Annotated in this window: 106 protein-coding genes and 2 riboswitches (2 of these 108 cut by a window edge); of the genes, 57 read left to right on the plus strand and 49 right to left on the minus strand. The window is 71.1% G+C overall.

The window, feature by feature from the left end; translation table 11 throughout:
- The 3 genes from ACYVHU_RS02010 to map all read right to left on the minus strand — a co-directional run.
- Positions 1–90, minus strand: the 5' end (the start) of a protein-coding gene (locus ACYVHU_RS02010) for a M20/M25/M40 family metallo-hydrolase (RefSeq protein ID WP_498947403.1). 1,290 nt of this gene lie to the left of the window's left edge; only the first 90 of its 1,380 coding nucleotides appear in the window; it begins with the start codon at positions 88–90; its stop codon lies beyond the left edge, outside the window.
- Positions 83–916, minus strand: coding sequence for a M55 family metallopeptidase (locus ACYVHU_RS02015; protein WP_498947404.1), 834 nt, complete (start codon positions 914–916; stop codon positions 83–85). The genes ACYVHU_RS02010 and ACYVHU_RS02015 overlap by 8 nt, the downstream gene beginning before the upstream one ends.
- A gap of 63 nt (positions 917–979) precedes the next feature.
- Positions 980–1,831 (minus strand): type I methionyl aminopeptidase, encoded by an 852-nt coding sequence (gene map / locus ACYVHU_RS02020; protein WP_498947405.1) that lies wholly within the window; start codon positions 1,829–1,831, stop codon positions 980–982.
- 143 nt (positions 1,832–1,974) lie between these two features.
- Here map and ACYVHU_RS02025 point away from each other — a divergent pair, with 143 nt between their 5' ends.
- Entirely contained in the window at positions 1,975–2,163 is a 189-nt protein-coding gene (locus tag ACYVHU_RS02025; protein WP_078760402.1) for a hypothetical protein, read from the plus strand.
- Positions 2,164–2,186: 23 nt separating this feature from the next.
- Here ACYVHU_RS02025 and ACYVHU_RS02030 read toward each other — a convergent pair whose 3' ends face one another.
- On the minus strand, positions 2,187–2,789 hold the full coding sequence (locus tag ACYVHU_RS02030) for a hypothetical protein (protein WP_078760403.1): 603 nt from the start codon (positions 2,787–2,789) through the stop codon (positions 2,187–2,189).
- Between the two features lie 93 nt (positions 2,790–2,882).
- On the opposite strand from ACYVHU_RS02030, the gene npdG reads away from it, so the two are divergent.
- Positions 2,883–3,569 (plus strand): NADPH-dependent F420 reductase, encoded by a 687-nt coding sequence (gene npdG / locus ACYVHU_RS02035; protein WP_078760404.1) that lies wholly within the window; start codon positions 2,883–2,885, stop codon positions 3,567–3,569.
- Positions 3,570–3,580: 11 nt separating this feature from the next.
- Complete coding sequence (locus tag ACYVHU_RS02040; protein WP_078760405.1) at positions 3,581–4,339, plus strand: helical backbone metal receptor; 759 nt, start codon at positions 3,581–3,583, stop codon at positions 4,337–4,339.
- 46 nt (positions 4,340–4,385) lie between these two features.
- On the opposite strand, the gene ACYVHU_RS02045 is transcribed toward ACYVHU_RS02040, so the two are convergent.
- Positions 4,386–5,423, minus strand: coding sequence for an LLM class F420-dependent oxidoreductase (locus ACYVHU_RS02045; protein WP_498947406.1), 1,038 nt, complete (start codon positions 5,421–5,423; stop codon positions 4,386–4,388).
- 130 nt (positions 5,424–5,553) lie between these two features.
- A complete protein-coding gene (gene panB, locus ACYVHU_RS02050; protein ID WP_078760407.1) occupies positions 5,554–6,390 on the minus strand; it encodes a 3-methyl-2-oxobutanoate hydroxymethyltransferase in 837 nt (278 codons plus the stop codon).
- A gap of 278 nt (positions 6,391–6,668) precedes the next feature.
- On the opposite strand from panB, the gene ACYVHU_RS02055 reads away from it, so the two are divergent.
- Both ACYVHU_RS02055 and ACYVHU_RS02060 read left to right on the plus strand, forming a co-directional pair.
- Positions 6,669–8,282, plus strand: a complete 1,614-nt coding sequence (locus ACYVHU_RS02055; protein WP_078760408.1) for an MFS transporter — start codon at positions 6,669–6,671, stop codon at positions 8,280–8,282.
- Positions 8,283–8,289: 7 nt separating this feature from the next.
- On the plus strand, positions 8,290–8,886 hold the full coding sequence (locus ACYVHU_RS02060) for a TetR/AcrR family transcriptional regulator (RefSeq protein ID WP_235000754.1): 597 nt from the start codon (positions 8,290–8,292) through the stop codon (positions 8,884–8,886).
- Between the two features lie 54 nt (positions 8,887–8,940).
- Here ACYVHU_RS02060 and ACYVHU_RS02065 read toward each other — a convergent pair whose 3' ends face one another.
- Complete coding sequence (locus ACYVHU_RS02065) at positions 8,941–10,302, minus strand: gamma-glutamylpolyamine synthetase GlnA2 (protein ID WP_200813520.1); 1,362 nt, start codon at positions 10,300–10,302, stop codon at positions 8,941–8,943.
- A 196-nt stretch (positions 10,303–10,498) separates the two neighbouring features.
- Between ACYVHU_RS02065 and ACYVHU_RS02070 the strand changes: the two genes are divergently transcribed.
- On the plus strand, positions 10,499–12,259 hold the full coding sequence (locus tag ACYVHU_RS02070) for an NAD+ synthase (RefSeq protein WP_200813521.1): 1,761 nt from the start codon (positions 10,499–10,501) through the stop codon (positions 12,257–12,259).
- Positions 12,260–12,321: 62 nt separating this feature from the next.
- Here the strand turns inward: ACYVHU_RS02070 and ACYVHU_RS02075 are convergent, their stop codons facing one another.
- Complete coding sequence (locus ACYVHU_RS02075; RefSeq protein WP_078760411.1) at positions 12,322–15,363, minus strand: helix-turn-helix transcriptional regulator; 3,042 nt, start codon at positions 15,361–15,363, stop codon at positions 12,322–12,324.
- A 46-nt stretch (positions 15,364–15,409) separates the two neighbouring features.
- Positions 15,410–15,556, minus strand: coding sequence for a hypothetical protein (locus ACYVHU_RS02080; protein ID WP_432936039.1), 147 nt, complete (start codon positions 15,554–15,556; stop codon positions 15,410–15,412).
- A 273-nt stretch (positions 15,557–15,829) separates the two neighbouring features.
- Here ACYVHU_RS02080 and ACYVHU_RS02085 point away from each other — a divergent pair, with 273 nt between their 5' ends.
- On the plus strand, positions 15,830–17,059 hold the full coding sequence (locus ACYVHU_RS02085) for an acyl-CoA dehydrogenase family protein (RefSeq protein WP_432936036.1): 1,230 nt from the start codon (positions 15,830–15,832) through the stop codon (positions 17,057–17,059).
- A gap of 43 nt (positions 17,060–17,102) precedes the next feature.
- Here ACYVHU_RS02085 and ACYVHU_RS02090 read toward each other — a convergent pair whose 3' ends face one another.
- Positions 17,103–17,471 carry a DUF6968 family protein gene (locus tag ACYVHU_RS02090; RefSeq protein WP_078760413.1) on the minus strand — a complete coding sequence of 123 codons (369 nt, stop codon included), beginning with the start codon at positions 17,469–17,471 and terminating at the stop codon, positions 17,103–17,105.
- A gap of 484 nt (positions 17,472–17,955) precedes the next feature.
- On the opposite strand from ACYVHU_RS02090, the gene ACYVHU_RS02095 reads away from it, so the two are divergent.
- Both ACYVHU_RS02095 and ACYVHU_RS02100 read left to right on the plus strand, forming a co-directional pair.
- Positions 17,956–19,761, plus strand: a complete 1,806-nt coding sequence (locus ACYVHU_RS02095; RefSeq protein ID WP_498947407.1) for a carbohydrate-binding module family 20 domain-containing protein — start codon at positions 17,956–17,958, stop codon at positions 19,759–19,761.
- Positions 19,762–19,903: 142 nt separating this feature from the next.
- Positions 19,904–20,239, plus strand: coding sequence for a hypothetical protein (locus ACYVHU_RS02100; RefSeq protein ID WP_078760415.1), 336 nt, complete (start codon positions 19,904–19,906; stop codon positions 20,237–20,239).
- A gap of 79 nt (positions 20,240–20,318) precedes the next feature.
- Here the strand turns inward: ACYVHU_RS02100 and ACYVHU_RS02105 are convergent, their stop codons facing one another.
- Positions 20,319–23,357 carry a bifunctional glutamine-synthetase adenylyltransferase/deadenyltransferase gene (locus ACYVHU_RS02105; protein ID WP_498947408.1) on the minus strand — a complete coding sequence of 1,013 codons (3,039 nt, stop codon included), beginning with the start codon at positions 23,355–23,357 and terminating at the stop codon, positions 20,319–20,321.
- A gap of 208 nt (positions 23,358–23,565) precedes the next feature.
- Here ACYVHU_RS02105 and ACYVHU_RS02110 point away from each other — a divergent pair, with 208 nt between their 5' ends.
- Together ACYVHU_RS02110 and ACYVHU_RS02115 are read left to right on the plus strand one after the other, a co-directional pair.
- Positions 23,566–24,000, plus strand: a complete 435-nt coding sequence (locus ACYVHU_RS02110) for a CBS domain-containing protein (RefSeq protein ID WP_078760417.1) — start codon at positions 23,566–23,568, stop codon at positions 23,998–24,000.
- Positions 24,001–24,077: 77 nt separating this feature from the next.
- Positions 24,078–24,800: a TetR/AcrR family transcriptional regulator gene (locus ACYVHU_RS02115; RefSeq protein WP_078760418.1), complete on the plus strand. Its 723-nt coding sequence runs from the start codon at positions 24,078–24,080 to the stop codon at positions 24,798–24,800.
- A 59-nt stretch (positions 24,801–24,859) separates the two neighbouring features.
- Here the strand turns inward: ACYVHU_RS02115 and glnA are convergent, their stop codons facing one another.
- Positions 24,860–26,284, minus strand: coding sequence for a type I glutamate--ammonia ligase (gene glnA / locus ACYVHU_RS02120; RefSeq protein ID WP_078760419.1), 1,425 nt, complete (start codon positions 26,282–26,284; stop codon positions 24,860–24,862).
- Positions 26,285–26,564: 280 nt separating this feature from the next.
- Here glnA and ACYVHU_RS02125 point away from each other — a divergent pair, with 280 nt between their 5' ends.
- Positions 26,565–27,017, plus strand: a complete 453-nt coding sequence (locus ACYVHU_RS02125) for an RDD family protein (RefSeq protein ID WP_078760420.1) — start codon at positions 26,565–26,567, stop codon at positions 27,015–27,017.
- Positions 27,018–27,086: 69 nt separating this feature from the next.
- Here ACYVHU_RS02125 and ACYVHU_RS02130 read toward each other — a convergent pair whose 3' ends face one another.
- The 9 genes from ACYVHU_RS02130 to ACYVHU_RS02170 form a co-directional block, all read right to left on the minus strand.
- Positions 27,087–27,818: a DUF4191 domain-containing protein gene (locus ACYVHU_RS02130; RefSeq protein WP_078760421.1), complete on the minus strand. Its 732-nt coding sequence runs from the start codon at positions 27,816–27,818 to the stop codon at positions 27,087–27,089.
- A gap of 87 nt (positions 27,819–27,905) precedes the next feature.
- Positions 27,906–28,850 carry a lipoyl synthase gene (gene lipA / locus ACYVHU_RS02135; protein ID WP_498947409.1) on the minus strand — a complete coding sequence of 315 codons (945 nt, stop codon included), beginning with the start codon at positions 28,848–28,850 and terminating at the stop codon, positions 27,906–27,908.
- A 52-nt stretch (positions 28,851–28,902) separates the two neighbouring features.
- Complete coding sequence (lipB, locus tag ACYVHU_RS02140) at positions 28,903–29,613, minus strand: lipoyl(octanoyl) transferase LipB (protein ID WP_078760551.1); 711 nt, start codon at positions 29,611–29,613, stop codon at positions 28,903–28,905.
- 23 nt (positions 29,614–29,636) lie between these two features.
- Positions 29,637–30,533: a TIGR01777 family oxidoreductase gene (locus ACYVHU_RS02145; RefSeq protein WP_200813522.1), complete on the minus strand. Its 897-nt coding sequence runs from the start codon at positions 30,531–30,533 to the stop codon at positions 29,637–29,639.
- 343 nt (positions 30,534–30,876) lie between these two features.
- Entirely contained in the window at positions 30,877–32,286 is a 1,410-nt protein-coding gene (gene sucB / locus ACYVHU_RS02150; RefSeq protein WP_498947410.1) for a 2-oxo acid dehydrogenase subunit E2, read from the minus strand.
- Between the two features lie 81 nt (positions 32,287–32,367).
- On the minus strand, positions 32,368–33,744 hold the full coding sequence (lpdA, locus tag ACYVHU_RS02155; RefSeq protein ID WP_078760424.1) for a dihydrolipoyl dehydrogenase: 1,377 nt from the start codon (positions 33,742–33,744) through the stop codon (positions 32,368–32,370).
- 93 nt (positions 33,745–33,837) lie between these two features.
- The gene (locus ACYVHU_RS02160) at positions 33,838–35,334 is read right to left on the minus strand and encodes a leucyl aminopeptidase (RefSeq protein WP_078760425.1); all 1,497 of its coding nucleotides are present in this window, start codon (positions 35,332–35,334) and stop codon (positions 33,838–33,840) included.
- Between the two features lie 426 nt (positions 35,335–35,760).
- Positions 35,761–36,516: an adenosylcobinamide-GDP ribazoletransferase gene (locus ACYVHU_RS02165; protein ID WP_235000760.1), complete on the minus strand. Its 756-nt coding sequence runs from the start codon at positions 36,514–36,516 to the stop codon at positions 35,761–35,763.
- The gene (locus ACYVHU_RS02170; RefSeq protein ID WP_394330032.1) at positions 36,513–37,481 is read right to left on the minus strand and encodes a bifunctional adenosylcobinamide kinase/adenosylcobinamide-phosphate guanylyltransferase; all 969 of its coding nucleotides are present in this window, start codon (positions 37,479–37,481) and stop codon (positions 36,513–36,515) included. The genes ACYVHU_RS02165 and ACYVHU_RS02170 overlap by 4 nt, the downstream gene beginning before the upstream one ends.
- Positions 37,482–37,727: 246 nt before the next feature.
- Between ACYVHU_RS02170 and ACYVHU_RS02175 the strand changes: the two genes are divergently transcribed.
- Positions 37,728–37,928: a hypothetical protein gene (locus ACYVHU_RS02175; protein ID WP_078760427.1), complete on the plus strand. Its 201-nt coding sequence runs from the start codon at positions 37,728–37,730 to the stop codon at positions 37,926–37,928.
- Between the two features lie 40 nt (positions 37,929–37,968).
- Here the strand turns inward: ACYVHU_RS02175 and ACYVHU_RS02180 are convergent, their stop codons facing one another.
- Positions 37,969–38,973: an aldo/keto reductase family protein gene (locus tag ACYVHU_RS02180; protein ID WP_078760428.1), complete on the minus strand. Its 1,005-nt coding sequence runs from the start codon at positions 38,971–38,973 to the stop codon at positions 37,969–37,971.
- 49 nt (positions 38,974–39,022) lie between these two features.
- Positions 39,023–39,595, minus strand: a complete 573-nt coding sequence (locus ACYVHU_RS02185) for a DUF3043 domain-containing protein (RefSeq protein ID WP_078760429.1) — start codon at positions 39,593–39,595, stop codon at positions 39,023–39,025.
- Between the two features lie 157 nt (positions 39,596–39,752).
- Between ACYVHU_RS02185 and ACYVHU_RS02190 the strand changes: the two genes are divergently transcribed.
- The 7 genes from ACYVHU_RS02190 to ACYVHU_RS02220 all read left to right on the plus strand — a co-directional run bounded on the left by ACYVHU_RS02190 (position 39,753) and on the right by ACYVHU_RS02220 (position 45,882).
- A complete protein-coding gene (locus tag ACYVHU_RS02190; protein WP_078760430.1) occupies positions 39,753–40,550 on the plus strand; it encodes a PspA/IM30 family protein in 798 nt (265 codons plus the stop codon).
- Positions 40,547–40,831, plus strand: a complete 285-nt coding sequence (gene pspAA / locus ACYVHU_RS02195; RefSeq protein ID WP_078760431.1) for a PspA-associated protein PspAA — start codon at positions 40,547–40,549, stop codon at positions 40,829–40,831. Before ACYVHU_RS02190 ends, pspAA begins: the two co-directional genes overlap by 4 nt.
- A gap of 228 nt (positions 40,832–41,059) precedes the next feature.
- Complete coding sequence (gene htpX / locus ACYVHU_RS02200; protein ID WP_078760432.1) at positions 41,060–41,977, plus strand: zinc metalloprotease HtpX; 918 nt, start codon at positions 41,060–41,062, stop codon at positions 41,975–41,977.
- 57 nt (positions 41,978–42,034) lie between these two features.
- A complete protein-coding gene (gene pspAB, locus ACYVHU_RS02205; RefSeq protein WP_078760433.1) occupies positions 42,035–42,613 on the plus strand; it encodes a PspA-associated protein PspAB in 579 nt (192 codons plus the stop codon).
- Between the two features lie 519 nt (positions 42,614–43,132).
- Positions 43,133–44,236: a glycerate kinase family protein gene (locus ACYVHU_RS02210; RefSeq protein WP_078760434.1), complete on the plus strand. Its 1,104-nt coding sequence runs from the start codon at positions 43,133–43,135 to the stop codon at positions 44,234–44,236.
- 177 nt (positions 44,237–44,413) lie between these two features.
- Entirely contained in the window at positions 44,414–44,764 is a 351-nt protein-coding gene (gene erpA / locus ACYVHU_RS02215) for an iron-sulfur cluster insertion protein ErpA (RefSeq protein ID WP_078760435.1), read from the plus strand.
- A gap of 146 nt (positions 44,765–44,910) precedes the next feature.
- The gene (locus ACYVHU_RS02220; RefSeq protein ID WP_078760436.1) at positions 44,911–45,882 is read left to right on the plus strand and encodes a carbohydrate kinase family protein; all 972 of its coding nucleotides are present in this window, start codon (positions 44,911–44,913) and stop codon (positions 45,880–45,882) included.
- Positions 45,883–45,902: 20 nt separating this feature from the next.
- On the opposite strand, the gene ACYVHU_RS02225 is transcribed toward ACYVHU_RS02220, so the two are convergent.
- A complete protein-coding gene (locus ACYVHU_RS02225) occupies positions 45,903–46,676 on the minus strand; it encodes a hypothetical protein (RefSeq protein WP_078760437.1) in 774 nt (257 codons plus the stop codon).
- 73 nt (positions 46,677–46,749) lie between these two features.
- Here ACYVHU_RS02225 and rpsD point away from each other — a divergent pair, with 73 nt between their 5' ends.
- Positions 46,750–47,361: a 30S ribosomal protein S4 gene (rpsD, locus tag ACYVHU_RS02230; protein WP_078760438.1), complete on the plus strand. Its 612-nt coding sequence runs from the start codon at positions 46,750–46,752 to the stop codon at positions 47,359–47,361.
- Between the two features lie 98 nt (positions 47,362–47,459).
- Here rpsD and ACYVHU_RS02235 read toward each other — a convergent pair whose 3' ends face one another.
- Entirely contained in the window at positions 47,460–47,696 is a 237-nt protein-coding gene (locus ACYVHU_RS02235; RefSeq protein WP_078760439.1) for a sulfurtransferase TusA family protein, read from the minus strand.
- Positions 47,697–48,104: 408 nt separating this feature from the next.
- Here ACYVHU_RS02235 and ctaC point away from each other — a divergent pair, with 408 nt between their 5' ends.
- From ctaC to ACYVHU_RS02255, 4 genes are all read left to right on the plus strand, one after another.
- Positions 48,105–49,064: an aa3-type cytochrome oxidase subunit II gene (ctaC, locus tag ACYVHU_RS02240; RefSeq protein WP_200813523.1), complete on the plus strand. Its 960-nt coding sequence runs from the start codon at positions 48,105–48,107 to the stop codon at positions 49,062–49,064.
- Positions 49,061–50,743: an aa3-type cytochrome oxidase subunit I gene (ctaD, locus tag ACYVHU_RS02245; protein ID WP_432936001.1), complete on the plus strand. Its 1,683-nt coding sequence runs from the start codon at positions 49,061–49,063 to the stop codon at positions 50,741–50,743. The genes ctaC and ctaD overlap by 4 nt, the downstream gene beginning before the upstream one ends.
- Before the next feature lie 15 nt (positions 50,744–50,758).
- Positions 50,759–51,184: a cytochrome c oxidase subunit 4 gene (locus tag ACYVHU_RS02250; protein ID WP_078760442.1), complete on the plus strand. Its 426-nt coding sequence runs from the start codon at positions 50,759–50,761 to the stop codon at positions 51,182–51,184.
- A gap of 238 nt (positions 51,185–51,422) precedes the next feature.
- On the plus strand, positions 51,423–52,766 hold the full coding sequence (locus ACYVHU_RS02255; protein ID WP_078760554.1) for a L,D-transpeptidase: 1,344 nt from the start codon (positions 51,423–51,425) through the stop codon (positions 52,764–52,766).
- 245 nt (positions 52,767–53,011) lie between these two features.
- On the opposite strand, the gene ACYVHU_RS02260 is transcribed toward ACYVHU_RS02255, so the two are convergent.
- The 7 genes from ACYVHU_RS02260 to ctaE all read right to left on the minus strand — a co-directional run bounded on the left by ACYVHU_RS02260 (position 53,012) and on the right by ctaE (position 60,506).
- Complete coding sequence (locus tag ACYVHU_RS02260) at positions 53,012–53,791, minus strand: ABC transporter ATP-binding protein (protein ID WP_078760443.1); 780 nt, start codon at positions 53,789–53,791, stop codon at positions 53,012–53,014.
- Positions 53,792–53,810: 19 nt separating this feature from the next.
- Entirely contained in the window at positions 53,811–54,836 is a 1,026-nt protein-coding gene (locus ACYVHU_RS02265; RefSeq protein WP_144389971.1) for a FecCD family ABC transporter permease, read from the minus strand.
- Positions 54,833–55,840, minus strand: a complete 1,008-nt coding sequence (locus ACYVHU_RS02270) for an ABC transporter substrate-binding protein (RefSeq protein WP_455429552.1) — start codon at positions 55,838–55,840, stop codon at positions 54,833–54,835. Before ACYVHU_RS02270 ends, ACYVHU_RS02265 begins: the two co-directional genes overlap by 4 nt.
- A gap of 93 nt (positions 55,841–55,933) precedes the next feature.
- A riboswitch (cobalamin riboswitch) is annotated at positions 55,934–56,108 on the minus strand.
- 97 nt (positions 56,109–56,205) lie between these two features.
- Positions 56,206–57,849 (minus strand): cytochrome bc1 complex cytochrome b subunit, encoded by a 1,644-nt coding sequence (gene qcrB / locus ACYVHU_RS02275; protein ID WP_078760445.1) that lies wholly within the window; start codon positions 57,847–57,849, stop codon positions 56,206–56,208.
- A 3-nt stretch (positions 57,850–57,852) separates the two neighbouring features.
- A complete protein-coding gene (qcrA, locus tag ACYVHU_RS02280; RefSeq protein WP_078760446.1) occupies positions 57,853–58,965 on the minus strand; it encodes a cytochrome bc1 complex Rieske iron-sulfur subunit in 1,113 nt (370 codons plus the stop codon).
- Positions 58,958–59,860 (minus strand): cytochrome bc1 complex diheme cytochrome c subunit, encoded by a 903-nt coding sequence (gene qcrC, locus ACYVHU_RS02285; RefSeq protein WP_078760447.1) that lies wholly within the window; start codon positions 59,858–59,860, stop codon positions 58,958–58,960. Before qcrC ends, qcrA begins: the two co-directional genes overlap by 8 nt.
- Before the next feature lie 16 nt (positions 59,861–59,876).
- Positions 59,877–60,506, minus strand: coding sequence for an aa3-type cytochrome oxidase subunit III (gene ctaE / locus ACYVHU_RS02290; RefSeq protein ID WP_078760448.1), 630 nt, complete (start codon positions 60,504–60,506; stop codon positions 59,877–59,879).
- Between the two features lie 550 nt (positions 60,507–61,056).
- Between ctaE and ACYVHU_RS02295 the strand changes: the two genes are divergently transcribed.
- Together ACYVHU_RS02295 and trpD are read left to right on the plus strand one after the other, a co-directional pair.
- Positions 61,057–61,497, plus strand: coding sequence for a DNA-binding transcriptional response regulator (locus ACYVHU_RS02295; RefSeq protein WP_078760449.1), 441 nt, complete (start codon positions 61,057–61,059; stop codon positions 61,495–61,497).
- 265 nt (positions 61,498–61,762) lie between these two features.
- Entirely contained in the window at positions 61,763–62,815 is a 1,053-nt protein-coding gene (trpD, locus tag ACYVHU_RS02300) for an anthranilate phosphoribosyltransferase (protein ID WP_235000763.1), read from the plus strand.
- A gap of 46 nt (positions 62,816–62,861) precedes the next feature.
- On the opposite strand, the gene ACYVHU_RS02305 is transcribed toward trpD, so the two are convergent.
- Genes ACYVHU_RS02305 through ACYVHU_RS02315 form a run of 3 tightly spaced genes read right to left on the minus strand, consistent with a single transcriptional unit; the run spans position 62,862 to position 65,657 of the window.
- The gene (locus ACYVHU_RS02305) at positions 62,862–63,137 is read right to left on the minus strand and encodes an Lrp/AsnC family transcriptional regulator (RefSeq protein ID WP_078760451.1); all 276 of its coding nucleotides are present in this window, start codon (positions 63,135–63,137) and stop codon (positions 62,862–62,864) included.
- 47 nt (positions 63,138–63,184) lie between these two features.
- Positions 63,185–63,964, minus strand: coding sequence for a rhomboid family intramembrane serine protease (locus ACYVHU_RS02310; protein ID WP_078760452.1), 780 nt, complete (start codon positions 63,962–63,964; stop codon positions 63,185–63,187).
- On the minus strand, positions 63,942–65,657 hold the full coding sequence (locus ACYVHU_RS02315; RefSeq protein WP_078760453.1) for a DEDD exonuclease domain-containing protein: 1,716 nt from the start codon (positions 65,655–65,657) through the stop codon (positions 63,942–63,944). The genes ACYVHU_RS02310 and ACYVHU_RS02315 overlap by 23 nt, the downstream gene beginning before the upstream one ends.
- Positions 65,658–65,892: 235 nt before the next feature.
- On the opposite strand from ACYVHU_RS02315, the gene ACYVHU_RS02320 reads away from it, so the two are divergent.
- The 5 genes from ACYVHU_RS02320 (at position 65,893) to ACYVHU_RS02340 (ending at position 71,820) form a co-directional block, all read left to right on the plus strand.
- On the plus strand, positions 65,893–66,162 hold the full coding sequence (locus ACYVHU_RS02320) for a hypothetical protein (protein WP_144389973.1): 270 nt from the start codon (positions 65,893–65,895) through the stop codon (positions 66,160–66,162).
- Entirely contained in the window at positions 66,159–67,547 is a 1,389-nt protein-coding gene (locus ACYVHU_RS02325) for an NYN domain-containing protein (protein WP_078760454.1), read from the plus strand. The genes ACYVHU_RS02320 and ACYVHU_RS02325 overlap by 4 nt, the downstream gene beginning before the upstream one ends.
- Positions 67,548–68,034: 487 nt before the next feature.
- Complete coding sequence (locus ACYVHU_RS02330) at positions 68,035–69,039, plus strand: C40 family peptidase (protein ID WP_078760455.1); 1,005 nt, start codon at positions 68,035–68,037, stop codon at positions 69,037–69,039.
- 437 nt (positions 69,040–69,476) lie between these two features.
- Entirely contained in the window at positions 69,477–70,526 is a 1,050-nt protein-coding gene (locus tag ACYVHU_RS02335) for a C40 family peptidase (RefSeq protein WP_078760456.1), read from the plus strand.
- A 139-nt stretch (positions 70,527–70,665) separates the two neighbouring features.
- Complete coding sequence (locus ACYVHU_RS02340) at positions 70,666–71,820, plus strand: glycosyltransferase family 4 protein (RefSeq protein WP_432935985.1); 1,155 nt, start codon at positions 70,666–70,668, stop codon at positions 71,818–71,820.
- A 46-nt stretch (positions 71,821–71,866) separates the two neighbouring features.
- Here the strand turns inward: ACYVHU_RS02340 and ACYVHU_RS02345 are convergent, their stop codons facing one another.
- Positions 71,867–73,663, minus strand: a complete 1,797-nt coding sequence (locus ACYVHU_RS02345) for an AMP-dependent synthetase/ligase (RefSeq protein WP_078760458.1) — start codon at positions 73,661–73,663, stop codon at positions 71,867–71,869.
- Between the two features lie 371 nt (positions 73,664–74,034).
- Between ACYVHU_RS02345 and ACYVHU_RS02350 the strand changes: the two genes are divergently transcribed.
- From ACYVHU_RS02350 to ACYVHU_RS02360, 3 genes are all read left to right on the plus strand, one after another.
- On the plus strand, positions 74,035–74,436 hold the full coding sequence (locus ACYVHU_RS02350) for a hypothetical protein (protein WP_078760556.1): 402 nt from the start codon (positions 74,035–74,037) through the stop codon (positions 74,434–74,436).
- 95 nt (positions 74,437–74,531) lie between these two features.
- The gene (locus ACYVHU_RS02355) at positions 74,532–75,482 is read left to right on the plus strand and encodes an ROK family glucokinase (RefSeq protein WP_078760459.1); all 951 of its coding nucleotides are present in this window, start codon (positions 74,532–74,534) and stop codon (positions 75,480–75,482) included.
- Positions 75,483–75,554: 72 nt separating this feature from the next.
- A complete protein-coding gene (locus ACYVHU_RS02360; RefSeq protein WP_498947411.1) occupies positions 75,555–76,250 on the plus strand; it encodes an endonuclease/exonuclease/phosphatase family protein in 696 nt (231 codons plus the stop codon).
- A gap of 16 nt (positions 76,251–76,266) precedes the next feature.
- Here the strand turns inward: ACYVHU_RS02360 and ACYVHU_RS02365 are convergent, their stop codons facing one another.
- On the minus strand, positions 76,267–77,085 hold the full coding sequence (locus tag ACYVHU_RS02365; RefSeq protein WP_078760461.1) for a hypothetical protein: 819 nt from the start codon (positions 77,083–77,085) through the stop codon (positions 76,267–76,269).
- Positions 77,082–77,849, minus strand: coding sequence for an alpha/beta hydrolase (locus ACYVHU_RS02370; RefSeq protein WP_078760462.1), 768 nt, complete (start codon positions 77,847–77,849; stop codon positions 77,082–77,084). The genes ACYVHU_RS02365 and ACYVHU_RS02370 overlap by 4 nt, the downstream gene beginning before the upstream one ends.
- A 270-nt stretch (positions 77,850–78,119) precedes the next feature.
- Here ACYVHU_RS02370 and ACYVHU_RS02375 point away from each other — a divergent pair, with 270 nt between their 5' ends.
- Positions 78,120–78,974, plus strand: a complete 855-nt coding sequence (locus tag ACYVHU_RS02375; protein WP_078760463.1) for a lysophospholipid acyltransferase family protein — start codon at positions 78,120–78,122, stop codon at positions 78,972–78,974.
- An 87-nt stretch (positions 78,975–79,061) separates the two neighbouring features.
- Here the strand turns inward: ACYVHU_RS02375 and glpK are convergent, their stop codons facing one another.
- Positions 79,062–80,540: a glycerol kinase GlpK gene (gene glpK, locus ACYVHU_RS02380; protein ID WP_078760464.1), complete on the minus strand. Its 1,479-nt coding sequence runs from the start codon at positions 80,538–80,540 to the stop codon at positions 79,062–79,064.
- Between the two features lie 268 nt (positions 80,541–80,808).
- Here glpK and ACYVHU_RS02385 point away from each other — a divergent pair, with 268 nt between their 5' ends.
- The gene (locus tag ACYVHU_RS02385) at positions 80,809–81,834 is read left to right on the plus strand and encodes a 6-phosphofructokinase (RefSeq protein ID WP_078760465.1); all 1,026 of its coding nucleotides are present in this window, start codon (positions 80,809–80,811) and stop codon (positions 81,832–81,834) included.
- Between the two features lie 180 nt (positions 81,835–82,014).
- A complete protein-coding gene (gene thiI, locus ACYVHU_RS02390) occupies positions 82,015–83,304 on the plus strand; it encodes a tRNA uracil 4-sulfurtransferase ThiI (RefSeq protein WP_078760466.1) in 1,290 nt (429 codons plus the stop codon).
- 102 nt (positions 83,305–83,406) lie between these two features.
- Here the strand turns inward: thiI and aroF are convergent, their stop codons facing one another.
- Positions 83,407–84,453, minus strand: coding sequence for a 3-deoxy-7-phosphoheptulonate synthase (aroF, locus tag ACYVHU_RS02395; protein WP_078760467.1), 1,047 nt, complete (start codon positions 84,451–84,453; stop codon positions 83,407–83,409).
- Positions 84,454–84,732: 279 nt separating this feature from the next.
- Between aroF and ACYVHU_RS02400 the strand changes: the two genes are divergently transcribed.
- From ACYVHU_RS02400 to ACYVHU_RS02420, 5 genes are all read left to right on the plus strand, one after another.
- A complete protein-coding gene (locus ACYVHU_RS02400; RefSeq protein ID WP_078760468.1) occupies positions 84,733–85,335 on the plus strand; it encodes a sulfite oxidase-like oxidoreductase in 603 nt (200 codons plus the stop codon).
- A gap of 64 nt (positions 85,336–85,399) precedes the next feature.
- The gene (locus ACYVHU_RS02405; protein WP_498947412.1) at positions 85,400–86,572 is read left to right on the plus strand and encodes a sensor histidine kinase; all 1,173 of its coding nucleotides are present in this window, start codon (positions 85,400–85,402) and stop codon (positions 86,570–86,572) included.
- Positions 86,573–86,723: 151 nt separating this feature from the next.
- Positions 86,724–87,458 (plus strand): LytR/AlgR family response regulator transcription factor, encoded by a 735-nt coding sequence (locus ACYVHU_RS02410; RefSeq protein WP_078760470.1) that lies wholly within the window; start codon positions 86,724–86,726, stop codon positions 87,456–87,458.
- Positions 87,455–87,838 (plus strand): hypothetical protein, encoded by a 384-nt coding sequence (locus ACYVHU_RS02415; RefSeq protein WP_078760471.1) that lies wholly within the window; start codon positions 87,455–87,457, stop codon positions 87,836–87,838. The genes ACYVHU_RS02410 and ACYVHU_RS02415 overlap by 4 nt, the downstream gene beginning before the upstream one ends.
- Positions 87,835–89,541, plus strand: coding sequence for a sodium:solute symporter family transporter (locus ACYVHU_RS02420; protein WP_144389974.1), 1,707 nt, complete (start codon positions 87,835–87,837; stop codon positions 89,539–89,541). The genes ACYVHU_RS02415 and ACYVHU_RS02420 overlap by 4 nt, the downstream gene beginning before the upstream one ends.
- A gap of 560 nt (positions 89,542–90,101) precedes the next feature.
- On the opposite strand, the gene pknB is transcribed toward ACYVHU_RS02420, so the two are convergent.
- The 4 genes from pknB to thiO all read right to left on the minus strand — a co-directional run bounded on the left by pknB (position 90,102) and on the right by thiO (position 94,476).
- Positions 90,102–92,027, minus strand: a complete 1,926-nt coding sequence (gene pknB / locus ACYVHU_RS02425; RefSeq protein ID WP_432935968.1) for a Stk1 family PASTA domain-containing Ser/Thr kinase — start codon at positions 92,025–92,027, stop codon at positions 90,102–90,104.
- A 186-nt stretch (positions 92,028–92,213) separates the two neighbouring features.
- Positions 92,214–93,020, minus strand: a complete 807-nt coding sequence (locus tag ACYVHU_RS02430) for a thiazole synthase (RefSeq protein ID WP_078760473.1) — start codon at positions 93,018–93,020, stop codon at positions 92,214–92,216.
- A gap of 1 nt (position 93,021) precedes the next feature.
- The gene (thiS, locus tag ACYVHU_RS02435; protein ID WP_078760474.1) at positions 93,022–93,222 is read right to left on the minus strand and encodes a sulfur carrier protein ThiS; all 201 of its coding nucleotides are present in this window, start codon (positions 93,220–93,222) and stop codon (positions 93,022–93,024) included.
- Positions 93,223–93,288: 66 nt separating this feature from the next.
- Entirely contained in the window at positions 93,289–94,476 is a 1,188-nt protein-coding gene (gene thiO / locus ACYVHU_RS02440) for a glycine oxidase ThiO (RefSeq protein WP_498947413.1), read from the minus strand.
- A riboswitch (TPP riboswitch) is annotated at positions 94,445–94,555 on the minus strand. (Overlaps the previous gene by 32 nt.)
- A gap of 140 nt (positions 94,556–94,695) precedes the next feature.
- Here thiO and ACYVHU_RS02445 point away from each other — a divergent pair.
- Positions 94,696–95,055, plus strand: coding sequence for an Rv2175c family DNA-binding protein (locus ACYVHU_RS02445; RefSeq protein WP_078760475.1), 360 nt, complete (start codon positions 94,696–94,698; stop codon positions 95,053–95,055).
- A 104-nt stretch (positions 95,056–95,159) separates the two neighbouring features.
- Complete coding sequence (thiE, locus tag ACYVHU_RS02450; RefSeq protein ID WP_235000766.1) at positions 95,160–95,810, plus strand: thiamine phosphate synthase; 651 nt, start codon at positions 95,160–95,162, stop codon at positions 95,808–95,810.
- A 28-nt stretch (positions 95,811–95,838) separates the two neighbouring features.
- Here thiE and ACYVHU_RS02455 read toward each other — a convergent pair whose 3' ends face one another.
- On the minus strand, positions 95,839–97,074 hold the full coding sequence (locus tag ACYVHU_RS02455; RefSeq protein ID WP_078760476.1) for a DUF418 domain-containing protein: 1,236 nt from the start codon (positions 97,072–97,074) through the stop codon (positions 95,839–95,841).
- A 123-nt stretch (positions 97,075–97,197) separates the two neighbouring features.
- Positions 97,198–98,268, minus strand: coding sequence for a polyprenyl synthetase family protein (locus ACYVHU_RS02460; RefSeq protein WP_078760477.1), 1,071 nt, complete (start codon positions 98,266–98,268; stop codon positions 97,198–97,200).
- 128 nt (positions 98,269–98,396) lie between these two features.
- Between ACYVHU_RS02460 and metF the strand changes: the two genes are divergently transcribed.
- Positions 98,397–99,350 carry a methylenetetrahydrofolate reductase [NAD(P)H] gene (metF, locus tag ACYVHU_RS02465; protein ID WP_078760478.1) on the plus strand — a complete coding sequence of 318 codons (954 nt, stop codon included), beginning with the start codon at positions 98,397–98,399 and terminating at the stop codon, positions 99,348–99,350.
- On the opposite strand, the gene ACYVHU_RS02470 is transcribed toward metF, so the two are convergent.
- Both ACYVHU_RS02470 and ACYVHU_RS02475 read right to left on the minus strand, forming a co-directional pair.
- On the minus strand, positions 99,262–99,879 hold the full coding sequence (locus ACYVHU_RS02470; protein ID WP_078760479.1) for a GNAT family N-acetyltransferase: 618 nt from the start codon (positions 99,877–99,879) through the stop codon (positions 99,262–99,264). The genes metF and ACYVHU_RS02470 overlap by 89 nt on opposite strands.
- Positions 99,880–99,906: 27 nt before the next feature.
- Complete coding sequence (locus tag ACYVHU_RS02475; RefSeq protein ID WP_078760480.1) at positions 99,907–100,395, minus strand: YbaK/EbsC family protein; 489 nt, start codon at positions 100,393–100,395, stop codon at positions 99,907–99,909.
- A gap of 315 nt (positions 100,396–100,710) precedes the next feature.
- Here ACYVHU_RS02475 and ACYVHU_RS02480 point away from each other — a divergent pair, with 315 nt between their 5' ends.
- Entirely contained in the window at positions 100,711–101,181 is a 471-nt protein-coding gene (locus ACYVHU_RS02480; protein ID WP_078760481.1) for an SAV_6107 family HEPN domain-containing protein, read from the plus strand.
- Positions 101,182–101,349: 168 nt separating this feature from the next.
- Here the strand turns inward: ACYVHU_RS02480 and bldD are convergent, their stop codons facing one another.
- Complete coding sequence (gene bldD / locus ACYVHU_RS02485; RefSeq protein WP_078760482.1) at positions 101,350–101,844, minus strand: transcriptional regulator BldD; 495 nt, start codon at positions 101,842–101,844, stop codon at positions 101,350–101,352.
- A gap of 514 nt (positions 101,845–102,358) precedes the next feature.
- Between bldD and pyrR the strand changes: the two genes are divergently transcribed.
- The 10 genes from pyrR to gmk all read left to right on the plus strand — a co-directional run.
- The gene (gene pyrR / locus ACYVHU_RS02490; RefSeq protein ID WP_078760483.1) at positions 102,359–102,997 is read left to right on the plus strand and encodes a bifunctional pyr operon transcriptional regulator/uracil phosphoribosyltransferase PyrR; all 639 of its coding nucleotides are present in this window, start codon (positions 102,359–102,361) and stop codon (positions 102,995–102,997) included.
- On the plus strand, positions 102,994–103,920 hold the full coding sequence (locus tag ACYVHU_RS02495) for an aspartate carbamoyltransferase catalytic subunit (protein ID WP_078760484.1): 927 nt from the start codon (positions 102,994–102,996) through the stop codon (positions 103,918–103,920). The genes pyrR and ACYVHU_RS02495 overlap by 4 nt, the downstream gene beginning before the upstream one ends.
- Positions 103,921–103,932: 12 nt before the next feature.
- A complete protein-coding gene (locus ACYVHU_RS02500; protein WP_078760485.1) occupies positions 103,933–105,228 on the plus strand; it encodes a dihydroorotase in 1,296 nt (431 codons plus the stop codon).
- Between the two features lie 32 nt (positions 105,229–105,260).
- A complete protein-coding gene (gene carA, locus ACYVHU_RS02505) occupies positions 105,261–106,388 on the plus strand; it encodes a glutamine-hydrolyzing carbamoyl-phosphate synthase small subunit (RefSeq protein ID WP_498947514.1) in 1,128 nt (375 codons plus the stop codon).
- Between the two features lie 161 nt (positions 106,389–106,549).
- Entirely contained in the window at positions 106,550–109,852 is a 3,303-nt protein-coding gene (gene carB, locus ACYVHU_RS02510; protein WP_078760487.1) for a carbamoyl-phosphate synthase large subunit, read from the plus strand.
- 223 nt (positions 109,853–110,075) lie between these two features.
- Positions 110,076–110,969, plus strand: a complete 894-nt coding sequence (locus ACYVHU_RS02515) for a dihydroorotate dehydrogenase electron transfer subunit (protein WP_078760488.1) — start codon at positions 110,076–110,078, stop codon at positions 110,967–110,969.
- A gap of 161 nt (positions 110,970–111,130) precedes the next feature.
- Positions 111,131–112,078, plus strand: a complete 948-nt coding sequence (locus ACYVHU_RS02520; protein WP_078760489.1) for a dihydroorotate dehydrogenase — start codon at positions 111,131–111,133, stop codon at positions 112,076–112,078.
- Between the two features lie 336 nt (positions 112,079–112,414).
- On the plus strand, positions 112,415–113,116 hold the full coding sequence (gene pyrF / locus ACYVHU_RS02525; protein WP_078760490.1) for an orotidine-5'-phosphate decarboxylase: 702 nt from the start codon (positions 112,415–112,417) through the stop codon (positions 113,114–113,116).
- A gap of 308 nt (positions 113,117–113,424) precedes the next feature.
- Positions 113,425–113,745, plus strand: a complete 321-nt coding sequence (gene mihF / locus ACYVHU_RS02530; protein ID WP_078760491.1) for an integration host factor, actinobacterial type — start codon at positions 113,425–113,427, stop codon at positions 113,743–113,745.
- Between the two features lie 328 nt (positions 113,746–114,073).
- Positions 114,074–114,441 carry the 5' portion of a guanylate kinase gene (gene gmk / locus ACYVHU_RS02535; RefSeq protein ID WP_078760492.1) on the plus strand. Its footprint extends 229 nt past the window's final position, so only the first 368 of its 597 coding nucleotides appear in the window; the start codon lies at positions 114,074–114,076; its stop codon lies off the right edge, out of view.

Genomic DNA, 114,441 nt, shown 5'->3' on the forward strand with positions numbered 1-114,441 from the left:
GATCAGGTCGGAGGTGAAGGTGACGACCTCCTCGTCGGTGATCGCCCAGTCGGCGTCGCCGGTCCGATCCGTTCCCCAGATGTCAGCCATAGCTGTTCTCCACCGCGTTGGAGATGAGGGTGGTCACGGCCTTGAAGCAGCGGATCATCTCATAGGCGTCGGGGGAGGTGTAGCGGACGCGCCGCTCAGACACCAGTGACACGCCCGGAACCAGGGTCGCGGCGCCGGCGAGGTGGGCGGCGTCGACCTCGACCTCCACCGTCAACGGCGCCTGCCGCGCCGGGGCGGTGCGCCCGGCCAGCGCCACGGCGGACTTGGCCGCGGCGGCGATGGCCGCCCGGGTCCGCTCGGGGGGCCGGCAGATCGCCGCGTAGCGCGACACGTGCTCCTTGACCGCGACGGTAGGCGCGTCGGGCGCGTAGGAGGCGGCGTCGACGCAGGTCAGGTCGTCGCCGGTGACGAGTACGACCGGAACGCCGTACTGGGCGGCGACGTGGGCGTTGAGCCGTCCCTCGCTCGCGGGCTCCCCGTCCAGCCACACCCCGGTGATGGAGTTGGGCAGGTAGGTGTGGGCGAGGACGCCTTCGGCCCCCGCTCCGCAGTGGTAGCCGACGAACGCCACCCCGTCGATGTCGCCGCGTTGCACGCCCTCGACCATGCTGAGGTCCTTGTGCCGGCCCGTCAGCATCGTCGCGCGGTCGTCGAGCCGCTCCAGCAGCAGGTTGCGCATCGTGGCGTGGGCCTCGTTGACCACGACCTCGGTCGCCCCGCCGGCCAGGAAGCCCGCGATGGCGCCGTTGACGTCGGAGGTGAACATCGCCCGGCAGCGCTGCCACTGCTCGGTGCCCGGTTCCACGTCGGCCGGCCAGGTGACCCCGGTCGCGCCCTCCATGTCGGCGGAGATGAGGATCTTCACGGCCCGACCCTAGTGCCTGGGGCGGCGCGCCGCACGCCTTGGACGCGCCCGGCGGCCAGGCGTCTAGGGCAGGGTCAGGATCTCGGCGCCGTCCTCGGTGATGACCAGGGTGTGCTCGAACTGGGCGGTGCGCTTGCGGTCGGCGGTCACCGCGGTCCAGCCGTCGTCCCAGATCTCGTACTCGACCGTGCCGAGGGTGATCATCGGTTCGACGGTGAAGGTCATCCCGGGCACCATGACGGTGTCGGCGTGCGGGTCGTCGTAGTGCGGCACGATCAGGCCGGAATGGAACTCGGGGCCGACACCGTGGCCGGTGAAGTCGCGGACCACGCCGTAACCGAACCGCTTGGCGTAGGACTCGATGACCCGGCCGATCACGTTGATCCGGCGGCCCGGACGGCACGCCTTGATCCCGCGCATGGTCGCCTCGTGGGTGCGTTCGACCAGCAGCCGGGACTCCTCGTCGGTCTGGCCCGCGATGAAGGTGGCGTTGGTGTCGCCGTGCACCCCGTGGATATAGGCGGTGATGTCGATGTTGACGATGTCGCCCTCGGCCACGACGGTGTCGTCGGGGATGCCGTGGCAGATGACCTCGTTGAGCGAGGAGCACAGGGACTTGGGGTAGCCCTTGTAACCGAGCGTGCTCGGGTAGGCGCCGTGGTCGCACAGGAACTCGTGACCGATCCGGTCGAGCTCGTCGGTGGTGACGCCCGGACGCACGTTGCGGCCGACCTCCTGGAGGGCCTGCGCGGCGATGCGCCCGGCCACCCGCATGGCCTCGATCGTCTCGGGGGTCTGGACGTCCCCGAGGACGCCCTCGACCGGGCGTTTCCTGCCGACGTACTCCGGGCGCTCGATGTGGGAGGGGACCGAACGGGGCGGCGAGATGCGCCCGGGAACCAGCGGGGTCGTCATGACAGACGAGTGTAGTTCGTGTCAGGAAGGTCCGCTCTCGTCGTCCACCGGCTCCCCGGGGGTGGTGCCGGTGCGGTGTCCGTGGGGTAGAAGGGCGGTTGACGGCGCTCGGACACGGCGCCACGGACCCGAGGAGAACGGACATGAGTGACCGACCCGACAGCGACCACCAGTGGTGGTACTGCCTGAAGCACAACGCGCCGGAGTACGGTCCCGGCTGTCCGGGCAAGTACCGTCTGGGGCCCTATCCCGACGAGGCGACGGCGGCCTCGGCGCTGCGCATCGCCGAAGAGCGCAACGAGGCATGGGAGGAACAGGACGAACGCGACTGAGCGCGTGGGCCGCGCGCGGCGTCTCAGTCCAGGACGCGCGGCCCGCTGACGACGTCGAGGAAGCGGGAGATCCGGTCGCGCAGCCCCGGACGGCGGCGACGTTCCGCCGGATGTCCGGCCGCGGTGCTGACCAGGTGTTGCAGTCCGTCGAACGACAGCGGGGCGTTCGACGGATCGAGGCTGATGGCGTCGTGGGCGAGCGCCGAGAGCTCGGGATCGCCCTGGTCCAGTGCGAGGATGGTCGCGCCGGTGCGCCGGGCGTCGTCGACCCGCTCCAGCAGGGGGACGGGCGCCGCGGGGGCGGGGTTGACCACGAACAGGGTCTCGCCGCGTCGCGCCTCGGCCAGCCGGTCCAGCCCGATCCGCAGATGGGCGGGCGCGTCGGGGGGCGGGTCCCAGCGCACCAGGGTCGGCGACAGCTGTGGCAGTCCCGCGTAGCGGCTCTCGTCGGCGAGGTGGGCGGTCAGATGCCAGGGTTCGTCCTCGGCCGTGCCGACGAGCAAGAGGCCACCTGGCTCGCGGGTGTGGCGCAGGGCGCGGGCGAGCTCCTCGGTGCGATCCAGCCAGGGGGTCGCGGCGAGGAGCTCGCGCAGGGCCGCCACGTGGTGAGCTTCCACGCCTCCCATGGTGCCTCATGAGCCGGGTCGCGCGCAGGAATACCCGGCGAAGTCGCGGCCCCGCCTCACCTCGACCGTGGAAGGGGCTGGGAGAATCGGCCCATGGCAGAGCAGAGATCTCCACACGACCTTCCCGATGTCGCCGGCCTGTCGGTCGCCGTACTCGGAGGAACCGGCGACCAGGGACGTGGACTGGCACGGCGCTTCGCGCTGGCCGGGCACGAGGTGATCCTCGGGTCGCGCAGCGCCGAACGCGCGCGGTCCGCCGCAGAGGAACTGGGGGCCGGGCTGCCGGTGCGCGGGCTGGACAACGCGGCGGCGGCCGAGCAGGGCGACATCGTCATCGTCGCGGTCCCCTGGGAGGGCCACCGCGACCTGCTGGCCTCCCTCGCCGACCGGCTCGCCGGCAAGATCGTCGTCGACTGCGTCAACCCGCTCGGGTTCGACAAGAAGGGCGCCTACGCGCTGCCGGTGGAGGAGGGGAGCGCCGCCCAGCAGGCGGCGGCCGTCCTGCCCGACAGCCGGGTCGTCGCCGCCTTCCACCACGTCTCCGCGGTGGTGCTGCTCGACCCCGAGGTCGCCGAGGTCGACCTCGACGTGCTGGTGCTGGGAGACGACCGCGAGGCCACCGACACGGTGCGCGCCCTGGCCGCGCGCATCCCCGGCGTGCGCGGGATCTACGGTGGCCGGCTGCGCAACGCCCACCAGGTCGAGGCGTTCACCGCCAACCTCATCTCCATCAACCGGCGCTACAAGGCCCACGCCGGGGTCCGCGTCACCGACGTGTGAGCGCGCCGCCGTTGAGCGATGACACCGGGGCCGCGGTCACGCCGCGGACCCCGGTGCGCAGGGTGGTCTCCCTGGTCCCCTCGCTGACCGAGGCGGTGGCGGGCACGGCCCCCGGGCTGCTGGTCGGGGCCACCGACTGGTGCTCCCACCCGCCGGGGCTGTCCGTGACCCGGGTGGGCGGGACCAAGAGCCCCGACCTGGCGCGTGTCATCGCTTTACGCCCCGACCTGGTGCTGGCCAACTTCGAGGAGAACCGCCCCCAGGACCTGGAGGCGCTGCGCGCCGCGGGGATCGCGGTGTGGACGACGGTGATCCGCACCCTGCCCGAGGCCCTGGACAGCCTGGAGCGCGCGCTCGCCGCGTGCGGCCGGCCCGCGCCGTCGTGGCTGCGCCGGGCCCGCGCCACCTGGGAGGACGTGCTGGGGGAGCCGCCGGCTCCGGTGCGGCGGGCGGCCGTGCCGATCTGGCGGCGGCCCTGGATGGCGCTGGGACGCGACACCTTCGCCGGTGACGTGCTGGCCCGGCTGGGCGTGGCCAACGTCCACGCCGACGCCTCGCAGCGCTATCCACGGCTCACCCCGCGGGAGCTCGCCTCGGGAGCCGAGCTGCTGGTCTTCCCGGACGAGCCCTACGCCTTCGGGCCGCAGGACGGCCCCGAGGCGTTCCCCGGCGTGACCGCGGCCTTCGTCAGCGGACGCGATCTCACCTGGTACGGGCCGTCGCTGGTGGCCGCGCGCGGACGGTTGGAGCGGGCGCTGGGCCTGCCGTGACCATCGCCCCGGTCCCCGCCTCCGGGGCGGGGACCGGGGGCGGGGGTCACAGCCAGCCCCGCACCTTCTCGATGAGCCGTACCGGGTCGCCGCCGACGGGGGTGACGTTGAGGTCGGTGACCCCGGCGGCGCGGAAGGCCTCGATCCGCTCGCGGACGTAGGACTCCGGCCCCACCAGGTTGGTCAGCTCGACCATCTCCTGGGGCACCGCCGCGGCGGCCTCGTCCTTGCGGCCGGCCAGGTAGAGCTCCTGGATCTGCTCCGCCGCCTCCTCATAGCCGTAGCGGCGGGCGAGGGTGTTGTAGAAGTTCTTGCCCTTGGCGCCCATGCCGCCGACGTAGAGCGCGATCTGCGGGCGGGCGAAGTCGAGCAGCCGCTTGGTCTCCTCGCCCTCGCCGATGGCGAGCAGGCCGCCGGCCGAGATCTCCAGCGGGCCGAGTTCGGGGGCGCGGGCGGCCCGGCCGGCCTCCAGGGAGGCGCCCCAGACCTCCTCGGCCTTCTCGGGGATGAAGAAGATCGGCAGCCAGCCGTCGGCGATCTCCGCGGTCAGCTCCACGTTCTTCGCGCCGAGGGAGGCGACGTAGAGCGGGATGCGGTCGCGCACCGGGTGGTTGATGATCTTCAGCGGCTTGCCCAGGCCGGTGCCCTGGTTGGGGGGAAGGGGCAGGGTGAACACCTTGCCGTCGTGGGTCAGCGGCTTCTCGCGGGCCCAGACCTTGCGGCAGATCTCGATGACCTCGCGGGTGCGGGCCAGCGGCTTGACGTAGGGGACGCCGTGCCAGCCCTCGATCACCTGGGGACCGCTGGCGCCCAGGCCGATGACGGCCCGTCCGTCGGACAGGTAGTCCAGGCCCGCGGCGGTCTGCGCGATGAGGGTCGGCGTCCTGGTGTACAGCGGCAGGATGGCGGCCCCGATGCGGACCCGTTCGGTGCGGGCCGCGATGTAGCCCATGAGGGTGGGACTGTCGTAGCCGTAGGCCTCGGCCACCCAGACGGTGTCGAGTCCGGCCTTTTCCAGGTCGGCGAGCCGGTTGGCCGATTCCCTGAGGTCGCCCGCGTAGCCCAGGGGCATGGAGATGCGCATGTGGATGCCTCCGCTGTCCGTCGCACCAGGATTCGGGTCAGCCTACCGCCGAGTAGCGTTCGGTTTCATGGGAGGGGGCGGATCGGCCGCCGCCCGGGCGCCCCGGGCGGCGGCACGGCGGTTCCCGCGGTCAGGCGTAGGAGTGCGCCTCATCGGGGAAGGTGCCGGCGACGACCTCCTCGGCGAACCCCCGCGCGGCGTCGCCCAGGTCGGAGGCCAGGTCGGCGTAGGTCTTGACGAACTTCGCCACCCGCGGCGACAGCCCGGCCATGTCCTGCCAGACCAGCACCTGGGCGTCGGTACCCGAACCCGCGCCGATGCCGACCGTGGGAATCGACAGCTTCCCGCTGATCTCCCGGGCGAGCGCGGCCGGCACGCACTCCAGGACGACCGCGAACGCCCCCGCCTGCTCCAGCGCCTGGGCGTCGGCCAGCAGCCGCTCCCCGTCCGCCCCCCGGCCCTGGACCCGGTAACCGCCGATGGTGTTGACGGCCTGGGGGGTCAACCCGATGTGGGCCATCACCGGGACGCCGGAGGCGACCAGCGCCTCGACCTGGGGAACGACGCGCTCGCCCCCCTCCAGCTTGACGGCGTGCGCGCCGCCCTCCTTCATGAAACGCGCCGCGGAGGCCAGGGCCTGCTGCGGCGAGCCCTGGTAGGACCCGAAGGGGAGATCGGCCACGACCAGGGCGCGCCGGGTCGAGCGGGAGACGGCGGCGGTCAACGGCAGCAGGTCGTCGACGGTCACCGGCAGGGTGGAGTCGTAGCCGTAGACGACCATCGCGGCGGAGTCGCCGACGAGCAGGACGGGGATCCCCGCCTCGTCGAAGATGCGGGCGGTCAGCGCGTCGTAGGCGGTCAGCATCGGCCAGCGTTCGCCCCGCTCCTTGGCCAGGGCGATGTCGCGGACGGTGACGCGGCGGGTGGACGTCCCCCCGTACAGGGCGGGGGCAGGGGTGGTGTTCATGCGTTCCTCCGTTGTCTCGAAGCGCCTCTCGGCGTCCCCGGACGTGTCGGTAACGGTACCGGCGGACTTCACCGGTGCGGCCATGGTCGCACGGCCGCGGTCACCCGCCGCGCCCCGGGGGTGAGGAGCGGACCAAGCGGGAGAGCGGCGGAACCGGGCCGGTGTGGAGCGTGGGGGAGCGGGGAGGAGAGCGGTGTCACGTTCGTGATGCGCGGAACGGATCGGTCTCGTCCTGTCCAGGGTGGGGAACCCGTCGAGACCGACGACAGGGGGCTTTCGTGGACCGTTCGACCATCCACCGGCGGCGTTGGGCGATCCTGGGCGTCCTCGTGATCAGCCTGCTCGTGGTGGTGCTCGACAACACCATCCTCAACGTCGCGCTGCGCGTGCTCTCCGACCCCCACCAGGGGCTGGGGGCCACCCAGAGCCAGCTCGCCTGGGCGATCAACTCCTACACCCTCGTCTTCGCCGGCCTGTTGTTCACCTGGGGGGTCATCGGCGACCGCTTCGGCCGCAAGCGCATCCTCGTCCTCGGCATGCTCCTGTTCGGCCTGTCCTCCTTCGCCTCGGCCTACGCCCAGACCCCCGAACAGCTCATCTGGGCACGCGCACTCAAGGGACTGGGCGGGGCGGCGGTCATGCCCCAGACGCTGTCGATCATCACCAACGTGTTCGACCCCGAGGAGCGCGGGCGGGCGATCGGCGTGTGGGCCGGTGCCGTCGGCCTCGCGATGGGCATCGGCCCACCTCTGGGCGGGCTGCTGCTGGAGCACTTCTGGTGGGGCTCGGTCTTCCTGATCAACGTGCCCGTCGTCGCCGTCGGTCTGGTGCTCATGGTCGTCCTCGTCCCCGAGTCCCGCAACGAGCGGCCCGGAGGGTTCGACCCGCTCGGGGTGGTGCTGTCCATCCTCGGCCTGGTGCTGCTCGTCTACGGCATCATCAGGGCCGGGGAGGAGGGCGTCCTGGCCGACCCCCTCGTACTCGGCTCCGTCCTCGCCGGCCTGGCGGTGCTGGCCCTGTTCGCCTGGCACGAGGCGCGCACCGCCTCCCCGGCCCTCGACGTGCGGCTCTTCCGCGACCCGCGCCTGGCGGTCGCCATCGCGGCGATCATGCTGGTCTTCTTCGCGATGGCCGGCGTGATGTTCTTCATCAACTTCTACCTGCAAAGCGTCCGCGCCTACTCGCCCCTGCACGCGGGCCTGCTGGTCATCCCGATCGCGCTGGCCCAGCTCGTCTTCTCACCGCTCAGCCCGCTGCTGGTGGCGAGGTTCGGGCCCAAGGCGGTCTGTTCCACCGGTCTGGCGCTGGTGGCCACGGCGCTCGGCTCCTACGCGCTGCTCGGCCGCGACACCCCCATCTGGATCCTGGAGGCGGTCTTCTTCCTCCAGGGCGCCGGCATGGCCATCGTCATGACACCGGCCACCGAGTCGATCATGTCCTCGGTGCCCCGGCACCAGGCGGGAGCGGCCTCGGCGGTGCAGAACACCGTGCGCCAGGTCGCCACGGCGCTCGGCGTCGCGGTGCTCGGCGCGGTCGTCTCCGCGGTCTACCGGGCGGAGTTCGGCCCGTGGCTGTCCCGGCTGCCCGAGGACGCGCGCGCCGCCGCGGGGGCGTCGATCGAGGGGACGCTGGCGATCGCCCGGGAGGCGGGTCCCGCCGGGCAGGGGATGGTCGAACCCGCGAAGCAGGCGTTCCTGGCCGGCATGCACGTCGCCGCGCTGTGCTCGCTGGGCGTCGCCCTGGCCGGACTGGTCATCGTCATGATCTGGCTGCCACGCCACGGACGGCCGGTCGGGAACCGGGATGCGCGTCCGGTCGAGGTCGGGCACAGTAGGACAGGACCCCGCGAACGAGGGTCCCCGGCCTCTCCCCCCGACGACCCCGATGAATGAGCGACCCATGCAGACCCCTCCCGGCCGCAGGCCCGGACGGCCACGGAGCAGGCGCGCCGACGACGCCATCCTGAGCGCCGCCCTCGATCTGCTCGGCGAGCGCGGCAACATCGCGGAAGTCTCGATCGAGGCCATCGCGGCCCGGGCCGGAGTGGGGAAGGCGACCATCTACCGTCGCTGGCCGGGCAAGGAGGAACTGCTCGTCGACGCGGTGGCCACCCTGCGCCCTCCGCTGCCCGACCTGGACGAGGGCTCCATGCGCGGCGACCTCGTGCTGTTGCTCGAACAGGTCTGCGCGGAGATGGACGGCAAGCTCCAGCGGGCGATCAACGCCCTGCTGGTGAGCCGCGCCCACCCCGAGATCGGGGCGCGCATCAAGCACGCCGTGCTGGCCCCCCGTCGTGAGGCGCTGTACCAGGTCCTCCGCCGCGGTGCCGAGACCGGGGAGCTGCGACCCGGCGCCGATCCGGAGGCGGTGCTCAACCTCCTCATGGGCGGCGCCCTGCTCCACCGGCGTTCGGCCGGCGGCGGCAGCCCTCGCGCGTGTGCCGAACTGCTCGTCGACACCCTCCTCGCGGGCATCGCCGCGCCCCGTCCCGCCTGATCGGAAGAGCGGCGGGGCACGGCCCGACGGACCGCGCCCCGCCTCCGAGGAGCGTCACAGGGTCGGCAGGTAACGGTTCAGTTCGTAGGGCGTCACCTGCCGCCGGTACTCCTCCCACTCGGCCTTCTTGTTGCGCAGGAAGAAGTCGAACACGTGCTCGCCGAGGGTCTCGGCCACCAGTTCGCTGTTCTCCATCGCCCGGATCGCCTCGTCCAGGCTCTGCGGCAGCGGGGAGATGCCCAGCGCCCGCCGCTCGGCGTCGGTGAGCGCCCAGACGTCGTCCTCGGCGCCCGGCGGCAGCTCGTAGCCCTCCTCGATCCCCTTCAGACCGGCGGCCAGGATCACCGCGTAGGCCAGGTAGGGGTTGCAGGCCGTGTCGAGCGAGCGGAACTCGATCCGGCTGGAGTTGCTCTTCGTCGGCTTGTACATGGGCACCCGGACCAGGGCGGACCGGTTGTTGTGGCCCCAGCACACATAGGCCGGCGCCTCGCCGCCGGCGCCGGCGGAGGCGGAGGCGTTGTCCCACAGCCGCTTGTAGGAGTTCGTCCACTGGTTGCACACGGCGGTGATCTCGGTGGCGTGGCGCAGCAGGCCCGCGATGAAACCGCGCCCCACCTTGGAGAGCTGGTATTCCGCCCCCGGCTCGTAGAAGGCGTTACGGTCGCCCTCGAACAGCGACAGGTGCGTGTGCATACCCGACCCCGGGTACTCGGTGAACGGCTTGGGCATGAACGTCGCGTAGACGCCCTGCTCCAGCGCCACCTCCTTCATCACCAGCCGGAAGGTCATGATGTTGTCGGCGGTGGTCAGCGCGTCGGCGTAGCGCAGGTCGATCTCCTGCTGGCCGGGTCCGCCCTCGTGGTGGCTGAACTCCACCGAGATGCCCATGCTCTCCAGCATCATGATGGCGTTGCGGCGGAAATCGTGGGCGCTGTTGTGCGGGGTGTGGTCGAAGTAGCCGCCCGAGTCGCTGGGCTCGGGGAACTCACCGAACTCCGGCTTCTTCTTCAACAGGTAGAACTCGATCTCGGGGTGGGTGTAGAAGGTGAACCCGAGGTCGGAGGCCTTGCCGAGCTGGCGCTTGAGCACGTGACGGGGATCGGCGTAGCTGGGCGAGCCGTCGGGCATGAGGATGTCGCAGTACATCCGGCCGGTCCCGTGCGGTTCGTTGCGCCAGGGCAGGATCTGAAACGTCGAGGGGTCGGGCTTGGCGAGCATGTCCGCCTCGTGCACCCGGGCGAACCCCTCGATCGCCGATCCGTCGAACCCGATGCCCTCGGCGAAGGCGGCCTCCAGTTCGGCCGGCGCGATGGCCACCGACTTGAGGTAGCCGAGCACGTCGGTGAACCACAGTCGCACGAACCGGATGTCGCGCTCCTCCAAGGTCCGGAGCACGAACTCCTGCTGTCGGTTCACGGTCCACCTTCCTTACGGTCCAAGCGCGTCTGACGCGTTCTTACCAGACGCCCCAAGGCCAGTCTGCCTGCCGGGGGTTTCCCCGACGTTAACTCACGGTCGCCCGTGCGTGATGAGAGCCGTATCACCGCGGGGAACGCCCAGGTGGGGCCTACCGGTCGTGTCCGGAAGGGGCCGGCTCGTTAGGCTCATACCCGTGGCACAACTGCGTATAGCTATGGCCCAGGTCAACCCGACGGTCGGTGACCTGGAAGGCAATTGCGGCATCGTCGTGGACTACGCCCGCAGGGCGGCCGAGGCGGGGGCGCACCTGGCGGTCTTCCCCGAGATGGTGGTGACCGGTTATCCCGTCGAGGACCTCGCCCTGCGCGCGTCGTTCGCCGAGGCATCCATCGAGGCCGTGCGCGGTCTCGCCCGGCGCCTGGAGGACGAGGGCCTGGGCGGGCTGCCCGTGGTGGTCGGCTTCCTCAACCGGTCGGCCGACGCGGCGCCCCGCTACGGCCGTCCGGCCGGCGCGCCCCAAAACGCGCTCGCGCTGTTGCACGGGGGTGAGGTGCGGGTCGTCTCGGCAAAGCACCACCTGCCCAACTACGGGGTCTTCGACGAGTTCCGCAACTTCGTCCCCGGGGAAACGCTGCCGGTGGTGCGCCTGCACGGTGTGGACGTCGCCCTGGTGATCTGCGAGGACCTGTGGCAGGAGGGCGGGCCGGTGGCCGCCGTGCGCGACGCCGGGGCGGGACTGCTCGTCGTCCTCAACGGGTCGCCCTACGAGCGGGACAAGGACGACGAGCGTCTGGCACTGTGCCAGCGGCGCGCCCGTGAGGCCGGCGCGGCCCTGGCCTACGTGAACATGGTGGGCGGCCAGGACGAGCTGGTCTTCGACGGCGACTCCCTCATCGTCGACGCCGGCGGCGAACTCCTCGCGCGCGGGCCGCAGTTCGAGGAGACCCTGCTCGTCACCGACCTGGAACTGCCGGTGGCGGCCCCGGCCGAGGGCGCCCCGGTCCCGGTGAGCGGCATCCGGATCGAACGCCACGTCCTGTCGGAAGAGCCGGTCGCCGCCTACGAGCCGCTGCCGGGTCGGGTGGAACCGCGTCTGGACGACCTTGCCGAGGTGTACGCGGCACTGGTCACCGGAACCCGCGACTACGTCCGCAAGAACCGTTTCGGGTCGGTCGTCCTCGGCCTGTCCGGTGGCATCGACTCGGCGCTGACCGCCACGATCGCGGTGGACGCGCTGGGCCCCGAGCGGGTCAACGTCGTGCTCATGCCCAGCCGTTACTCCAGCGACCACTCGGTCTCCGACGCCGAGGAGCTGGTCAAGCGCCAGGGCGTCAACGCGCGGACGGTCGCGGTGGGCCCCATGGTCGACGCCTTCGAGGCGGCGGTGGAGATCGACGGCCTGGCCGCGGAGAACCTCCAGGCCCGGGTGCGCGGCCAGTTGCTGATGACGCTGTCCAACCAGCACGGCCACCTCGTGCTGACCACGGGGAACAAGAGCGAGCTGGCCACGGGCTACTCCACCCTCTACGGCGACTCCGCCGGCGGCTACGCCCCCATCAAGGACGCCTGGAAGACGCTGGTGTGGGAGCTGTCGAAGTGGCGCAACGCCGAGGCGGCGCGGCGCGGCGAGGTCCCGCCGATCCCGGAGAACTCCATCTCCAAGCCGCCCAGCGCGGAACTGCGCCCCGGCCAGCTCGACACCGACTCGCTGCCCGACTACGAGGTGCTCGACGCGCTGCTGGACGATTACGTCGGCACCGATCTGGGGCGTGCCGAGCTGGTCGCGGCCGGACACGACGCCGCGCTGGTGGACCGGGTCATCCGGATGGTGGACCGCGCCGAGTACAAGCGCCGCCAGTATCCGCCGGGCCCCAAGATCAGCAGGCGCAACTTCGGCCGTGATCGGCGCCTGCCGATCACCAACAGGTGGACCGCCCCGGCCGGCCTCGCCTGATCTCGGCCCCGGGCCATGAGCCCCTCCCCGCCGGGCGCAACCTCAGGCCCGCGGGGAGGGGGTCAGTGGACGAGACCGAGTTCGCGCGCGCGGCCCGCCGCGGCCACCCGGTTGGCGACACCGAGCTTGGCCAGGATGTTGGAGACGTGGACGCTGGCGGTCTTGGCCGATATGAACAGCTCGGCGGCGATGGCGGCGTTGGTGTGCCCCCGGGCGAGCAGACGGAGCACCTCGGTCTCCCGCGGGGTCAGTCCGGCGGGCGGCGCGGGTGGCGTCGAGCCGTTCGACGGGTCCAGGGCGACGTTGATCCGCCGGGCGAGCGACGCGGCGCGCCGTTCCAGCGGAACCGCGCCCGCCTCCCCGGCGAGCCGCGCGGCGTCGCGCAGGAGCGGGGCCGCGCCGCCTCGGTCACCGGCCACGGCCGCCGCCTCGGCGGCGAGCAGCAGCGCCTCGGCCCGTGCCAGGGGCAGCCCGAGACGCCCCCACTCCTCGGCCATGGCCTGCCAGGAGACGCGGGAGGCGTCGGGGGCCTCGCCGTCGGCGTCGGCCAGCCGGGCCCGGATCGACCGCCGTAACGCGGCCTGGACCGGTCCGTTGGGCTCCATCAGCGAGGCCGGCCGCTCCACTCTTTCGCGTAGCTCGGCGACCCGGGCGGCGGCGGTGTCCGTGGCGCCGAGCGGGGACAGTAACCGAGCCAGGGCGTCCAGCAGCGGCCAGCCGTAGGCGGGGTCCCGTTCCACCGCGATGTCACGGGTGGCCCGCAATCCGGCCTCCAGGGCCGCGTCGAAATCGCCCAGGGTCTGGTGCAGTTCCACGGTGAACGTCGCCGTGGCGAGGGCGTGGTTCACGCGCGGCCGTCCCGAGATGGCCTCCCGTTCCACGGCGGCCCAGGCCGCGCGGGCCGCGTCGAGGTCGCCCAACGCCAGCGAGATCCGTCCGGCCAGGCAGTTGAGGTGGGCCCGGTGCAAGGAGGAGGACGCCCAGCCCAGACCCTGACGGGCCTGGTCCAGCCCTTCGCGCAGGGCGCCGGTCTCAACCGAGATCTCCGCCAGGTTCACCATGACGAAGGCCGCGCAGACCCGGAGCAGACTGGCCTCGCGGGCCCGTTCCAGTCCGGCCAGGCACAGGTCGCGGGCCTGGGCGTATTCGCCGCGTCCGCGCAGCAGGGAGGCGAGGTCGCCCAGGGCGCGCACCTCCATCGAGGCCTCCCCGATGGCGCGGGCCAGGGCCAGGCCGTCGTCGAAGGCGGCCCGCGCCTCGGCCTCCAGGCCGTCGCCCGCCTGGAGGGCGGCCAGCGTGATCAGCGCCTCGCTGCGGGCGCAGTCGTCACCGTGCCGCTCGGTGTGGGACAGGGCGGCCCGGGCGAGCTCGATGGCCGACACGGGACCTTCGCCGTCGCGCCCGATGAGGACGAGCAACGGGTGTCCGGCGGGAAGCCGGCCCGCGGGCACGGGTTCGGCGCGCAGCATCAGCTCGCTGGCGAGCCGGGCCAGCAGGAAACCGTAGTTACCGTCGTCGGGAGGATGGACCTCCAACGCCGTGTACAGGTCCTCGATGCCGGCCTCCTCGCCGAGCTGGATGCGGGCCAGGCCGCGGCGGCGCAGCAGCCGCCCGCGCGTCACGGATCGGGCGGTGCCCGTGGGGTCGGCGGCACCCCTGTCGAGGGGGACGGACGATGCTCGGAGGGAGGCCGGGAGCTCGGCCAGTCCGGTGTCGCACAGTTCGAGGGTCCGCGCGAACTCGCCGCTGTCGAACGCCGCGGCGGCGGCGTGGTCGAACACCTCGGCCAGGGACAGGCCGTCGACGAGCGAGCCGGGGTCGGCGACGCGCCCCCACAGGGCGATGACGCGTTCGAGCATGCGCAGCTCCTCGGCGTAGCCGAAGGAGCGGGCGGCGTGCCGGGCCGCGCGCCAGGCGGCGCCGAGGGCCCGGGCGGGTTCGCGGGCGGCGTGGTAGTGGTGGGCCTGCTCCACGGCCAGGCGGTCGGGTGGGACCAGGTCGGGGTGCGCGTCGATGACCTCGGCCCAGCGCAGGTGCAGTCGGGTGTGCTGACCCGGCAGGAGGTCCTGGTGGACCGCCTCGCGCAGCAGGGCGTGCCGGAAGCGGTAACCGGGACCGTCGACGAGCAGGATGTTGGCGTCGATGGCGGAGCGCAGGGCGGTGTCGAGGTCGGTCTCGGGCAGCTCCGCCACGTGGGCGAGCAGTTCGTGGCCGATGCGCCCACCGTCCAGCGCGCCGACGGACGCGATGTCGATCACCGAGCGCGCGGCGTCGTCGACCCGCCTCAGGCCGGCGAGAAGGAGCTCGCGCGGGCGTTCGGGAAGCGTGCCGGCGTCATGTCCGGCGTCCTCCAACAGCGATTCGACGAACAACGGGTAGCCGCCCGCGCGCTCGTGCAGCGTGGCGACCTCGTCCGGGGAGAGGTCGCCGCCGCGGATGGCGGCGGCCTGGCGGGCGACCTCCTCGCGGGTGAGGGGGGACAGGTCGAGGCGGTCGACCGTGGGCAGGCGCTGGAGTTCGGGCAGGAGGCGGCGCAGCGGGTGGTCACGGTGCAGGTCGTCGGAGCGGAAGCTGACGATGACCTGGACGGGGGCGTCGGTCAGATTGCGGATGAGGAAGACCAGCAGGTCGCGGGTCGAGGGGTCGGCCCAGTGCAGGTCCTCGACGACCAGGGTGAGCCCGTCCGGGGCGGCGACGCCGGTGAGGAGGCGCAACACCTGTTCGAACAGCCGGCCGCGGGCCTCCCGGCGTTCCCTGGGAACGGGGCCGAGCTCGGGCAGGAGGCGGGCGAGCTCGTGCTCGCCGTCCTCGGCGAGGGCGTCGAAGGGGGCGCGGCCGAGGTCGCGCAGCAGGTGCCGCAGGACGGTGACGAAGGGGGCGAAGGACAGACCGTCCATGCCCAGCTCCAGGCAGCCTCCGGTGACCACCCGGGTGGGGGAGCTGCGGGCGAACTCGCCGAGGAGCCGGGTCTTGCCGATACCGGCGTCTCCGGCGAGGAGCATCACGGAGGGGGAGCCGGTTCGGGCCCGGTGCGCGTGTTCGGTGAGGGCGGCGAGTTCGGCCGACCGGCCGACGAACACCGGGCTTGAACCGTGAAAAGGCATGTCTCCCAGTATGCCGTCGGGCGGGGACGGGAGCGGGTGCGGTCGTTCACCGGGGGAGGGGTGCGGGGCGGGGCGGACGGGGGGCCTTGGGGGCGCCTGCTTGGCGGCGCTCGGTCCGGTGGCGGTCGGCCCGGCGGTGACGTTCGGTCATCCGGTCGTGGGCGATCCGGCCGAGGATGTCGGGGTGCATCATCGCTGTCTCCCTGGTCGTGGGGCCGAGGCGAGGTGTTCGTCCTCGATGTCCTCAGATTCGCCCTAAGACCCCCGGGCGGGCATCGGCAGAACTGCGTATTCGCTGCCGCCGCGCCGGGTCGGTCCGGATCGGTGACTAAGGCGGTGTGAGCGGGTTCATAGGCGGGAGTGTTCGCGCGAGTCCCGAATCGGACATACGGTTAAGTTACTCATGAGTAGAACTGATGGGTAACTTAAAGTTTCGGCTCGTCAGGGGCCGTGGAAGGGGGCGAAGATGACGGAGCGTGCCCAGGAGAGCGGCGGAGCCGACCTGCTGCTGCCCGGTGACCTGTTCGCCAGTGAGGCGCTGCTGTCGGAACGGGAACGCGAGATCGTGCTGCGCGTCCGCGGGTTCCTCGCCGAGGAGGTCGCGCCGGTCGTCAACGACCACTGGGCCAGGGCGGAGTTCCCGCACCACCTGATCAAGCGGTTCGCCGAACTCGACATCGCCGGTCTGCCCTACGGGCTCTCCGTCGGCGCGGACGGGCGGGTCCGCGAGGTCGAGCCGGCGAGCGAACTGCTCAACGGCTTCCTCGCCCTGGAACTCGCCCGCGTCGACGCCTCGATCGCGACCTTCTTCGGCGTCCACCAGGGGCTGGCCATGGGCAGCGTCGCCCTGACCGGCTCCCCCGAGCAGCGTCGTCGCTGGCTTCCCGACATGGCGCGGATGGAGCGCATCGGCGCGTTCGCGCTGACCGAACCCCAGAGCGGCTCCGACATCGCCGGGGGGCTGGCGACGACCGCCCGGCGCGAGGGGGACGAGTGGGTCCTCGACGGCCGCAAGAAGTGGATCGGCAACGCCACCTTCGCCGACCTCGTCGTGGTGTGGGCGCGCGACGTGGCCGACGGCCAGATCAAGGGCTTCGTCGTCCCCGGGGACGCCCCCGGGTTCACGGCGACCACGATCGAGAACAAGATCGCCCTGCGCATCGTGCAGAACGCCGAGATCACGCTCGACGGCGTGCGGGTGCCCGAGGCCGACCGGCTCGCGGGCGCGACCGGCTTCAAGGACACCAACGACGTCCTCCGCCAGACCCGCAGCGGGGTCGCCTGGGAGTCGGTCGGCGTGATGATGGGCGCTTATGAGGCCGCGCTGTCCTACGCGACTCGACGCGACCAGTTCGGCCGCAAGCTCGCCCAGTTCCAGCTCGTCCAGGACCACCTGGTGCGGATGCTCGGCGACATCACCTCGTCGCTGTCGCTGATGGTGCGCCTGGCCCAGCTCCAGGACGCGGGGGTCAACCGGCACAACCACGCGGCCCTGGCCAAGGCCCAGGTCACGACCCGGATGCGCGAGGTCGTGGCGCGCGCCCGCGAGCTGCTGGGCGGTAACGGCATCCTCGTCGACAACGACGTGGCCCGTTTCTTCGCCGACGCCGAGGCGCTGTACTCCTACGAGGGCACCCGCGAGGTGAACACGCTCGTCGTCGGCCGGGCGATCACCGGCCACGGCGCCTTCGTCTGATCCCGCGCGCCCGGCCGGCGGATCCCGGCCGGGCGCGTGAAGGTCAGGACACGGACCCGCCTGTCGCTTCGGCGACGGCGGGTCCCGGTGGTTCCGGGATCACCGTCAGGCCGAGCTCGGGGAACCCCAGCCAGTCCAGCCGCAGCGACGCGGCCCGCGCGCGTTCGGCGAGCCGCAGCCGCAGGCGGTACACGCACAACAGGAGGGCCTGGAGGGAGTCGACCCCGAAGGCCGCCTCCACCGTCTCATCGCCCAGGCCCACGATCCTGTGGGGGCAGTACCAGTCGCCTCCGGGGGATCGGGGGTCGGGGCGCGGCCTGCCGATCTCCACCACCACCTGGGTGCGGCCGCCGTTCTCGGCGATCGCGTCGAGTCTGCGTGTGGCCACGACCTCTCCGAGTTCGTGTCGCATGTGCTCCCCTTTCCCGTTGCTTCCCGCGGTGCGGGCGCCCACGTTAGCGGGGACCTGTGACGGCCTCCCCGGCCGCGCCGAGGGGCCGCGCCTTTCCAGGGGCGGGGACGCGCTCTGCCTCGGACCTGGGACGGAGGCGGCCGGCCCGCCTCCGGGGCGTTCCCTCCACCGTGCGCTTCGCAAGCCCTTGCGCAAACTTTCGTTCTTTTCGACGGAATTTCGAACCGGGAGTGCATCCTACGCGGCGTGGCGACGTGGCTCCGTCGCGCTGAAGCGCCAGTTCACGGAGCATCAAGGGAGGTCGACGTCCTCTGCGGGAAGGTGTCCGGCAGAGAAACGTCGCGAAACACGCCGTTCACAAAGCAGCACCGGTTTGTTAGCTTCGTCACGCCGTGAAAGTTCTTGCAAGGCGTACGGCCCTGCTGTTCCCACGGCGTTGTCTCCGTCCCTGACGGTCCCCCGTCACCCCGCCTTGGAGGGCGCGATGACACTACGCAGGTCGACGGCCGCCGTAGCGGCCCTGCTCTTCGCGATCACCCTGCTCGTCCCCCTGATCACACGGGCCGAACCGGCCCGGGCCGCCACCGGCGGCCGTGACGTCATCGTCCACCTGTTCCAGTGGCCCTGGGAGTCCGTCGCACGCGAGTGCGAGACCTTCCTCGGTCCCAACGGTTACGGCGCGATCCAGGTGTCCCCACCCCAGGAGCATGTCGTCCTCGCCCGGGAGGCCCACCCCTGGTGGCAGGACTACCAGCCGGTCTCCTATCAGCTGGAGTCGCGCCGCGGCGGCCGCGCGGAGTTCGCCGCCATGGTCCGCACCTGCCGCGAGGCCGGCGTCAAGATCTACGTCGACGCCGTGCTCAACCACATGAGCGGCAGCGGCTCGGTCAACAGCGGGCCCGGCAGCGCCGGATCCCCCTACACCAAGTACGACTATCCCGGCATCTACCAGAGCCAGGACTTCCACGACTGCCGCCGGGACATCTCCAACTGGAACGACCCCTGGGAGGTCCGCAACTGCGAACTGGTCGGCCTGTCCGACCTCAAGACCGAGTCCGGTTACGTCCGGGACAGGCTCACCGCCTACCTCAACGACCTGATCGGGCTGGGAGTCGCCGGATTCCGGATCGACGCGGCCAAGCACATGGCGGTGGCCGACATCGCCGCGATCACGGCGGGCCTGAACGACGTCCCCGGGTGGGGCGGCCGGCCCTACGTCTACCAGGAGGTCATCGAGGACGCCGCGATCCGGCCGGACGAGTACACCGGCCAGGGGGACGTCACCGACTTCCGCTACCACCGCGAGGTGAGCAACGCCTTCAAACAGGGGAACCTGTCGGGTCTGCGGGACCTTTCCGGGCGGATGGCCGTGGGATCGGACCAGGCGGTGGTGTTCGTGGACAACCACGACACCCAACGCAGCGACCCGATCCTGACCTACAAGGACGGTGACGCCTACCGCCAGGCCACCGAGTTCATGCTCGCCCACCCGTTCGGCACCCCCAAGGTGATGTCGAGCTTCGCCTTCTCCGACAAGGAGGCGGGCCCGCCGGCCTCCGGCGACGGCACCACCAGCGCCGCCGACTGCGCCTCGGCGGCCTGGGTCTGCGAGCATCGCGATCCCGGGATCGCCGGGATGGTGGGCTTCCGCAACGCCGTGGGCGACGCGGGGGTGACGAACTGGTGGAGCGGCGCCGGCGACCAGATCGCCTTCGGCCGGGGGGCGGCCGGCTACGCGGTGTTCAACCAGGGCGGCGCCCTCCAGCGCACGTTCACCACCTCGCTGCCGCCCGGCGTCTACTGCGACGTCGTCAACGGCACCTTCAGCGACGGCGCGTGCGACGGTCCCACCCACACGGTCGCGGCCGACGGGACGTTCACCGCCGCGGTCCCGGCCGACAGCTCGCTGGCGTTGCACGTCCAGGCCAGGGTCGACGGTGGTGGCGGGGAGCCCACGCCCGGGCCCACCGACCCGCCGGGGGAGTGCGCCACCGTGGACGTCTCCTTCCACGCCAGGGTGACCACCTGGTACGGGCAGAACGTGTTCGTCGTCGGGTCCGTCCCCCAACTCGGGAGCTGGGACACCGGGCGGGCGGTCGCGCTCTCCTCGGCCGACTATCCGGTGTGGAAGGCCAGCGTGGACATCCCCGAGGGGACCCGGCTGGAGTACAAGTACATCAAGAAAGATCCCGACGGGCGGATCACGTGGGAGTCCGACCCCAACCGCGCCCGCGTCGCCGAGGCCGCTGGGGAGGGATGCGCGGTGACCTTCTCCGACACCTGGAGGTGAGCCGCGCCTGAGTCGCCGCCCGGGGGCGCCCGCCCCCGGGCGGCCGGTCTGAGGGCCAGGGCGCGCCGTCCGCCCGAAATGTGATGTCACCGTGTCGAGAAAACGGGCAAGGTGTACTACAGGCTGTAGTAGCGTGCGGAGCATGGACATCGTCTACTCCGCGCTCGTCTTCCTGCACCTGCTCGGTATGGCCGGTATCGTGAGCGGCTGGCTCATGCAGCTCATCGCCGGCCACGCCAAAGCCCCCAAGGTGCTGCTGCACAGCTCACTCCTCCAGCTGGCGACCGGCCTGCTGCTGGTGGGCGTCGCCGAGATGGGGGACGGCGACCTCAACCACATGAAGATCGGCGTCAAGCTCGTCGTCGCCTTCGCCGTCGCCGTGCTCGGCGTGGTCAACCTGCGCAAGCCCAGCACCGGCCTGGCCACCGCCGCCGGCGTGCTGACCCTGGTCAACGTCGCCGTCGCCGTCTTCTGGTAGACCCTTTCTCCGCGCACCGGCCGGACCGCCCCTCCCGAGGGCGGTCTGGCCCTCGTCGTTACGGGGCCGCACGGCCGGTTCAGTCGTCGTAGAAGACGCGCTCCATCACCGCGCGCGCCCGCCGGGTGACACGCCGGTAGTCCTGGACGAGCTGCTCGGCCACGCCCTCGCCCTCCTCCTCACCGCGGTAGCCCAACGCGCCGGCCAGGGCCGAACGGTCCCTCAGGTCGTTGGGGATCGAGTCGCCCCCCTTGCCCCGGACCAGCATGATCGCCCCGCGCACCCGGGCCGCCAGCCGCCAGGCGAGCTCCAGGGTCGCGGCGTCCTCGGCGTCCAGCAGCCCGACCGCCACCGCGGCGTCCAACGCCTGGATCGTCCCCGTGGTCCGCAGGGCCGCGACGTCGTGCCCGTGCCGGAGCTGGATGAGCTGGGCGACCCACTCCACGTCGGACAGGCCGCCCCGCCCGAGTTTGGTGTGCAGGGCCGGGTCGGCCCCACGCGGTAGCCGCTCGGCCTCCATCCGCGCCTTCAGCCGGCGGATCTCGCGGACCGCGGCGTCGTCCACCCCGCCGGCCGGATAGCGGATCGGGTCGATCAGCGCGACGAAACGCTCGCCCAGCCCGGGGTCCCCGGCGACCGGGGCCGCGCGCAGCAGCGCCTGGCTCTCCCAGGGCGACGACCAACGGGCGTAGTAGGCGGCGTAGGAGTCCAGGGTGCGCACCATCGGGCCGTTACGCCCCTCGGGCCGCAGATCGGCGTCCAGGCGTACCGGCGGGTCGGCGGCGGGCAGCTCCAGCAACCGGCGCAGTTCGCGGACGATCGCGTCCGCGGCCGCCGTGGCCTGCTGTACGGGAACGCCGGGCAGTGGTTCGTGGACGAACATCACGTCGGCGTCGCTGGCGTAGGACAGCTCGCCACCGCCGAACCGGCCCATCGCGACCACGCACAACCGGGTGCCCGGCTCCTCCCCGGTCGCCCTCGCCACCCGGTTGGTGGCGGCGCGCAACGCGGCGTCGACCGTGATCGCCGAGATCGCGGTGAGCGCGCTCCCGACCTCCTCGATCCCCGACACCTCCAGCAGGTCGGCGGCCGCGGTGCGCAGCAGCTCGCGACGGCGCAGCGCGCGCAGCGCGGCGACCGCGTTCTCCGCGTCGTCGTAGCGGCGCAGCGCCGCGTCGGCCTCGGCGGCCAGCTCGGCGTTGCCGCGCCGGCGCAGCGAGGCGTCGTCGGCGAGCAGCGCCACCGCCTCAGGGGCCCGCAGCAGGAGGTCGGTGACATAGCGGCTGGTGCCGAGCAGCCGCGCCATGCGCTCGGCCACGCGCACGTCGTCACGGAGCAGCCGCAGGTACCACGGCGTGGTCCCCAGCGCGTCGCTGACCTGGCGGAAGCCCAACAGGCCCGCGTCGGGGGAGGGGGCGTCGGAGAACCAGCCCAGCATCACCGGCAGCAGGGTCCGCTGGATCGCGGCCCGCCGCGTCACCCCCGATGTCAGCGCCTCCAGGTGGCGCAGCGCCCCGCCGGGATCGACGAACCCCAGGGCCTCCAGACGGTCGCGCGCCTGTTCGGGCGTCAACCGGGCCTCGTCCCCGGGCAGGCGGGCGACCGCGTTGAGCAGCGGCCGGTAGAACAGCTTCTCGTGGAGCCGGCGGACTTCGGCGGACTGCTTGCGCCACTCCGCCACCAGGGCGGCGACCGGGTCGGCGCCGTATCCCAGCGCGCGTCCCAGCCGACGTAGCTGCTCCTTCCCCGCGGGGGTCGCCGCATCGGGCAACAGGTGCGTGCGCCGCAACCGGTAGAGCTGGAGCAGGTGCTCGACGCGGCGCAGGAAGCGGTAGGCGTCGGCGAGCCCCGCGGCGTCGGCGCGGCCCACGTAACCGCCGCGCGACAGCGCCTCCAGGGCGATCAACGTGGACCCCGAGCGCAGCGACTCGTCGGTGCGGCCGTGCACGAGCTGGAGGAGCTGGACCGAGAACTCGATATCCCGGAGCCCTCCCGGTCCCAGCTTGATCTGGCGTTCGGCCTCGTGCGGGGGGATGTGGGCCTCGACCCTGCGGCGCATCGCCTGCACGTCGTCGACGAAGTTCGGCCGGCCCGCGGCCCGCCACACCAACGGCGATATCGCCTCCAGGTAGGCCGAGCCGAGGGCGGTGTCCCCCGCGATCGGCCGCGCCTTGAGCAGCGCCTGGAACTCCCACGTCTTGGCCCAGCGCTCGTAGTAGGCGAGGTGTCCGGCCAGGGTGCGCACCAAGGGGCCGTTGCGCCCCTCCGGGCGCAGCGCGGCGTCCACCTCCCACAGCGTCCCCTCGGCGTCGGTCTCGCCGGGGACCCGCATCATCGCCGCGGCCAGCCGGGCCGCCGCGCGAAGCGCCGCCTGCTCGTCGGCCACCCCCTCCGCGGGCTCGGCCACGAACACGACGTCGACGTCGCTCACGTAGTTGAGCTCGTGCCCGCCGCACTTGCCCATGCCGATGACGGCCAGGCGGCACAGCGCCGCGTCCTCGGGCGCGGCGGCGCGCGCCACCGCGAGCGAGGCGTCCAACATCGCCGCGGCCAGGTCGGCCAGTTCGGCGGCGACCTCGTCGATGGACTGGGCGCCGGTGAGGTCGCGCCCGGCCAGGCGCAGCACCCGGCGCCGGTAGGCGACCCGCAACGTGTGCTCCAGGCCGTCCGGCCCGGCCACGGCGGGGTCGGCGATCGGGGCCGGGGAGTTCGGGTCGGCGCCGACGGTGTGGAGCAGTCCCGCGCGTAGCTCCTCGGGGTCGGGCACCCGGGCCGCGTCGGCGCCGCGCAGCTCCAACCAGTCCCAGGGGTGGCGCACCAGGTGGTCGGTGAGCGCCGCGCTGGCACCCAGCACCCGGGTCAGTCGCAGGCGAAGGTCGGGGTCCTCGCACAGCGCGGTGCGGAGCTCGTCGGGATCGGGGGAGCGCTCCAGCAGCCGGGTCACCCCCAGCAAGGCGAGGTCGGGGTCGGCGGCGGAGGCCAGCGCGTCGACCAGGACGGCGTGTTCGTGCGGATCCACTCCCGCCTCGGAGAGAAGGCGCTCGGCCCGGGAGGCGTCGGTGAATCCCCGGCGGGCCAGCGTGCCGGCGGTCGTGCCCAGCCTGTCGCGAGTTGCCACACGCCTACCGTAGCCCGCCGGGCGGGCGCTGGCCGTCTTCAGGCGCCGTCCCCGGGACCGCCGCCTCCCGCTGCCCGCGTGACGCCGGGGCGGGGCCATCCCTGACCGGTCTTTCACCCGTGTCTTACCGCCCCTGGACGGGCCTCCGGTGACAGCCGGGTATGGGCGCAGGAGAGAGGACCCATTTCACAGGGAGAGGAGAGAGGCCATGACCACCGCAGCGGAGATCATGCACCGCGGGGCCGAGTGCGTGGGAGAGAACGAGACACTGCGCGACGCCGCGCACAAGATGCGCGACCTGGGGGTCGGGGCGCTGCCGGTCTGCGGCCAGGACGATCGGCTGCACGGCATCATCACCGACCGCGACATCGTCATCAAGTGCCTGGCCGAGGACAAGGATCCGGCGCAGTGCCGGGCCGGCGAGATCGCCGGCGGCACGCCCTTCTGCGTCGACGCAGGTGTCGACGTGGACGAGGTCCTGAAGCGGATGATGCGGCACCGTGTCAAGCGGATGCCGGTCATCGAGGAGCACCGGCTGGTCGGCATGATCAGCGAGGCCGACCTCGCCCGCAACCTCCCCGAGGACAAGCTCGCTCGGCTGGTCGAGTCGATCAAGTCGGGATCGGCCGACCGTGTCACCTGAGCGGGCGCGCCCCTCGGAGCCCCGTTCGGGCCGGGGACGCCGCCGGGGGCCGCGTAGGGGGCGGGTAGCGTGGTCGGGTGGATCCGTTACCTCCCCCCAGGACCGGGCCCCCGGCCGGCACGCGCGAGCGCATTCTGCGCGAGAGCTCCCGGCTGTTCGCGGAGAAGGGGTACCACGGTGCCTCCACCCGCGACATCGCCGCCGCCGTGGGCATCCGCCAACCCTCCCTGTTCCATCACTTCCCCTCTAAACGGGCGATCCTCGAGAAGCTGTTCGAGATCGACCTGGCCGCCTCCCTCGCCCTCACCAGCGAACTCGCCGACCAGCCGGGAAGCGCCGCGGTCCGCCTGTACCGCTATGTGCACGCCGAGGCCCAGGCCATCGTCTCCAGCCCCTACGACCTGACCGGGCTGTACCGCACCGGTGTGCTCTCCGACCCCGAGTTCGCCCACTGGCGCGAGGCCTATGACGCCACCCTCTCCTCGATCGCCGGGATCGTCGCCCAAGGGGTGCGGCAGGGGGAGTTCGTCGACATCGACCCGATGTTCGTCACCGACAGCGTGGACGGCCTGCTGCTGCACCTGCTCCGGCTGAGCGGCGGCTCTCCCCCCGGGCGGAGCACCGGCGAGACCGAGGCCCGGCGCACCGCCGACTTCGTCCTGCGCGCCCTGCTGCGCGACCCCGCGGACCTGGACGACGTCCGTGCCGAGGCCCGCCGGTGGGCGGGGCCGGCCAGAAGGCGGGACGTCCGAGGACCGGACGGTCCGGACACGACGGAGCCGCCGGCCGCGTCCCGCTGAGGGAACGCGACCGGCGGCCCTGGAAGGCGACCGGGGCTCGCGCCCGGCCGTGCCCCTCCCTAGATGTCGTAGTAGAGCTCGAACTCGCGCGGGTGCGGGCGCAGCCGCAGGGAGTCGATCTCCTCGGTGCGCTTGTAGTCCACGTAGGTCTCGATGAGGTCCTGGGTGAACACGCCGCCCTCGAGCAGGAACTCGTGGTCGGCCTCCAGCGCGTCGAGCACCGCGTCGAGGGACGCCGGCACCTTCTCGATGGCCCCGGCCTCCTCGGGCGGGAGCTCGTAGAGGTCCTTGTCCATCGGCTCCGGCGGCTCGATCTTGTTCTTGATGCCGTCGATCCCGGCCATGAGCATCGCGGAGAACGCGAGGTAGGGGTTGGCCGAGGGGTCGGGGACGCGGAACTCCAGGCGCTTGGCCTTGGGGTTGGAGCCGGTCAGCGGGATGCGGATGCAGGCCGAGCGGTTGCGCTGCGAGTACACCAGGTTGATGGGGGCCTCGTAGCCGGGCACCAGGCGGTGGTAGGAGTTCACCGTCGGGTTGGTGAAGGCCAGCAGCGCGGGAGCGTGCTTGAGCAGGCCGCCGATGTAGTAGCGGGCGGTGTCGGAGAGCTGGGCGTAGCCGCTCTCGTCGAAGAACAGCGGCTCGCCGTCCTTCCACAGGCTCTGGTGGCAGTGCATGCCCGAACCGTTGTCGCCGAACAGCGGCTTGGGCATGAAGGTCACGGTCTTGCCCGCGGCGTTGGCGACGTTCTTGACGATGTACTTGTAGAGCTGGACCCGGTCGGCCTCCTGGAGCAGGGTGCCGAACTCGATGCCGATCTCGGCCTGACCGGCCGTACCGACCTCGTGGTGCTGCAGCTCGACCGGGATGCCCGCGTCGATCAGGGCGCGCACCATGCGGGAGCGCAGGTCGCTGTAGTGGTCGACCGGCTCGACCGGGAAGTAGCCGCCCTTGTAGCGCGGACGGTAGCCGCGGTTGCCGCCCTCGACGGCCGTGCCGGTGTTCCACGCGCCCTCGACCGAGTCGATCGCGTAGTAGCCGGAGTTGGACTTCGTCTCGAAACGGACGTCGTCGAAGATGTAGAACTCGGCCTCGGGACCGAAGAAGGCGGTGTCGGCGATGCCGGTGCTCTTCAGGTAGGCCTCGGCCTTGCGGGCAACGTTACGGGGGTCCCGGCTGTAGGACTCCAGCGTGAACGGGTCGTGCACGAAGAAGGTGACGTTGAGGGTCTTGTACTCGCGGAACGGGTCGAGTACGGCGGTGCTGAGGTCGGGCAGCAGCAGCATGTCGGACTCGTGGATCGCCTGGAAGCCGCGGATCGAGGAGCCGTCGAACATCTGTCCCTCGGTGAACGTCTTCTCCGAGACGTTCTCCGTCGGGATGGTGACGTGGTTGACGCCGCCGAACAGGTCGGTGAACCGGACGTCGAGGAACTGGACGCCCTCGTTGCGGATGAAAGCGAGAGCCTCTTCGGCGCTGCTGAACAAAACGTACCTCCGTGCAGGTATAAGGGGCCGGTGCCGCTGCCGTACGCCGGGTTGGACGGCCCGGACACATGACCCCTTGGCTACCCTCTCGACGCTAGGAGTGGGCCATTTCCGACCCATGTCCCCAATGTTTCGCGCATGTTACAGAGGCCGGTGGGGGCGGAGCCGGCCACCCTCCTCCGTCTTTCCCGCGAGCGCCCGGTGAAACGGGAAGCGGCCGGGCCCTCCCGGCGACCGGGGTGGTTCGGTCCGCTCTGGAACGCTCGGTAACGTGTTGACCATGGAAGACAAGGGCGCGCGACGCGGCGGCGCGGGTACCGGCGCCGAGGATGTGGACTACCTCTACCGGGGCAACCGGTTGGGGCTGCCGGAGAAGGGCAGCGGATCGATCCCCGGGGTCGGGCGCCGACTCGTGGCCCTCATACTCGACTGGATCCTGGCCCTCGCCATCGTCCGGCTGCTGTTCGACCTCGACCAGGCCGACCAGGCCAACGTCACGCTGCTCGTCTTCGCGCTCCTGACCGTCGTCCTGCTCACCCTGTTCGGCTCGACGGTGGGCAAGCGCATCGTGGGCATACGTGTCGCCGCCACGGGGGAGCGGTCGCTGCCGTGGCCGGTCGCCATGCTCGCGCGGACGCTCCTGCTGTGTCTGGTGATCCCGGCCGTCGTCTACGACCGGGACCAGCGCGGCCTGCACGACCGGGTGGCGGGGACCGTCAGCCTGCGCTTCTGAGCGGTTCGCCGAGACGCCGAGGGGCCCGGTGGGAGATCTCCCACCGGGCCCCTCGGCATCCACGGCGAATCAGCGCTGGGTCTTGGGTCCCTTCGGCATCTTCACGCCCTTGGGGATGGGCCCCTTGGGCATCTGGATCGCGGGAGCCAGAGCCTTGAGACGGTAACGCAGCTCCGCGACCTCGGGCTTGTCCAGGTTGCGGGGGAGCTTGAACATCCGTTTCTGTAGCTCCGAGACCGGCACCTGGCCCTCGCCGTTGCCGACCTGGACGTCGTAGATGGGGGTCGACGGCGCGACGCGCGCGGTGCGCTTCTTCTCGGCGGCGATGAGTCCGCGCAGCCGCTGGGGGTCGCCCTCGCCCACGAGCACGATGCCGGGCCGGCCCACCGCGCGGTGCACGATGTCCATGCTGCGGTTGGCGTTGACCCCGGCGTCGACGGTCCAGTCGCCGCGCATGTTCTCCAGGATCGCCATGCCCGCGCCGAGCTGCCCGTCCAGCATCTTGTACTGGACCTTCTGGGCGCTGCGGGTGAACACGATGAAGCCCACGAGGAAGGCGATCGGTAGGCCCAGCAGCAACCAGTACAGCCACGCGCCGGTGAGCACGGCCCCGAGCACGGCCAGGGCCACCAGGGCGACCGAGACGCCGACGGCGATCGGGATGCTCTTGGGGCTCTGCTGGTGCACGACCTTGGCGACCATGCGGATCTGCTTCAGCCTGCCGGGCGGCTTCTCTGCGCCGTCCTTGCCCTTGGCGGCACGCGCCGAGGGTTCCTGGGGTTCCTGGGGCTTCTTCGCCATGAAACAAGGATATGGCGAATAGGGGAGCATACGTGAAACGGCGGCCTCAGGCCGCCGTTTCAGGTTGGTCACGTTGTCCGAACGAGGTCAGGCACCGGCCGTGACCTGCGCCTCACGGTGCTCCACCGCCTGCCGGTACAGCCGGCCGGCCCGGTAGGAGGAACGCACGAGCGGCCCCGACATGACACCGGCGAAGCCGATCTCCTCGGCCTCGGCGCCGAGCTCGACGAACTCCTCCGGCTTCACCCACCGGTCGATGGGGTGGTGCAGCTTGGAGGGGCGCAGGTACTGCGTGATCGTCAGCAGGTCGCATCCCGCCTCGTGCAGGTCGCGCATCGCCTCGCTGATCTCCTCACGGGTCTCGCCCATGCCGAGGATCAGGTTGGACTTGGTGACCAGGCCCGCCTCGCGCGCCCGCGTGATGACCTCGAGCGACCTCTCGTAGCGGAAGCCGGGGCGGATGCGCTTGAAGATCCGCGGCACCGTCTCGACGTTGTGGGCGAGCACCTCGGGACGCGCGCCGAAGACCTCGGCGAGCTGGTCGGGGTCGGCGTTGAAGTCGGGGATGAGCAGTTCGACGCCGGTGTCCGGGTTGAGCTCGTGGATCTTGCGCACCGTCTCGGCGTAGAGCCAGGCCCCGCCGTCGTCGAGGTCGTCGCGGGCCACACCGGTGACGGTCGCGTACTTCAGGCCCATCGTGCGCACCGACTCGGCGACCTTCAGCGGTTCGCGGCGGTCCAGGGCGGTGGGCTTGCCCGTGGCGATCTGGCAGAAGTCGCAGCGGCGGGTGCACTGGTCACCGCCGATGAGGAAGGTGGCCTCGCGGTCCTCCCAGCACTCGAAGATGTTGGGGCAGCCCGCCTCTTGGCACACCGTGTGGAGCCCCTCGCGGCGCACCAGCGAGTGCAGCTCGGAGTACTCCGGCCCCATCTTCGCCTTGATCTTGATCCACGACGGCTTCTTCTCGATGGGGGTCTGGCTGTTGCGGGCTTCGATCCGTAGCAGCCTGCGTCCCTCGGGAGCGACAGTCAACGGGGCCCTTCCTTTCTGCGTCCCTCGTGGGGAGGTGGTTGCGGCGCGGGGGTCAGGCACGAGCGGGCTCGGCGGGTTCGGGGAGCTCGGGGACGCCGTCGACGTGGTCGTAGGTCCGCGCGCCGAGGACATCGGCCAGGTGCCGCTCGGTGGCCTCGATCACGTCGGCGACCCCGATGTCGCGCCCCAGCTCCTGGGTCAGCGAGGTGACGCCGGCGTCGGAGATCCCGCATGGGACGATCCGGTCGAACCAGGTCAGATCATTGTTGCAGTTCAGGGCGAAACCATGCATCCCCACCCCGCGTGCGATGCGGCAGCCGATCGCCGCGATCTTGCGCTCGATCAGTCCCCGTTGCGGGTCGGCCTCCAGCCACACCCCGGTGCGTCCCTCGACGCGCCGGCCCGACAGCCCGAACTCCGCGATGACGCGGATGACGGCCTCCTCCAGCATGCGCACGTAGGCGATGACGTCGATCGGGTCCCGCAACTTGACGATGGGGTAGACGGTGAGCTGGCCGGGGCCGTGCCACGTGATCTTGCCACCACGGTCGATGTCGTAGACGGGGGCTCCGGGGTCGCTTTGGGGCCGGTCCCACGGGCCGGTCCGCTTGCCCGCGGTGTAGACGGGCTCGTGCTCCAGGAGCAGAACGGTGTCGGGGACCAGGCCGGCCACGCGGCGCTCGTGTAGTCGCCGCTGAAGTGCCCAGCCCTCCTCGTAGGGGACCGGGATCGTGCCCAGCCGGGCGTAGACGAGCTCACTCACGATTTCCACCATACGCCCCGCCGTCACCTGCCGACGATGTCGGATAGCGCACCGGCGATGTCGGGATGGTGGAAGGAATAACCGGAGGCCGTCAGGCGTTCGGGCACCACCCGCTGGCTCACCAGAACGGCCTCCTCGGCGAACCCGTCGAGCGCCGCGCGCATCAGCGCGCCCGGCACCCGCACCAGCGCCGGACGGTGCAGCGCGCGGGCCAGGGTCGAGGTGTAGACGGCGTTGGGCACCGGACCGGGCGCGGTCAGGTTGACCGGTCCGGTGATGTCGGGCCGCTCCAGCAGGAAGCGGATGGCGCCCACCTCGTCGGCCAGCGAGATCCAGCTCAGGTACTGCCGGCCGTCGCCCAATCGGCCTCCCAGGCCGAGCCGGAACAGGGGAAGCGTCGCGCCGAGGATGCCTCCGGCGCGGTCCAGGACGACACCGGTCCGCAGGTGCGCCACCGGGATCCCGGCCCGTTCGGCGGGGTCGGTCTGGGCCTCCCACTCGGCCACCAGGTCGGCCAGGAAACCCGTGCCCCGCGGACCGTCCTCCCCCACCGAGCGGGTCCCGGTGTCCCCGTAGAAGCCGATCGCCGAGCCGCAGAGCAGTCGGCGGGGCGGCGTGTCCATCGCGGCGAGGACCGTGGCGATCGTGCGGGTGCCGGCCAGACGGCTCTCGCGGACCCGGTGCCGGTGCCGCGCCGTCCACCTGGCCGGTCCGATCGGGGCTCCGGCCAGGTGGACGACCGCCTCGACGCCCGCCAGGCGCTCGGTGTCCACCCGCCCCTCCTCGGGGGACCACTCGATCTCGGCCGCGGTCCGCGCCGGACGGCGCACGAGATGGAGGACGTCATGTCCCTCGGCGGTGAGGGAACGGCTGAGCGCCGTCCCGATGAGCCCGGAGGCTCCGGTGATCGCGATCCTCATGCCCGCGGTCTACCCGGGGACGGGCGGACCACGCGGGACGGAACGGACGATCGAGATCTCCCGGAAATCCGAGGTTTCCCAGAGAAACGGCGCGCGCAGCCCCGGAGATGGATTACCGTATGTATTGGCACCTGAGCCGCCAGTAAGCGGCCGGGGGTCCGGTGACCGCGTGTCGCCGACCGCAGACCTTGGTGATGGGGATCATCAGGGGATGGTGAATGGTGGGGTGAAAACGGTGGGGCGGTACCCGATTCGGGTACCGCCCCACCGTGCGTTTCCGGGCGGTCAAGCCGCCCCGCCGTGTTCCCGCGGGGCCTCACCCCACGGGAACACGGCCGGAGGGTCAGGCCAGGCCCAGCTCGGCCTCGAACGCGCCTTCCTCCAGGCGCTCCTTGACCGTCCGCAGGAAGCGGGCGGCGTCGGCGCCGTCGATCAGCCGGTGGTCGTAGCTCAGCGAGAGGTAGACCATCGAGCGCACCGCGATGACCTCGCCCAGGCTCGGGTCCTCCACGACGACCGGACGCTTCACCACGGTGCCGGTCCCCAGGATCGCGACCTGCGGCTGGTTGATGATCGGCGTCTCGAACAGGGCGCCTTCGGCGCCGCTGTCGGTCAGCGTGAACGTGCCGCCGCTCAGCTCGTCGGGGTTGAGCCCACCGGTGTGGGCGCGCTCGGCCAGGTCGGCGACCTTGCGGGCGATGCCGCCGAGGTTGAGGTCACCGGCGTCCTTGATGACCGGGGCGAGCAGACCGCGCTCGGTGTCGACCGCGATGCCCAGGTTCTCGATGCTGTGGTAGGTGACCTCGTGGCTGGCGCCGTCGATGACCGCGTTCAGCTTGGGGTGCACCTTCAGCGCCTCGACCGTGGCCAGCGCGAAGAAGGGGAAGAAGGACAGCTCGACGCCCTCGCGGGCCCGGAACTGCTCCCCGGCCTTCTCACGCAGCCGCGCGATCTTGGTGACGTCGACCTCGACGACCTGGGTGAGCTGGGCGGAGGTCTGCAGGGACTCCACCATCTGCTCGGCGATCGTCTGACGCAGGCGCGACATCTTCTCGGTACGGCCGCGCAGCGTCGTGTCGGCCACGACCTGGCGGGGGCGCGCCGGAGCGGCGGCGGCCGCGACGGGGGCGGCGGCGCGCTGCTCGCGCTGCTTGCGGGCCGCCTCCTGGACGTCCTGCTTACGGATACGGCCGCCGACGCCGGTGCCCTCGACCTGGGAGAGGTCGACGCCCTGCTCCGCGGCGAGCTTGCGCACCAGCGGCGTCACGTAGGCCTCGCCACCGGTGTCGGTACCGGAGGAACGGCCGGTGCCGCTCAGCGTCTCGACGTCGACCGGCGGGGTCGACTCCTCGCGGCTGGCACGGGCCGGCTGCGGGGCCGGGGCGGCCGACTGGGGCTCGGGCTCGGGGCGGGCCTGCTCCGGCTCCGGTTCGGGCTGGGGCTCCGGCTCGGGTTCGGGCTGGGGCTCGGGAGCGGCCTCCTCGGCCGGGGCCGCCTCCTCAGCGGGGGCCTCCCCGGCGTCACCGATGATCGCGATCTCGGCACCGACCTCGACGGTCTCGTCCTCACCCACGAGGATGCGGGTCAAGACACCGGCGACCGGCGAGGGGATCTCGGTGTCGACCTTGTCGGTCGAGACCTCGAGGAGCGGCTCGTCGACCTCGACGGTCTCGCCCTCCTTCTTCAACCACTGGGTGACGGTGCCCTCGGTGACGCTTTCGCCCAGCGCGGGCATGGTTACGGGAGTCGGCATGGGTTCCTCTTGGATGGACGGTCTCAACGCGGAAGAGATCGCGGGCGGACCGGGAGCGGTCCGCCCGCGCGACCGGGTGCGTCAGTCGTGGACGTGCAGCGGCTTGCCGGCGAGCGCCAGGTGCGCCTCGCCGAGCGCCTCCGACTGGGTCGGGTGCGGGTGGATGAGCTGGGCCACCTCGATGGGCAGTGCCTCCCAGTTGTAGATGAGCTGCCCCTCGGCGATGAGCTCGCCGACGCGGCTGCCCACCATGTGGACGCCCAGGACCGGACCGTCCTTCTCGGCGATGACCTTCACCGCGCCCTGCGTCTGCAGGATCTGGCTCTTGCCGTTGCCGCCGAGGTTGTAGTTCATCTCGACGATGTCGTAACCGCGCTCCTTGGCGACCTTCGAGGTGATGCCCACGGAGGCGACCTCGGGCTCGCAGTAGGTGACCCGCGGGACACCGTCGTAGTCGATCGCCGGCGGGTTGAGGCCGGCGATGTGCTCGGCCACGAAGATGCCCTCGGCGAAGCCGACGTGGGCGAGCTGGAGGGTCGGAATGAGGTCGCCGACGGCGTAGATGTTGCCGACGCCGGTGTGCAGGTTCTCGTCGACCTTGACGAAACCGCGCTCCAGGGTGATGCCCTGCTCCTCGTAGCCCAGGCCCTCGGAGACCGGGCCGCGGCCGATGGCCACGAGCAGCAGTTCGGCCTCCAGCGTCTTGCCGCCCTGCAACGTCACGGTGACACCGGAGTCGGTGGTCTTGACGCTCTCGAACGGGGTGCCCAGCTCGTACTTGATGCCGCGCTTGCGGAAGGCACGCTCCAGCAGCTTGGAGCTGGACTCCTCCTCGACCGGGACCAGGTGCGGCAGCGCCTCGACGATGGTCACCTCGGCGCCGTAGGAACGCCACACACTGGCGAACTCCACGCCGATCACGCCACCGCCCAGGACCACGACGGATCCGGGCACGCGGTTCAGCTTGAGGGCCTCGTCGCTGGTGATGATCTTCTCGCCGTCGATCTCCAGGCCCAGGGTCTTGGGCTTGGAACCGGTGGCGAGCAGGATGTTGCGGCCCTTGTAGGCCGTGCCGTCGACGGTGACCTCGTCGGGGCCGGTGAGCTTGCCCTCGCCCTCGACGACGGTGATCTTGCGGGCCTTGATCAGGCCGCTGAGACCCTTGTGCAGGCCACCGATGACCTTGTCCTTGTACTTGTGGACGGCCTCGATGTCGATGCCCTCGAAGCTCGCCTTGACGCCGAACGTCTCGCTCTCCCGGGCGCTGTCGGCGACCTCGGCGGAGTGCAGCAGGGCCTTGGTGGGGATGCAGCCCTTGTGCAGGCAGGTGCCGCCGAGCTTGTCTTTCTCGATCAGGACGACGCTCATGTCCAGTTCGGCCGCGCGCAGCGCCGCCGCATAGCCGCCGCTGCCGCCGCCCAGGACGACGAGGTCGAAGGTGCCGCCGCTCTCACTCACGGGAAGGACACTCCTTGTTCCGGATTCGTCATTTGTCTTGTTCAGACAGTTCGCGCGGCCGGACACGGGTCGCGTCCGGCCGTGTTTCCTTTTTCAGTTCTCGGCGTAGGCCTCGGCGATGCGCACCAGCGTGCGCGTCGCCGAGCCGGTACCGCCCTTGGGGGTGTAACCGTAGGGGCCGCCCTGGTTGAAGGCGGGACCGGCGATGTCCAGGTGGGCCCAGCGCACGCCTTCGGCGATGAACTCCTTGAGGAACACCCCGGCGCTGAGCATCCCGCCCCAGCGTTCCCCCGCGACGTTGGCGATGTCGGCGACGGAGGAGTCGAGTCCCTTGCGCAGCTCCTCGGGCAACGGCATCGGCCAGGCGGCCTCGCCCGCTTCGGCGGCCGCGGCCACGACCTGCTCGCGCACCTCGTCGTCGTTGGCCATGACGGCGAACACCCGGGTGCCCAGCGCGACGAGCTGCGCGCCGGTCAGCGTCGCCACGTCCACGATCAGGTCGGGCCCGTCCTCGTGCGCGCGGACCAGGGCGTCGGCCATGACCAGGCGCCCCTCGGCGTCGGTGTTGAGCACCTCGACGGTCTTGCCGCCGTACATGGTGAGCACGTCGGAGGGACGCTGGGCGGTGCCGCTGGGCATGTTCTCGGCGATGGCGAGGTAACCGACGACGTTGACGGCCGGCTTGAGCTCCGCCACGGCGCGCAGCGCCGACAGCACCGCCGCCGCGCCTCCCATGTCGGACTTCATCCAGTCCATGGACGCGGCCGGCTTCAGCGACAGGCCACCGGAGTCGAAGGTGATCCCCTTGCCGACGAAGGCGACGGTGCGCCGGGCCTCGGGGTGGGAGTAGGCCAGGCGGACCAGCCGCGGCGGGTTGGCCGAGCCCTGTCCGACGCCGAGGATGCCGCCGTACCCCCCGTCGGCGAGTGCCTGCTCGCCGAGCGTCTCGACGTCCAGGCCCCACTCGCGGGCCACCTCTTCGGCGGCGTGGGCGAGGTCCTCGGGGGTGAGGTCGGCCGGCGCGGTGTTGACGAGGTCGCGGGCGAGGTTGACCGACTCGGCCAGGGCCGTGGCCCGCCGGGCCGCGGCGTCGGCCCCCTCGGCGGAGCTGGCCAGCAGCAGCGTCTCGGCACGCTGGACGGGCTCCTCGGAGGTGCGGTAGCGGTCGAACCCGTAGGCGCCCAGCAGCGCGCCGAGCGCGACCGCGCCGGCGGATTCGGCGCTGGCGGCCGGGAGCGCGAGGACGACGCGCGATTTGCCCTCGCAGGCGCGCAGGGCGGCGCCGGCGGCACGGGCCAGGGTGTCGGAGGAGATCTCGTCGCCCTCCGCGGGAAGCTCGCCGAGGCCGACCGCCACGACGACGGGGGCCCGAAGGGCGCCGAGCGTGGGAACCGTGCGCACCTCCTCAAGGGCGCCGCGGGCTCCCAGCAGCGACAGGGTCGAGGCGAGGCCGCCGGAGAAGGCGGCGTCGACGTCGTGAGCGCCCGACGCGGGCTCCGGGCCATTGGCGCCGGAGTGGTAGCCGACGACTACCGCGTCGGCGTCGAGCGAACTGGGGGACTCCGTGATGACTGACAACGACGTGCTCACGGTCCCGATGCTAGTCCTTATGACGTGCGGCCGGAGACGCGGCGTCCCGCGAAAGGACCGCGCGAGCCGCCGCTCGGGGAGGTGGGGCGTGGTCGGGCAAGGGATGGGCGGGACGCCTGCGCGCAGGCCGGCGACGGTGGGCGGCGCGTCCGCGCCGGGCCGGGGTGACCTGCGGCTTCCGCGGTGGGGCGGGCGGTGTGGCCGTCGACGGGCGTGCGGGCGGCGCACAGTATCGCATGCGGTCGGCGGGCATGGGAGGGGGGAGGGGGCGAAGTCGGCGCCGTGGCGGGCCCGAGCAGCGCGGAGACGGAACGCGGTGTGAAAAAATGTGACGCTGGATACAGGTTTTGTGTGTATCGTCCCAATGTGCGGCCGGGGTGGGACAAAACGTCGCGCCTCCTCCGCGTGTCGCCGGGCGCACGACGGTCAGGAGAGGGCGAGGGCGATCACCAGGGCGACGGTCGTCGCGGCCTCCGCCACCGCGCCCAACACGTCCCCGGTGATCCCGCCCAGCCGCCGCCGCGCGTGCCACAGCAGCGCGCCCGCGCCGGCCAGCCCGGCGAGCAGGGCCACGCCATGGCCGACCGAGATCGCTGCGAGCAGCGCCGCGGCCGTGACCGCGACCGCCACGGGACGCGGTACCGTCTGGGCCACCAGCGCTCCCAGGCCGCCGGGACGCGCCGGCGGCACGCCGCGCGTGCAGGCCCAGGTGATGGCGAGGCGTCCGGCGACCACGGCGCTCACCAGTCCGCTGGCCGCCGTGGCGAGGGAACGCGCCTCCAGCCCGGCCAGGGCCAGCACCTGGACGAGCAGCACCAGCACCAGCGTGATCACCCCGAAGGGGCCGATGTCGGAGCGCTTCATGACCTCCAGCGCCCCCTCGGCCGGACGCGCGCTGCCCAGGCCATCGGCCAGGTCCGCCAGGCCGTCCAGGTGCAGCCCGCGGGTGAACAACGCCAAGGCCCCCACGGCGAGCGCGGCCCCCAGGGCCGCGGGCAGCCCGACCAGGACCGCGATCACCAGGACGAGCGCGCCGGCTCCGCCGACGCCCAGCCCGACCAGCGGGGCCAGCGCCATCGCCCACCCCGCGGCGACGCGGTCCACGCGGCCCACACGCACCGGGACCACCGTGAGCGTGCCCACGGCCAGGCGCAGCCCCGCGACCCCGTCCGCCGGTCTCACCGCAGCTCCACGATCCGGCCGGCGACGGCCAGCGTGACCTCCTCCGACTCCGCCGCCAGGGCCTGGTTGAGCCGGCCCAGCCAGTCCCGGTACAGGCCGCCGCTCACGGTGGCCGGGACCACCCCCGACCCCACCTCGTTGGTCACCGCCACCAGGTGGGCCGGGCAGCGCCGCCACGCCGCGACGAGCGCGTCGATGCGGGAGCGCACCTCGTCGGCGGCCGTGGGACGCGGGTGCTCCTCCCACATGCCGCACTCCTCCATGACGCCGGCCAGCCACGTGCCCACACAGTCCAGCAGCACGGCCCCGGAGGCGTTCTCCAGGAGGTGGGCCACCTCCAGCGTCTCCTCGGTGCGCCACCACCACGGCCTGCGCTCGCGATGGGCGGTCACCCGCGCGCTCCAGGCGGGATCGTGCGCCGTCGGTTTGGGACCGGTCGCGATGTAGGTGACCTCGGGTTCGGCCAGGAGCCGCCGTTCGGCCTCGGAGGACTTGCCGGAACGGGCTCCACCGGTGACCAGCACCCGATAGGGGCCGCGCACCCGCTCGGGCGGCCACGTCGCGGGAGGACAGCCGACGACCTGGCCGTCGGCGGGGGCGAGCGCTCCCCACAACCGGGCCCGGCGCGCGAACTCGGCGGGGGAGTGCACCCGGTGGTCGCCACCGACCGCCGCGACGGCCGTTGCCGCGCCGACCACGCCGCAACGGCGCAGCGCGCCGATGACCGACGCCGACTCCCCGACGTCCACGATGGCCAGGTCCACCTCGGGGTCGTCGTGCCGGCCCGAACCGGTCGCGAGATCGGCGCAGGCCCCCGACGCGGCGTAGAGCAGACGGGTGCCGTCCGGAGCGTCGATCCGGACCCCGTGCTCGGTGACGGAGGAGTGGTAGCCCGGGGGAAGACGGCGGGCCGGCGCCGTGTCGGGCGCCGTGAGCGCGAAGGCATCGTCCACGGTGACGCGCAACGGCAGACGGCGCTGCTCTGCGGCGAGGTTGCACGACGCGCACCGGCAGTTGGGAGCCGGCCAGCCGGTGGGACCCGCGGTCCCCGAGAAACGGATACGCACGTCCGTCAGTTAACAGCACCCCGATGGGCCTCGGGAACGCGAAACGTGTGCGACCGGAGCGGGGCCGGGAGGGAACTGGAAAGTGTCCGGGGCGAGGACCTAGGCTCGGCTCCGACCCTGAACCGGTGGTGACGGAGGCTGGCCATGACGTGGAGCTGGCGGTACGAGACGGCCGAGGGAGCGCTGCTCGCGGACGAGGCGCTGCCCCAGGAGACGTTCTCCTCCCGGGGGGACGCCGAGAGCTGGCTCGGGGAGACCTGGCGCGACCTCGCCGACGCGGGCGCCGAACGTGTGGCGCTGTTGGAGGACGACCGCGAGGTCTACCGGATGGAGCTCGCCGAGTAGCCGACGCCCGGCGGGCCCTGGGCCCGCCGGGCGTCTTGGGTCAGGGCCGTTGTGCCGGGCTCGCCGTGAGGGCGGGGTCGCGCTGGACGCTGTCGCCCAGCAGCTCGTCGATGCGGCGCAGCAGTTCGGCGTCGAGCCGGACACCGGCGGCGCCGACGTTGTCCCGCACCTGTTCGGGGCGCGAGGCGCCGATGATCGCCGAGGAGACGTTGGGGTTCTGCAACACCCAGGCCACGGCGAGCTGGGCCATGCTCAACCCTGCCTCCTGCGCCAGCGGGGCGAGGCCCTGGACGCGCTCCAGCGTCTTCTCGTCGTCGAGGAAGCGACGGATCATCTTGTCGCCGCCCTGCCCGTCCGTCGCCCGGGAGCCGGCCGGCGGGGCCTGGCCCGGCCGGTACTTGCCGGTGAGCACCCCCTGGGCGATCGGCGACCACACGATCTGGCCGATCCCCTCGCGCTCGCAGACGGGGACCACCTCGGACTCGATCACCCGCCACAGCATGTTGTACTGCGGCTGGTTGGACACGATCCGGTCCAGCCCCATGTCGTCGGCGATCTTCAAGGCCCGCTCGATCTCCTCGGCGCGCCACTCCGAGACGCCGATGTAGAGCACCTTGCCCTGGCGGACCAGGTCGTCGAAGGCCCGCATCGTCTCCTCAAGGGGAGTGGCGTAGTCGAACCGGTGGGCCTGGTACAGGTCGAGGTAGTCGGTGCCGAGCCGACGCAGCGAGTCCTCCACGCTACGCACGATGTGCTTGCGGGACAGGCCGCGGTCGTTGCGGCCCTCACCCATCGGCCAGTACACCTTGGAGAAGATCTCCAGGCCGTCGCGACGCTCGCCCTTCAGCGCGCGGCCCAGGACTTCCTCGGCGCGTCCCTGCGCGTAGACGTCGGCGGTGTCGAAGGTGGTGATGCCCTCGTCCAGCGCCGCGCGCACGCACGCGACCGCGGCCTCCTCCTCGACCTGAGACCCGTGGGTGAGCCAGTTGCCGTAGGAGATCTCGCTCACGACGAGACCGCTGTTGCCAAGATGACGGAATTCCATGCCCGAGACCCTACGGCCCGCGGGGGTCCCGCGCCCAGAGGGGACGGGCCTAGATGGCCTCGCCCGGCTTGACCCGGGGCTTGGGCAGGCGCAGCTTGCGGATCTGGAGCTGGCGCATGGCCGCGTACATGCCCACGCCACGCAGCGACTCGTCGGGGAAGCGGGCCGCCGCGGCGCGCTTGACGCGGCGCCCGGTGAACAGCCCCTCGACGACGATCGTCATCATCATCAGCGGCCACACCACGTAGGTGACGGTGAGCTGGAACTCGGGGAAGGGCAGGAAGAGCAGGACGATGATGGCCAGCGAGAAGTAGAGGAAGAACTCGCTGACGCTGCGCCGGGAGTCGACGTAGTCGCGCGCGAACGCCCGGACCGGACCACGGTCCTTGGGCTGGAAGAAGCGCTCGTCGCCCTTGATGTAGCCCTCGCGTTCGCGCTGGAGCTGGCGCCGCTGCCGGTCGCGGTACTGCTTATAGGCTTCCTTGCGGGTCTGAGGCGCGCTGACAGGACCCCGGAGGTCGCGAGCGGCCTCCTTGCGCTTGGGCGTGGGCCGGTCTTTGGGCGGGGTATATCCCTTTCGCTGGCTGGCCTCAGTAGCCTCGGAATCAACGGAGCTGGTCATGACCTGCTCTTCGGATGCGGGAGCGGAGCGACGTCGGAACACTCCTTCAGGGTAGCCGGTTCGAGCTTCATAGCGACCTCTTGCCATTGCGCGTAGGGTTGGTTAAAGCGCCCGCTGGGAACAGCCGATACGGACCGAGAAGGGGACGGCCACGCCGATGAGCGTGTTTCAGCGACTTTCCATGATCTTTAAGTCCAAGGCCAACAGGGCCCTGGACTCTGTCGAGGACCCGCGAGAGACCCTTGACTACTCGTACCAAAAGCAGCTTGAACTGCTGCAGAAGGTCCGTCGGGGGGTGGCCGACGTCGCCACCTCCCGTAAGCGGGTGGAACTGCAACTCCAGCAGCTGCAGCAGCAGTCGGACAAGCTGGAGAACCAGAGCCGAGCCGCGCTCTCCCAGGGCCGTGAGGACCTCGCCCGCGAGGCCCTGACCCGCCGTTCGGGCCTTCAGCAGCAGATCGAGGGGCTCCGCCAGCAGCACGAACAGCTCCAGGGCGAGGAGCAGAAGCTGACCCTGGCCGCTCAGCGCCTCCAGGCCAAGGTCGACGCCTTCCGCACCCGTAAGGAGACCATCAAGGCCACCTACACCGCCGCCCAGGCCCAGACCCAGATCAGCGAGGCCTTCTCGGGCATCTCCGAGGAGATGGGCGACGTCGGCCTGGCCATCCAGCGGGCCGAGGACAAGACCGCCGAGATGCAGGCGCGGGCCAGCGCGGTCGACGAGCTGCTCGCCTCCGGTGCGCTGGACGACGTCTCCGGGGCGCCCAAGGACGACATCCAGGCCGAGCTGGACCGTATGGCCAGCACCAGCGGCGTGGAGCTGGAGCTGGAGCGCATGAAGCGCGAGCTGGGCCAGGGGACCGGAGGCTCCAGCACGCCCCAGATCGAGGGCGGCGCCAGCGGCAGTGCCTCCGACGGGCAGGCGCAGCGCTACCGGCAGGGGGAAGGGGCATGATCGTCCGGATCATGGGCGAGGGCCAGCTCGACCTGTCAGAGGCCGACCTGGACCTTCTCAACTCCTTCGACGACGCCCTGGAGCGGGCGATCGAGTCCGGTGACGAGTCCCGGTTCCGCGCGGCACTGCACGACCTGTTGGAGAAGGTCCGCCAGGACGGCCGGCCGCTTCCCCCCGATTCGTTGCAGACCTCGCAGTTCATCCTCCCTCCCGCTGACGCGAGCATGGAGGAGGTCCGGGCGATGCTCGGGGACGAGGGTCTGATCCCCGACCCCACCTGATCCCTCCCCGGGCGCACCGGTGTTCCCCACGGGGCGGTGCTTCGCCGCCCCGGGCCGCGGCTGTGCGGGCCGCCGTGACTCGCTCACGGCGGCCTTCGCGTTCTCCGCGGTCGGAGCGGACCGCCCAGTGGGCCGCGCCCGGGACGGCGGTCTCCGCCCCGTGAACCCCCTCCGCCTAGACTCGTTGCAGGTAGGAGCGTTCCCGGCCGACCATGGGGGTGGGACACCGTGGCACGATCCCGTTTTCTTCCCGACCGGGGTCTGACCGTCCGGATGGTCGCGACGATGGCCCTGCTCGGCGTCGTCTACGTGGCGTTCGTCATAGGGCTGGTGCTGGCCGGCCTGTCCGTGTGGCTCGTGCTGCTCATCGTCGCCGGGTTCGCGCTGGTGCAGTACTTCGCCTCCGACAAGCTCGCGCTGTACTCCATGGGCGCCCGGGAGGTCACTCCCCATGAGGCGCCGCAGCTGCACGCGATCGTGGACCGGCTGTGCGCCATGGCGGACATGCCCAAGCCGAAGGTGGCGATCGCCCGGACCGACGTGCCCAACGCCTTCGCCACCGGGCGTGACGAGAAGAGGGCCGTGGTCTGCGCGACCACCGGCATCCTGCGCCGATTGGAGCCGGTCGAGCTGGAGGCCGTCTTGGCCCACGAGCTGTCCCACGTCGCCCACCGCGACGTGATGGTGATGACGATCGCGGGCTTCCTCGGCGTGGTCGCCGGGTTCCTCACCCAGGCCGGGCTGCGCTTCGCCGCCTTCGGCGCGGCCGGACGCGGCAACCGTGACAACAATCCGGCGCTGGTGGCCCTGCTCGTCGTCGCGGTGAGCGCGGTGGTGTGGGTGGTGAGCTTCCTGCTCACCCGGGCGCTGTCGCGTTACCGGGAGCTGTCGGCCGACCGCGCCGCGGCCTTCCTCACCGGCCGTCCCTCGGCGTTGGGCAGCGCCCTCACCAAGATCAGCGGGGACATGGCCCGGGTCCCCACACGCGACCTCCGCCAGGCGGAGCCGTTCAACGCCTTCTTCTTCACCCCGGCCTTCGCCCACGGCCAGGGGGGTCTTGCGGCACTGTTCTCCACCCACCCGCCGATCGAGCGCCGGCTGACCCAGCTGGCCGAGATCTCCCGGGGGCTGGGGAGCGGAGCCTAGCCTCGCGCGGCGTCCGCCGCCGACCACGACGTCCACCACGACCGAAGGGGGAGTTCCGTGGGGTTCCTGCGCGCCCTGCTGGGCCGATCCAAGCCGCCAGAGCCCGACCTGGACCGTCTGTTCGCGCTTCCCTCGGCTGCGGTGACGCTGCGCGCGGCGTCGGGCCTGCGCCCGATGGGAACGGCGTCGGTGGCCTTCCGCGCCGTCGAGGGGCGGGCCTTCGCCGACGTCCGGCGGGAGGTCACCGAACTGCTGGACGCGGGGGAGGGGCCACCGGTCGACCAGGTCGCCGACGAGTACGGCTACACCTGGCTGGTGCTCCGCGGCGATCCCGACGACCCGGCGGGCATCGGCTCCCTGGTCACCGACGTCCACGCGGTGAACTCCACCCTGGAGGAGGCCGGCTTCGGCCCCTCCCTGCTGTGTTCGCTGGTCGCCTTCCAGGGGGAGGACGGACGCCGGGTCGCCCTGGTCTACCTCTACAAGCGCGGCACCTTCTACCCCTTCGCCCCTCTGGGCGGGCAACGCCGTGACACCGCGTTGGAACTCCAGGTGGCCGCGGCCGTCGAGGGGGACCTTCTCCTGGAGAAGGACAAGGCGCGGTGGTTCCCGGTCTACGGGGCGCCCGGACTGTGAGCCGTGGTCGCGGCCCCACCCACCGGGCGCCGCGAGAACCGGTGAAGCGCTCCGCCCGTGTCCGCGGGCGCGACGGAACCCCGGAGACCACCGCCGGTGCCTCGTCCCGCTCCGGTGCCGAAGCGGGCCGGTGTGTCCGCTTCCGGCCCACGGGGCCGCGCGAGGTGCCGGTGCGCCGATCGAACCGAGACCTCGGTGGGCGCGGAGCGTGAGCCTGCGGGAGTCCGCTCCCTTTTCGACCCGCCGCGGGCGCCTCCGGAGACGCCGGCGGAGGCGGTGCCGGCAGGGGGCGGCCGATGAGCCGGCCCTCGCCGTGACCGGACGGACGCCACTCGGGCGCAGGGGCGAGGGCGGGCGGCGGCCCGTCGGTGGCCCGGACCTCACCACCCGGGCCGAACACGCCGGTTCCTGAGGGACAGGACCATGGTAATTCCGTGATGCGGATTCTTAATACCGCAAAGTGGAGTATTTCCGTTGGGGGTATGGCTGGAACACTTCCACCAAGGGCAGACTGGGGCCGTGCGTATCGTGATTGCCCCAGACAAGTTCGCCGGTACCCTCACCGCGCTCGAGGCGGCCCAGGCTGTCGCCGAGGGCTGGCGCTCGGCCGACCCCAACGCCCAGACCGAACTCATCCCGCTCTCCGACGGAGGTCCCGGCTTCGTCGAGGTCCTGCACGCCGCGCTCGGCGGCGCGGTCGCCGACGTGACCGTGACCGGCCCGCTCGGCGCCCCTGTGAGCGCGCAGTACCTCCTCGCCGGTGACACCGCCTACATCGAGAGCGCGCACGCCTGCGGGCTGCACCTGGTGCCCGCGACGACCCGCGATCCCGGCCGCGCCACCAGCGCCGGTGTCGGCGAGCTGATCGCCCACGCCGTCAACGCGGGAGCGCGCACCGTGGTCGTCGGGTTGGGGGGCAGCGCCACCAACGACGGCGGCGCCGGGATGCTCGCGGCCCTGGGCGCCACCCCACGCTCGGCCCTGGACCGCGGCGGCGTCGCCCTGGCCGACCTCGCCGGCCGGGTGGACCTCGAACCCGCCCGTGCCGCGACCAAGGGCGTGCGCCTCGTCGCCGCCACCGACGTCGACAACCCCCTGCTGGGCATCCACGGCGCCAGCGCGGTCTTCGGCCCCCAGAAGGGTGCCGACCGCGACCTGGTCCAGCGCCTGGACGCGGCGCTGACGGTGTTCGCCGACGCCACCGACCCCGACGCGACACTGCGCGCCACCCCGGGCGCGGGCGCCGCGGGTGGCCTGGGATACGCCCTGCTCCTCCTCGGGGGAACGGTGGAATCAGGGGTGTCCCGCGTCCTGTCCGCGGTCGGGCTCGACGCCCAGGTCGCGCGGGCCGACGTGGTGGTCACGGGAGAGGGGTCCTTCGACTCCCAGTCGCTGCGCGGCAAGCTGCCCCACGGCGTCGCGCGGACCGCCGCCGACCACGGTGTCCCCTGCCTGGTGCTGGCCGGACGGGTGGCGGTGGGGCGGGCCGAGGCCGCGGCCGCCGGCATCACCGAGACCTACGCGCTCACCGACTCCGCGGGATCGGTCGAGGCGGCCCTGGCGCGGCCGGCCGAGGAACTGCGGAGGCTGGCCGCCCAGGTCGCCCGCCGCTGGCGGCGCTGACCCGCGCCGGCACGGGGTGGCCGGGATGGCGACGGTGCCGCGGAGAACCTAACCTGGATACAGCACAGCCGGGCGTTCGGGGCCGCGGCAGGAATGCGCAACGACACCTCGGCGTTGAGACGTCAGAGGCAGAAAGGTCGCCGTGGCGGCCGCCACCCCTTTTGGAGGAGCTAGCAGATGACGGTTCAGAGCGAGGCCACCGCGCAGGGGATCATCCTGACTGACGATGCCGCGAACAAGGTCAAGGGACTCCTGGAGCAGGAGGGCCGCGACGACCTTCGTCTTCGTGTCGCCGTCCAGCCCGGGGGGTGCTCGGGCCTGCGGTACCAGCTTTTCTTCGACGAGCGTGAGCTCGACGGCGACGTGGTGGCCGACTTCGGCGGTGTCGAGGTCGTCACCGACCGGATGAGCGCCCCCTACCTCATGGGCGCCACGATCGACTTCGTCGACACGATCGAGAAGCAGGGGTTCACCATCGACAACCCCAACGCCACCGGTTCCTGCGCCTGCGGCGACTCGTTCAACTAGGGCACCGGGCCAAGACGCCCAGCCACACGGGCCCGCGCGGAACACCGCGCGGGCCTGTCCTATGGTGGTCCGATCACGGGGCCGGGTGGGCGCTGGTCGCTACCCTTGAGACGTCTCGCCCGCCCCCATCTGAGGAGCCCGCCGCAGTGCGTATCGCGATTACCGGATCCATCGCCACCGACCATCTGATGACCTTCGAGGGACGCTTCGCCGAACAGCTCATCGCCGACCAGCTGGAACAGGTGTCGCTGTCGTTCCTGGTGGATGAGCTGGAGGTGCGGAGGGGTGGCGTGGCCGCCAACATCTCCTTCGGCATGGGCTGCCTGGGGCTCACCCCGTTCCTGGTCGGCTCGGTCGGGACCGACTTCGCCGACTACCGTTCCTGGCTCGAACGCCACGGGGTGGACACCTCGGCGGTGCACGTCTCCGAACTGCGGCACACGGCCCGCTTCGTCTGCACCACCGACCGCGACCACAACCAGATCGCGTCGTTTTACGCCGGTGCCATGTCCGAGGCCCGGCTCATCGAGTTGACGCCGCTGGCCGAGCGCGTCGGGGGACTGGACCTCGTGCTGATCGGGGCCGACGACCCCGAGGCGATGACCCGTCACAGCGACGAGTGCCGCGAGCGGGGCATCCCGTTCGCCGCCGACCCCTCCCAGCAGCTCGCCCGTATGGAGGGGCCCGAGGTCCGCGGGCTGATCGAGGGCGCCCGCTTCCTGTTCACCAACGAGTACGAGAAGGCGCTCGCCGAACAGAAGACGGGCTGGAGCGACGAGGAGATCCTCGACCGGGTCGACGTTCGTGTCACCACGCTGGGGGGCAAGGGCGTGCGCATCGACCGCAAGGGCGAGCCGTCCCTGCACGTCGCCGCGGCGAGCGTCACGACGAAGGTCGACCCGACCGGCGTCGGCGACGCCTTTCGCGCCGGCTTCCTCTCCGCGCTGTCGTGGGGGCTGTCCCTGGAGCGTTGCGCCCAGGTGGGCAACGCGGTCGCGGTCCACGCCCTGGAGGTCAACGGTCCCCAGGAGTACACCCTGACCGCTGAGTCGCTGACCGAGCGGATCGCGCTGTCCTACGGTGACGAGGCCGCCCACGAGGTCGAGATCCACCTGTGACGTCGGAGCCGTCGTGGGGATCAGCGCAGCGCCCCGCGGCGGCCCAACAGCTCCCGTAGGGCTCCTTCCAACTGGCAGGGCGCGGTGGCGCGCACGTTCCAGGGCAGCCGGACCAGCACCGGCCGGTCCGAGGCGTAGGGGGACACCCACAGGGTCGCGCCGAATCCGTCCAGCTCCCACAGCCAGGCCCGGCCCTGCGGGACGTCGGGCACGTCGCGCAGGGACGCGCTCAACTCGTCGCGATGGCGGTCGTTGACCCGGGCCAGGATCCGTTCGGCGGGGAGGGTCAGCGGATCGGGGCGGGCGGCGCGAAAGGCCGCGCCGTCGATGACGCCGGCGTCGTCGTAGGTGTCGTAGACCACCACGTCGGGCTCGATGCAGGCGAGGAGCGGTCCGTCGGGTGTGGGATCATTGTCCACTGCGGCGAGCAGCCCTTCGTCGGGATGACGTTCCCAGATCGCGAGGGCGGCTTGGCGGCGCTCGTGCGCGGGGACCTCGGACACCCGGCCCTCGCACCACAGCCGAGCGCGTACAGTGGGTGTCCGACCCACGTGTCGAATCGCGCACAGATCGACACCGGCCCGCGGGCCGGTCGACCCGCGTGAAACCTCCCGCAGTGCCCCGTGCAGCGGGTGGTCGGTGCCGATCAGCAGGACTACGCGCCCGACACGGTCGACCGCTCCGGATGCGCTGAAACGCGTGTCCGGATCATCGGCCAACGCCACCGCGGTCGGGGTCGCCGTGGCGGCGAGGGAACGGACCCGTTCGATCTCGGACGGGCAGGGCTGTCGCATGACACCTCCTAGACTTAGGCAAGCCTTACCTAGGATTCCCGTTTTTGCAAGAAACGAAAAACGGAGGACTTGAATGCGCTACACCGGACCGAAGGTGCGGTTGTCCCGGCGCGCCGGTACCCCGCTGACCCGTAAGGCGGTCAGCTACTTCGAGAAGCGCCCGTACCCGCCCGGCGAGCACGGCCGCCGTGTCCGTCGCTCCACCAGCGACTACGCCGTCCGGCAGGCCGAGAAGCAGAAGCTGCGCTGGTACTACGACCTCTCGGAGAAGCAGCTCGCGCGCGTCTACGAGAACGCCAAGAAGCGCCCGGGCCGTACCGGTGAGGAGATGATCGCCGAGCTGGAGCTGCGCCTGGCCACCGTCGTGCTGCGCGCCGGCTTCGCCGCCTCGATCTACGCCGCTCGCCAGTTCGTCAACCACGGTCACATCACGGTTGACGGCAAGAAGGTCGACATCCCGTCCTACCAGGTCAAGCCGGGCCAGATCATCGGCGTTCGCGAGAAGTCGCGGCAGATGGTCCCGTTCGTCGAGGCCGCCGAGGGTGTCCACGCCGACGACAAGATCGCCGGCTACCTGGCCGTCAGCCACAAGGACCTGCGCATCGCGGTCGTCGACCGCCCCAAGCGCGAGCAGGTCCCCGTGCCCTTCGACGAGCAGCTCGTCGTCGAGTACTACGCCCGCTAGGACACAGCGAGCACGAAACGAGGGCCGCGCGACCGCAAGGTCGCGCGGCCCTCGCGCTGCGCGGATCCACCACGCGGCGGTGCCGGGGCCGGCCGCCTTCAGTACATGCGCCGGATGTGGAACGCGCTTCCGCGCGCCAACGGCACCCGCGCGACGAACTCCTGCATCTTCAGCCGGCACCACGATGGGATGTCGGTGATCGCGGCCGGATCGTCTGCGGTGACCGCGATCACCGAACCGATCGGCACCTCGCGGATCCGCCCGGCCAGCATGATGATCGGTATGGGGCACTTGCGGCCGATCGCGTCGATCGTCAGGACTGGCTGTTCCGGCACGGTCTTGCTCCTCGCGTCTACGGTTCGTGTCCCAATCTTTACCCATGTGGGCCGGTAAGAGGCACCCGGTTAAGGGCCTCGTAAAACCAGCGATACCCTCGCCTTAGCCCGCTCGAGGAGGGCGTGTTCCGGGGTCTGACGGACACCGGGGCGCTCCCGAGAGCGGGCCGGGCGACAGACGCGACACCATGACGGCCTCAAGCGCGAAAGCGCGGCGCCTCGGGGTGGGAGAGGTCCAAAGCACCGGACCGACCCTGCCGCGCCACCGAATGGGCGCAACGCAACACGCTGGCCCGCCATGCCCGTGATCAGCACCGCGGGTGGTTCGCGATAATGTTTCCCCTTGACAAGCTTTGGATATACGACCGCCCGCGCTTCGCGCGGGCATCACCGCTGGGAAGGCAATCCGTGAGTCCGACCCGCCATAGGAATCGGCGCCCCGCGCTGCGCCGATGGGCACCACGTGGCGCCGCGTTCGCCGCGCTGGGTATAGCCGCGACCGGCTGCGCGTCGAACGAGTTCACTCGTTTGGGTGTGCCGGAGCCGATCACCGAGCAGGCCGAGCGTGTCCTCGCGCTCTGGCAGGGCTCGTGGGTGGCGGCGATCGCGGTCGGCATTCTCGTGTGGGGACTGATCATCTGGTCGGTGATCTTCCACCGCAAGCGCTCCGAGCAGCTTCCGCCGCAGGTGCGCTACAACATGCCCATCGAGGCGCTCTACACCGTCCTGCCGATCGTCATCATCGCGGTGCTGTTCTACTTCACCGCGCGTGACCAGGCCTACCTGATGGAGACCGACGAGCCCGCCGACGTCAACATCCACGTGAACGCGTTCCAGTGGAGCTGGCAGTTCACGTACGAGGGTGAAGAGAACGTCAACGGCGAGGACGTCTCGATCGCCGGCATTCCCGGGGATGACCCCCAGCTGGTCCTCCCCAACGACAGCGTCATCCACTTCGACCTGGAGTCGCCCGACGTCATCCACTCGTTCTGGATCCCGGCGTTCGTCTTCAAGATGGACGTCATCCCGGGTCACCCCAACGAGTTCCAGGTGAAGGTCAACCCCGACGTCGAGGGCACGTTCGCGGGCCGTTGCGCCGAGCTGTGCGGTGTTGACCACTCCCGCATGCTGTTCACCGTCAAGGTGGTCAGCCCCGAGGAGTACGAGCAGTGGCTCGAGGACCAGAAGCAGAACCCCGCGGAGGGCGTCATCGAGGCCCCCGCTCCCGAGGCCGAGCAGGAGACCGGCCAGGAGCCGGACGCCGGCACCGAGGGTGCGGAGCAGAACGAGGGCGCGTCCGCGCGTCCCGAGGGCGAGCAGTCGCCCGAGGCCTCCCCCGCGGCTGACGAGGAGGCGGAGCAGTCATGACGGCTGTCACTGAGTCGCACGCCGCCCCGGCCACTGAGCAGTCGCCGGCGCGCAGAAAAGGGTCGATCATCGTCAACTGGATGACGTCGACCGACCACAAGGTCATCGGGTACATGTACCTGATCACCTCGTTCGCGTTCTTCATCTTCGGTGGCATCCTGGCGCTGCTCATCCGCGCCGAGCTGATGTACCCCGGCATGCAGATGATGACGAACGAAGAGTTCAACCAGCTCTTCACGATGCACGGCACGATCATGCTGCTGATGTTCGCGACGCCGCTGTTCGTCGGCTTCGCCAACATCCTGCTGCCGCTGCAGATCGGCGCGCCCGATGTGGCGTTCCCGCGCATCAACCTGTTCGGCTACTACCTGTTCCTCTTCGGTAGCCTGATCGCCATCAGCGGCTTCCTCACCCCTGGTGGCGCCGCGAGCTTCGGGTGGTTCGCCTACACCCCGCTGTCCGACGCGGTCCGCTCGCCGGGCGTCGGCGGTGACCTGTGGATCCTCGGCCTGGCCGTCTCCGGTCTGGGCACGATCCTCGGTGCGGTCAACTTCATCACCACCGCCCTGTGCATGCGCGCACCGGGCATGACGATGTTCCGGATGTCGATCTTCTCCTGGAACACCGTGCTGACCAGCGTGCTGGTGCTCATCGCGTTCCCGGTGCTGACCGCCGCCCTCATCGCCCTGGGCGCCGACCGCATCGTCGGTACCCACGTCTACGACACCGAGCACGGCGGCGCCATCCTGTGGCAGCACCTGTTCTGGTTCTTCGGCCACCCCGAGGTCTACATCATCGCGCTGCCGTTCTTCGGTATCGCGACGGAGATCCTGCCGGTCTTCAGCCGCAAGCCGATCTTCGGCTACAAGAGCCTGGTCGCCGCGACCATCGCGATCGCCGGCCTGTCCGTCACGGTCTGGGCGCACCACATGTTCCCGACCGGCGCGGTGCTGCTGCCGTTCTTCTCCTTCATGACCTTCCTCATCGCGGTTCCGACCGGTGTGAAGTTCTTCAACTGGATCGGGACGATGTGGCGGGGCCAGCTCACCTTCGAGTCGCCGATGCTGTTCACGATCGGCTTCCTGGTCACCTTCCTCTTCGGCGGCCTGACCGGTGTCATCCTGGCCTCCCCGCCGCTGGACTTCCACGTCACCGACTCCTACTTCGTGGTGGCCCACTTCCACTACGTCGTGTTCGGCACCGTGGTCTTCGCGATGTTCGCCGGCTTCTACTTCTGGTGGCCCAAGTTCACCGGCAAGATGCTCAACGAGAAGCTGGCGAAGTGGCACTTCTGGGTGCTGTTCCTCGGCTTCCACGGCACCTTCGGCGTCCAGCACTGGCTGGGCGCGGAGGGGATGCCCCGCCGCTACGCCGACTACCTGCCCTCTGACGGCTTCACCGCGCTGAACCAGTTCTCCTCGGTGAGCTCGTTCATCCTGGGCGCCTCCACGCTGATCTTCTTCTGGAACCTCTGGATCACCGCGAAGAAGGCCGAGAAGGTCCAGGTCGACGACCCGTGGGGGTACGGCTGCTCGCTGGAGTGGACCACCTCCTGCCCGCCGCCCCGGCACAACTTCACCTCGCTGCCGCGGATCCGGTCGGAGCGTCCGGCGTTCGACCTGCACCACCCGTACGCCGCCGCGCCCGGCGCGGCCCCGGCTCCGGCAACCACGAAGTAGGAGGGAGGGCTCACCATGAAGATGCAGGCCTACCTGTTTATGGGCGTCTCGACCTTCTTCGGGCTCATCGCCGGCCTCTACGCCTACTGGGCGTGGGCCGTCGAGGGCCAGATCGAGTGGACCGGCACGGTGGCCCTGGTCGTCGCCATCGGCTTCGGCTGGATGGTCGGCTTCTGGCTGTGGCAGGCGGCGCGTCGCAGCGAGCGCGCGCACGGCCTGCCGCCGGAGGAGCGCCTCGACGGTGAGATCGCCGAGAACGCCGGCGAGTACGGCTTCTTCAGCCCGCACAGCTGGTGGCCGCTGTTCGTGGCCATGGCGGTCGCGTTCACCGCGGTGGGCGTGGCGATCGGCTGGTGGATGGTCTTCATCGGCGCCTTCGCCATCATCCTCACCTCGATCGGCTGGGTCTTCGAGTACTACCGCAAGGAGTTCCAGCACTAGAACAGGATTGAACCCGGTTGTAACCGGGTATCGATGTCCTTTTGTGGCCCCGGCCGGGCAACGAATCCGCTGAGATCGTTGCCCGGCCGGGGTATTCTTTTCGAGCGGACCGATACATCCTGTCGGGGTATCTCCCGGTACGGCCGCCTTGTCATCGTTTTTGGAACTTGTTCGCTTGGATTCGAGCCCGAGCGGACGGGTCGGGATCCGGTCGAGCTCGATGCTGGAGGTCGCACGCGTGAAGGACAGCGCATTCACACCGACACTTCGTCGCCTGGGCGCAGGGTTGGCCGGTGTGGCCCTCGTCTTCACGGCCGCGTGCTCTGGGGGCGAAGCCGGACCGGGGGCCGACACCACCGGCTCTGAGAGCACCGGCAGCGCGGTCGAGGTCGAGATCACCCCGCAGGACGGGTCGACCGAGGTCCAACCCAACCTGCCGGTCACCGTCACCGCGGCCAACGGCACCATCACCGACGTGAAGATCACCCAGGCGGCCGGCGAGCAGGCGCAGACGGCCGAGGTGTCCACGGAGCAGCAGGAGTCGACCGACAGCGCGCTCGACGAGATCACCGGAACGCTCAACGAGGACAAGACCGAATGGGTCAGCGACTGGACGCTGACACCGGGCAGCGACGTCACCGTCACGGCCACCGCCGAGGGTGAAGACGGTGAGAAGACCGAGGTCGTCAGCGAGTTCTCGACCCTCCCCGCGACCGAGGGCAAGCGGCTCGAACTCCAGTCGAACTTCCCGGTCAGCGGCGACACGGTCGGCGTGGGCATGCCGATCATCGTCAACTTCGACCTTCCGGTCGAGAACAAGGCCGCGGTCGAGGCCGCCATGGAGGTCGTCTCCGAGAAGCCGGCCGAAGGCGCGTGGAACTGGTTCGGCGACCAGATGGCGGTCTTCCGCACCAAGGAGTACTGGGAGCCCTACCAGAAGGTCACGGTGAACCTGCGGCTGGCCGGTGTCCAGGCAGCCGAGGGCGTCTACGGCATCAAGAACTCCCAGATCAACTTCGAGGTCGGCCGGGCGCAGTTCACCGAGATCGACGACGACACGCACCGCATGGTGGTCGAGCGCGACGGCGAGCAGATCAAGGACTTCCCGATCAGCAACGGCAACGCCACGACCCGCGCCTACACCACCACCAGCGGTGTGCACCTGACCATGGAGAAGTACGAGCACCTGGTCATGGACTCCGCGACGGTCGGCATCCCCGAGGGGCACCCCGACTACTACAAGCTCGACGTGCAGTACGCGGTCCGCTTCTCCAACAGCGGCGAGTTCACCCATGCCGCCCCGTGGAACGGTTCCCTGGGCCAGGCCAACATGAGCCACGGCTGCACCAACATGAGCACCGAGGACGCCAAGTGGTTCTACGAGAACTCGCTGATGGGCGACCCGCTCACCATCACCGGGACCGACCGCGAGCTCGAGGTCGACAACGGGTGGGGCTACTGGCAACGCTCGTGGGACGAGTGGCTGGCAAACAGCAACCTGGGCGAGTCCGACAAGACGGATGAGGCCGGTTCGCCGGGCTCCCCGCTGGCCGAGCCGGCCGCCGCCTCCGCCACGGACTGACGCGGCCGAGCCCGCTTGGAAGGCCCCCGGAGCATCGCTCCGGGGGCCTTCCGCGGTGAGGGACGGACGAATTATGGACGGACCGTTTCAGGGGCCTGAGATCTCTCAGCTGCCTCTCCGGTACGGCCGGGGAAGGCCCGAGGCCCCGATGGCCGGGAGAGGCCGGCTGAGCGGCCTCCCGCCGCCCGCCACAGGGACCCCTCCCGGGCGGGGCGCCGGCGCTGTGGCGCTCCCGCCACGTCCTCTCAGCGCGCCTCCCCGGTGGGCGGGAGGAAACGGACGTAGGGCCGTCCCCCCGGCCCGTCGGGAGACACCACCGCGCGGACCCCGTAGACCTCGGAGACCAACCGGGGGGTCACCACCCGTTCCGGCGGTCCGGCGGCGACCACCCTCCCCTCCCGCAGCACCACGAGGTGGTCGCAGAACATCGAGGCCAGGTTGAGATCGTGCAGCGCGATCACCGTGGTGACCGGGAGGCGGGTGATCAGGTCCAGCAGTTCCAGCTGGTGACGGACGTCGAGGTGGTTGGTCGGCTCGTCCAAGAGCAGCTCACGAGGCTCCTGGGCGAGGGCGCGGGCGATGTGGGCGCGCTGGCGCTCCCCTCCCGACAGGGTGTGCCAGGACTGTTCCGCCTGGTCCGTCAACCCCGTGTGACCGAGGGCGGCCTCCACCGCCGCCTCGTCGGCCGAGGAGAGGGGAGCCCAGGCCCTGCGGTGCGGGATGCGGCCCAGCCGGACCACGTCGCCCACGGTCAGGTCCACCTGGGGGGTGGCCTCCTGCTCCACCACGGCGATCCGGCGGGCCGCCCCTTTCCGCCCGATCTCCTCCAGGGGCGCGCCATCGAGGCGGACCACCCCCGATGAAGTCCGGCGCACCCCGGCCAGCAGCCGCAGCAGCGTCGACTTGCCGGACCCGTTGGGGCCGAGCAGCCCCACCGTCTGTCCCGGGGCCGGCTCCAGGCTGACGCCGGCCACGATCATCCTGCCGCCGACGCTCCAGGAGACGTCCTCCGCGCGCAGGCTCATCCGTGCCCCCTCCGCGTCCTCATGCCGTCCTCCGGCCGCGGTACAGGATGTGGACGAAGGCGGGAACACCGATCAACGAGGTCACCACGCCGACCGGAAGCTCCTGCGGGTCCAGGACGGTCCGCGCCACGGTGTCGGCCCACACGAGGAAGATCGCGCCGGCCAGCGCCGAGACGGGCAGGAGCCGGCGGTGGCCGGGGCCGACGATCGCCCGGGCCGCGTGGGGCAGGACGAGGCCGACGAAACCGATCGCGCCGACCACGCTCACCAGCGCCGCGGTCATGAGGGCGGTCACCCCCAGCAGCGCCAGGCGTGTTCGGGCGACGTGGATCCCCAGCGAGCCGGCGGCGTCCTGGCCGAAGACGAGCGCGTCTAAAGCGGGGGCCCGTCCCAGGCACGCCGGCAACGCCAGGAGCAGCACCAGCAGGCAGGGCCACACATCGGGCCAGGACGCCCCGCTCAACGAGCCCAGCAACCAGAACAGCACGCCCCGGGTCTGTTCCGGATCGGCCGAGGACATGACGACGAGAGAGGTCAGCGCCGAGAACAACTGCATCGTGGCGACGCCGGACAGCACCACGCGGTCGGTCGTTCCCCCCGACAGGTGCCCCAGGCCCAAGACGAGGGCGAAGGAGCAGGCCGCGCCGAGGAACGCCCCGGTGGACAGGGACAGCGCGCCCCCGCCCACGCCCAGCACGACGACCAGCACCGCGCCGGTGGAGGCTCCAGAGGAGACCCCCAGGACGAACGGGTCCGCGAGCGGGTTGCGCAGCAGCGACTGCATCACCACCCCGCACAGGGCCAGTCCGGCGCCGCACACCGCCGCGAGCAGGGTGCGGGGCAGCCGCAGGTCCCACACGATGCCCTCACGGATCGCGCTGAGCCCCGAGTCGGCTCCGCCCAGGCGTGAGACGGTCACCGCCGCGACCTCGCCCACGGAGATCCCCGCGGGGCCGATCGTGATCGCGACCGCGACGGAGGCCACCAGCAGGGCGCAGCCGGCCGGCCACAGCAGGAGGGGGCGCGCCGCGAAAAGCCCTCTCACGAACGTCGGGGGCCGGCCAGACCCAGCTCGCGCAGCCCGGCGGCGACCTGTTCGATCCCCTCGACGGTGCGGATCGACGGGTTCATGGCGGCACCGCTGACGAGGATGAATCGGTCGTTCTCGACGGCGTCCATGTGGCGGGTGACCGGAGTGGACTTCAGGAAGTCGATCTTGGCCGCACCGGACTCGGCCGTCTGGCTGTCCCGGGTCAGGTCGCCGAGCACGAGAACGTCGGGGTCGCGGTCGGCGATGGTCTCCCAGTTGACCTGGGGCCACTCGTCGTGGGTGTCGTCGAAGGCGTTCTCCGCGCCGACGGCTTCGGTGATGATGCCCGGCGCCCCACAGCATCCCGCCAGGTAGGGCGCCTCGGAGTTGGCGAACCAGAAGAGCACGGTGGTGCCGGAGGCGTCGACGTCACGGGTGGCGGCGTCCACACGGGAGGAGAGGTCGGCGACCAGCTCCTCGCCGCGCTCCTGGACTCCGAAGATCCTCGCGAGGTCGCGCACCTCACCGTAGACGTCCTGCATCGTCAACGGCTCCGCGCGGGAACCGTCGCCCCTGTCGAAGGAGGACTTGGCGCAGTCGGCCGGGGAGAGGTAGGTCGCCACCCCGAGCCGCTCGAAGTCGTCGCGGGTGGCGACGCCGCCTTCGCCCAGGGTCGAGACGAACGACGCGGAGACGAAGTCGGGCTCCGCGTCCAGGACCCGTTCGAACGAGGGGGCGTTGTCGGCCAGGCGGGGCACGCCCGCGTTGGCCTGCTCCAGCCCTTCGGCGACGGGATCGGTCCAGGTGGCGGTCCCCACCATCCGGTCGGCCAGGCCGAGGGAGAGCAGGATCTCGGTCGACCCCTGGTTGAGCGAGACCGCGCGCTGGGGCGGCTCGGCGACCACCACGTCACGGCCGCAGTTGTGGACCGTCACGGCGGACTCCGGGGCGGCGTGCGTGGTCGGGTCCGCGGAGTCGGCACCGCATCCGGTGGCGGCGCACAGGGCGAGGGAGAGCAGGACGGGGACGAGGGGACGATGGGGGGTCGGCACGGCCGTCCTTTTCGCGTGGGGCCCGGTCGCGGGGCCCGGCGGGCATCCTCCTCCGGTCGGCGGGAGACCAGAGTGCCAGCAGGTCTTCGGACTCGGGTTCGTCCGGCCGGAGCGCCTTCCCAGGATGGTCCCAGTGGCCCGTGCCCCGTCCGTCCCCCTCACCGCTGCGCGTCAGTTCCGGATTCGCACCGGATTCCCTGCCCCGTGCGGGGCGGCTGGCGGCTGCAAGGTATCACAGGCCCCGCGGGCGAAGAGCGGCCGGGAACGCCGAAGGGCCCGGCCTCCCCGTGGCGCGGGGGAGGCCGGGCCCTTCACAGGCCACCGAGACGGGCTCAGTGGGCCTTCACGGACTCCTCCTCGGACGCGGTGGCGCCGTGGTGGAGGTGGTGCCCACTGTGCGGACGGACGCCCTCGAAGGAGACGTTGTCCTTGGTGTACCAGTGGGCCAGACGCGCGCGAAGCCGTCCCTTGGCCCCCCGCCCGCTCGGCGGCTCCACCCCGTTCTCGTCGGTGGAGTCGATGTCGATGCGGGCCGGCGGCTTGCTCTGGAGGACGTGCACGGTGTCCGGGGAGGACTCCTTGTGCACCTCGATGAACTCACCGCTGGGGAGTTGCTGGATGGTGCCGCTCTCGTAGCCGTGCTCCAGGATCTCGCGGTCCCGGCGCTGCAGACCGAGGCAGATGCGCTTGGTCACGATGAACGCGATGATCGGGCCGAGGATGATCGCGATGCGGAAGAACCACGTCGTCGCGTACAGGCTGATGGAGAACGTCTCCGACAGGATGTCGTTGGAGCCGGCCAGCCAGATCAGACCGTAGGCGGTCACACCCGCCGCACCGATGCCGGTGCGGGTCGGGGCGTTGCGCGGACGGTCGGCCACGTTGTGGTGGCGCTTGTCCCCGGTGATCCAGGCCTCGATGAACGGCCACGCCGCCAGGCCGCCGAAGAGCAGGCCCATGCCGCCCAGGCCGGGCAGCAAGACGCCCATCGGCACCGCGTAACCCGCGATGGTGAAGTCGAACCAGTTCGGGAAGATGCGCAGCGCACCCTCCAGGAAGCCCATGTACCAGTCGGGCTGGAGGCCCGAGGTGATGGACGTCGGGGTGAACGGCCCGAACAGGTGGATCGGGTTGATCTGGACGAAGGCCGCCAGCCCGGCGATGACCGCGAAGGTGAAGAAGAAGAACCCACCGGCCTTGACGGCGAACGCCGGGTACATCGGCGTGCCGACGACCTTCTTCTCGGTCCGTCCGGTTCCCGGGTACTGGGTGTGCTTCTGGTGCCACAGGATCATGAAGTGCGCCACGATCAGCGCCAGCAGGATGCCCGGGATCACCAGGATGTGCAGCGTGTACAGCCGGGGGATGATGGCCTCGCCGGGGAACTCCCCACCGAACATGAACATCATCAGGTAGGTGCCGATGACCGGGATGGCCAGCAGCACGCCCTGGAAGATGCGCACGCCCATGCCGGAGGGCAGGTCGTCGGGCAGCGAGTAGCCGAACAGGCCCTCGACGATCGCCAGCGTGAAGATGGCGACACCGATGAGCCAGTTGATCTCGCGCGGCTTGCGGAACGCGCCGGTGAAGAACACCCGCAGCATGTGGATGACCAGCGAGGCCACGAAGATCAGCGCGGCCCAGTGGTGCACCTGGCGGATGAACAGGCCGCCACGGACGTCGAAGGTGATGTGGAGCGTCGAGGCGTAGGCCTCGCTCATCCCCACGCCCCTCAGCCGTTCGTAGGAGCCGTCGTAGACCACGTGACCCATGCTGGGGTTGAACCACAGCGTCAGGAAGACACCCGTCACCAACAGGATGATGAACGAGTAGAGCGCGATCTCGCCCAGCATGAACGACCAGTGGTTCGGGAAGACCTTGCGCAGGTTCTTCTCGCCGGTCTTCGCCAGGTGGAACCGGTCGTCGATGTAGTTGCCGAGGCCGCGCAGCGCCTTGGGGGCAGGAGTAGTGCTCATCTGCTAGTCACCCTTCTCCGCGTCCCAGAACGTCGGGCCGACGGCGCTGGAGAAGTCACCGGCCGCGACGAGGTACCCCTCATCGTCCACCCTAACCGGGAGCTGCGGCAACGCCCGGTGGGCCGGCCCGAAGACGACCTTGGCGCCGTTGGCGGCGTCGAACGTCGACTGGTGGCACGGGCACAGGATCCGGTGCGACGTCTGCTCGTAGAGGGCCGCGGGGCAACCCACGTGGGTGCAGATCTTGGAGTACGCGACGATCCCGTCGTGGGTCCAGTCGAGCTGCTGCTGGGTCATCTCGTCGCTGAAGTCGGCCGGGTCCATCTTGATGAGCAGGACCACGGTCTTGGCCTGGTCGTTCAGGCTGAGCCCGTGCTCGGGGTCATGCGACTCGGGCAGCGCGGTGACCATGCCGCCGACCTCGTCGAGGTCGGACGCGCGGATGAGGCGGTCGGTGCCCTCGACCACCATCCGCATGCCGTCCTCCCACATCGTGTGCTTCAGCTTGTCACCGGGCAGCGGCCCGGTGTCGCGCAGCAGCACGATGGGGGCCAGGCCCAGCGGGACCATGGCCAGCAGGAGGGTACGGCGCATCAGCGGACGCTTGGTGAAACCGCTCTCATGCGCGCCCTGCATGAAGAAGTCGCTGAACGAGCCCTTCTCCTCGGGGGAGGAGGGCAGCTCGTCGTAGGGCGAGGACACCTCGTAGTGCGGCATCACCCGGCGGGCCCACACCGTCATACCGGCGCCGATGGCGAACAGCGCCAGGGCGATCGTGCCGCCCATGAGCATGTTCGCGTACTGCGCGGTCTGCGGGTCGGCGATCGCCGGCTCGCCCTCGGCGTTCGGCGGGAACGAGAAGTAGCTGACGAAGAAGCCGATGCCGGCGAGGAACGCCACGAGGAACCACAGCGCGGCGAGCTTCTCGCCCTTGCGCTGCATCTCCTCGGGGCGCGGGTGCGTCTCCACGGCGGGGTAGGGCCCCTCGTGCCGCCGCTCATGGGCGGTCGCCGTGGCGCCGGCGAGGGATTCGCCGGCGGGCGAGGGGGTGCCGATGACCCGGTCGGGTCCTTCGGCACCGGCCCCGCTGTCGTGGTTGGTGTTGTTATCAGTCATGTGCTCGCTGCTTCGCGGTGATCCAGATGGCGCACGCCACGATCAGGCTCATGCCGACGGTCCAGCCGATGAAGCCTTCGGCGACCTGGCCGATGCGGTCGAGCGAGAAGACGCCGCCGGCGTCCGGTTCGGCCTGCAGGTCCTTCACGAACTTGATCAGGGACTGCTTCTCTTCCTCGGTGATGGTGGTGTCGTTGAACACCGGCATCGCACCGGGACCGGTGATCATGGCCTCGTAGATCTCGCGCGGGGTCGCCTCGTGGATCTCCGGGGCCCAACGCCCGTCGGTCAGGGCGCCGCCGGCACCGGACCAGCTGTGGCAGTGCGCGCAGTTGGTCATGTACAGCTTCATGCCGGCCTCGGTGTCACCACCGGCGATGTACTGCTCGTAGGCCGCCTCGTACTGCTCCTTGGCGGCCTTGTACTCGCTCTCGTCCTCGAAGTCCGAGCGCTGCGGAGCCAGCCCGGGGGCCTGCTCCGGGATGGCCGGGCCGCCGCCGAACTCCTGGTCGACGTAGGCGGCCAGGTCGAGGATCTCCTGCTCGGTGTAGACCGGGTCGCGGCGGGGCATCTGCACGTCCGGGTTCATGGACGGCATACGGCCCGTGCTGACCTGGAAGTCCACCGCGGCCGCACCCACGCCCGTCAGGTCGGGACCGTTCTCGGTGCCCTTCCCGTCGAGCCCGTGGCAGCTGGCGCAGCTCTGGACGAAGATCTGCTTGCCGTTGCTGATGTCGACCGGGGCCTCCTCGGAGCCGGCCGCAACGGTCTGCGCCTGAGCCCGATCAGCGTTGGGCGCCACGAAGGCGTAGCCCACGCCGAAGAAGGCGAGCGCGATTATGACGACGACATACCCCGCAAGGGGATGCCGTCGCCGCGCGGTAATCCATTTCACGGTTTCCCCGTTCGGGTTACTGGATGAAGTAGATGGATGCGAACAAAGCGATCCAGACCACGTCAACGAAGTGCCAGTAGTAAGACACGACGATGGCGCTGGTCGCCTGCTGGTGAGTGAAGCGCTTCGCGGCGTACGTGCGTCCCAGCATGATCAGGAACGCGATCAGACCACCGATCACGTGGAGCCCGTGGAAGCCCGTGGTGAGGTAGAACATCGAACCGTAGGCACTGGACTGCAGGGTCAGGCCCTCGTGCACGATCAGCTCGTAGTACTCGTACGCCTGGCCGAGCACGAAGATCAGGCCCATGGCGAACGTGATGAAGAACCACTTACGGAGCTTCTTGACGTCACCGCGCTCGGCGGCCCAGACGCCGGCCTGCGCGGTGAAGCTCGAGGCCACCAGGATGACGGTGATGGACAGGGCCCACGGCACGTTCAGGTGAACGTCGGGCCAGGCGCCCAGTTCCGGGTTTCCCTTGGTCACCGATCGGATGGTGAAGTACATCGCGAACAGCGCCGCAAAGAACATGAGCTCGTTGGCCAACCAAACGATGGTGCCAACGCTCACCAGGTCAGGTCGCTTCGCCGCACCATGATGTGCTGGTGTCGGTCCTGTTTCTTGGTTCGCGGTTGCTGTCGCCACGTCTGCATTATTGCGGCATCTGACGAGGGGTGTTGCACGACCCCCCGTATCGGGTGAGATAGGTCGTGATCACGAGGCCAGAGGTGGCTGTGCGCCCCTGGGGCCGTCGTGACATCCCCGTGACCAGTGGGAACGAGACGTGGCGGGGACATCCGGGCGGAAGGGGGCCCGCCGAACCCCCATTGATACGGAGGTCGAGCGGCCCCGACCGCCTCGTGTCGGGCCGTCGGTCCGCAGCGAGGGTATCAGGAAGGTCTCGGCAACGCCCATGGCGATGCGGCCGGAACGGACGTCCTGATACGGCCGGCGTCCCACGGGTTCGCGGGCTCCCGTCGTGTCGAACGTCTCAAGGCAATAGGCTCGGTGCCGTGTGCACCCGACCGCGTGCGTTCGAGGGCGGGTGTGGGAGTGGCCGTGGCGGGGTAACACGTGGGCGCCGGAGAGGGCGTGTGGCGCCCGCGCGCCGCCTGATCGGCCGGGACAACGAAGTCATGGCCCAGCGGCGGCGGCCGACGCCGGACGCGGTGGCCGAACAATAAGGACGGTTCCCATGGCGAACAGCGGCACCGAGACCGCCGAACACACCCCCACGATGCGCGTCCTCATCTATAGCGATGACGCCGGCGTCCGCGAACAGGTACGCCTGGCCATCGGCCGTCGTCCCGCCGCGGACGTGCCCAAGGTCGAGTTCGTCGAGTGCGCCACCGCGCCGGTGGTGCTCAAGCGGCTGGAGGACTCCGCCATCGACGTCGCGATCCTCGACGGCGAGGCCCGGCCCGCCGGCGGCATGGGCCTGTGCCGGCAGGCCAAGGACGAGATCTACCGTTGCCCACCGGTGCTGCTGCTCATCGGCCGCCGCGACGACCGCTGGCTGGGGGCCTGGTCGCGTGCCGACCGTGTGCTCGCCCACCCGATCGACCCCGTGGCGCTGGCCGGAACGCTGGCCGAGATGCTGCGCGAGCGCGCCCGCAAGTCGGTCGTCGCCGGCTGACGATGCGCGCCGCCCGGGCGCTTCGGCCCGGGCGGCGCCGCCACGTCACACGACACGCCCCGCCCGTCGCCCAGCGGCGGGCCGTCCCACGGATAATTCTGTAGATGCCCCTCTTCCAAGGTGTCGCCGTGCCCCGGTACGGCGGACGATCCCTCCGGTTCTTCAGCGGTGCCCTCCACCACGGTGCGGACATCGCCCGATGGCGTGCCTGACACGTGCCCGCAGTGAACACCCACGGACCACGACACCTTTGAAGGAACCGTTAGTGAGCATCTCCGAACGCACCTGGCCCCAACTCCTCGACACGCTGCTGGCCGGGAGGTCCCTCGACTCCGACGACACCGCCTGGGCCATGAACGAGATCATGTCCGGCGCCGTGACCGACGCCCAGATCGCGGGATTCGCCATCGCGCTGCGCGCCAAGGGCGAGACCGTCGAGGAGGTCACCGGTCTCGCCCAGGGAATGCTGGACAACGCCGTGCCCATCACCGTCCCGGGACCCACCCTGGACATCGTCGGCACCGGAGGGGACCGGGCGCACACGGTCAACGTCTCCACCATGGCCGCGATCGTCACCGCGGCCATGGGGGTGCGCGTGGTCAAGCACGGCAACCGCGCCGCCTCGTCCTCGTGTGGAACGGCCGACGTGCTCGAACGCCTCGGCGTCGTCATCGACCTGTCCCCCCGGCACACGGTCGACGTCGTCGAGGAGGTCGGGATCACCTTCTGCTTCGCGCCGCTGTTCCACCCCTCGCTGCGCTACGCGGCCAAGCCGCGGCGCGAACTGGGGACCCCCACCGTCTTCAACTTCCTGGGCCCGCTGACCAACCCGGCGCGCCCGACCGCCGCGGCGATCGGGGTGTTCGATCCCCGCATGGCCGGGGTCATCGCCGGGGTGTTCGCCCGGCGCGGCGTCTCCGCGCTGGTCTTCCGCGGCGACGACGGCCTGGACGAACTGACCACGACCACCACCTCCGCGGTGTGGGTGGTCCGTGACGGGGAGGTGCGCGAGGAGCGGCTCGACCCGGCCGCCCTCGGCATCGAACGGGCCGAACCGCAGGCGCTGCGCGGGGGGGACGCCGGATTCAACGCCGCCGTCGTGCGCGACCTTGTCGGAGGTAAGACCGGACCCGTGCGCGACGCCGTTCTGCTCAACGCGGCCGGCGCGCTCGTGGCCGCGGAGGGGTTCAGCGGAACCCTGACCGAGGGGATCGGCGCCGCCTACGAGCGCGCGGCCGCCGCGGTCGACAGTGGCGCGGCGCAGGCCACGCTCGACCGTTGGATCAAGGCCAGCCAGGAGCGCGCCGCGCGGAACTAGCCTTCGCCGTCCGTGCCCGGGCGCGCCCCGGGCACGGACCCGACGACTACAGCCCCAGGGAGAACGCGGCCTCCAGGTCGTGCTGGGAGTAGGTGTGGAAGGCGATGTGGGTGTCGGAGGACAGCACGCCGGCCACCTTGTTCACCCGGCCGGGGATGATCTCGGCCAGCTCCTCGTGCCGTCGCACCCGGACGAGGGCGATGAGGTCTATTCCTCCGGTGACCGAGTAGACCTCGCTCACGCCGTCGATCTCGGCGATCGCCTCCGCGACCTCCGGGATGCGGTCGACGTCGGCCTTGATCATGACGATCGCGGTGATCACGTGGAATCCTCCTGGGATCGGTGGTGAGGGTGCGCCGGGTCGCGGCGTCAGTGCACGTCGGAAAGGCGCCATCCGGCGCGCCAGCGGATGCGGTAGACGAGCAGCCCGCCCGCCACACCGGCGACGAAGCCGTAGACGTGCGCGGCGTAGGCGACCCCGGCGTCCTCGCCGGGGAACAGTGACAGGCTGATGTAGAGGAAATATTGCAGCACGAAGTAGGTGGCGACCAGGACCCAGCCCGGCAGCCGCACCGGCAGGACGCCGAAGACCAGGGTGATCACCCGGCTGCGGAACTGGACCACCAGGTAGGCGCCCAGCACGCCGGAGATCGCGCCGGAGGCGCCGACCATCGGCACCTCGATCGCTCCCTCGCTCAGGGCGAACCCGTAGCAGGCCAGGACACCGCAGGCCAGGTACATCCCGAGATAGCGCATCCGGCCCAGCCGGTCCTCGACACACGGGCCGAAGACGAACAGGTAGACCATGTTGCCCAGCAGGTGGAGCGTGCCCCCGTGCAGGAACATCGACGTCACCGCCGATATCCAGGGGATCTTGGCCACCTCGGTGGGCGGGCAGCCGGGGGTCTGCGTGAGCCCCGCCGCGCCCAGCGCGTCGCCGGTCAGCAGCTCGGCCGGGATCGCCGCCCAGCGCAGCAGATACAACTCCTGGGCGCAGGCCCGTACCATCCCGTCGGCCGCGCCGTACCACGTCGCCACCAGTGAGGAGGGGGACAGGAGGTAGACCGCGACGTTGACCGCGATCAGCAGGTAGGTGACGACGGGGACGCGCCGGACCGGATAGTCGTCACTGAGCGGGATGCCTGCCATGGCCCCAGTCTGTCAGGTCCCGGTATTTCTCCGCTCCATCGACCGGGCAGCTCCACGTGCCCTCGATCTCGGCCAACCGCAGACCAGGGGATTCGAGCCAGCGCAGCAGACACTCCATCTCCTCGGGCGTGGCGCGCGGCGCCGGGCCGGGGCCCGGCTCCACGGTTTCGGCGGTCGCCACGAGGGCGGAGAGGAAGGGCGCGGGACGCTCCCCCCGGCCCATCAGCGCCGATCCCGCGAGCCGGCCGTGTCGGATCACCGCCAGTTCCCACCCGGCGGGGGTGGGGCGGCCGGCCACCAGGTGGGAGCAGCCGGCCAGCGCGGCCAACCGCTGCCGGCGGATCGAGGCCCGTAGGAACGCGGCCAGGCGGTCGCGGTGGGCCGCCGCCTCCTCATAGCGAAGCTCCCGCGACAGCTCCTCGATCCGCTGCCGCAGCCGGGTGACCACGCGGCCCGGTTCATCCGTCATCGCCGCGGTCACCGCGGCCACGTGCGCGGCGTAGTCGTCGACGCTCTCCCGTCCCTCGCACGGGGCGCCGCAGCGCCCCATCCCGGCCAGCGCGCACGCGGCCACGGTGGGGGAGCGGCGCAGACGGTGGTTGCAGCGCCGGATCGGGGCGGTCTCCTCAAGGGCCTCGCGGGCGAGCTGCGCCTCGCGCGCGCTACGGAACGGTCCGAGGTAGGGGGCGCCGTCCTCGGCCAGGTCGCGCACCACCGACAGGCGCGGATAGGGCTCGCGGGTCAGTTTGAGCCAGACCAGCCGTTCCTGGTGGCGGGAACGGCGGTTGTAGGGAGGGTGGCGTTCGCAGATCAGCCGCAATTCGCGGACCTCGGCCTCCAAGGGGGTCGCGCACACGATCGGCCTGACCCGCTCGGCCAGCCCGACCATCTCCCTGATCCTGCGGCGGGTCTCGGCCGCGGTGAAGTAGGAGCGCACCCGCCGGCGCAGGTTGCCGCTCTTGCCGATGTAGAGCGCGTCGCCGCGCGCGTCCTCGAAGACGTAGACGCCGGGGGACTCGGGCAGGTCGTCGGCGAGGTGCCGCTTGCCGCGCTGGACCGAGGTCGGGGCGCTGCGAAACGCCCGCAGTTCCTCAAGCGTGTCCACTCCGAAGGCGCCGAGCCGTTCCAAGAGGCCGTGCAGCACGCCCACCGTCGCCCTGGCGTCGTCGAGCGCCCGGTGGGTCGGGCGGTCGGGCACCCCGAGGAAGCCGGCGAGGGTGGCGAGCTTGTGGTTGCCGACCTCGCCGCGGGGGATCAGCCGCCGGGCCAACGGCACGGTGTCCACGACCGTGGGAGCCGGCCAGGGCAGACCGTGGTCGGCGCAGACGGCCTTGAGGAAACCCACGTCGAAGGGGGCGTTGTGGGCGACCAGGACGGCGCCCCGGTCCAGTTCGGCGAACTCCAGGAAACCGGGGAGGACGGCGTCGACCGGCGGGGCGGTGGCGACCATCGCCTGGGTGATGCCCGTCAGCAGGGTGATGAACGGGGGGATCGGCACGCCGGGGTTGACGAGGGTGCCGAATTCGCCGAGGACCTCGCCCCCGCGGACCTTCACCGCGCCGATCTCGGTGATGCCGGCGCCGCTGGACCGCGCCCCCGTCGTCTCCAGGTCCACGACCACGAAGGTCGTGGCCGACAGGGGTGTCCCCAGGTCCTCCAGCGACGTCTGGACCGAGTGCTGCTGTTGTGCCACCTCGTCAGGGTAGGCGCAGGTGGTGACGGGAAGGGACCGTGGTGGAGGTGGTGCGTGCCGGCGGAAGGCGGGGCCGCGATGGGGGCGGGGTTCCTGCACCTTGTGGGGGACTGGGGGGAACTATCCCCCGACATGGAAAGATGGACCGGACCAGCAACGGCCGGCCGGAGGAACCGGTGCGGGCCGCCCTCCACGTGGAGGGGATCGGGGATCGAAGTCGAGGAGTGACAAGGCCGTGAGCACGACGATGCCGACCGACGCCCAGCGGTGGCGGTGCACCCAATGCGGGAACCTGACCCGGTTCGACGTGACCCGCACCGTCCGTTCGCGGGACTACCTGCACTTCGACCTGTCCGGTGACAGCCGCTTCGAGGAGAGCGAGACGCTGAGCGAGACGGTCGAGCAGGTCCGGTGCCGTTGGTGCAACGCGGTCGACTCCGTCGAGGTCGTCGACCGTCCGGCGGGCGAGACCGTTGCGGCGGAAGGCCCCGTGGGGCGGGCATGAGCACCGACTCCGACGGGACGGCGGGCGCCGAACCGGAGGACGTCGGGACGTCCGCGCCGGAGCAGTCCTCCCACGCCTCCGGCAACGGCGGGGTACCTCTCGTGCTCCCGGAGAGCGTGCGGACCCGCGTCATCGACTACGGGTCCGACGTTCTCGGCGGGCTGCCGATCACCGATCTCCCCCCGGTGCTGCGTAGAGTCGCCAAGTTCGAGCCGCGCAGACGGGCCCGGCTCGCCGGCCCGCAGATCGCCGCCCAGTTGGAGACGGACGCGACGTTTCGTGGACGGGTCGCCGAACGCATGGAGGCGGTCTGGCCCGAGCTGACCGAAGGGCTGCGCAAGGGGGTGGTGCCCCCCGCCGCCGATCCGGTGACGGTCGCCGCGGCCGCCTATCTCATCCGCCCTGACGGCTGGGTCGACGTCGTCAACCGGGTCAACAGCGAGTTGGAGCGGCGAGCCAGCGCCAAGGAGGCCGACGAGGCGGCCGAGACCATCGCCGAGCTCCGCCGTCAGATCGGCGAGCTCAAGGACGAACACCGTGACGAGGTGATCCGGCTCCGCGCCGAACTACGGGAGCAGCGCGGCGAGATCGCCGAGTTGCGCCGGCGGATCCACGCCGAGCGACAGCGGGCCAAGGAGGCGATCGGCCGCGCCGAGCAGGCGATCGCCGAGGCCGCGGACCGTAGCGGCAACGCCGCGGGACAGGTCAGCGCGGTGGAAGCGGAGAACCGGCGGCTGCGCAACCGGCTGGCCGCCGCCGAGGCCCAGGTGGACAACGCCCGCCGCGCCGCCCGCGCGGGGCGCAGCGCCGAAGAGGCGCGGCTGCGGGTCCTCGTCGACGTGCTGCTGGACGCGGCGCACGGGCTGCGTCGCGAACTGGCGCTGCCCACGTCCATCGAGAGCCCGGCGGACCTGGTGGCCGGCGGGGCGCGCGGGCGGACCCCCATGACGGGAGGGCTGCCCACGGACGATCCCGCCCTGATCGACCAGCTGCTCACCATGCCGCGCGTCCATCTCCTGGTCGACGGCTACAACGTCACCAAGACGGGCTATGGCACGCTCCCCCTGGCCGATCAGCGCACCCGGCTGATGGCCGGCCTCGAGGGGTTGGCGAGCCGTACCAAGGCCGAGATCACGTGCGTCTTCGACGGGGCGGAGGTCGACCTCCCGCCCGTGCAGTCCGGCCAGCGACGGGTGCGCCTGTTGTTCAGCGAGCCGGGGGAGACCGCCGACGAGCTGATCATCCGGCTCGTCCGGGCCGAACCCTCGGGACGGCCCTTGGCGGTGGTCACCTCCGACCGGGAGATCGTGTCCGCGGTCCGGCGCGAGGGGGCCCACGCGGTGCCCTCGGCGCTGCTGCTGCGCCGCCTGGACCCCTCGGCTTGAGAGGCCCGGCCGCGCGGGAGCACGCGGTGTGGGCGGGGTGGCGGGCGCCGGCAGGTCACGATTGCAGCGTGGTCTTTCGCCTCCTGACGGACACGGATGCGGACATCAGGGCGCCGTCTGACCGAAAGCGGCCAGGTGGGCGGGGTCGGCTCCCGAGGTGGAGGGCTGCGGTGACACCTCTGGGACGACTGTGTCCGCCGTTACAAGTGCCCTGTTGTGGTTGAGCCCGGTGGGGTCGTCCGCTAGGTTCTATCCGGAGCTTGATCGCTTCCGCGCCGCAGTGGCGGACTCGTGGTAGCCCGACCGCGCGCGGGAGGTTCGCCCGATCGTGCGGGAGCACGTGGTCGTGCTGCCGCGTCAACGACCCCCCACGCACGGGACGGCGGTTCCCCCGCCGCCTGGCTCGCGTGCGCCGTGATCGCTGGCGCCGACCCCTCGCCCATCCCCACTCCCGCAGCGGACTTTGATGAAGGAGCGTGTACCGCCCATGACTGACAACGGTGGTCGGCGCACGGCCCGCCGGATCGTCACCGGTCTCGGAGTCGTGGCCGCAGGAAGCATCATCCTGCCGTCCGGCATCGCCCACGCCGAGCCGGAGCAGACGCAGGAGGAGGCCGAGCAGAGGCTCGCGGAACTCCAGGAAGAGGCCGACAGCGTAGTCCAGGACTACAACCAGGCCAAGGAGGACTACGACGCCGCCAAGAAGAAGGTCGACGAGCTCGAGAAGCAGGTCGGCGACGAGGAGGACCGCTACAACGAGCTGCGTGACAAGGTCGCCCAGTTCGCCAGCGCGGCCTACCAGGGAACCGACGTCGGGTCGACGACCAACATCCTGGCCAGCGACGACCCCTCCGACATCCTCGACCAGTCGGCCGACATCGGCTACCTCTCCGAGAGCCAGCAGGCCGAGCTGGAGGAGTTCGCCGGTTCCTCCGAGCGCCTCATCAAGCTGAAGCAGGAGGCCGAGGACGCCCTGAAGGAGGCCGAGGAGCAGAAGGAGGAGGCCGAGGAGAAGAAGGACGAGGTCGAGGAGAAGATCGCCGAGCAGGAGGAGCTGCTCGCGCAGTTCCCCGGCGCCGACCCGACCGACGACGGTTCCGTCGACTCCTCCGGGGGAGCCACCTACACGGGGTCGGCCTCCGGCAGCGCGGCCACCGCTCTCGACTTCGCCTACGCCCAGATCGGCAAGCCCTACGTCTGGGGCGGTGCCGGTCCGGACGGTTTCGACTGCTCGGGTCTGACCATGCGCGCCTGGGGGGCGGCCGGCGTGAGCCTGCCGCGCACCACCTACGGCCAGGCCGAGGTCGGCCAGCGGGTCAGCCGGGACGCTCTTCAGCCGGGCGACCTGCTCTTCTTCAGTGACCTGGGGCACGTCGGCATGTACGTCGGCAACAACCAGATGGTCCACGCCCCGCGTACCGGCAAGAACATCGAGATCACGTCGCTGGCGGGCTACTGGGACGGTCAGTACCAGTTCGCCGTCCGCCCCTAGCGTTCGTCCCGTCGACCGGGACGAGTGAGATTGTTCGCCTCGCCGCCCGGGCCACGGTCTGCCGTGGCCCGGGCGGCGTCGTCGTCAAGGGGACGGGGTGCTCCTTGCAGGAAAAATGGGGCTAACGTAACGAATTGGTTGAGACCAGTCCTGGAGATGCACTAGGGTTCATCGCCGAGTGAGGTCGTCTTCTCGCCATCACCAGGATGGCGGCGGCCACTCCCGCCGAACTCCGCGCTCCACTCGCTAACTCACCCGAGGCGCGGAGACCGAGGGAGCCCAGCCCCCGCGCGACACCCCCGCCCGACCGGGCCGCGCGCCAGGGTGGCTCCCGGGAAACCCCCGCGCCCGTCGGTCAGTCCGCGGCGCCGGACTCCCCACCGAAGCCCCGTGCTCGGCCGGTAGGCGGATGACTGGGAGAAAGGTGTGCCACAACCGTGGATGAACGCCATGATCGTGGCTCTTATCGCCGCCACCTGGCGTCGGTCGGCTTCATCGCCGCCGGCGCCCTGATCCTCACCCCCGCGGTCGCCCACGCCGACCCCACGGCGCAGGACGTGCAGGAGGAGATCGAGCAGCTCGAGCGGGACTTCTCGGCACTCAACGAGGAGTACAACCAGGCCAAGCAGGACCACGACGCCGCGCAGAAGAAGCTCGAGGAGATCCAGGACGACCTCGAGGAGACCGACGAAGGGCTCGCCGCCCTGCGCGATGACGTCCGCATCCTGGCCAGCTCCGCCTACAGCGGCGTGGACTACGGCTCACCCGCCTATCTGCTCGGTTCACAGGGGCCGGAGCAGGTCCTCCGGCAGTCGGCCGACCTCGGCTACCTCTCCAGCAGCCAGCAGGCCAGCCTGGAGCGCTACTCCTCGGAGAAGGACAAGCTCGCCAAACTGGAGGCCGAGGCCCAGCAGATCGAGCAGGAGGCCGCGGACAAGCTCGCCGAGGCCGAGGAGGCCAAGGAGGAGGGCGAGGCGAAGATCGCCGAGCAGGAGGAGCTGCTCGAGCAACTCACGGCCGAAGAGCAGGAGGCGGCCACCGCCAACCTGGGCTCCACCTCGTCGGGCTCGGCGTCCTCTTCATCCTCCTCGTCCTCCGGCGGCGGCGCCTCCTACACGGGTTCGGCCTCCGGTAACGCCCGAGTGGCGCTGGACTTCGCCTACGCCCAGATCGGCAAGCCCTACATCTGGGGCGGCAACGGCCCCGACGGCTACGACTGCTCCGGCCTGACCAAGGCGGCCTGGGCGCAGGCCGGCGTCAGCCTCCCCCGCACCTCACAGGAGCAGTTCCACGCCGGGACCCGGGTCTCCTGGGACCAGCTCCAGCCCGGCGACCTGATGTTCTTCTACGGCTCCTCGCCCACCCACGTCGGCATGTACGCCGGCAACGGCAAGATGGTGCACGCCTCCACCTCGTCCAAGCCCATCGGCGAGGTCACGCTCAACGACTACTACCGCAGCGAGTTCGTCGGCGGCGTGCGTCCCTAGCCGCGGCCGCCTCCCACAGCGGACGACAGGGCCTTCCGGGCCGGGTGCAGGGTTGGATCCGGCGTCCGGAGGGCCCTTCGGCGTCCACGCGCCCCCTCGCCCCGTGGGAACCGGAGCGGGCTGCTCCTAGACTGCCCCCGTGGCCCGAACGCTGATCATCACCAACGACTTCCCGCCCCGCCCCGGTGGAATCCAGGCATTCGTGCACGCGCTGGCGCTGCGCCGGCCGCCCGGTTCCGTGGTGGTCTACTGCTCCTCCCCGGCGCGCCGGCCCGGCGCGCGTGGTTGGCGCGATCCCGAGGCGTTCGACCTGCGCCAGCCCTTCCCGGTCATCCGGGAGCGCACCTCGGTGCTGTTGCCCACCCCGGGCGTGCTGCGCCGGGCCCGTTCCATCGCCCGGCTGGAGGAGTGCGACTCGGTCCTCTTCGGTGCCGCCGCCCCGCTCGGGCTGCTGGCCGGCGGGCTGCGCCGAACCGGAGCGCGGCGCATCGTCGCGCTGACCCACGGACACGAGGCGGGCTGGGCGGCGCTGCCGGGTGGCAGGGAACTGCTGCGGCGGATCGGCGAGCAGACCGACGTCCTGACCTACCTGGGTGAATACACGCGCACCCGGCTGGCCCGCGCGCTCACCCCCGAGGCCGCGGCGCGCATGCGCCATCTGGCGCCGGGCGTGGACGTGGACCGGTTCCGGCGCGGGGCGGGGGGCGCGTGGGTGCGGGAACGGTACGGGCTGGGGAACCGACCGGTCGTGGTGTGCGTGTCGCGGCTGGTGCCCCGCAAGGGGCAGGACACGCTGCTGCGGGCCTGGCCCCGGGTGCTCGCCGAGGTGCCCGAGGCGGCGCTGCTGATCGTGGGGGGCGGCCCTTACCGGTCCCGGCTGGAGCGGTTGGCCCAGGAGCTGGGGGTGGATCGGTCGGTGCGCTTCACCGGGTCGGTTCCCTGGGAGGAGCTTCCCGCCCACTACGACGCCGGCGACGTGTTCGCGATGCCGTGCCGTACCCGCAACGGGGGCCTGGACGTCGAGGGCCTGGGGATCGTCTACCTGGAGGCGTCGGCGACCGGGTTGCCGGTGGTCGCGGGGGACTCGGGTGGGGCCCCGGACGCGGTCGAGGAGGGGGAGACCGGTCACGTGGTCGACGGCACGCGCCCCGGCCCCACCGCGCGCGCTGTGGTCCGGCTGCTGCGCGACCCCTCGGCCGCCAGGGAGATGGGGGAGCGCGGCCGGGCCTGGGTGGAGAAGGAGTGGAGCTGGGACCGGGCCGCGGCCCGGCTGGGGGAACTGCTGGAGAGGTAGGGCGGGGGCGGCCGGTGCGCGTCTCCTCCACCGACCGCCCCGTGGATCAGCCCCCGTAGATCTCCTCGATCTCACGCTCGAACTGCCGGGCCACCACGTGCCGCTTCACCTTCAGCGACGCGGTGAGCTGGCCGCCCTCCTCGGTGAAGTCCACCGGCAGGATCTTGAACTTGCGGACCGATTCGGCGCGGGAGACGGCCTTGTTGGCGTTGTCGACCGCCTGCTGGACCGCGGCGACCAGGTCGGGGTCGGAGATGAGCGAGGCGAGCTCCCCCTCCTTGCGGTTCTGCTTCTTCCAGAACTCCAGGGCCTCGGCGTCCAAGGTGATCAGGGCGGACACGAAGTTGCGGTTGTCGCCGACGACCATGCACTGGCTGACCAGCTCGTGGCCGCGGATGCGGTCCTCGATGACGGCCGGGGCGACGTTCTTGCCCCCGGCGGTCACGATGATCTCCTTCTTGCGGCCGGTGATGCGGATGTAGCCGTCCTCGTCGAGCGAGCCGAGGTCGCCGGTGCGGTACCAGCCGTCCTCGTCGAAGGCCTCGGCGGTCGCCTTGGGGTTGCCCCAGTAGCCGCGCATGACGTGGTCGCCCTTGATGAGCAGCTCGCCGTCCTCGCCGATCCGCACCGAGACGCCGGGGAAGGGCGGGCCGACCGTGCCGATCTTGTTGGCGTCGGGGCTGTTCACGGCGGTCGGGGCCGAGGTCTCGGTCAGCCCGTACCCCTCGATGATCGTCAGCCCGACACCCCGGAAGAAGTGCCCCAGCCGCTCGCCCAGCGCGGACCCGCCGGAGACCGCGTAGCCGGCCCGGCCTCCCACGGCCGCCAGGATCTTGCCGTAGACCAGTTTGGCGAACAGGGCGTGCTTGAGCTTGAGCAGCAGTCCGGGGCCGCCGGAGTCGAGGGCGCGGCTGTAGGCGATCGCGGTCTCGGCCGCGGCGTGGAAGATCTTTCCCTTGCCCTCGGAGACGGCCTTCTGCTCGGCCTTGGTGTAGACCTTCTCGAAGACCCGCGGCACGGCCAGCAGGAACGTCGGCCGGTACACGCCGAGGGTGTCGATGAGTTCGGGGCCGGTGGTGGGGAAGTGGCCGAGCACCGTCTTGGACTCGATGCAGCCGACCTGGATGATGCGCGCGAAGGAGTGGGCGAGCGGCAGGAAGAGCAGTGTCGAGCGCCCCTCCACCGTGAAGACCTCCCGAAGCGGCCCCTCGATGATGTTGAGGATCGTGAACAGGAGGTTGCGGTGGGTCAGCTCGCAGCCCTTGGGGCGTCCGGTGGTGCCGGAGGTGTAGACGAGCGTCGCGAGATCGTCGGCGCTTCCCGCGCGACGGCGCTCCTCCACGACCGCCCCGTCGATCTCGCCGCCCGAGGCGGTGAACTCCTTCAGCCCACCGTCCTCGATGCGCCACACCGAGGTGAGGGAGGGGAGGTCGGCGCGTACCGCCTCGACCCGGTTCTCGTGCTCGGCGGTCTCGACGAACACGGCGACGCAGCCGGAGTCGCCGAGGATCCACTGGACCTGCTCCTCGGAGGAGGTCTCGTAGATGGGGACGGTCACACCGCCCACGGCCCACACGGCGTAGTCGATGGCGGTCCACTCGTAGCGGGTGCGTGACATCAGGCCGACGCGGTCGCCGTGCCCGACGCCGGCGGCGATCAGGGCCTTGGCGATGGCGGTCACCGTGGCGCCGAACTCCCCGCAGGTCACGTCGTGCCACTGCCCCGACTCCAGACGCCGGAGCATGACGGTGTCAGGCTCCTGCGCGGCGCGCGCGAAGACGGTGTCGGTCAGACGCGCGTCGGTAGGGATCTCGACCTTTATTGGACGGCTGTACTCGCGCACGTGGTCAGCTCCTGGACGATACGGGTTCGACGAGGGAACGTGAGGACGGTAACAAGTTCTGCTACCGGCCGGTAAAACCGGCTTCTCTTTGGTATGGGATAGTGATCCTGGACCAGACCGCGGTGCGCGGCCGGAGCCGGAGGCTCTGTGCCTGGAAAAGCCAAGTATGCACCGGTAGGGTGCTGCGGAAGCACAGATGAGCGGGTTACGCGCTGGTAGGCGACGAGCGCCACGTTCCCTGACCGACGGAACCGTTTCTCCCGCCCCACCCTGAAACCCTCCGGGGTTCCCCCTGGTTTCCCGCCCGCGTGGAACTCCCGGCGCCATCGTCCGGTTAACGTGACAGGAGACCGACGAACAGGCAGGTGACCATGGCACAGCCGAACCGCGACCCCGCGCCCTCCTCCGAGCTCATCGACGAGGCGTTGCGCCTGGTGGACGCGTTGCAACGGAAGCTGATCATCGCCGGTGTGCGGCGAGGCGTCACCAACGTCGTCTCCACCCCGCCACCTCCCAAGGGCGACGTGTGGGAGCAGGCCGTGGCCGAGCAGACCCGGCGCGATGAGCCGCCCCTGGACCAGGTCATCGACATCGTGCGGACCGCCGCCCCCCAGGTCGTCGGGCATCTCGGCCGGGCCGGGTCGGTTCTCGTGGGCGCGGTCGGCCAGGCCTGGGACGTCTTCGAGCGCGCCCGCGAACAGGCCGAGCGGGAGCGCCGCAACGGCTCCGCGCGCCCGGACGGGTCACGGGGCGGGGCCGACGGCCACCACTGAACCGGGGCGCTGGTTTAATCCAATGGTTTACTCCATTCGAGCGCCCGGGAAACCCCGGGCAGCGCGCCCGGACATGAGGTGAAAAGGAGCCGTCCATGCGGTTGACTATCGGCGTTGACATCGGTGGCACGAAGGTCGCCGCCGGCGTTGTCGATCCGGATGGACGGATCCTCACGAAGGTCAAGCACCCCACCCCCGCCAACGACAGCTCGGCCATCGCCGACGTGGTCTGCGACGCCATCGAGGAGCTGATGGCCACCCACCCCGACGACACGTTCGCCGGGGTCGGGGTCGGTACCGCGGGCTTCGTCGACGAGGGCCGTTCCGTCGTCGTGTTCGCGCCCAACCTCGCCTGGCGCAACGAACCGCTCAAGGAGCGGATCCAGCGCCGCATCGACCTGCCCGTGGTCATCGAGAACGACGCCAACGCGGCGGCCTGGGGAGAAGCCCGCTTCGGGGCCGGCCGCGACACCGGCAACGTGGTGTGCGTGACGCTGGGGACCGGCATCGGCGGAGGGGTCGTCCTGGACGGGCGGCTGTACCGGGGACGCTACGGCATCGCCGCCGAGATCGGGCACTACCGCATCGTCCCCAACGGGCGCCGGTGCGGTTGCGGCAACCACGGCTGCTGGGAGCAGTACGCCAGCGGCCGGGCCCTCGTCGCCGAGGCCCAGGACCTCGCCAGAACCGAGCCCCGTCGCGCCGAGCGCCTGCTCAAGCTCGCCGACGGCGATGTGGCGCGTATCCAGGGCCCCGAGATCACCCAGGCGGCCCTTGAGGGCGACGGCGCCGCGTTGGAGTGCTTCCGGATCGTCGGTCACTGGGTCGGTCTGGGACTGGCCGACATGGCGGCCATCCTCGACCCCGAGTGCTTCGTCATCGGCGGCGGCGTCTCCGAGGCCGGCGAGATCCTGCTCGAACCCGTCCGCGCGGCGTTCGCCAGAAGCGTCACCGGCCGGGTCACCCGCCGGCTCGCGGAGATCCGCACGGCCGAGCTCGGCGCCGAGGCGGGCCTGGTCGGCGCGGCCGACCTCGTGGAACGCTGACCTCCCGGCTCCCGGCCGCGACCGTGTGGCCGGGAGCGGGTCACGCCTGCCCGAACGGGGTATCCCCTGGGCATGGCGGTGCTGCGGGTCCTGTCCTACAACGTCCGTTCACTCCGCGATGACGTCGACGCGCTCGTCCGGGTCGTCAGGGCCTGTCGTCCCGATGTCCTCTGCCTCCAGGAGGCGCCCCGGTTATGGCGGTGGCGCAGCCGGCGACGTCGCTTCGCCCGGGCGGTGGGCCTGGCCCCCGTGGTCAACCGGCGTGTCGGGGGCCTGGCGATCCTCGCGGCCCCCGATGTCAGGGTCGTCCGGACCGCCCACCATCGGCTCACCTACCACCTCGGGCTGCACGTACGGGCGGTCTCGATCGCGGTGGTGGAGGTGGCCGGACGCCGTGTCGCGCTCGCCACCACCCACCTGGACCTGCACCAGGGCGCGCGCCTCCAGCACGCCGCGGAGGTGGTGGAGCGCCTGGCGGCCGTCACGGGGGACGGGGTGGATCCCGTGCTCACCGGCGACATCAACGAGGAGGCGGACGGACCCGCCTGGCGGCTGTTGGCGTCGGGCATGGTCGACACCGGTGCGACCGTTCCCCGAGGCGGGGAGATGACCTTCACCGCGCGGCGCCCGCGTAAGCGCATCGACGCGATCTTCACCGGGCCCGGGCTGCGGCCCGTGGGCGCGGGAGTGCCGTTGGAACTGGTCAGCGAAGCCGACCTCGAGCTCGCCACGGATCACCGGCCGCTGCTGGCCGAGATCGCGCTGTGAGCGGGGCCGGTCGCCCTCACAGCACGGCACCGTCGTCGGGCCCGCTGTCCCGTGGCGGGCGATCGCCCATGCGCGCCACCAGCACCACGAATCCGACGATGAACGCGCCCACGGCGAGGAAGGCCAGCCAGCCCGGGATGCGCATGCCCACCAGCATCGATCCCAGCAGAAGGAGCGGTCCTCCAAACAGCCCGCCCCAGGACAACCGGCTGACGAGGTCACCGCGCGGTAGTGGGGGAGGCGGCGGCGGGACGTAGTGCCCCTCGTCCTCCTCGACCACGCCCTCGCGCCGGCCTCGTCGGGACACGGTCGGCGTCTCGTCGGTGGCGTGCTCCTCGTCCGGCTCCGGTGGGCGCTCGCGTTCGCCCGGGGAGACGTTCTCGGCGTCGGGCCACACCGGCGGCCCGAGGTCGCCGGCGCCCTCCTGGGCGTAGAAGCGTGCCACCAGGTCGGCCCAGACCTCCTCGTCCTCCCCGTCGGCCGGCGCCGCGGGATCGCGCCGGCCGGTCTGCGCCGTGGTGGTGGGAGCCTCGTCCAGCCCGGCGATCGCGTCGTCGCCGGGCTCGGTGGCGGACTCCCGGAGCCCGGGAAGTTCCGCGCGCAGGATCTCCTCGGCGGCGGAGCGCTCGTTGGTGTCGACGTAGAGGTGGTCGGTCGGGGGCTCCTCGAGCGTGATCCCGTCCGGCTCCAGCACGTCCTCGCCCAGCGGGACCGCGTAGGCGGCGATCCCGGCCCGGCGCAGCGCGTCGAGCATGACGTCGGCCAGCGCCGGAGGCAGCAGGATCAGCGGCACGTAGGAGTCCGCGAGCAGGCCGTTGCCACGACGGTGCGTCATGCTGCTGTCCCTTCCCCGCTCCGGCTGTGCCCGCGCACGAAGGCGAGGCTTCCCTCGAAGACGGTTTGCGCGTCGTGGTCGAGTGTCGCGACGTGGTAGCTGTTCTCCAGCGTCACGACGGTCACCGTCGTGTTGACCGCTCCCTCGGTGAGGATACGCATGCTCGCGGGACCGATCACGTGATCCTCGGAACTGCGGTAGGCCAGGATCGGCGCGGTGATCGAGGCGAGCCCGCGTCGCGTCGCCCGCCACAGCCGGGGCAGCGTCGCCGCCGCGGCGAGCGGCACGCGGTCATAGCCGTGCTCGTCCACACCCGGCCTCTTGATGTCGTTGGTGAGACCGCGCGTGGACCGGAGCACGTGTTTGAGGAGCGGGGCGACGTGCAGGCCCCGGTTCTCCACCGCGATCGAGGGGTTCACCACGACGATCCCCGACACCGCGCCGGGGTGGAGCTGGGCGAGCCGCAACGCCAGGCACCCGCCCATCGACAGGCCCATCACGAAGACCTCGTCGCAACGTCCGCGCAGGTCCTGCAGGGCCTCCTCCGCGGTGGCGAGCCACTGGTCGGAGGTGGTCAGGTTCATGTCCTGCCACGTGGTCCCGTGTCCGGGGAGCAGGGGAAGACGTACCGTCATCCCCGCGGCGGCCAGGTGATCGGCCCAGGGCCGCATCGACCGCGGGCTTCCGGTGAAACCGTGGCACAGCACCACGCCGACGGACCCGCCGTCGTGCCGGAAGGCCCCGGCGCCTGGCAGTAACGACATGGGTTCTCCCTCGACAGTCCTGTGTGCGTCGTCGCGCCGTCGGCGTAGCGCACCGGGTCTACGAAATTAGCTCAGGGACAAGGCCCCCGTAACCCCCGCCCTGGTGTGGCGGAGGAGTGGGCCGAAGGTCCCCTACCCCCAGGTAACCAGAGCCGACATTGGTAGTAGGCCGCGAGCGATGCGAAGATAACGGCGATTGTTCGTGGAAGCGGGAAGGTGAGCGTGACAAGTCAGGGCGACCCCTCCCCGTGCGTGCGGGGGTGAATCCGGGTGTTCTACTGGGTGGTCAAGGCGATTCTCGGCCCGGTGCTCGCGGTGCTGTGGCAGCCGCGGGCCGAAGGCGTCGAGAACGTACCGAGGCACGGACCGGCGATCATGGTGAGCAATCACCTCTCTTTCTCCGACCACTTCTTCGGGCCCCTCCCTCTTCCCCGCAAGATCACCTTCCTCGCCAAGGCCGAGTACTTCACCGGCAAGGGCGTCAAGGGGCTGGCGAGCAGGCTCTTCTTCACCGGAGTCGGACAGATCCCGATCGACCGGTCCGGAGGCAAGGCCAGTGAGGCCGCGCTGCGCACCGGCCTGAAGGTGCTCAAGCAGGGCAGGCTCCTCGGCATCTACCCCGAAGGCACCCGCTCACCCGACGGCCGGCTCTACCGAGGCCGGACCGGCGTGGCCCGCCTGGCCCTGGAGTCGGGTGCCCCGGTCGTGCCGATGGCGATGATCAACGTCGACAAGATCATGCCTCCGGGACGGACCCTGCCCCGGCTCGGGATCCGGCCCAAGGTGGTCTTCGGTGAACCGCTCGACTTCTCCCGCTATCAGGGCATGGAGAAGGACCCGAGGGTGCTGCGGGCCGTCACCGACGAGATCATGTACGCCCTGATGAAGCTCTCCGGGCAGGAGTACGTCGACCGCTACGCCCAGTCGGTCAAGGCGGAGCTGGAGGCCGCGGCCAAGGAGGAGCGCAAGGAGCAGCACGCCGGACGCAAGGAGCAGCGCCGCGCCGAGCGCGAGTCGAAGAAGACCGAACGCGCGCGGAAGAAGGCGGAGAAGAAGGCGCAGCGCCGACAGCGGAAGGCCGAGCGTCGGGGAGAGGCCGGCGAGGACGCCGGCTCCACGGGCTGACCCCTCCCCGGATCGACGACCACGGCGCGCGTCGAAGGGGCGGGCGCCACACGGTGCCCGCCCCTTCGACGCGCGACACCACCCCGGCTACCCCAGGTCGGCCCAGCCCTTGGAGCGTTCCACCGCCTCGCGCCAGCGACGGTAGGCGGCCTCGTCACGCTCGCCCGGCTCGAAACGCAGATCGAGTTTCCAGGTGTCGACCAGTTCCTCGGTGGAGGACCACACGCCCGCGCCGAGCCCGGCCAGGAAGGCCGCTCCCAGCGCGGTGGTCTCCTGGATCCGTGGCCGGGCCACGCTGACGCCGAGCTGGTCGGCCTGTAGCCGGCACAGCAGGTTGTTGGCCGAGGCCCCGCCGTCCACCCGCAGCTCGGGAAGTTCGGTGCCCGACGCCTTGGTCATCGCCTCGGCGACGTCACGGACCTCGAAGGCGATCGCCTCCAGCGTGGCGCGGGCGAGGTGGGCGCGTCGGGTGCCACGGGTGATGCCGAAGATCGCGCCACGCGCCTGGGGGTCCCAGTCGGGCGCGCCCAGACCGGTCAGGGCGGGGACGAACACCACGCCCCCGGAGTCGGGAACGCTGGTGGCCAGGGCCTCCGACTGGGGGGCGCTGTCGATCAGCCCCAGGCCGTCGCGCAGCCACTGCACCGCGGCGCCGGTCACGAAGATGGAGCCCTCCAGGGCGTACTCCAACCGGCCGTCGGGGTGCTGCCACAGCACGGTGCTCAGCAGGCCGTGCTCCGGCGCGACGGGTTCGCCGCCGGTGTTGAGCAGGACGAAGGACCCGGTGCCGTAGGTGCACTTGGAGGTGCCGGGGGAGTAGCAGGTCTGTCCGAACATCGCGGCCTGCTGGTCACCGGCGATGCCGGCGATGGGGATGCGCAGGCCCAGGAACTCCTCGGGCGAGGTCTCGCCCAGGGCGCCGTAGGAGGGGACGACCTCGGGCAGCGCCTCCATGGGGACGCCGAACAGCTCGCACAGCTCGGGCGACCACGAGCCGGCCCTGATGTCGTAGAGGAGGGTGCGCGAGGCGTTGGAGGCGTCGGTGATGTGGCGCGCCCCGCCGGTGAGCCGTGCGACGATGTAGGAGTCCACGGTTCCGATCGCGACATCGCCGGCCTGGACGCCCTTCCAGGCCCGTTCGTCGTTGCGCGCGATCCAGGTCAGCTTCGTGGCGGTGAAGTAGGGGTCCAGGCGCAGCCCGGTCAGTTCGGTGATCCGCTCCTCATGCCCCTCCTCACGCAGTGAGGAACAGATGCCGGCGGTACGGCGGTCCTGCCAGACGATCGCACGGCGTGGCGCGGTGGCGCGTTTGCGGTCCCACAGCACCGCGGTCTCACGCTGGTTGGTGATTCCCAGACAGGCCGGCTGGACCCCGGCCGCGTCGATCGCGGTCTGGCAGGCGGCCAGGGTGGCCTGCCAGATCTCCTCCGGAACGTGCTCGACCCATCCGGTATCCGGGTAGTGCTGGGCGAATTCCTGGTAACCGCGGGCGAGGACGGTCCCGTTCTCGCTTACCATCAGCGCTGTCACGCCGGTGGTCCCGGCGTCGATGGTGAGCACGGTCATGGGGTTGGCCTCCAGTAGCTCGGACGACTATGGTCTAGACCATGTGAGGTGTGCGGTACGGCGACGGTGTCCCGTGAAGGGGGCGCATCCCGGAGATCTACCCGGGTGTGAACATCTTTCAACTCTTTTGGGACCCGCTTCCGTGACGCCTGTCACAGTGCCGTCGCCTGGTCGGCGGCGGCGCACCGCGAGGTCGATGATCCATGTTCGAGGCGTCGCGGGTGACCCCATGGCGCTGGTTTCCAACGGGAATTTGAGGAGTACACGCATGCGAGTCGGGGTTCTGACCGGAGGCGGCGACTGCCCGGGGCTGAACGCGGTCATCCGCGCGGTGGTCCGCAGGGGTATCAAGGACTACGGCTACGAGTTCGTCGGCTTCCGTGACGGCTGGCGCGGACCGCTCGAAGGCGACACCATGCCGCTGGACCGCGCGGCCGTGAGCGGGATCCTCCCGCGCGGTGGCACGATCCTGGGGTCCTCGCGCACCAACCTGATGAAGATCGAGGGCGGTGTCGAGCGGGTCAAGGACAACCTCGCGGGTCTCGGGGTCGACGCCCTGGTCGCCATCGGCGGCGAGGACACCCTCGGCGTCGCGCGTCAGCTCCACGACTTCGACGTCAAGGTCGTCGGCGTCCCCAAGACCATCGACAACGACCTCAACGCCACCGACTACACCTTCGGCTTCGACACCGCGGTCAACATCGCCACCGAGGCGATCGACCGGCTGCACACCACCGCCGAGTCCCACCACCGCGCGCTCATCGTCGAGGTCATGGGCCGCCACGCGGGCTGGATCGCGCTGCACTCCGGCATGGCCGCCGGCGCCAACGTCATCCTCATCCCCGAGCGCCCCTTCGACATCGACGAGGTCGTCGCCCACGTCGAGAGCCGCTTCAAGACCAACTACGCGCCGATCATCGTGGTCGCCGAGGGGGCCCACCCCAAGGAGGGCCAGATGGAGCTCGCCAGCGGCGAACGCGACGCCTTCGGCCACGTCCGGCTCGGCGGCATCGGCCAGCGCCTGGCCGAGGAGATCGAGTCGCGCACCGGCAAGGAGGCCCGCTCGGTCGTCCTGGGCCACGTCCAGCGCGGCGGCACCCCCTCGGCGTTCGACCGCGTCCTGGCCACCCGCCTGGGCCTGGACGCCATCGCCGCCGTCCACGACGGCGACTTCGGCAAGATGGTCGCCCTCCAGGGCACCTCCATCGTCCGGGTGGAGCTGGCCGCGGCCACCGACAAGCTCAAGACCGTTCCGGTCGAGCGCTACCAGGAGGCCGAGGTCTTCTTCGGCTAGGCCGGTCCACGGATCCCGCGCTCGGGGCCCCGCTCACAAGGGCGGGGCCCTTCGCGTGCCAGGAGGTCCGCGCCGGGACGAAGGTGGTCCAACCGGTTGCGCGCGTGTTCGATACTGGAGTACGGGACCCCACGAGCGAGCCCCGATCCCCTTTCACCGAATCACCTGGGAGGCGTCGTCATGTCCGCCACGTCCGACCACGCGGTCGTCGAAGCGCGAGAGGACGCTGTCGGCCCGGCGCCCAGTGCCCCGGAGGGTCTGGACGGCCTGGGCGAGCTGTGCGTCCTGATGAAGCTCGGCGAGATCGTTCTCAAGGGCAGCAACCGGCACCTGTTCGAGCGCCGGCTGCACAACAACATCCGGGCCGCGGCCAAGGGACTGCCCGAACTCAAGATCTCCCAGCGCAAGGGCATCATCATGCTGCGCCTGCCCGGAGCCTCCGACCTGGAGGTCGCCGAGCTGGCCGAGCGCATGTGCAACGTCATGGGCATCGTCTGGGTGCACCTGGTACGCCGGGTCGCCAAGGACCTCGACACGATCACCGACGTCGCGGTGCGTTCCATGGCCGAGCGCACCGGTACCTTCGCGGTGCGGGCCCGCCGCCGTGACAAGCGTTTCCCCCTGATCTCCTCCGAGCTCGCCGCGCACGTCGGCTCCGCCGTCAAGAAGGCCCACCCCCACCTCGACGTCAAGCTCAAGAACCCCGACAACACCGTGTCCATCGAGGTGGACAAGGACGAGGCGTTCGTCTTCACCGACGGCATGCCCGGCCAGGGGGGACTCCCCGTCGGTATGAGCGGACGCGCCCTGGTGCTGATGTCGGGCGGCATCGACTCCCCGGTCGCCGCGCACCGGATGATGCGCCGCGGTCTCAAGGTGGACTTCCTGCACTTCTCGGGGATGCCCTTCACCGGGCCCGAGTCGATCTACAAGGCCTACAGCCTGGTCCGCCAGCTCGACCGCTTCCAGGGGGGATCGCGGCTGTTCGTCGTCCCCTTCGGCAAGGCCCAGCAGCAGATCAAGAACTCCGGCGTCGAGCGGCTCCAGATCGTCGCCCAGCGCCGTCTCATGCTCAAGACCGCCGAGGTGCTCGCCGACCGTCTCGGCGGCGCGGCCCTGATCACCGGTGACGCCCTGGGACAGGTCTCCAGCCAGACCCTGACCAACATCACGGCCCTCGACGACGCCGTGGACCTGCCGATCCTGCGCCCCCTCGTGGGCATGGACAAGACCGAGATCATGGACCAGGCCCGTCGCATCGGCACGCTGGCGATCTCCGAGCTGCCCGACGAGGACTGCTGCACGCTGCTCACCCCGCGACAGGTCGAGACCGCCGCCAAGATCGCCGACCTGCGCCAGATCGAGAAGCGGCTGGACGCCGAGGAACTCGCCGACTACCTCGCCGGAACCGCCCAGCTGCACAAGCCCAGCTACTTCGGCGGCCCCGAGTCGATGCCCGCCGGGGCCTGACCCGCTCCGCCGGGGCGGAGGCGCTTGGCCTCCGCCCCGGGTGGCTCCCGGACGTTCGCGTCGTGACACGTCGATGGCGTCCGCGGAGCCGGATGCGGCGCCTCACACGCCCATGGCCACCGCCTCCGGAGCCGGCGTGAGGACGCGGCCCAGCGCGTTCGGCAGTGTCCGGACCAGCGTGGCCAGCTCCTCCAGGTCCTCTCCGACCAGCGCCTGGGGGCCGTCGCACAGGGCGGTCTCGGGGTGGGGGTGGACGTCGACGATGAGTCCGTCAGCGCCCACCGCGATCGCCGCGCGCGACAGCGGCAGCACCAGGTCGCGTCGGCCCCCCGAGTGCGACGGGTCGACGATCACCGGAAGGTGCGACAGGCGCTGGGCGACCGGGACCGCGCTGATGTCCAGGGTGTTGCGGGTGGCCTTCTCGAAGGTGCGGATGCCGCGTTCGCACAGCACGATGTCGAGGTTGCCGCGCTGGGCGATGTACTCCGCGGCCATCAGCCACTCCTCGATGGTGGAGCTCATCCCCCGCTTGAGCATGACCGGCCGGCCGGCGTCGCCGACGGCCTGAAGCAGCGCGAAGTTCTGCATGTTGCGGGTGCCGACCTGGAGCATGTCGGCGTAGGAGGCGACGAGTTCCACGTCCGCCGCGTCGACGACCTCGGTGACGATCGGCAGCCCCGTCTCCGCCCGCACGTCCGCCAGGATCCGCAGACCGGCCTCGCCCAGCCCCTGGAAGGCGTAGGGGGAGGTGCGCGGCTTGTAGGCGCCGCCACGGAGCAGCGCGGCACCGGCCGAACGCGCCATCAGGGCGGCCTTGAGCGTCTGTTCCGGCGTCTCCACCGCGCACGGGCCGGCGATCAACGTCATCCCATCGCCGCCGATCGGCACGCCCGCGACGCTGACCACGGTCCGGCTGACGTGGTTCTCCCTGCTGACCAGCTTGTAGGGGGCCGAGATGCGCAGCACGTCGCTGACCCCGGGAAGGGCGCGCAGCCCCAGCCCCTCGAACCGCTCGACGTCGCCGACCAGGCCGATGATCGTCCGGCTCACGCCGCGCGTCACATAGGCCTCGCCCCCCGCCGCGGCCACCAGCTCGACGACGGCGTCGATGTTGTCGGAAGAGGCTTCGGGAGCCATCACGATGACCATGTGCTTCGTCCTCAGCAATCGGTGTGAGATCGGGAAGAGCCGGAAAACGAAAAGAGCCCCGGGCCGTTCGGCCCGGGGCTCTTCGAAAGTCGTCCGTGTCAGCGCAGCGCTAGTCGGGCGACCGTCCTACCCAAGGGCCGGTAGCCATAAAAGCGCCAAAACTTCCGCTGCATAACAGTGACTATAGCGCACCTCGTTGTATCCGCCGCGACACCGGGGTCTGCTCGGGCGGGCCGGGGAAGCCTGGCAGGATTGCCGGGACGGCCACGAAGGAGAGCGATGTCGCAGCATCGACTGCCCCCCGGACAGTACGAGCCACGCGAGTGGCCGGCCGTGCACTACGGGCCGGTGCCCCGTTTCCGTCCGCACCGTTGGGACCTGCGTGTCTACGGTGCGACACAGGATCCGCGAGGTCACCGCTGGACATGGCCGGAGTTCGCGGAGTTACCGGTCACCGAGGTGGTGGCCGACTTCCACTGTGTCACCAGGTTCACCATCCTCGACAGCCGATGGGGAGGGGTTCCGGCGACCAGGCTCGTCGAACTCGCGCCGCCGGCGCCGTCGGTCACCCACGTCATGGTGTGGGCGGAGTACGGCTACAGCGCCAACCTGCGCATCGACGACTTCCTGCGCCCCGAGGTCCTGCTGGCGACGCACCGTGAGGGGCGGCCGCTCTCACCCGAGCACGGCCATCCGCTGCGGCTCGTGGTCCCGCACCTGTACGCCTGGAAGAGCGTCAAGTGGCTGCGGGCGATCGAGTACCTGACCGCCGACCGCCGTGGCTTCTGGGAGGAGAGGGGGTACCACAACCTCGCCGACCCCTGGGCCGAGCAGCGCTACTCCTACCAGGAGGAACCGGGACAAGGTCCACCCTTGGTCTGAAGCCGGTGCGGTGGCTCCCGAGAACGCCCCACCCGCCGTAGGCCGATCCTCTAGCTTGTGGCGCATGGTCTATGTCGCGATCACCGCGGGCCTGATCGCCCTGGCCTGCTGTTGCGAGCTGCTGCGACGGGTGTCCGCCGAACGCCGCCGTGCCGCCGCGCCGGTCGCCGAGACGACGAGGAGCACCCTGGGCATCGCCGCGCTGGCGGCACCCGCGTTGCGCCAGGGGCTGCGCAGTGGTCCGGCGGGCAGGGCGGTGCGGCACCTGCGCGTACTGCTGGGGGCCCGCGCCGTCGCCATCGTCGACGCCGAAGGGCTCCTGGCCTGGGACGGCGCCGGGCCGGGATGCGTCGACGCCGTCGAACTCGCCCGGCCGGTCCTCGCGGGGGGCCGGCCCCAGACGCTGCCCCGGCCCTCCTGTGACGACTCGGCGTGTCCCCTGGGAAGCGGCGCCGTCGCCCCGCTCACGGTGGCCGACCGGGTGGTGGGGGCGCTGTTGGCGTTCGGCCGGCCCGGTGTGCCCGCGCTCACCGAGGCGACGGTCGAGGTGGCCAGGTGGGCCTCGGGCCAACTCGAACTCGCGGATCTGGACCGGGTCCGCGCCCGGCTGGCCGACGCCCAATTGCGGGCGCTGCGGCTCCAGATCTCACCGCATTTCGTCTACAACTGCCTGACGACGATCGCCTCCTTCGTCCGCACCGATCCGGTGCGGGCCCGCGCCCTCCTGCTCGACTTCGCCGATTTCGCGCGGTACTCCTTCCGTAGTTCCCGCAACCTCACCACGCTGGAGGAGGAACTCCGGTCGATCGACCGCTACCTGGCCCTGGAACGGGCCCGCTTCGGTGGTCGGCTGAGCCTGAAGGTCCGGGTGGCTCCCGAGGTGCTCTCGGTGAAGGTCCCCTTCCTGTGCCTGCAACCACTGGTGGAGAACGCGATCCGGCACGGTCTGGAGACGCGGACGGGGACCGGCCTGGTCAGCCTGACCGCCCGTGACGCCGGTCCCGAGGCCCATATCAGCGTCGAGGACGACGGTGTGGGAATGGATCCGGAACGTCTGCGCGCGATCCTCGCGGGGGAGGCCGCCGGGACGTCGGGGATCGGGCTGGCCAACGTCGACGAGCGGCTGCGCAACATGTTCGGCGACGCCTACGGGCTGGTCATCGAGACCGGGATCGGGATGGGGACCAAGGTGAACCTGCGTATTCCGAAATTCCGTCCCGAGGGGATGGGGGGATGAGGGCGCTTGTCCTGCTTCCGGACGGAGTCGGGCGAGCCACCCGCAGGAATAAAAGGAAAAATGGGGCAAATAACAGTGCGGTAAATAGAGATCCCATCGCATTACCGTAAAACGGTTGCGGCTGGCAGAAGGCTCGGACATTCTCAGTGGCATGCTCCGTGTCCTCGCAGTGGACGACGAGGTTCCGGCACTGGAGGAGATGGCCTACCTGCTTCGGCGTGACCCCCGTGTGGCCGATGTCGTCACGGCAAGCGACGCCACGACGGCGATGCGGCTCATCGGTGAGCGTGTCGCGGCCGGCCTCCTGGATGTCCTCTTCCTGGACATCCACATGCCGGGACCGAGCGGAATCGACATCGCCCGCTTCATCTCGGCGCTGCCCCGGCCCCCCGCCATCGTCTTCGTCACGGCCTACGAGGACCACGCGGTCACCGCCTTCGAGCTGCGCGCCGTCGACTACCTGCTCAAGCCCCTCAGGGAGGAGCGTCTCAGCGAGACCCTGGGACGCCTGACCCACGTCCACGCCCCCGACCCCTCGCCCGAGCGGGTGGCCGTGGAGCTCGCCGGGCGCACCCGCTTCATCTCACGCGCCGACATCTGGTACGCCGAGGCCCGGGGAGACTACGTCAGGTTGCGCACCGCGGAGGGAAGCTACCTGATCCGCAGCACCCTCGGGGCGCTGGAACGCGCCTGGACCGGTGCCGGCTTCGTGCGCGTGCACCGGAGCATGTTGGTGGCCGCCCGGCATGTCTCAGAACTGCACTCCGACGGTACGAGGACCAGGGTGAAAGTCGGCGACGAGCTGCTGCCGGTGAGCCGTAGACAGACCCGCGAGGTACGCGATCGCCTCCTGCCGCCGCCGCCGGGGGAGGAAGAACCGGCGTGAGCGAGCCGCCCCTCCTCGACGGCGTGGCCACGAAGACACGGCGCAGTGTGGTCGCCGGTCCGGCCACCCGGCAGGCCCTGACGGAGCAGGGGGGAGCGCAGCCCCTCGCACCCGCGCCGCGCCGCGTGGTCGACATCGCCGCCCACATGCGCCACCAGCTCCTGTTGGGCGCGGCCTGTGTGCTGCCCTGCCTGCTCCTCGCCATGGGGGCGCCCCTGCTGTGCGGGGCCGTCCCGAGGCTCTTCGGCAGCCAGTTCGGCTGGGCCGTCTTCGTGATGTTCCTGCCGCAGCTCGCCCTGTTCTCGGTGGGATGCTACGTGCGGATGGTCGAACGCGGTGAACAACGGTGCCGGTGCGCGACGCGACGGGACCTCCCGTGACCTCACCGATGGGCGGTGCGCTGCTGGCGCTCACGGCTCTGCTGGCCACGCTCCTGGTCGTCGGCTACCTGACCCGTTCCCGCGCCACCTCCGACTTCAGCGTCGCCGTCCGCCCTGTGTCGTCGAGGTCGGCGGCGGCCGCGGTGTGCGGGGAGTTCCTCTCGGCGGTGCTGTTCCTGGGCTCCAGCGGCATCGTGCTGGCCTCCGGGGTGCGCGGCGCCTGGTTCTTCTCGGGGATCGCCCTGGGCTATGTCCTGCTGGCCACGCTGGTGATCGCGCCCCTGCGACGCAGTGGCGCCTACAGTCCCTCCGACTTCGCGGAGTGGCGGCTGGGCTCGCGCGTGGCGCGCCGGATCGTCACCGCGAGCGTCGTGCTCGCCTCCGTGCTGTACCTGCTGGTGCAGTACGTCGCGGCCGGGATGCTCACCCGGGAGCTGACCCACGTGCCCGAATGGGGCGCCTGGGGTGCGCTCCTCGTCCTCACGCTGTCGGTCGTGCTCGGTTCGGCCGGGGGATCCAGCACGGGGTTCCAGGCCCTGCACTTCTGGTTCAAGCTGGTGGCCATCGGGCTGCCGGCCCTCGTGCTGGCCGGAGTGTGGTGGGGACACGGGGGGGACACCGGGACGATGTCGGGACCGCCGGTGTTCCACGAGTCGATGGGGGTCGACATCGACCAGGGGCAGCACGTCGTGGTCTCCGAGTCGACCCTGGTGCGGGTCGAGGGACGGATCAACGGGGTCGCCTACACCGGCGAGGACGGCGCGGTCGTGTTGGAGCCCGGCATGTACGAGGTCGAGGGCGGGACCCGGATGTCCTTCGCCGAGGGAGCCCCCGTTCCCCACCGTTCCTTCCTGCCGGTGCTCGACACGGGGGAGTGGAACGGGGTGCACATGGGCCCCTTCACATGGGACGGGTATTCGATCTACCTCGCGCTGGTGCTGGGGGTCATCGGCCTTCCACAGTTCGTGGCCCGTTTCTACGGGACCACGGGGCCCAGATCGGCCCGCCGGACGCTCATCCTGGTACTCGCCCTGCTCTCGGTGTTCTCCGTGGCTCCGATCCTGCTCGGGGGACTCGGCCGCGTCCACACCCCCGACCTCCTGGTCACCGGCCGGCTGGACCTGTTGCCGTTGGAGCTGCCGAAGCGCCTCCTGCCGGGGTCCACCGGCATGGTGTTGACCGCGCTGCTCGCCGCGGGGGCCGCGGCGGCGGTGGTCACGGCGTCGGTCGCGTTGACCTCCGCGGTCGCCGGGATGATCGCCCAGTGCGCGGGAGCCGGCGACCGCCGGGCCTTTTGGGGTGGGGCGGTCCTGGCCCTGGGCCTGCCGCTGGCCCTGATAGCGCTCGTTCCCGAGGTCACCGAGCTGGGCCTCAACGTGCTGGCATTGGTGGCGTTCCAGGTCAGCGCGGTGACCGTCGCCCCGCTCCTTCTCCTGGGGATCTGGTGGCGCGGTCTGACCGACGTGGGCGCCGCGTCGGGGGTGCTCTTCGGAATGGCCGGAACGGCCCTGTGCGTGAGCGCCGGGGCGCTGGGCTGGACGACGGACGTGGAGGGCGGAGCCGTCGCGCTGGCCCCGACGCTGTTCCTGTTCCCGCTCACGCTGGCCGTGATGGTCACCGTCTCCTGGTGCACCCGCCATCGGGTGCCCGCGGACGTGGACGAGAAGCTGGCCCGTATGCACCTGCCGGGTCATGCGTCCTGACACAGGGGATGACCGTTCATCGTCCGAGGATGACCGTTCGGCGTGAACCGTTCCCCGCGTGGCGACGCCGCCGCACCGCCCGCCGATCAGACGCCCCGAACCTCTCCGCGGGCCCCCCACTGGGCCTAGTGTGATGCCACAGGACGGGCCGGAGAGGAACGAACCGGCCTGGACCGACCGGAACCGGCTCAGCCCGGAACCGGATGAACAGGGGGAGGAACGGCGCCGCGCTCCAGACGGCCGGGGAACCGTCGGAGCGAAGAGGGGAACGGCGCCGGAAGGAGCCGCCCGGGCGCCACGAGGGTGGAGCCCGGGCGGTACCGTCGTGCCGGAATCCGCCGACGCGGGCCCGGCCACGACGGGAATCCCCTCAGGGGGACGAGGTCCGGTGCGTCGGGACGCTCACCCCCGGTACGCGAGCCCCGCTTCGGGCTCACGGGGCCGCCGGCCCGCGTTACCGGAGACCGCCCCCGAAACCACGGGCGTCCGGCCGGCGAGAGGCCGGGCGAAGACGGCGCTGGAAGCCGGGCGACAGAAGGCGTCCTTCCCGCGGGCGGACCTCAGTCGTCGTCGCCGCCACGTCCACGGCCCCTGTCGCCGCCCCCGAACGGGGTCGCCCAGATCTGGACCTCACTGCCCTTCTCCGCCTCGCCTTGGGGGGAGTACTCGGTCACCCGGTCGCCCAGGATCCGGTGGACGGTGACGGTGAAGCCCAGCTCCTCCAGCTTCTTCTTCGCGTCGTCGACCTTCCACCCGGTGATGTCGGGGATCTCGACCTGTTCGGGGCCCGAAGAGACGGTGAGGGTGACGGTCACCCCCTTCTCGACCCCCGCGCCCTCGCCGGGGCTCTGCTCCATGACCTGTCCGGCGGGAACGTCGTCGCTGGGCTTTTGGGTGACGTCCACCTGCAGCCCCTTGTCCTCCAGCAGGCTCCTGGCCTCGTCCTGGTCACGGCCGACGACGCCGGGCAACTCGAAGCCGGCGCTGACCGTCAGGGTCACCGCCTCCTCGCGATCGGCCTGCTCGCCGCTTTCGGGGTCGGAGGACAGCACCGTCCCGGACTTCTGGTCGTAGGAGACCGTCGTCTCCTCCTCGATCAGGGTGATGCCGTTGTCCTCCAGCAGGGTGCGCGCCTCTTCGACGGGCTTGCCCACGACATCGGGCATCTCGACGCTCTGGGGTCCCTTGGACAGGGCCACCGTCACGGTCTCGCCCGGAAGGAGTCGGCCGTTGGCCGCCGGAGTCGACTCGGCGATCGCGTCGATCTCGGCCTCGTCGCTGTAGACGGCCTCCTCGGCCACCTCCAATTTCAGACCGTGGCTGGCCAGCTCCTGTTGGGCCTGCTCGCGCGACATCCCCACCAGGTCGGGGACGCTCTCGTAGCGACCGAGCAGCATCCACCAGCCGAAGCCCAGCAGGGCCACCAGCACCAGGGAGCCGACGAGCAGGATCGGCAGGTTCGCGCCGGGGCCGCTCCGTCGCCGTCGGTGGCCGGAGCCCTCGGAGGCGAGGCCGATCTCATCGAGGTCGACGACGAGGGTCCGGTTGAGCTCGCTGTCCCCGCTCTCGGGCACTCCTGTGGAGGAGGCCCCCGGGGCATGGCCGACCATCGTCCCGTTGGGGCCGGTGCCGCCTCCCAGGGCCTGGTGGACCTCGAACAACGAGGCGAGGAACCGGCCGGCGTCCGCGGGACGGTAGTCGGGGTTGCGCTCGGTGGCCCGGAGCACGAGCTCGTCCACCTCGGGCGGGATGCCGGGGACGATGTGGGAGGGGGGAGGGACGTCCTCGTTGACGTGCTGGTAGGCCACGGTGATGGCGTTCTCGCCGGTGTGCGGCTGCTCGCCGGTGAGAAGCTCGTACAGCATGATGCCCGCGGCGTAGACGTCGCTGCGGGCGTCGGCCAGGCTCTGCGAGATCTGCTCGGGGGACAGGTAGGCCGCCGTGCCCATCAGGGTCCCGGTCCTGGTCAGCTCTTGCTGCGTCGCCTCGATGACCCGGGCCAGGCCGAAGTCCACGACCTTGACGCGCCCCTCCTGGTCGATCAGGACGTTCTCGGGCTTGACGTCACGGTGCACCATGCCGGCGCGATGCGCCGCGCCCAGGGCGGCCAGCACCGGGATCATGACCTGCAACGCCTCGACGGGGGAGAAGCGCCCGCGGGCCGTCAACACGTCGCGCAGCGTACGACCGGGAACGTACTCCATGGCCAGGAAGACGCGCCCCTGGTCGGTCCCCTGGTCGTAGACCTGGACCACGTTGGGATGGGACAGCTTGGCCACGGCGTGCGCCTCGTTGATGAAGCGGCGCACGAAGGTGGGGTCCTGGGCGAGCGAGGTGTGCATGACCTTCAACGCGACACGCCGGTCCAGCCGGAGGTCGTGCGCAAGGTAGACCGTCGCCATGCCTCCACCCGCCAGGCGCGCCTCGATGGAGTAGCGATGGTCGAGGGTCGCGCCAACGAGCGGGTCCGCAGTCGTCATGTCCACGAGGGTGAGTTTACGGGCGATCGCGACGATGCGGGCGGGTCGTGGCCGCGTGCCGCCACGAAACGCGGAGGCCACGGGCGGGGGCCGGCCCCGATCCGCCCGCGACCGGGAGGACGTCGCGCGGCGTGATCGGACGGTGTGCGTCCGGTCACGCCGCTTTCCGCCGGCTGTCGTGCCCTGGGCGGATCAGTCCACCGCGGGGGAGGAGGCGTGCGCGTAGCGGCGTACCGGGATACGGCCGGCCCGCCGGGCCAGACGGCCGGCGGTGACCGCGTCACGCATCGCCGACGCCATGAGCACGGGCTCCTGCGCCCGGGTCACCGCGGTGGCGAGCAGCACCGCGTCACAGCCCAGTTCCATCGCCGACGCCGCCTCGCTCGCGGTTCCGATCCCCGCGTCCAAGATGACGGGGACGCCCGCCTGCTCCACGATCAACTCGATGTTGTGCGGGTTGCGGATGCCCAGCCCCGAGCCGATCGGCGCGCCCAACGGCATGACCGCGGCGCAGCCCACCTGCTCCAGGCGGCGGGCGAGGACGGGGTCGTCGTTGGTGTAGGGCAGGACGACGAACCCCTCGTCGACCAGCCGTTCGGCCGCGTCGAGCAGCTCCACCGGGTCGGGCAGCAGGGTGTGCTCGTCGGCGACGACCTCGAGTTTGACCCAGTTCGTCTCCAGGGCCTCGCGGGCCAGCCGCGCGGTGCGCACCGCGTCGGTCGCGGTGAAGCAGCCGGCGGTGTTGGGCAGCGCCCGGATCCGGTTACGGCGCAGCACGTCCCAGACCGAACCGGTCGACGTGGGATCGACCCGGCGCATCGCGACGGTGGTCATCTCGGTTCCAGAGGCCAGCAGCGCCTCCTCCAGCACTTGAAGGGAGGGGGCTCCGCCGGTGCCCATGATCAGCCGCGAGCCGAACTCCTCACCGGCGATGACGAGCCGATCGTGTTCGACGGCGGCCGACACCGCAGGACCGTCCGTTGTCGGGGTGGTGGTCATCTCAGCCTCCCTGCACCGCGGTGAGCACGTCCACGCGGTCCTCGGCCGAGACCGGGGTACCGCTCCACGCGGCCTTCGGTACGACCTCGTCGTTGACGGCGACGGCGACGCCGCCCGTTGCGTCGGTCAGCGACCGCACCAGGTCGGCCACCGTGGTGCCCGGGGCCAGATCGCGACGCTCACCGTTGACGATCACGTCCACTGCTTCACTCTTTCCTTCCTGGGCCGGGCGATGGCGCGGACCGCCCGGCCGCACGGGTGCGGCTGTTCAGACGGTCGCGGAGGCGTGCGAGAACCGGGTCGCGGCGAAGCGGCGCGCGTAGTCGGGGAGTTCCCCGGTCGTCAGCGCCTCGGCCATCGCGTCGCCCGTCGCCGGCGTGAACAGCACGCCGTGCCGGAAGTGACCGACGGCCAGGTGCAGACCGGGCACGCGGGTCGGCCCGAGCAGCGGCTCATTGTCGGGAGAGCCGGGGCGCAGGCCCACGCAGGTCTCCGCGATCTCCAGTTCGGTGACCCCCGGCACCAGCTCGCGGGCGTCGCGCAGGACCTCCCAGACGCCCCCGACGGTGAGCCGGGTGTCGTGGCCCATCTCCTCCTGGGTGGCGCCGAGCACGACCTCGCCGTCGACACGCGGGACCAGGTAGACGGGGGTGCCGCGGACCAGCCCCCGTACCGTGCGGGTCACGATCGGCTCCTCGCCCGAAGGGGTGCGCAGCCGCAGCAGCTGGCCCTTGACCGGACGCAGCGGGGGCACCACCCCCTCGGGCAGCCCGCCGATACGCGAAGTCCAGGTACCGGCCGCCAGGACGACCTGGTCGGCCTCCAGCCGCCGGCCGTCGTCCAGCAGGACGCCGCGGACCCGCTCCGCCGAGACGGCGACCTCCTCGACCCTCGCGTCCACCAGTGCCGCGCCGTGCCGTTCCGCGGCGGCGCGCAGCGCGGCCGTCAACCGGCGGGGGTCCACCGAGTGGTCGTCGGGGGCGAGGAGACCACCGCGGACGGAAGGGGCGACCATCGGCTCCAGCCTTCGGCACTCGCGTCCGGTGAGGCGCCGGGTCTGGATGCCCAGCCGTGCCTGGAGCTCCATCAATTCGGTGAGCCTGGCCAGGTCGTCGGTGTCGAAGGCGACCTGGAGGGTGCCCTCCGTGCGGTAGCCCACGTCATGCCCGCTGTCGGCGCGGAGTTCGGCGACGAACTCCGGATAGCGGTCGCGCGAGAGGAGCCCGAAGCGCATGAGCGCCTCTTCGCCGAACGTCGCCTCGGTGGCCGGGGTGAGCATGCCCGCGGCCACCCCCGACGCTTCGCCCGGGGTGTGGGGCGCCGCGACCGCCACGCGCAGCCCCAGCCGGGCCGCCCGCCAGGCGGTGACCAGGCCGATCAGTCCACCGCCGGCGACGATCACGTCGAAGTCGGTCGTCGTGCGCATGATGTCGCCCTCCGCTCCCTTCGCCGGCATGATCCGGATCAGGTTCGTGCGGTCGGAGGCGGTCAGCCTCCCTCTCAGCCGGGTCCGCCCGGCTCCCGCGGGGTTCTCGTGTCCTCGCGCCCATCCTAGTGGCGCCCTTTCGAGGGGACCGCGGAGGGGCTCTGGGCAGGGCGGGCGGCGGCTACGCCTAGAGCGATCACCGGCGGAAACCGGGTTTGGGAGGGGAAAGGGTGTGGGAAATTGGGTCACGTGACGCAGATCGACCCTGAGACCGACGCCCTCGTCGGCGACTGGCTGACTCTCCGGGAGGCCGCCAAGGCCCTGAACGTCAGCCCCAACCGCATCAAACAGCTCGTCCGCGAGCACCGACTCGCCGGGGCCGTGCGTGACGGCGAACTGTCGATTCCGGCGGCCTTCGTGACCGACGGCGAGATCGTCAAGGGACTTCCCGGAACCCTGACCGTGCTCGCCGACTGCGGGTTCGCCCCGGAGGAGTCCCTGCGGTGGATGTTCACCTCTGATGAGTCGCTGCCGGGCTCGCCCATCGACGCACTGCGGGCCAACCGCGGCACCGAAGTCCGGCGCCGTGCCCAGGCCATGCTGCTGTGACCTGACGGTGAACCCGACGGGCGTGGCCGGCCGTCCGGCCACGCCTCCCGCCCAGGGTGGGCCGGCGCGCGGGAGGGCGCGCCGCACGCCCTAACCTGGGCGGCGTGAATGCGAGCTTGCGAGAACGCCTGGAATCCGCCCGGCTCTACCTGTGCACCGACGCCCGCCGGGAACGAGGCGACCTGGCCGGGTTCCTCGACGAGGCCCTGGCCGGCGGCGTCGACATCGTCCAGTTGCGCGACAAGGGGCTGGAGGCCCGTCAGGAGCTGGAGGCGCTGGAGGTCATGCGCGAGGCGTGCGAACGCCATGGCGCGCTGCTGGCCGTCAACGATCGCGCGGACATCGCCCGCGCCGTCCGGGCCGACGTGCTGCACCTGGGCCAAAACGACCTGCCGGTCCCCTACGCCCGTGAAATCGTCGGCGATGGGCCGCTGATCGGGCGCTCCAACAACTCCCCGTCGGCCGCCGCGGCCTCCGCCGAGCAGGAGGGGGTGGACTACTTCTGCGTCGGACCGGTCTGGGCCACACCGACCAAGCCCGGCCGTCCCGCGGCGGGGATCCCCCTCGTGGAGTACGCCGCGGGTCTGGCCACCGCCCGCCCCTGGTTCGCCATCGGCGGCATCGACCTGGACAACCTCGACCAGGTGGTGGCGGCGGGCGCCCGTCGTGTCGTGGTCGTGCGGGCCATCACCGAGGCCGCCGATCCCCGTGCCGCCGCCGCGGAATTCCGCCGCAGGCTGACGGAGGCGGGCTGAGGCCCACCTCTACCGGCGGTCGGCCGGATCAGCTCCGGCCGGCCGCGCGACCGTAGGCGAGCCGGCGTAGCGCCGCCTCGGCGGGGCCACGCCGCCCCACGCGCTCCAGCGCGTAACAGCCGGCGACGGTGACCAGCCAGACGCCCAGCGCGAAGGCCGCCATGGCCGCGCTACCGAACTCGCCTCCGAGCCCAAGACCCCAGGCCGCCAGCAACGGCGCGCAGAGGGCCGACTGGGCCAGGTAGGCCGACAGCGAGCGTCGGCCCACGGCGGTGACGGCGGTGATGGCCAGGCCGTGCCGGGCACGGCCGGCCAGGCGGTGCCCCAGCAGCCCGAACAGCGCCACATAACCGATCCCGCAGGCCAGGCCGGTGGCCGTCTGGGTGAAGACGAACACCCAGCCCTGCTCGGCCGGCAGGGGCAGGGCGCCGAGGTGGTGCAGCGCGTTCGGCACTCCCCCCAGCAGGCCCAGGCCGACACCGACGACCGCCACCGTCCGGAGCAGGGGCAGGTGCAGGTGCGGTTCCTCCAGGATCTGTCGCCGTGCCGCCCAGAACCCGAGCAGGATCGCGATCGGAACGGACATGGACAACAGTCCCTGGTCGACCACCGCGGAGGGCCAGAACAGGACGCGCTCCACCACCGAGGTCGCGTAATTCCCCGTGGTCACGCTCGCGTTCAACCCCGCCATGAGGTCGCCCGCGCCCAAAGACCCCCCGAGCAGGGTGAGGGCGACGGCGCCCAGCACCGCCAGGATCCCGGCCAGGAAGAGCAGCGCGGCCAGGACACCGCCCCAGACCAGCAGCGTGGTGTCGCGCCGGCGCAGGAAGAGCGCGCCGAGGACCAGGCCGGCCAGGCCATAGGCGCCGAGCACGTCGCCCATCCACAGCAGCGCCGCGTGGAGGAACCCGAACACCAGGAGCCACAGGTTGCGCCGGCGCAGCAGGGCGCGCGCCGAGCGCTCCGGCACCCCCGCGGCCGTCTGACGCCGGAGCAGCTGCACCATCCCGTAGCCGAAGAGGAACGCGAACATCGGGTAGACGCGGGCGTCCACGGCGGTGATGATCACGAACTGCACGGCCCGGTCGAGCAGTGATCCCTCGGTGGGATGCACGGAGTAGCCGCTCAGTTCCCGTCCCCAGATGTACCAGGGGGTGTTGGCCAGCGCGATCAGGAGCAGCATCGACCCCCGGGCGAGGTCGGGGGCGAGGATCCGCTCGGACGCGCGAACGGGGCCGGGGGACGGGGCGGCGGGCGGGCTCATCGTGGGATCTCCAACTCGGGCGGAATCGCGGGCCGTGTCTCAGTCTGGGAGACGAGCGCGCACCCCGGCGTCCCCCATGAGGGGGAGGCCCCATGTGGAACCCGAAGGTGACACTCGGGTCCTTCAGTGTTTGCGCGCGGTGGCCGCCACGATCAGGTCGGCCAACGCGGAGCGGGCCTCTTCGGCGATCAGGTCGCTCTCCAGGGCCGTCGTCGCCTCACCGACGTAGTCGTCGATGCGCTGCTCGCACGCCGCCAGAGCACCGCTGTCGACGATGACGTCGCGCATCCACTCCACGTCCTCGGCGCTCAGCCCCGGATCGCCCAGCAGGTCCCGGAACCGGCGTGTCTCGGCTGCTTTGGCGCGGCTGAGCGTCTCGGCCACGATCAGGGTGCGCTTGCCCTCGCGCAGGTCGTCACCGGCGGGCTTGCCCGTCAACTCGGGGTCGCCGAACACGCCGAGCACGTCGTCGCGGAGCTGGAAGGCGATGCCGAGCGGAATCCCGTAGGCGGAGTAGACGGGGGCCAGCTCAACGCCGCGTCCGGCCAGCGCCGCTCCCAGATGCATAGGCCGCTCGACCGTGTACTTGGCCGACTTGTAACGCATGACCCGCAGCGACGCCTCGACGCTGTCGGCGCCCCGCGCCTGTTCCACCAGGTCCAGGTACTGACCCGCCATGACCTCGGTGCGCATCAGGTCGAACGGGCCCCGGCCCGCGCTCAGCGCGTCGGCGGGCAGGCCGCTGGCCTGATACATCTCGTCCGACCAGGCCAGGCACAGGTCGCCGAGCAGAACGGCCGCGCCGCGCCCGAACTCCAGCGACCCGCCGTCCCAGCCGGCGTCGGCGTGCAGGGCGGCCAGTTGCCGGTGGACGGCGGGGAGCCCCCTGCGGGTGTCGCTGTTGTCGATGACGTCGTCGTGGATGAGCGCGCAGGCCTGGAGGAATTCCAGGGACGCCGCCGCGGCGTAGATCTCCGGGACGTCCTCGCCGCCGGCCCCTCGCCACCCCCAGTAGCAGAACGCCGGACGCAGCCGCTTCCCCCCGGTGAGCATGGAGTCCAGGGAGTCGAGCAACGGGGCGAGCTCCGCGCCGATCTCCAGGACCTCGGGGCGGCGGCGCTGGACGAACCCGGCGAGCCGGGCGTCGATCGCCGGACGCACGAAGGAGACGGGGGAGGAGTGCGAGGAACTCATGGAGAGCAGGTTATCCCTTACCAGACCGGGGCCCATACCACCAGGTTCGGGACGTACTCCGTCGTCCCCGTGCCTCATCCGGCCACCGGCCGGGGCGCAGGATGACGACGTGGCCTAAGGTAAGGGTCATGCTTGGGTCACCGTCACGCTCCGGCGCGCCGCGGGGAGCCGCCCCTCGCCCGCGGCGCATCAGCGATCTTCTCGCCGCGGGCGAGACGACGTTCTCCTTCGAGTTCTTCCCGCCGAAGACCGCGGAGGGCGAACGCAAGTTCTGGCGGGTCATCCGCGAGATCGAGGCCCTGCAACCCTCCTTCGTGTCGGTCACCTACGGGGCGGGTGGCAGCACCCGCGACCGGACGGTCGAGATCACCGAGCGCGTGGCGACCGACACCACGCTCCTGCCGGTGGCCCACATGACGGCGGTCAACCACTCGCTGCGCGAGCTGCGTCATCTCATCGGCCGTTTCGCCGGCGTCGGGGTCACCAACATGCTGGCGTTGCGCGGCGATCCCCCGGGCGATCCGTTGGGCGAGTGGGTGCGCCATCCCGAGGGGCTGGAGTACGCCGAGGAGCTGGTCCGGCTCATCAAGGAGAGCGGGGACTTCAGCGTCGGCGTCGCGGCCTTCCCGCACAAGCACCCGCGTTCGGTCGACCTTGAGACTGACCTGGAGTACTTCGTCCGCAAGTGTCGGGCCGGAGCCGACTACGCGATCACCCAGATGTTCTTCGAGGCCGACCAGTACCTGCGGCTGCGCGACCGGGTGGCGGCCAAGGGGTGTGACATCCCCATCATCCCCGAGATCATGCCGGTGACGAAGCTGAGCACCATCGAGCGCTCCGAGCAGCTGTCGGGAGCGCCCTTCCCCCGTCGTCTGGCCGAGGAGTTCGAACGCCTCGGGGACGATCCCGAGGCGGTGCGTCAGCTCGGTATCGAGCAGGGGACCCGTCTGTGCGAACGGCTGCTGGCCGAAGGGGTGCCGGGCATCCACTTCATCACGCTGAACCAGTCGACCGCGACCCGGGAGATCTACCGGAGGATCGCCGGCTCGCGGGTTCCCGTAGGGGCAGCGTCGCGGCCATGATCGCGAACGGCTGGTCGGGGCTTCCCGGGAAGCGCAGCGAGTCCAGCACGTCGACGAAGCCGCACGAGAGGTAGAGCCGCCGCGCGCGGCTGGGGCCCACGGGGGTCGACAGCGCCGCGGTGCGCTCGGTCCGGCCAGAGGTGAGCCGTTCCAGCAGGGCGCGCCCCAGGCCCCGTCCCTGTGACTCCGGACGGACGTGGACCTCGGCGATCTCGAAGGAGTCGCCGAACCAGCGGGGAACGGCGGCGGGATCGTGCGCCGTCAGTTCCCGGGTGACCACGTCGTGCCACCACTGCCCGGCCCGCCCGTGGAAGCCGTAGGCGAAGCCCACGGCCTCGTCCGTGTCGGCCTTCACCGCCACGACGGAGTGGAACGAGGGCAGGTCGGCGTGGTGGTGCATGATGGCGCGCCGGCCGGGGAGAAGGTCGGGCTCGGGGCGCATGGCCGCGGAGTAGATCTCCGCCAGCGCCGGAATGGCGCGAACGAACGCCGGCGCGGCGAGATCCCATATCTCGGTCTGGGTGTCCACGGCGCTTCCTGGGACGGGATCGGCTGGTCAGTCCGCTCCGACGTCGGCGACCGTTCCGGAGGTGATCCGGACGAGTTCGGCGAACGAGGTCGGGAAGACGGTGTGCGGGTGTCCCGCTGCCGCCCACACTACGTCGTACCCGCGCAGCCATTCGTCGACCAGGGTGGGAATGGGCGAGGGGTGTCCCAACGGGGCGACGCCGCCGATGGGCTGTCCCGTGGCGGCGCGGACGAACTCCGGCGTGGCCCGTTCCACCGAGGTGGCGCCGAGGAGGGCGGCGACCTTGGCGGTGTCCACCCGGTGGGCGCCGCTGGTCAGCACGAGCAGCGGGGTGGGCCGGGGGGAACTGTCACAGGTCACCGCGAAGATGAGGCTGTTGGCGATCGCCCCGGTCGGACAGCCCAGCTGCCTGGCGGCGTCGGCCGCGGTTCGAGCGGGGTGGGGGAGTTCGCGTACCTCGCCGTTGACCCCGAGTTCGGCGAGGCGGTCGGCGACGAGCAGAGAGGCCGGTCCCATGGCGGCGATTGTACGCCGGAAGTTCCGCTCGCGTCCCGGTGATGACGAAGGCGCAGGTGGGCGGCCTTGACGAACAGGTGTTCGATAAGGTTCACTGAAATCAAGCCCTGGTCGGACGCACGGATCACCAAGGACGGAACGCTTTCCGCGTATGCGGGGCCGATCCCCTTCTGATCGACGGGTGACCCTGGAGCCCTTCACAGGCTCGTGCCCGGCGCCGCCCCCGCGGCGGACGGACACGGGAGCGGTCGGGCGGGAGGAGGGGAAGCCCCTCGCCCGGCCGCATCCAACGGGCACCCGGTTTGGAGGTCATCCATGACCGTCGTACAGCCACCCATCTTCTCCGCGGACCTGGTCAACGCGCGCCCGCGCCCGCGGACCGCCCCGGCGGCGCTGAACCTGCTCGAATCGGCTCACGGTTACCTACGCGACGCCGTCGACGCCTCGGATCCCGATCTGCGCTACATCAACGCCCACATGGCGGCCCTGCGCGCGGGCGCGGCCATCGTCGCCCACCGAAGCGGGCCGTCGGCCCGGCCGGTGCGGGGCAGGGCACTGCGCAGTGTGTGGGAGTTGCTCGAGGAGAACGCGCCCGAACTTCGCGAGTGGGCCGGGTTCTTCGCCGCGGGTGCGGCCAAACGCGCCGCGGCCGAGGCTCACCTGCCCGACGCGGTCTCGCGGGCCGAGGCCGATGAGCTCATCAGGGACGCCCGGACGTTCGTGAACGTGGCCCGGGCGATCCTCGGAGCCACGTCCGGCGGCACGGCGCTACGGCGCGCGGGATGAACCCGCCCGCCGGGCTCGCCCGCGCAGGCCGAACCGCCCCGGCGCGTGGTGGGGCGGCGACCGCCACGGCCCGAGCGCGTGGGGCCGGGCCTCACCCGCCGTTGTGGGCCGCTCTCGCCAGCGAGCGTGGCCCACAACGGAGGAAGGCCGGGCCGGTGGTCGCCGCCGTTAGAAGGCGTCGACCGCGCGGCGTGCCTCGGGGTCGAGTACGCCCCAGCTGATCAGTTCCTCGGTCAGGTCCCCCGGCGAACGGTCGTAGATGACGGCGAGGGAGCGCAGGTCCTCCTGGCGGATGGACAGGACGCGGCCGTTGTAGTCGCCGCGCTGGCTCTGGATCGTGGCGACGTAGCGCGCCAGCGGGCCGGCCTTCTCCTGGGGCAGCTGCTGCATGCGCTCCAGGTCGATCACCAGCTTGGGCGTGGGGCCCAGCGGGGTCGGCGCCGCGCCGCCCGGCAGCAGCTCCGACATGGGGACCCCGTAGAAGTCGGCGAGCTCGGCGAGCTTCTGCACGGTCACGGCGCGGTCACCACGTTCGTAGGAACCGACCACGACGGCCTTCCAGCGCCCGTGGGACTTCTCTTCGACACCGTGCAGGGACAGCCCCTGCTGGGTGCGGATGGCGCGCAGCCGCGCGCCGAGGGACTTGGCGTATTCCGATGGCATTTTCTTCGTCGCTCCCCGGCCGTGAAGGTGGGCGGTGGACTCTCCCCGAGCCCACTCGACGGACGCGGCGGTCCGGCGGCCCGTACGACGGGGCCCGGCCGGAGCGGCGCGGAGCCGTTCCACCCAGATTGGTTACGGACAGTGACGGTAAAGCGGTGAGCGCGCGAGGTCAAGCCGTTAGGTGAAAACGCGACGAATCAGTGGCCAAACTGTGCGTAAGTGAGGGGGCTCTCATACCGTAATTAAATAGGACACTTCATTCTGGCAAGGTGAGGCGGAAACCCCTGCGGCGTAAGGGATGGCGCGTTGTGGCCACTGTCGCCGGAAGTTTAGGGGCGCGAGAGCGAGTACGGCGGGCGGGATCTGGTCAATACTCCGCTCGGTGACGAGCATCACAACTTCCAGGGGATGGGGTCCTTGCCATGTCGGCCCTCCCGTGCCGCGCTGATAGCGTGATGATCGTCCGACGTCCTTTAACGACCTGTCCTGTGAGGCAGGGAAGGAGGTCATCACTATGCGTGCCCGAAATCATGCAGAAGGTGGCGAACAGGCCGCAGCTCCGCCCTCGCGCGCGGACTCCGACGGCGCGCGGGCCGTCCTCGAAGGCCCCGAGATCGACCGGGCGCTGACCCGCATCGCCCACGAGGTGCTGGAACGCACCAAGGGCGGCACCGACATCACGCTGCTGGGGATCCCCACCCGCGGCGTTCCTCTCGCCCGGCGGCTGGCCCGGCGTATCGAGCAGGTCGAGAACCGCTCCGTCCCCTGGGGCTCCCTCGACATCACCATGTACCGCGACGACCTGCGCCTGGCGCCGGCCCGTGCGCTGGGGCGCACCGAGATCCCGGCCGAGGGCATCGACGGACGTGTCGTCGTCCTGGTCGACGACGTCCTCTTCTCGGGCCGCACCGTCCGCGCCGCGCTGGACGCGCTCAACGACATCGGCCGCCCGCGCGCGGTACAGCTCGCGACCCTGGTCGACCGCGGTCACCGCGAACTGCCGATCCGCGCCGACTACGTCGGCAAGAACCTGCCCACCTCGCTGCGCGAGAGCGTCACCGTGCTGCTGGAGGAACTGGACGGTAGCGACGCCGTCCTGCTGGGCCCGGCCCGTCCTCGCGGCGGACAGCCGATCGAGGAGGAGAAGCGATGAGGCACCTGCTCTCCGCCGGGGACCTCTCCCGTGACGAGGCCCTTCTCATCCTCGACACGGCCAGGGAGCTCGCGCAGGTCAGCGGCCGGTCGGTGAAGAAGCTGCCCACACTACGGGGGCGGACCGTCGTCAACCTCTTCTACGAGGACTCCACCCGGACCCGCATCTCCTTCGAGGCCGCGGCCAAGCGCATGTCGGCCGACGTCATCAACTTCTCCGCCAAGGGATCCAGCGTCTCCAAGGGCGAGAGCCTCAAGGACACCGCGCTGACGTTGCAGGCCATGGGCGCCGACGGCGTCGTCATCCGGCACAGTTCCTCGGGGGCCGCTCGGCGCCTGGCCGGATGGGTGGACGGGGCGGTTCTCAACGCCGGCGACGGCACCCACGAGCACCCCACCCAGGCCCTGCTGGACGCCTACACGATGCGCGAGCGCATGGGCCGCCTGGAGGGGCTGCGCGTGGCGATCGTCGGCGACATCCTGCACAGCAGGGTGGCCCGCTCCAACGTCCTGCTGCTCAGCACGCTCGGCGCCGAGGTCACCCTGGTGGCCCCGCCCACCCTGCTGCCGGTCTCGGTCGGCGCCTGGCCGTGCGCGGTCTCCTACGACCTCGACGAGGTGCTGCCCAAGAGCGACGTCGTCATGATGCTGCGCGTCCAGGCCGAGCGCATGCAGGCCGCCTTCTTCCCCAGCGCCCGTGAGTACAGCCGTCGTTACGGGCTGGACCGCGACCGCTTCGCCCGTCTGCCCGACGACGCCATCGTCATGCACCCCGGCCCGATGATCCGCGGTATGGAGATCTCCGCCGAGGTCGCCGACTCCCCGCGCTCCACGATCACCGAACAGGTCACCAACGGTGTGAGTGTCCGCATGGCAGTGCTCTACCTGCTGCTCGGCGGGTCCGAGTCGGCGATCGGCAACTAGGAGAGACGACGAATGAGCCAGACCACCACCTACCTGCTCCGCGGCGCCCGCCTGCTGGGCGGCCACCCCACCGACCTCCTGCTGCGCGATGGCGTCGTCGCCGCCGTCGGCGCCGGCCTGGACGCCGGGGACGCGCGGGTCGTCGATGCGGAGGGGCTGATCGCCCTGCCCGGCCTGGTCGACCTGCACACCCACCTGCGCGAACCCGGCCGCGAGGACGCCGAGACCGTCGCCAGTGGTGCCCGGGCCGCCGCGATGGGCGGTTACACCGCGGTACACGCCATGGCCAACACCGACCCCGTCGCCGACACCGCCGGTGTCGTCGAGCAGGTCTGGCGGCTGGGCCGCGACGCCGGATACTGCGACGTGCAGCCGGTGGGCGCGGTCACCCAGAACCTCGACGGCGCGCACCTGGCCGAGCTGGGCGCGATGGCCGACTCCATCGCCGGGGTCCGCGTGTTCTCCGACGACGGCAAGTGCGTCTCCGACGCGCTGCTCATGCGCCGGGCGCTGGAGTACGTCAAGGCGTTCGACGGTGTCATCGCCCAGCACGCGCAGGAGCCACGGCTGACCGAGCACGCGCAGATGAACGAGGGCGTCGTCTCCGACCGGTTGGGCCTGGCCGGATGGCCGGCCGTCGCCGAGGAGGCGATCATCGCCCGCGACTGCCTGCTCGCCGAGCACGTCGGCTCGCGCCTGCACATCTGCCACGTCTCCACCAAGGGATCCGTGCAGATCATCCGCTGGGCCAAGAGCCGCGGTTGCGACGTGACCGCCGAGGTCACCCCCCACCACCTGCTGCTCACCGACGACCTCGCCGAGAGCTACGACCCGATCTACAAGGTCAACCCGCCGCTGCGCACCGCCGAGGACGTCCGCGCGCTGCGCGAGGGACTCGCCGACGGCACGATCGACTGCGTGGCCACCGACCACGCGCCCCACCCCATTGAGGCGAAGGAGACCGAGTGGTCCAACGCCGCGATGGGGATGATCGGGCTGGAGACCGCCCTTTCGGTGGTCCAGCACGCCATGGTCGACACCGGGCTGCTCGACTGGGCCGGGGTCGCCGAGCGCATGTCGGCCGCCCCGGCGCGCATCGGCCGTCTGGGCGGGCACGGCCGCCCGCTCGCGGTCGGCGAACCCGCCAACGTTACGCTTTATGACGCGGACGCCACGCGCGAGGTCGACCCGACGGCCATGGTCTCCAAGAGCGCCAACACCCCCTATCGGGGCATGCGCCTGCCCGGCCGGGTCGTCGCCACGTTCCTGCGCGGTGTTCCGACGGTTCTCGATGGGAAGATTCAGTGACCACACAAGCAGCCAACCCGAAGGTCCCCGCTCTGCTCGTGCTGGAGGACGGCCGGGTGTTCCACGGTCGTTCCTTCGGCGCCGAGGGCGAGACGTTCGGTGAGATCGTGTTCAACACCGGGATGACCGGTTACCAGGAGACCCTCACCGACCCCTCCTACCACCGCCAGATCGTGGCCATGACGGCCCCGCACATCGGCAACACCGGGGTCAACGACGACGACCCCGAGTCCGGTCGTATCTGGGTCGCCGGATACGTCGTGCGCGAGCCGGCCCGCTTCCCCTCCAACTGGCGTTCCCAGCGCACCCTCGACGAGGAGCTGCGCCGCCAGGGCGTCGTCGGCATCGCGATGTCCGGTACCCGCGCGCTCACCCGCCACCTGCGCGACCGCGGTGCGATGCGGGCGGGGATCAGCACCACCGAGACCGATCCCGCGGCCCTGCTGGAGCGGGTCCTGGCCAGTCCCGGGATGGCAGGGGCCGACCTGGCCGCCGAGGTCACCACGGCCCGGCCCTACGTGGTCCGTCCCCCCGAGGGGGTGGCCACCCGCTTCACGGTCGCGGCCGTCGACCTGGGCATCAAGGCCATGACCCCCCAGCGCCTGGCCGAACGCGGGTGCGAGGTGCACGTCCTGCCCGCCGACTCGACCGCCGAGGACATCCTCGCGCTCGACACCGACGGGGTGTTCTTCAGCAACGGCCCCGGCGACCCCGCCACCGCCGACGGCCCGGTCGCCGCGATGCGCGGCGTCCTGGAGGCGGGCAAGCCCCTCTTCGGCATCTGCTTCGGCAACCAGGTGCTCGGCCGCGCCCTCGGCCTGGGGACCTACAAGCTGCGATTCGGTCACCGCGGCGTCAACCAGCCGGTCCAGGACGTGCACACCAAGCGGGTCCACATCACCAGCCACAACCACGGCTTCGCGGTCGACGCGCCCACCGACGGCCCGTTCGACACCCCCTACGGCCGGGCCGAGGTCAGCCACGTCGACCTCAACGACGGCGTGGTCGAGGGGTTGCGGCTGCTGGACCGGCCCGCCTTCAGCGTCCAGTACCACCCCGAGGCCGCGGCCGGCCCGCACGACGCCGCCGAGCTCTTCGACGCGTTCTGCGACCTCATGGCCGAGCGGAAAGGCGCGGTGTCCGCGCGGGCCGCTGGGTGAGACACGCCGGAGCCGACCGTCGGCCTTCGCGCGAAGGCCGACGGTGACCCCCGGTCCCCGTCCCGCCTCTCCCCGACAGCCGGGGAACCCCGTCGTCCGCGGGGCGACCGCGCCGATCGCCGCGGGCCCCGCGCATCAACCACCTCCGCAGAGGAAGAGCAATGCCGCGCCGTAGTGACCTTTCATCCGTCCTCGTGGTCGGTTCCGGACCGATCGTCATCGGGCAGGCAGCGGAGTTCGACTACTCCGGCACCCAGGCCTGCCGGGTCCTCAAGTCAGAGGGCCTGCGTGTCATCCTGGTGAACTCCAACCCGGCCACGATCATGACCGATCCGGAGATCGCCGACGCCACCTACGTCGAGCCGATCACCCCCGAGATGGTCGAGAAGATCATCGCCAAGGAGCGTCCCGACGCCCTGCTGCCCACGCTGGGCGGGCAGACCGCCCTCAACACCGCTGTCGCGCTGCACGAGGCGGGGGTCCTCGACAAGTACGGCGTCGAGCTGATCGGCGCCAACGTCGAGGCGATCCAGTCCGGTGAGGACCGCGAGACCTTCAAGGGCATCGTCGAGCGGATCGGCGGGGAGTCCGCCCGCTCCCGCATCTGCCACACCCTGGAGGAGTGCCTGGCCGCGGCCGAGGAGCTGTCCTACCCGGTCGTGGTGCGGCCCTCGTTCACCATGGGCGGCGCCGGTTCGGGCTTCGCCCACAACGAGCAGGAGCTGCGCCGCATCGCCGGACAGGGCCTGGCGCTGTCGCCGACCACCGAGGTGCTCCTGGAGGAGTCGATCCTCGGCTGGAAGGAGTACGAGCTGGAGCTGATGCGCGACGCCAACGACAACGTGGTCGTCGTCTGCTCCATCGAGAACCTCGACCCCATGGGCGTGCACACCGGCGACTCGATCACGGTGGCGCCCGCCATGACCCTCACCGACCGCGAGTACCAGCGGATGCGCGACATCGGCATCGCGGTCATCCGCGAGGTCGGCGTGGACACCGGCGGCTGCAACATCCAGTTCGCCGTCCATCCCCAGACCGGCCGGATCATCGTCATCGAGATGAACCCGCGGGTCTCGCGTTCCTCGGCGCTGGCCTCCAAGGCCACGGGCTTCCCGATCGCCAAGATCGCCGCGAAGCTCGCGGTCGGCTACACGCTCGACGAGATCCCCAACGACATCACCGCCGAGACCCCGGCCAGCTTCGAGCCGAGCCTCGACTACGTCGTGGTCAAGGTGCCGCGGTTCGCCTTCGAGAAGTTCCCCGGAGCCGACCCCGGCCTCACCACGACCATGAAGTCGGTGGGCGAGGCCATGGCGATCGGCCGTTCCTTCCCCGAGGCGCTGCAAAAGGCGATGCGCTCCCTGGAGAAGAAGGGCGTCGGATTCACCTGGGCGGGCGAGCCCGGCGACAAGGACGAGCTGCTGCGCGCCGTCGCCACCCCCGGCGAGCGTCGGCTGCGCCTGGTCCAGCAGGCGCTGCGGGCGGGGGCGACGGTGGCCGAGCTGCACGCCGCCACCCGCATCGACCCGTGGTTCCTCGACCAGCTGCTGCTGCTGGAGGAGACCGCGCGCGAGCTGGCCGCGGCCCCCCAGGTGGACGCCGACCTGCTGCGCTCGGTCAAGCGGCTCGGTTTCTCCGACCAGCAGATCGGCGAGATCCTCGGCAAGTCCGAGGAGGTGGTGCGGGAGCTGCGTCACGCGCTCGGGATCCACCCGGTCTACCTGACCGTCGACACCTGCGCCGCGGAGTTCGCCGCCAACACGCCCTACCTGTACTCCAGCTACGACGAGGAGACCGAGGTCCCCGAGGGGAGCCGGCCCAAGGTCATCATCCTCGGCTCCGGCCCCAACCGCATCGGCCAGGGCGTGGAGTTCGACTACAGCTGTGTCCACGCCTCCTTCGCGCTGTCGCAGGCCGGCTACGAGACCGTGATGGTCAACTGCAACCCCGAGACGGTCTCCACCGACTACGACACCAGCGACCGGCTCTACTTCGAGCCGCTGACGCTGGAGGACGTCTTGGAGGTCGTCCGCGCCGAGCAGCTCACCGGCGAGGTGATCGGCGTGATCGTCCAACTGGGGGGCCAGACTCCTCTGGGCCTGGCGCGCGGCCTCCAGGAGGCGGGCGTCCCGATCGTCGGCACCAGCCCCGAGAGCATCGACCTGGCCGAGGACCGCGGCGCGTTCGGCAAGGTGCTCGCCGACGCCGGCCTGCCCGCGCCCAAGCACGGCATGGCCCAGTCCTTCGAGGAGGCCAAGGCGGTCGCCGACGAGATCGGCTACCCCGTCCTGGTGCGTCCCTCCTACGTGCTCGGCGGACGCGGCATGGAGATCGTCTACAACGAGACGATGCTGCGCGACTACATCGAGCGCAACGCCGAGGTGAGCACCGAACACCCGGTGCTCGTCGACCGCTTCCTCGACGACGCCATCGAGATCGACGTCGACGCCATCTACGACGGCGCCGACCTCTACCTCGGGGGCATCATGGAGCACATCGAGGAGGCCGGTATCCACTCCGGCGACTCGGCGTGCGCGCTGCCGGCGATCACGCTCGGCAACGAGGACATCGAGCGCATCCGCTACTCCACCGAGGCCATCGCCCGCGGGACCGGGGTGCGCGGCCTGCTCAACGTCCAGTACGCGCTGGCCTCGGGCGTGCTCTACGTCCTGGAGGCCAACCCGCGCGCCTCGCGCACCGTGCCCTTCGTCTCCAAGGCCACGGCCGTCCCCCTGGCCAAGGCGGCGGCCCGGGTCATGCTGGGGGCCTCGATCCGCGAACTGCGGGCCGAGGGGCTGCTCCCGGCCGAGGGCGACGGCGGCACGCTGCCGATGGACGCGCCGGTGTCGGTGAAGGAGGCGGTGCTGCCCTTCAACCGCTTCATCGACCGCAAGGGCGAGGGGGTCGACACGGTCCTCGGGCCGGAGATGCGCTCCACCGGCGAGGTCATGGGACTCGACGTCGACTTCGGGTCGGCCTACGCCAAGTCCCAGCTCGCCGCCTACGGGTCGCTGCCCCGCTCGGGGACGGTCTTCGTCTCGGTGGCCAACCGTGACAAGCGCACGATGATCTTCCCGGTCAAGCGGCTGGCCGACCTCGGTTTCGAGATCCTGGCGACCGAGGGGACGGCCTGGGTGCTGCGCCGTAACGGGGTCCAGGCCCAAGTCGTGCGCAAGCACAGCGAAGGGCCCGGTCCCAACGGGGAGCCCACCATCGTCGGGCTCATCCACGACGGCAAGGTGGACCTGATCGTCAACACCCCCTTCGGCGGTGCGGGACAGTCGGGCCCGCGCCTGGACGGTTACGAGATCCGCACGGCCGCGGTGGTGCGGGGCGTGCCCAGCGTCACCACGGTCCAGGGCCTGTCCGCCGCGGTCCAGGGCATCGAGGCTCTCGTGCGCGGCGACATCGGGGTGCGCTCGCTCCAGGAGCACGCCGAGAGCCTTCAGGCGCGCCGGGGCTAGACTCAGGGGCGGTCCGGACGCCCTGCTGTCGACAGCGGGGCGTCCGGCGTACCCGGACCCTCTTCGGACCGATTCGGTGGTTTCGCGCGTGCCGTGCTCGCGGTCCGCGACCTGTCCGGAGAAGCTGTGGGGGAACCGACGAGGGAGGCCGCCGGACCGGCGCGAGACGTGGAACCGGGTCCGACCGCCCCGGATCCACCGAGCGAAGCGAGGTCAGTGGACAGTGAGTGATTTCCGACCCGTGCAGATGCGCAGTCCGGTGCTGACGGTGCGGCGTGTCGACGCCTACCACGCCATCACCGTGGTGGCGCCGGGCATCGCCGAGAGGTTCCGTTCGGGACAGTTCGTCGCGGTGGCGGTGGGCGGTGAGCAGTCCAGCATGCTGCTCCGCCGCGCGTTCGCCATCCACGAGGTCAAGCCCGACTACGGGGGAACCGTGGAGTTCCTCTTCGCGGTGCGTGGACGGGGCACCGCCTGGCTGGCCGAGCGGCGTTCCAGGGACCTGCTCGACATCGTGGGGCCGCTGGGACGTCCCTTCCCGTTGCCGCGCGACCCGGTCAACTGCGTGCTGGTGGGCGGCGGCGCGGGGGCCGCGCCGCTGTTCCCATTGGCGCACACGCTGCGCCGGCGGGGCTGCCGGGTCGACTTCGTGCTGGGCGCGGCCGACGCGGAACGGGTCTTCGGCGCCATCACCGCGCGCAGGGTCGCCGAGACCGCGACCTTCACCACCGACGACGGCTCCTTCGGCCTGCGCGGCCAGGTCACCGAGGTGCTGCCCCAGGTCGTCGAGGACGCCCGCTCCGACGTGATCTACGCCTGCGGGCCGATGCCGATGCTGCGCGAGGTCACCGCGCTGGCGGCGCGCTACGACATCCCGGTGCAGGTGTCGGTCGAGGAGACGATGGCCTGTGGCACCGGGGTGTGCATGACGTGCGTCATCCCGGTGATCGGCGATGACGGCATCACCCGTATGACGCGCTCCTGTGTGGACGGTCCGGTGTTCCGGGGCGAGCGGGTGCGCTTCGACGACGTCGGCACCATCCCCTTCGACGCCCTGGGCGCCCCGGGCTGGAAGACGCACGGTGACGACGCCGTCCAGACGCGCGAGGCGGGTTAGCCGTGGCCGCGACGACTCCCGGCGCGACATGGTGGAAGGGCGCGGGCGGCCCCCTGCTCCCGCCGGTGGCCGAGGTGCCCGCAGGCGGCGGGGGGACACAGGAGGAGGCCCGGCGGACCGACGGGTCCGGCCGGGACGAGGCAACGAAAGGTGCGTCCGGGATGAGTCCCGACCTGCGGACCCGACTGGGGGACGTGGAGCTGGCCAATCCGATCATGACCGCGGCGGGTTGCGCGGGCGCGGGACGTGAACTGGCCCAGTTCTTCGACGTCGCCCGGATCGGCGCGGTCGTCACCAAATCGGTGATGCTGGAGCCGCGGGCGGGACGTCCGGCGCCGCGCATGGCCGAGACCCCCAGCGGGATGCTCAGCGCGATCGGGCTCCAGGGCCCGGGGATCGAGGTGTTCCTCCAGCGGGACCTGCCCTGGTTGCTGGCGCGCGGCGGGCGCGCCGTGGTCTCGATCGCGGGGGGCTCTGCCGAGGAGTACGCGGAGCTGGCCCGGCGCCTGTCCATGGCGCCGGGGGTCACGATGATCGAGATCAACCTGTCCAGCCCCAACCTGGCCGACCGCGGGCGCGACTTCACCGAGGACCCGGCGGCGGCGGCGCGGGTGGTGCGCGTGGTCCGCGCCTCGGCCCGCTCGGACATCCCGGTCTTCGCCAAGCTGTCGTCGGACGTGCCGGACCTGGTGGGGCTGGCCACGGCCTGCGCCGAGGCCGGGGCCGACGGGCTGTCCATGATCAACACGGTGCGCGGCATGGCGATCGACACCGCGACGATGCGTCCCGCGGTCGCCGGGGGGACGGGCGGGCTGTCGGGGCCGGCGATCCGCCCGATCGCGATCGCCTGCGTCTATCGGGTGCACGCCGCGCTGCCTGATGTTCCCATCATCGGGATGGGGGGCGTGCGCACCGGTTCCGACGCGTTGGAGTTCCTGCTCGCGGGGGCCTCGGCGGTGGCCGTGGGAACGGTCATCTTCCACGATCCCTCCGCCTGCGTGCGCATTCTGCGGGAGTTCGAGGAGGCCCTGGAGGAACGAGGCGTCGCCCGGGTGGGGGACCTCATCGGCGCCGCCCACCGACCTCTGGGAGCCACGGCGCTGCGTTGAACCGGGCGCGCTGAGATGGCCTGTGGCGGGCCGTTCCCGCTGGGAACGGCCGAGGAGAGGCCGAAGTAGCGGCGGGGCGGCCACGGCCCTTTGAGCGCCGCAGACGATGACAGATCCGGTGCCCGGCAGGTCCGGGCACCCCGAATCACCAGCGCGATCGCACTGCCACGGGCATGATCCGGTCCAGCCGGGGAACCGCACGGGGCAGTGCGCCCGCGTGGGCCCGGCACGGTGCCGTCGCGAGACGCGCGATGGCACCGTGCGTCCCCCACAGGGGCTCCGTCACCTGCGGACGCCCACGAGAGCCGCTCACCCGGAGAACGAAGGAGAACGAACGTGGTCGCGCCCATCGCCGTCGCCATCGACGCACCCGACATCGAGACCGCAGCCCGCTGGGCGTCGTCGGTCGCCCCGCACGTCAGTACGGTCAAGGTCGGCCTGGAGCTCTACCTGCGCTATGGGCCCGACGTCATCGCCTCCATGCGCGGCGCCAACAAGGTCGCGCTCTTCCTCGACCTGAAGTTGCACGACATCCCCGCCACGGTGGCCGGCGCCGCGCGCTCCGTCGCCCGGCTGCGCCCCTCGATCCTGACGGTCCACGCGGCGGGCGGGCGCGACATGATCCGCGCGGCCGTCGAGGCCGCCCCCGAGACCAGGATCGCCGCCGTGACCGTCTTGACCTCGCTGGAGGACGCCGCGTTGGAGGAGATCGGGCTGCGGGGCCCGGCCCACGACGCGGTCCGCCGCCTGGCCGTGCTGTCGGTGGAGGCGGGGGCGCGGGCGCTGGTGTGCTCGCCGCACGAGGTGTCCTCGCTGCGCGCGGAGGTCGGTCCGGACATCACGCTCATCACCCCCGGCGTCCGTCCTGCGGGGGCCGACAAGGGGGACCAGGCCCGCGTGGCGACGCCGGAGGAGGCGATCGCAGCGGGGGCCGATCTCTTGGTGATCGGTCGTCCGATCACCCGCGCCGCCGACCCCGGTGCGGCGGCGGCGACGATCGCCGCGGCACTGCGCAGGGCGTCGACGGCGTCGGCGTGACCCTCGGTAGGCCCACTTACGGTCATAAGTGGGAGGGATAAAGGCCCAACCGAAATGTGGCCGAAATGGGCCGGAGTGGGAAAGGTCACGTCGGTTCCGGTCCTGGAAGGGGAAAGAGGGAGGCGGCTGCGCAAGAGGCCGGAATCCCGATTTTCATCACCTCTCCGCGATCGCCTGATAACGCAACGTAGTTAGTTGGACGAAATAGCGCTTGAAAAGCCACTTTGCGTTGCCGAACAGGCCCGGAACCTACTAACTTGCGCAGGCGTCCGCCCTCCGCAAACGAGAGAAAACCGAGGTGACCCGGCGTGGCCCTTCCTCCCCTCACTCCTGAACAGCGCGCCGCGGCTCTGGAAAAAGCCGCGAAGGCCAGAAAAGAGCGTGCGGAAGTCAAGAACCGTCTCAAGCACGGTGGCATCTCCCTGTCCGAGGTCCTCGCCGACGGGCAGACCGATGACGTCATCGGCAAGATGAAGGTCTCCGACTTGCTGCAGTCGCTCCCCGGCGTCGGCAAGGTCCGCGCCAAGCAGATCATGGAGCGCCTCAACATCGCCGAGTCCCGGCGTGTCCGTGGTCTCGGGGCCAACCAGCGCGCCGCGCTGGAGCGCGAGTTCGGCAGCGCCGAATAACCGGACGATCCCGAGCGGGAGATCCGGCACGTGGATGTCCCGCTCGGTGACCGCAGGTCGCGAGCCCTAGGCTCCGGCCGACCGGACACCGATGCCGCGGTGTGACCTGGGGCGAGAGCGATCTTCCGATCGCGATCCCGCCCGGTCGCGCCGCGGCACGGTGGTATAAAAGACCCATGCCAACGGCCCGCTCGATGTGCCGGAACGGCTTTATGGGGCCGTCCGCGACGAGGTCGGGCGCACGGCACGCGCGTCGCCTTCGTCCACGCGGTGCCGGAGCACGAACAACCGTCGATCCGCTCGCGCGGGGTTGAGAGTTTGGAATCCAGTGCCTGTTGAGCCGCGGAACGACGCCAGCCCTACCAGCCCGTCGAAGAGGCTCATCGTCCTGTCGGGGCCGTCGGGAGTGGGCAAGAGCACGGTCGTCAAGGAGATCCGCCGACGCCACCCCGAGGTGTGGCTCTCGGTCTCGGTGACCACCCGCGCCCCTCGTCCGGGCGAGACCGATGGCGTCGAGTACCACTTCGTCTCCGACGAGGAGTTCGACCGCCTCGTGGCCGAAGGGCAGCTGTTGGAGTGGGCCGAGTTCTCGGGAAACCGCTACGGGACCCCGCGCCGTCCCGTCGTCGAACGGCTCGCCGGCGGCGATCCCGTGCTGCTGGAGATCGAGCTCCAGGGGGCGCGCCAGGTCCGCGA

The organism is Marinactinospora endophytica (assembly GCF_054780875.1).

Coding starts and splice junctions, on each gene's coding strand:
- ACYVHU_RS02085 (WP_432936036.1), top strand. CDS start 15,830: ATGACGGAGCGTGCCCAGGAGAGCGGCGGAGCCGACCTGCTGCTGCCC.
- ACYVHU_RS02365 (WP_078760461.1), bottom strand. CDS start 77,085: ATGACGCACCGTCGTGGCAACGGCCTGCTCGCGGACTCCTACGTGCCG.
- ACYVHU_RS02495 (WP_078760484.1), top strand. CDS start 102,994: ATGAGGCACCTGCTCTCCGCCGGGGACCTCTCCCGTGACGAGGCCCTT.
- rpsD (WP_078760438.1), top strand. CDS start 46,750: ATGCGCTACACCGGACCGAAGGTGCGGTTGTCCCGGCGCGCCGGTACC.
- metF (WP_078760478.1), top strand. CDS start 98,397: ATGCTTGGGTCACCGTCACGCTCCGGCGCGCCGCGGGGAGCCGCCCCT.
- panB (WP_078760407.1), bottom strand. CDS start 6,390: ATGAACACCACCCCTGCCCCCGCCCTGTACGGGGGGACGTCCACCCGC.
- ACYVHU_RS02225 (WP_078760437.1), bottom strand. CDS start 46,676: ATGCGACAGCCCTGCCCGTCCGAGATCGAACGGGTCCGTTCCCTCGCC.
- ACYVHU_RS02030 (WP_078760403.1), bottom strand. CDS start 2,789: ATGGGAGGCGTGGAAGCTCACCACGTGGCGGCCCTGCGCGAGCTCCTC.
- ACYVHU_RS02110 (WP_078760417.1), top strand. CDS start 23,566: ATGACCACCGCAGCGGAGATCATGCACCGCGGGGCCGAGTGCGTGGGA.
- aroF (WP_078760467.1), bottom strand. CDS start 84,453: ATGGTCATCGTGATGGCTCCCGAAGCCTCTTCCGACAACATCGACGCC.
- ACYVHU_RS02460 (WP_078760477.1), bottom strand. CDS start 98,268: ATGAGTTCCTCGCACTCCTCCCCCGTCTCCTTCGTGCGTCCGGCGATC.
- ACYVHU_RS02360 (WP_498947411.1), top strand. CDS start 75,555: ATGGCGGTGCTGCGGGTCCTGTCCTACAACGTCCGTTCACTCCGCGAT.
- ACYVHU_RS02190 (WP_078760430.1), top strand. CDS start 39,753: ATGAGCGTGTTTCAGCGACTTTCCATGATCTTTAAGTCCAAGGCCAAC.
- pyrR (WP_078760483.1), top strand. CDS start 102,359: ATGCGTGCCCGAAATCATGCAGAAGGTGGCGAACAGGCCGCAGCTCCG.
- npdG (WP_078760404.1), top strand. CDS start 2,883: ATGGCAGAGCAGAGATCTCCACACGACCTTCCCGATGTCGCCGGCCTG.
- thiI (WP_078760466.1), top strand. CDS start 82,015: ATGTCCGCCACGTCCGACCACGCGGTCGTCGAAGCGCGAGAGGACGCT.
- ACYVHU_RS02330 (WP_078760455.1), top strand. CDS start 68,035: ATGACTGACAACGGTGGTCGGCGCACGGCCCGCCGGATCGTCACCGGT.
- glpK (WP_078760464.1), bottom strand. CDS start 80,540: ATGACCGTGCTCACCATCGACGCCGGGACCACCGGCGTGACAGCGCTG.
- ACYVHU_RS02430 (WP_078760473.1), bottom strand. CDS start 93,020: ATGACCACCACCCCGACAACGGACGGTCCTGCGGTGTCGGCCGCCGTC.
- thiO (WP_498947413.1), bottom strand. CDS start 94,476: ATGCCGGCGAAGGGAGCGGAGGGCGACATCATGCGCACGACGACCGAC.
- ACYVHU_RS02400 (WP_078760468.1), top strand. CDS start 84,733: ATGTCGCAGCATCGACTGCCCCCCGGACAGTACGAGCCACGCGAGTGG.
- ACYVHU_RS02250 (WP_078760442.1), top strand. CDS start 50,759: ATGAAGATGCAGGCCTACCTGTTTATGGGCGTCTCGACCTTCTTCGGG.
- ACYVHU_RS02370 (WP_078760462.1), bottom strand. CDS start 77,849: ATGTCGTTACTGCCAGGCGCCGGGGCCTTCCGGCACGACGGCGGGTCC.
- ACYVHU_RS02480 (WP_078760481.1), top strand. CDS start 100,711: ATGACCGTCGTACAGCCACCCATCTTCTCCGCGGACCTGGTCAACGCG.
- qcrA (WP_078760446.1), bottom strand. CDS start 58,965: ATGACTGATAACAACACCAACCACGACAGCGGGGCCGGTGCCGAAGGA.
- ACYVHU_RS02130 (WP_078760421.1), bottom strand. CDS start 27,818: ATGGCGAAGAAGCCCCAGGAACCCCAGGAACCCTCGGCGCGTGCCGCC.
- ctaD (WP_432936001.1), top strand. CDS start 49,061: ATGACGGCTGTCACTGAGTCGCACGCCGCCCCGGCCACTGAGCAGTCG.
- ACYVHU_RS02075 (WP_078760411.1), bottom strand. CDS start 15,363: ATGCCTTTTCACGGTTCAAGCCCGGTGTTCGTCGGCCGGTCGGCCGAA.
- bldD (WP_078760482.1), bottom strand. CDS start 101,844: ATGCCATCGGAATACGCCAAGTCCCTCGGCGCGCGGCTGCGCGCCATC.
- ACYVHU_RS02090 (WP_078760413.1), bottom strand. CDS start 17,471: ATGCGACACGAACTCGGAGAGGTCGTGGCCACACGCAGACTCGACGCG.
- ACYVHU_RS02310 (WP_078760452.1), bottom strand. CDS start 63,964: ATGGCAGGCATCCCGCTCAGTGACGACTATCCGGTCCGGCGCGTCCCC.
- erpA (WP_078760435.1), top strand. CDS start 44,414: ATGACGGTTCAGAGCGAGGCCACCGCGCAGGGGATCATCCTGACTGAC.
- map (WP_498947405.1), bottom strand. CDS start 1,831: ATGACGACCCCGCTGGTTCCCGGGCGCATCTCGCCGCCCCGTTCGGTC.
- ACYVHU_RS02475 (WP_078760480.1), bottom strand. CDS start 100,395: ATGGGACCGGCCTCTCTGCTCGTCGCCGACCGCCTCGCCGAACTCGGG.
- ACYVHU_RS02355 (WP_078760459.1), top strand. CDS start 74,532: ATGCGGTTGACTATCGGCGTTGACATCGGTGGCACGAAGGTCGCCGCC.
- ACYVHU_RS02180 (WP_078760428.1), bottom strand. CDS start 38,973: ATGGAATTCCGTCATCTTGGCAACAGCGGTCTCGTCGTGAGCGAGATC.
- sucB (WP_498947410.1), bottom strand. CDS start 32,286: ATGCCGACTCCCGTAACCATGCCCGCGCTGGGCGAAAGCGTCACCGAG.
- ACYVHU_RS02100 (WP_078760415.1), top strand. CDS start 19,904: ATGGACATCGTCTACTCCGCGCTCGTCTTCCTGCACCTGCTCGGTATG.
- qcrB (WP_078760445.1), bottom strand. CDS start 57,849: ATGAGCACTACTCCTGCCCCCAAGGCGCTGCGCGGCCTCGGCAACTAC.
- ACYVHU_RS02325 (WP_078760454.1), top strand. CDS start 66,159: ATGAGCACCGACTCCGACGGGACGGCGGGCGCCGAACCGGAGGACGTC.
- ACYVHU_RS02455 (WP_078760476.1), bottom strand. CDS start 97,074: ATGAGCCCGCCCGCCGCCCCGTCCCCCGGCCCCGTTCGCGCGTCCGAG.
- ACYVHU_RS02350 (WP_078760556.1), top strand. CDS start 74,035: ATGGCACAGCCGAACCGCGACCCCGCGCCCTCCTCCGAGCTCATCGAC.
- ACYVHU_RS02145 (WP_200813522.1), bottom strand. CDS start 30,533: ATGAGGATCGCGATCACCGGAGCCTCCGGGCTCATCGGGACGGCGCTC.
- ACYVHU_RS02410 (WP_078760470.1), top strand. CDS start 86,724: ATGCTCCGTGTCCTCGCAGTGGACGACGAGGTTCCGGCACTGGAGGAG.
- ACYVHU_RS02080 (WP_432936039.1), bottom strand. CDS start 15,556: ATGATGCACCCCGACATCCTCGGCCGGATCGCCCACGACCGGATGACC.
- ACYVHU_RS02175 (WP_078760427.1), top strand. CDS start 37,728: ATGACGTGGAGCTGGCGGTACGAGACGGCCGAGGGAGCGCTGCTCGCG.
- ACYVHU_RS02060 (WP_235000754.1), top strand. CDS start 8,290: ATGCAGACCCCTCCCGGCCGCAGGCCCGGACGGCCACGGAGCAGGCGC.
- ACYVHU_RS02025 (WP_078760402.1), top strand. CDS start 1,975: ATGAGTGACCGACCCGACAGCGACCACCAGTGGTGGTACTGCCTGAAG.
- ACYVHU_RS02095 (WP_498947407.1), top strand. CDS start 17,956: ATGACACTACGCAGGTCGACGGCCGCCGTAGCGGCCCTGCTCTTCGCG.
- ACYVHU_RS02045 (WP_498947406.1), bottom strand. CDS start 5,423: ATGCGCATCTCCATGCCCCTGGGCTACGCGGGCGACCTCAGGGAATCG.
- ACYVHU_RS02125 (WP_078760420.1), top strand. CDS start 26,565: ATGGAAGACAAGGGCGCGCGACGCGGCGGCGCGGGTACCGGCGCCGAG.
- ACYVHU_RS02260 (WP_078760443.1), bottom strand. CDS start 53,791: ATGAGCCTGCGCGCGGAGGACGTCTCCTGGAGCGTCGGCGGCAGGATG.
- pspAA (WP_078760431.1), top strand. CDS start 40,547: ATGATCGTCCGGATCATGGGCGAGGGCCAGCTCGACCTGTCAGAGGCC.
- ACYVHU_RS02405 (WP_498947412.1), top strand. CDS start 85,400: ATGGTCTATGTCGCGATCACCGCGGGCCTGATCGCCCTGGCCTGCTGT.
- ACYVHU_RS02385 (WP_078760465.1), top strand. CDS start 80,809: ATGCGAGTCGGGGTTCTGACCGGAGGCGGCGACTGCCCGGGGCTGAAC.
- ACYVHU_RS02500 (WP_078760485.1), top strand. CDS start 103,933: ATGAGCCAGACCACCACCTACCTGCTCCGCGGCGCCCGCCTGCTGGGC.
- carB (WP_078760487.1), top strand. CDS start 106,550: ATGCCGCGCCGTAGTGACCTTTCATCCGTCCTCGTGGTCGGTTCCGGA.
- ACYVHU_RS02520 (WP_078760489.1), top strand. CDS start 111,131: ATGAGTCCCGACCTGCGGACCCGACTGGGGGACGTGGAGCTGGCCAAT.
- ACYVHU_RS02185 (WP_078760429.1), bottom strand. CDS start 39,595: ATGACCAGCTCCGTTGATTCCGAGGCTACTGAGGCCAGCCAGCGAAAG.
- ACYVHU_RS02295 (WP_078760449.1), top strand. CDS start 61,057: ATGGCGAACAGCGGCACCGAGACCGCCGAACACACCCCCACGATGCGC.